Origin of the sequence: Methylobacillus methanolivorans (assembly GCF_044751345.1) — a bacterium.
GTDB lineage: Bacteria > Pseudomonadota > Gammaproteobacteria > Burkholderiales > Methylophilaceae > Methylobacillus > Methylobacillus methanolivorans.
This window is the reverse complement of sequence record NZ_JBIWXY010000001.1, coordinates 1,491,801-1,606,628: the sequence shown is the minus strand read 5'-3', so window position 1 is coordinate 1,606,628 and position 114,828 is coordinate 1,491,801. Positions and strand designations below refer to the sequence as shown.

The window sequence follows — 114,828 nt, the reverse complement described above, 5'->3', positions numbered from 1 at the left end:
GTGTTCTTACTGAGGTTCTGGCTGAGCCAGTCAGTGAAGTCGGAGTGGCCTTTTTGCAGTACTTCCAGGATCAGGTCTTCCTTGCTGCGGAAATACTTGTATAGGGTCATCTTGGTGGTGCCGGCGACTGCCACAATGGTATCGACCCCCGTGGAGTTGATGCCGCGCGTCTGGAAAAGGTCAGACGCGACATGGAGTATTTTTTCCCGTAGCACGGACATGTTGTGATCCTTTTTGGATGCCTGAGATTACACAATGTTTATATACTAATCAGTATATACATGTTTGTGCCGGAATAGGTGGATAACCAACGCATGATCCGCACAATTTATTTGATGTCCGAGTATAAGTCCTGCTTCTCGATCCTGCTTGGTTTAAGTGTAAACAAACTGTTACAAAAGTATAAAAAAGTGTAAATTGGCAGGCGCTGCATCTGTAGGAATAAACGAGTCAACTATTTACAGGAAGGTATGTATGCGCGAACTTTTATCTTGGATGTTGGGTGGGTTAATGGTGGTGGCTCCTGCTGCCTTTGCGGCAGATAAATCTTTGTCCGTTAAAGAGTCCATTCTGCTGGATGCGCCAGCCGAGGTGGTATGGGCCAAGATAGGACATTTTGGTGATATGAGCTGGCATCCGGCATTGGCTTCGACGGAAATCGTGAGTGGTGCTGACGATAAGCCGGGGGCTCAACGTGTGCTGACGCTGAAGGATGGGGGCAAGATTCATGAAACGCTGACGGTGCGTGATGCCAAGAAGATGACCTTGTCGTACAAAATCACGGAGAGCGTGTTACCTGTGAGTGAGTACAGTGCGACACTTTCAGTGAAGCCAGAAGGCAGTGGCAGTCGAGTCTTGTGGACTAGTCAATTTAAGCGCAAGGCACCTGGCGATGACAAAGCCGCTGTGGATACAATCACTGGCGTGTTTCAGTCTGGCCTTGGTCAGTTGAAATCCAGCTTGCATTGAGTTGTTCTGCTGGAATATAAAAAAGCCGGGTGACCGGCTTTTTTATTGCCCGAAGTGATCAAGAGCGCTGGATAGGTTTCTTGTTGGTGACGGCAGGTACGGTTAATTGCGCCTTGATAAAGGCTTGTTCTGACTCCGAGAGCATGGTGAGTGGTTTGTACTCGCAGCTTACTTTTTTAAGTAATTGCGTTGCCAAGGCCATTTCCTCAGCTTGAGCAGAAAGGTTGCCTGCCACGATCACGTTGAGGAACACGCCGCGTTCTGATTCACTGAGCATTAATGCTTGCGGGAAGTGGCAGGTGCCTTGGCGCATGCTTTTCACCGTATTGTAAAACTCGGTCACCTGCTGGTGGCTGATGGCCGGTTCATGCGCAACCAAGTTCCATAGTTGATGGCTGGATGGGGATTTATGGAGCGGTGCTGTATCCCGCAGGATATACCACGACATGAAAAGGCTGATTGCGATCAAGCTGACGAAACTGGCGCTCATGCTGAAGTCGCGCAACTTGCGCCAACTTCCATCGCATTGCGCATGAATCAGGGCATCAGTGGCGATACGCGCATGGCGTAGTGCTTGGCTGGCAGGGTGTTGTAGTTCTGCCTGCAAGGCGTTTTCCAGCATGATGATGATTTGCTGGGCGAGCACATCGGGTAGCTGAGCGCCGCTGGCCTTGGCTTGTTTGCTTAAATAGCGCGTCAGGCTGCTTTTTTGTTGTATGAGTTCTTGTTGTAACTCTTGCAAAGAGTGAGCAGGGGCTAGCGACAGGTCGAAAACCTTGAGTAAGCGCAACTGCGGCGTATCTTTACTTGCCTTAAGGGATTGCATCAACCATGAGGGGTTTTGATTGAACATAGGCATATCCTGGCTAGAAAGGTTTGACGACCACCAATATGATGACCGCGATCAAGGCCAATACAGGTAACTCATTCAACCAGCGGTAGAACACATGGCCGTGGCGGTTGCGGTCATGCTTGAAATCAAACAGCAACTTACCGCAATAGAGATGGTAGGCGATCAGCAATGCAACCAGCGTGAGCTTGGCGTGAAGCCAGCCGCCAGAGAACCCATAGCCGTGCCATAACCAGAGGCCAAACAAGATGGTCAGCACTGCGCCAGGAGTCATGATGCCAAAGAACAGCTTACGCTCCATGATCTTGAAGCGATCACTGCCGACTTTGTCTTCTGTCTGCGCGTGGTAGACGAACAGGCGGGGCAAGTAGAACAGCCCCGCAAACCAGGTCACCATGAAGATGATGTGCCATGCCTTGATCCACAACATATCAGCTTGCCGTTCCTAATTGTTGATCCAGTAGTTTGCGCAGGGAGCCGAAGTCCAGTTCGCCGATCAGCTTCTGGATGATCCTACCTTGCTTATCAATAATGAATGATGTGGGGGTGACGCGGACATCGTTGAATTGTTGTGCCGCATTGCCGCTGCTATCATGGCTGACAGGGAAAGGCAGGGCGTTGTTTTTGGAGTAGTTGATCACCTGTTGAATGCCGTCATAGGACATGGCAACCGCGACGACCTCAAACCCTTTGTCCTTGTATGCATTGTAAGTCTGGATCAGACCGGGCATTTCGGCAATGCAGCCTGGGCAATCCGTTGCCCAGAAGTTGACCAAGACCATCTTGCCATGCAGTGATGACAAAGGGATGGTTTTACCTTCCAGGGTAACAAAGTTGATTGCAGGGGCTTGTGGCTTTTGCGTGAGGGAAAACCCGAGAAAAGCAAGCAAACCGATAATCACCAGTGGGATCAGGATTTTGCGCAGTTTTTGTGGCATGGGAGAGTCGTCAATCCAGCATCGTGTGAATCTATGATGTCATTGTGGTGCTTTTTGAGTGCTTTGTCATCTGGGGTGCGTATGCTTTTTTAATCTTGTTAACAATTCTCATTCTCTTGAAAGCCGCGCCAGCACTGCATTTGCGCTCAGTTTTCAAAGTATGGGCATGATACAATTAGCCTTTTACTCCGCACCTAAAAGCATGACTGCCCGCTTACGCGAAATCCCGTATAACTACACTTCGTTTTCCGATCGTGAAATTGTCATCAGGTTCCTCGGCGAGGAAATCTGGGATGTGCTCAATGAGCTGCGGGAGGAGCGCAAGACAGGCCGCTCTGCACGCATGCTGTTTGAAGTGCTGGGCGACCTGTGGGTGGTGTCAAGAAACCCCTATTTGCAGGACGACTTGCTCCAGAACAAGAAGCGTCGCAATGCATTGATTGATGCGCTTAACCATCGCATCAAGGCGATTGACGAGCGTAGCGCTGGCAATCAAAAGGTACTCAAGCTGGTGGTTGCTGCCCGTAAGGCGGTGAATGAGTTCGAGCAGGATTTCCGCCAGACTGAAACCCTGCGCAAGCAAGCACTTGCCAAGCTTTCTCGTTATACCCGCAAGGACAATATTCGTTTTGATGGGTTGTCACGCGTATCTCACGTCACGGATGCGACAGACTGGCGTGTTGAATATCCATTTGTCGTCATTAATCCTGATACCGAAGACGAAATCGCCGCCTTGGTGCGTGTATGTATCGAACTGGGCCTGACGATTATCCCGCGTGGAGGTGGTACCGGGTACACCGGTGGTGCCGTGCCTTTGACCAAGCTATCTGCGGTGATCAATACCGAAAAGCTGGATCATTATTCAGCGGTTAATTACGTTGACTTGCCTGGCGTCAGTGAGAAAGTGCCGGTAATTCATTGTGGCGCAGGTGTAGTCACCCGTCGCGTGATGGAGGCAGCAACGAGTGCTGGCTTGGAGTTTGCTGTCGATCCAACCTCCGCCGATGCCTCCTGCATAGGCGGTAATGTGGCGATGAACGCGGGCGGCAAGAAGGCCGTGCTATGGGGAACCGCATTGGATAATCTCGCCTCATGGCGCATGGTGACCCCGGATGCCGAGTGGCTGTTTGTGGAGCGCCTTGAGCATAATCAGGGCAAGATCCATGATATCGACATGGCGCGTTTCCGCATCACGCGCTATGAGGAAGATGGGAAGACTCTCATTGGCGAGCCGCGGCTGTTGGAGATTCCGGGCCCTAGTTTCCGTACTGTAGGCCTGGGCAAGGATGTGACAGATAAATTCCTCTCCGGCTTGCCAGGTATTCAGAAGGAAGGTTGTGATGGCCTAATCACCTCTGCCACCTTCATTTTGCATCGCATGCCCAAGCATGTGCGTACCGTGTGCCTGGAGTTTTTTGGTCACGTGGCCTTGGCTGTGCCCTCGATTGTTGAGGTCAAGGATTACCTGGATGCGCATCCCAACACCATTTTGGCGGGTTTGGAGCATCTGGATGAGCGTTACCTGCGTGCCGTAGGTTATGCCACCAAGGCGAATCGTAGCGAGCGCCCCAAGATGGTCTTGATCGCCGATATCGCCAGCGATGATGAAACCGGTGTAGGTGAGGCGGCTTCACAAGTGGTGCGTTTGGCCAATGCGCGCGGTGGTGAGGGTTTTATTGCTGTTTCCAGTGAGGCGCGCAAGAAATTCTGGCTGGATCGGGCGCGGACTGCCGCGATCGCCAAACATACCAATGCCTTCAAGATCAATGAGGATGTGGTGATCCCATTGCCACGCCTGGGCGATTATTCCGATGGTATCGAGCGTATCAATATCGAGCTTTCCATCCGCAATAAACTGAAGCTGCTGGATAGCCTGGAAAGCTTCATGCAAGGCGAGCTGCCCTTGTATGAAGATGATGAAACCCAGGCTGACCCTGACATGCTGGTCACCAAGCGCCAGATGGCAATTGATTTGTTTACTGCCACACGCCAGCACTGGAAGAACACGCTGGAAAACCTGGATGGTGCATTGTCGCTGCTTGGGCCGGAGTATAGTGATCTTGCCGTGGAGAATATCTTCCGTGCGGTGCAGGAGCACCAGGTGCGTATCTCCTGGAAGCACGATGTCAAGAAAGAGTTGCACCGTATTTTCACGGGGCGTGAATATCGCCGCATCCTGGAAAAGTGCGATGAAATCCACAAGCAGGTGTTGAAAGGCCGTGTCTTTGTCGCCCTGCACATGCATGCTGGCGATGGTAATGTGCATACCAATATCCCGGTCAACTCTGATGATTATGAAATGATGCAGACGGCACATGAAGCCGTTGCGCGTATCATGAAGCTGGCCACAGGCCTGGGAGGGGTGATCTCGGGCGAGCATGGTATCGGTATCACCAAGATGGAGTTTCTGGACGAGAAAACCGTCTCCAAATTTGCTGCCTATAAGCAGCAGGTAGACCCTGAGGGCCGCTTCAACAAGGGCAAGCTGATGGCTGGCTCTGGCCTGCATTCAGCCTATACGCCGTCTTTTGGCCTGCTGGAGCAAGAGTCCATTATCATGGAGCAATCCGCGATTGGTGGTATTGCTGATTCCATCAGTGATTGCCTACGTTGCGGCAAGTGCAAGCCCGTGTGTACCACACACGTGCCACGTGCCAATCTGCTTTATAGTCCGCGCAACAAGATTCTCGGTACTTCGCTCCTTATCGAGGCTTTCCTCTATGAAGAGCAGACGCGTCGCGGTATTTCGCTCAAGCACTTTGATGAGTTCAATGATGTAGCCGATCACTGCACCGTCTGCCATCGTTGCGAAAAGCCTTGCCCGGTGGATATTGATTTTGGCGATGTGTCGATTGCCATGCGCAATTTCCTGCGTGAGCAGGGCAAGAAGCACTTTAACCCTGGCACCACCGCAGCCATGACTTTCCTCAATATCAAGGACCCTGCCACGATACGAGCCATGCGTACTGCCATGGTTGGCTTTGGTTATAAGGCGCAACGTCTGGGGCATGCGGTATTCAAGAAGTTGGGGTTGCTGAATGGCACCAAGAAGAGCCCGCCGCCTACATTGGGCAAGCCAGAAATCAAGGCGCAGGTGATCCACTTCCTCAATCGACCGATGCCCAAGGCGATGCCAACCAAGACATCGCGTGCTTTGCTGGGGATTGAAGATGACACGATTGTGCCGGTGATCCGCAACCCACAAAAAACGCACGAAGATTCAGACGCGGTGTTCTACTTCCCGGGATGTGGCTCTGAGCGTTTGTTCTCGACGGTAGGTTTGGCGACGCAGGCCATGTTGTATGAGGCTGGCGCTATCACCGTCTTGCCGCCCGGCTACCTGTGCTGCGGTTATCCGCAAACCTCTAGCGGTAATCACGATAAAGGCCAGCAAATCACCGCGGATAACCGTGTGCAGTTCCACCGTGTGGCAAACACCTTGAACTATCTCGATATCAAGACCGTGATTGTGTCCTGCGGCACTTGTATGGATCAATTGCAGAAATACGAGTTTGAACGCATCTTCCCTGGTGCCAGGTTGCTGGATATCCACGAGTACCTGATGGAGAAAAACTTCAAGATTGAGGGCGTGACTGGTACTCGCTATATGTACCATGACCCTTGCCACAGCCCGATGAAGACTTATGCGCCGATGAAGGTGACGCAGGCGTTGGTGGGGGAGAACGATGTCGCGTTGAATGACCGTTGTTGCGGGGAATCCGGCACTTTTGCTGTCGCGCGTCCCGATATTGCAACCCAGGTCAAGATGCGCAAGCAGGAAGAGCTGGAAAAAGGCATGGCCAAACTGGGCTTAACCCCAGGTGCTCCCGAACAGGATGTGAAAATCCTCACTTCTTGCCCATCGTGTTTGCAAGGCTTGGCACGTTACGGTGAAGACACGGGCATTGACGCTGATTACATCGTAGTGGAAATGGCCAAGCATGTGCTGGGTGCAAACTGGATGCAGGATTATGTGCAGAAGGCCAACAATGGTGGCATAGAGAAGGTGCTGCTCTAAAAGTGATGCGGTGTTACTGATCGCTCTGCCATGCAATAAAAAAGCCAGCATCGCTGGCTTTTTTATTGAGTGAAGTGGCTCGACTGTTAACTCAATAGACGTTTCACATAGAGTGTTACAGTTTAGGTTCTACCGTCACGCTGACATCCAGTGAATGTGCACCTCCACCCAGTACTACGCCACGCATAGGCGAAACATCGCTGAAATCACGTCCCCAGGCGACGGTGATATGTTCATGCTGCACCAGGCAGTTATTGGTAGGGTCAAAATCCACCCAGCCGTAAACCGGGCTATATAAAGACACCCAGGCGTGGGAAGCATCTGAGCCTATGAGTTTGGGCTGGCCTTCCGGCGGCTTGGTCAGGATGTAGCCACTGACATAACGGCAAGCAAGGCCGATGCTGCGCAGGCAGCCTATCATGAAGTGGGCAAAGTCCTGGCAGACGCCGCGCTTGTTAGCTAGCACTTGCGATAAGGGCGTACCGACATCCGTTGCGTTGGGGTCGAATTCAAACTCGTTGAAGATGCGTTGGGTCAGGGCGAATGCGGCTGGAATCAGTTGCTGACCAGGCGTGAAGCTTTGCCTGGCGTAGTCAGCCAAGGCATCGCTGCATGCAATATGGGGCGAGGGGAAAAGGTAGGCGTGCGCATCAGCATTCTTGACATATTCCAGCTTCAATTCATCCCGTACCGATTCCCAGGTGCGGCTATGTTGCATGATCTCCAGTGTTGGCCTGGGAAGTAGTTGCACCTCGGTAAATGAACTGACAGTCAGTGTCTGGTGTGGTGTCTGGATAGCGAAATAATCGGTGATATTGCCGAAATAATCCTGGTTCTGCTGCCGCTCATCTGGCACTGGCTCTATCACCAAGGCATGTGATTGGCATTGCTGAAACGTGAAACTGCGCGGCGTCAGATGCAGGAACTGCTGCGACAGGGTGACGTTGAAGTCATACTCGTAGTGGGTGATGTGGGAAACCTGAAAGCGCATAGATTAGAAATGCAGGGGAGCCTGCTGAGCATTGTTGTTTTGTAACTGCTCCTGCCATGTGCCGGAGTAGCTGAAAAAGCGGTGGCTTAAGGCATCTGACAAGATAACACTGGTGTTGAAGGTGTCATTTAACCAGGCGAGCAGCTCAGGGTTGCCTGGTGCAAGCTGTGTGTCAGGATCAAGGGCACGCAATTTCGCCAACTGCTCAATAAAAGGGCCTTCGCCTCGGCCACCATAGTTGGCGGAAATCTGCGACAGATATTTGATCAGGCCCTTGAGCTGGAAGGTCATGGAGTTGGGGTTGTTTTCATCCAGCAGCAGCAAATCCAGTGCGGGTAGCCACTCGGCTTGTGCCACATAACGCGAGCGATAGGTCACGATGCTGTCGCATAGCTCCAGCAGCCATTCCAGGTTGCTTTCCGGTGGCATGAGCAAGGCGTTGCGCAGCAGGGTGCAGAGCAATTGCAGGCGCTCAATGCGTCGCCCGATGGAAAGGAAGCGCCAGCCCAGATCACGCGTCATACCATCCAGTGAAAACCCAGCCAGGGTAACTAAGGAGGTTGACGTTTCATCAAGCAGCAATATGGCATCTGCCAGCGTGGGGCTTTGCAAGGGTGTGCCGTTGAAACGCTTGACCATTTGGTTGATGCTGCGCCAGTTATCGCCAGAAAGGCGCTCGCGTAAATTAAATGCCAGCGTGAAGAATTGCTGCATGTGGTTCGCTAGGCTGGGTTGCCCCTGGGTTGTCGAGAAAATCCCGGCGATCAACAATGCCTCGATGGATTCATCATCCAGGGTGCTTGGGAGCGCCTCCTGAGTATCTGCAGTCTTTTCTAGCGCCATCAGGCCATACCATGTGCACAAGGCCTGGATGGTTGGCCACTCAGCGCTGCGGTGATCGCTGGAAAACTCCAGCAGGCGGTGGATGGCGGTACGCAATAGCCGGGTGTAGTGATGATTGCGCACGCTGTAGCGGCCAAACCAGAATAGGTTCTCCACCATTCGGCTCGACAAGTGCACATTGCTATGGATGAGGTCACGGCTGGAGGTGGGCTTGCGTAGCAGGCTGCGATAATCGTTGTGCCCAGGCGAGATGATCCACGTATCCTTGCTGGTGCCGCCGCGCTGCATGCTGAGCACGCGTTCATCTTGTGTGCTGCCGACGCGAGTGAGCCCACCTGGCATCACTACATAGCCTTGCGGCGTAGCGCAGGCATACACGCGCAGGCCGATTGCCAAGGCATTGAGGGCCGGTTGCTGGTCATTCCATACTGGTGCCTGCGAGATTTCCACTTGTTCCTGCGCAACATAGTGTTGCGGATTGTTGCGCAGCTTTTGTGTCAACTCGATGCGTTGATCGGGAGACAGGTCTTCGCCGAAGATGGGCACTTCATGAATTTGTGGAAACGCAGGCTTGATCACCAGTTTATCCATATTGGCGATCACGGTTTCCAGCGCGGCTGGTTCGCCGCACCACCAGGTTGCTACCGAAGGCATCAGCAGCGGCTGCCCAAGCAAATGCTGGCAAAGGTTAGGCAGGAAGCCAAGCAGGGCACCGGTTTGTAGCAGGTTAGAGCCCAGGCTATTGGCAATCAGCACATTGCCGCGTCGCGCCGCATCCGTGAGGCCGGGGATGCCCAGCAAGGAGTCCGGGTTAAGCTCCAACGGGTCGCAGAAGTCATCATCCAGGCGCCTGAGAATGGCATGGACAGGCCGCAGGCCAGATAGCGTTTTCATCCAGACGATACCGTGGCGCACCGTCAGATCGCTGCCCTGCACCAGGGGGAAACCCAAATAGCCTGCCAGATATGATTGCTCGTGATAGGTCTCGTTATATGGGCCTGGCGTGAGCAGGACGATTAACGGATGTTCGCCTTCGCCTAGCGGGCTGACTTGCGGGTAGTTGCTGCTTTGGGTTGCGGCGACCTGGCGGCCCCAATAGGCCAGGCTCTCGCGCATGCTGGAGAAGAAGCCACCAAGCCGCTGCACATTGAGATCACGGAATAGCTCAGGAAATGCGCTGGAAATGATCATGCGGTTTTCCAGTGCATACCCAGCTCCAGATGGAGCCTGGGTGCGGTCGCCCACCACCCACCATTGCCCATCGGGTGAGCGTGCCATGTCAACGGCATATAAATGCAGGGCGTAATCGTCAGGTAGACGGATGCCATGGCAGGGGCGCAGGAAGCCAGCGTGCCCATGCACCAAGGCTGGTGGTAGCAGGCCATCGCGCATGAGTTGCTGCGGGCCGTAGATGTCATTGAGAATGGCGTTCATCAGCGTCGCGCGCTGGGTGACGGCCGATTCGATGGCCTGCCACTCCTCTTGCGGCAGGATGAACGGCAGAATATCTAGTCCCCATGGGCGTTGCAGCCCCTTAGTATCCGCATAGACGTTATAGGTCACGCCATTTTCACGCACCTGGTGGGCGATGGCTTCTACACGTTGGTGTACTTGTTCCGGTGAGAGTGCTTCCAATGTCTCGATCAGCGCTTGCCAGTGCGGCCTGGGCGTACCCGTTGGCTGCATCAGCTCATCGTGGCGCTGTTGCTGCGATGGATATGTCTGCAAGAGTGGAGGCAACATGGTAGGCGCGTTATCGGATACCGGGGAGGGTTGGTTGATATTAACCATCTTGCCATCGCAGGTCTAGGGTAAACGGGAAGCTAGGGTTGCGTGACTCTTCGCGCAGCTCCATGTCGCCAGGGGTATGACCATGATCCCAGAAACGTGCAAATCGGCGTGCCTCTGCCTCCAGCGCATTGACCGGGAAGGTGGCGTAATTACGGCCGCCAGGGTGCGAGACATGATAAGTGCAGCCACCAATGGCGCGTCCGCTCCAGGTGTCTACCAAGTCGAATACCAAGGGCGCATGCGGCTTGATCGTCGGGTGTAATGCAGACCATGGATCCCATGCGCGAAAACGCACACCGGCAACATATTCTCCCGCTTGCCCGGTAGGCTGTAGTGGCAAAGGGCGGCCATTGCAGGTGACAATATGACGTGATTCCGTCAGGCCGCGCACACGTAACTGCATACGCTCTACAGAGGAATCGACATAGCGTGCAGTACCGCCGCCGCTCATTTCCTCACCTAACACATGCCAAGGTTCGATGGCTTGACGCAGTTCCAGCTCTACCCCTTCATATGCCACGGTGCCGTAGCGCGGGAAGCGGAACTCGATGAACGGGTCAAACCAGTGGCGTTCAAAGGCATAGCCCGCGTGGCGTAGGTCTTGCACCACATCAGCAATATCCTGAGCGATGAAGTGCGGCAGCATCCAGCGATCATGCAGCTCGGTGCCCCAATGCACCAGTTTGCCGGTGTAAGGTGTTTTCCAGAAGCGTGCAACCAGAGCGCGTAGCAGCAAGGCCTGCAACAAGCTCATGCGCGCATGGGGCGGCATTTCGAATGCACGGAACTCTACAATGCCCAAGCGGCCAGTCGGGCCATCGGGCGAATAGAGCTTGTCGATAGAGAATTCTGCTCGATGTGTATTGCCCGTGAGGTCTACCAGCAAGTTGCGTAACAGCCGGTCTACCAGCCAGGGGCGGTCGCTTTCCTTGGCTTCCGGCAGCACTTTTTCCATCTGCTGGAAGGCAATCGCAAGCTCATAGAGGTTGTCATCTCGCGCTTCATCCACACGCGGCGATTGGCTGGTGGGGCCAATAAAGGTGCCAGCAAAGAGGTAAGAAAGCGCAGGATGGTTTTGCCAATAAGTAATCAGGCTTTTCAATACATCCGGGCGTCGCAGCATGGGGCTATCGGCAGGTGTTGCACCGCCCAGCGTGACATGGTTGCCACCACCAGTGCCGGTATGACGGCCATCGAGCATGAATTTCTCCGTGCCCAGCCGCGTCTGGCGCGCTTCTTCATATAGCGTGGTGATGGTGTGGCTGAGTTCTTTCCAGGAGTTAGCCGGGTGAATGTTTACTTCAATCACGCCAGGGTCTGGCGTGACACTCAGCATGCTGATGCGTGCATCTCTGGGAGGGGCATAGCCCTCCAGCCACAGCTTTAAATTAAGCTCGGCAGCTGTTGCCTCGACTGCGCTGACCAGTGCCAGATAATCCTCTAGCCGTGTCACCGGCGGCATGAAGACATGTAGTCTGCCATTGCGCACTTGCACGCAGAGCGCGGTGTGAATCACCTCCCTTGCTGCGGGATTTTCCAGCCGTGTTTTGCCTGGCTTGGTCGATGTGGCGTGATCGGCTAATTTGCCTGTCTCGGCAAAGGGGTCAATGGGAAACTCCGCTTCCATCTCCTCAGGCAATACCCACGGTAGCGAGGCCAGGGGGAGGCGTAAACCCATGGGAGAGTCGCCCGCCAGCAGGTATAAATGCTCGCGACGCAACGGCCATTTGCTGGTGATCCATTGCGTGGTGGATGGTTTAAGCGGTTCTGGTTTCAGCGGAATAACATAGCCCACGGTTTCGCCCAGCCCGGTTTCCAGTAGCTTGGCGAGCTTGCGACGCTCTGCACTATCTTTCAGGCTGGCGTTGAGCGGGTCGATATTGTCCGGCAGGCTTTGCTCTAGCAAGAGCTGCTGCATGACATCTTCATAGGCTGGAATGACACATGCTGTTGGCAAGCCCAGATGCTTGACCAGCGCATGGCTAAATGTCGTTGCCTCTGCGGTTGAATAACGCTCTGGTTGATGTTCATCAGAAAACAGCGTGGCGTCCTGCCAGATTGGCTTGCCATCCAGGCGCCAGAAAATATTCAGCGCCCAGCGTGGTAGCGGCTCTCCTGGATACCATTTACCTTGCCCGTAATGCAGCAGGCCGCCTTCGGCAAGCTTGCCCTTGAGTCGAGAGGCAAGCTTGCCTGCCAGTTCACGTTTCTTGTCGCCTAGCGCCTGCGTATTCCACTCCGCACCCTCCATGTCATCCACCGAAACAAACGTCGGCTCGCCACCCTGGGTCAGGCGCACGTCATGCCGCTCCAGGTCTGCATCCACCAGATGACCGAGGGCATCTATTTTTTGCCAGTCTTCCTCGCTGTAAGGCTTGGTTACACGAGGATCTTCATGAATGCGGGTGACCTTCATCTCATGCACGAACTCCACCTCGCATACATCGGTAAAGCCTGTGACAGGTGCAGCAGAGGAGGGCATGGCAGTACAAGCGAGTGGAATATGCCCCTCACCTGCCAATAGACCCGAGGTTGGGTCCAGGCCTATCCAGCCAGCACCAGGGATATAAATCTCCGCCCAGGCGTGCAGGTCGGTGAAATCAACGTCTGTGCCACTTGGGCCATCCAGCGCCTTGATATCAGGCGTGAGCTGGATCAGGTAACCCGAGACAAAACGCGCGGCAAGCCCAAGCTGGCGCAGTATCTGCACCAGCAGCCAGGCACTGTCACGGCAGGAACCAGTGCGCTTGGTTAAAGTCTCTTCCACTGACTGTACACCAGGCTCCATGCGCACGGTATAGCCAATATCCGCCTGCAAGCGCTGATTCAACGCCACCAGAAAATGTGTAGTGTTCATCTCCTGGCTCAGCAAAGCTTGTTTTGCTGACGCTATCCAATCCAGCAACTGCGTACATGCCGGTTCAGCCTTGAGGTAGGGGCTGAGCTCATGTTCCAGTTGCTCGGTATAACGAAACGGAAACTGCTCGGCATATTTCTCCACAAAAAAGTCGAAGGGATTGATCACCGTCATATCCGCCACAAGATCGACCGTAAACGCCAACTCGCGCACCTTTTCGGGGAACACATGGCGCGCAATGTAATTGCCGTAAGGGTCTTGCTGCCAATTGATGAAGTGTTTCTCCGGCGTTACCGAAAGCGAGTAGGACAAAATCGGCGTACGTGCGTGGGCCGCGGGTTTCAGCCTGACTTCATGCGGGGAAACATTAACCGGGCGATCAAACTTGTAACTCGTCTTGTGATGCAGCGCGACACGAATCGCCATAAGGAGAGAGCCTTCAATACAAACTTGGATGAATTAACTCTAGCACAATCAATACCAGCTTGATTTGGATGTGGCCTATATGATCTACAATCCCATGCATGGATTTTTCCATCATCACATACATGTAATAAATAGCAGGTGCCTTCAATGTTGGTATTAAAAACTTTTTCCTTATTTATCCTCACTGCCTTGGCAGAAATTATTGGTTGTTACCTGCCTTATCTCTGGTTGAAAAAAGGCGGTTCTGCCTGGCTGTTGGTGCCTGCAGCGGTAAGTTTGGCGGTCTTTGCCTGGTTATTGAGTTTGCACCCTACTGCGGCAGGGCGTGTTTATGCGGCTTATGGTGGGGTGTATATTTTTGTGGCGCTCGGCTGGCTGTGGCTCGTGGATGGCATCCGGCCCAGTACCTGGGATGTTGTTGGGGTGGGCGTGGCGCTAGTTGGCATGGCGATCATCATGTTTGCCCCACGTTAGGGGTGGTAAGCGATGGTTCCATTCCGTGGTGGGTCATTCAGGAGTAAAGTTGAATCCAGGTTGACGTGTCGGGGAGGTCATCATGGGCAGACCATATGGCGTGACTGGATTATGTTGTCTGGGTTTATTGTTGCTTGCATCGCCTGCCATGGCACTGATGAGTGGCAGTGCTATCAATGCGGCACCTGTTGTGCAATTGGTGTTTGAACATCGTGCTTGGCATGAGTATCGCCAAGAATGGCGCGTGAGCCATAGTGATTGTAGTGCGGTAGTAGTGGGCCGGACACCGATGACCTTATTGACTGCAGCACACTGCCTGCGGGATGTCAGCCTGGATGAGCAGGCCGGTTTGCCAATGTTGTCTATTTCCCATGCGGCCTCTCCTTTATTGCAGGCCGCCCGTCTTAAGCAAGCTATCTTTCCCGAATTCGACAAAGTGCGTGGCAACCTGATTGATGACCTAGCAGTGCTGGTGTTTGATCAGGATTTGCCTGATCAGGTCGCGATTGCGCCTGTCCTGCTGGATGAGCCTGCATCTGTGCTGCTGATTTGCGGCTATGGTTACGGCTCGGCAGATGCCTTGCCAGTCAGCTTGCGTTGTGCCAACAAGGCGGTACACCAAGCAACGGAAGGGTTTGCAGCCTTTCTACCTTCAGCCTATGCCAGCCTGGACCCGGTATTTTACGCGCGTTACCAAGTGCAATTTGAAAGTAAGGTGAGTGTGGTCTCTGCGCTTGACACCTTGGTTGCCGTGAATAGGTTGACTGACCAGGGGGCGTATGACCCGGCTTTGCCCATGCCGACGCTCGGTGATTCAGGCGGGCCTTGGTTGGAGGCGTTGACTGAGGGACACTATGGCGTGGTGGGGATTACGAGTTTCGTCGAGAGTTTTTACGGTAGTTCGCCGCAGTTGCCTTTTTTCCGCCAGAGCAGTGCACCGATGGCAGATTTTGTCTATGCGGCTTATGGTATCCGGCTGGATTCGATGCGCGCGCGAAAGCTGTTCAACGCTGCGCGCATCAAGGGGGCTGATATTCGCGTTTATAGGCGCAACTGGCAGTACACCAATACGCAGTAGATGGCGCTAGGCTGCTGCAGTTGGCTGTGTCACAGGCTTGCGGATCAGTCGACTTTGCGGCAAGACGACGGTAAAGGTGCTGCCCTTGCCTGCCTCAGACTCAATCTCCAGGTGCCCTTGGTGACGCGTCAGGATATGTTTGACGATGGAAAGCCCAAGGCCGGTACCGCCGGTTTCGCGTGAACGGCTACGATCCACGCGGTAGAAGCGCTCAGTGAGGCGGTCGATATGCTGTTGCTCAATGCCGATACCCGTATCCTGTACGCTGAACAAGACATCCGTACCGCGCAGGAATAGGCGTAACTTGATCGTGCCACCAGCAGGCGTGTAGCGCACGGCGTTGCTGACCAAGTTGCCTAATGCGCTATGTAATTCTTCCGTTGCTCCCTTGATGAACAGGCCGGGCTCCACTGGCGCCAAGCTGATATCGTGCTTGCCTTGGCTCAGGCTGATGCCTTCGTGCAGCAGCATATTGAGCAAGGTGCTGAGGTCAATTTCGCTGTCCTGAGGTGCTTCCGGGCTGTTTTCCAGTTGCGATAGCGTGAGCAAGTCCTCAATCAGGCGGCGCATGCGCCCGGTTTGCTCTTGCATCATGGCGAAGTAGCCTCGCGTACTTTCCGGTACGGCACCCTCCATGTCGGTCAATGTTTCCAGAAAGCCGCCTACTACTGTCAATGGCGTGCGCAGCTCGTGTGACACATTGGCGATAAAGTCGCGGCGCATGGTTTCGAGCTTTTCCATCTGGCTGATGTCGCGCGAGATCAATAACTTCTGGTTGGCCCCGAACGGCACGAGCTGGATTTCCAGTGTGGCGCCGGTAGTGCGCCATGACTTAAGCTTGATCGGCTCAGAATAGTTTTGTGCTTGTAAATACTGAATGAAATCAATGGGCCGCACCAGGTAGCTAATCGGTTGTCCGGCATCCTGGCGCATGGAGAGGCCTAGCTGGTGTTCTGCCGTTGGATTGCACCACTCGATCAGGTCGTTACCATTGAGCAGCACTACACCATCAGGCAATGCGCTGGCAGCATGGCGGAAGCGATCTAACGCAGAGCTGATTTGCGCCTGGCTGCGATTATTGCGGCGTTTTTCATAATAGATGGCAGAAAACACATCTTCCCAGATACCACTGCCGACTGGCATGGTATTGAGCTCAGGTTTCCTGAACCATTTCAATAGTTGATGTAGCCAGTACAGATGGCTGATGAGATACAGCAACACCATGGCGCTGAATGTCAGCAGGGCTGTGATGGCATCGGTTGCCACCCAGGTGACCAGGCAGATGAATACTGTGGCTAATCCCAGCCACAAGGCTTTCCAGCGAATATCTTGCACGAAATGCTTCTTGTCTTAAGACGGTTGCTATTATGAGCTACTGCGCCGAGAAACGATAGCCAACACCACGTACAGTTTGGATGAATTCTTCATGGCCGGACTCTGACAAGGCACGGCGCAGGCGGCGAATATGCACATCCACGGTTCTATCCTCCACAAATACCCGGTCACCCCAGACCCGATCCAGCACTTGGGTACGGGAGTGCACGCGCTCCGGATTGGACATTAAATAGTGCAACAAACGGAACTCGGTTGGCCCCAGCTCCAATGTTTTTCCATTGCCGGAAACTCGATGTGTCATGGGGTCAAGGCGTAAGCCACCCACTTCGAGCGGGTCATCTGTCATTTGTGGTGCGCGGCGACGCAACACTGCCTTGATGCGGGCATTCAGCTCACGAGGGCTGAATGGCTTGGTGACGTAATCATCCGCGCCTACTTCCAGGCCGCGTACTTTGTCGGCTTCTTCACCGCGTGCAGTCAGCATGATGATGGGGATCGACTTGGTGAGTTCGTCGCCCTTGAGTTTGCGCGCAAATTCAATGCCGCTCATGCCGGGCAACATCCAGTCGAGCAATATCAGGTCTGGCAGGGTTTCGCGGATCAGCATCTGGGCCTGTTCTACGCTCAAGGCGCGGACAGGGTTGTGGCCTGCTTGCGTCAAGTTGAGCGCAAGTAGTTCCTGAATGGCTGGTTCGTCTTCTACTACCAGAATATTCGCTGGCATCGGGGTTTCCTCACTGTTTGAATGACGAGCAATATATGACGCTAATATGACAGATTGATGAACGTGATTAAAGTACATCTAGGATTGCGGTTTTATTCGACTTGTATAATGATTTGTAACAAAATGTTTCACTTTGTTATTTTGTATTCATTCTAAAAATTCAGATAAAACTCGGGAGTGTGCATGGCTGGCTTTTTTTCCAAGGAACGTATCACCGCAGGGCCGGGGTATAACCGTTGGCTGGTGCCGCCAGCGGCGCTGGCTGTGCATCTTTCCATTGGCATGGCGTATGGGTTTAGCGTGTTCTGGCTGCCTTTGTCCAAGGCGTTGGGTATCTCCGAGCCATTAGCTTGTGGCGAGGATGTCAGCTTCTGGATGCGGGCAATCACGACAAGTTGCGATTGGAAAATCAGCGACCTGGGATGGATGTACACCTTGTTTTTTGTTTTTCTGGGGTCATCTGCGGCGGTGTTTGGTCATTGGCTAGAGCATGCTGGCCCGCGCAAGGCGGGAGCTGTGGCCGCCGTATGCTGGGGTGGTGGGCTGCTGATTTCCGCGATTGGCGTATACACGCACCAGTTATGGATGATGTGGCTAGGCTCGGGCGTGATTGGCGGCATTGGGCTGGGGTTGGGATATATTTCTCCTGTCTCTACGCTAATAAAGTGGTTCCCGGATCGGCGCGGGATGGCCACCGGCATGGCCATCATGGGTTTTGGCGGCGGCGCGATGATTGGTGCGCCATTGGCGAATACCTTGATGAACTACTTTGCTACCGAGACGTCGGTGGGTGTGTGGGAAACCTTTGCCACCATGGGGGGGCTGTATTTCGTGGCGATGATGATAGGTTCGCTGGGTTATCGTGTGCCTGCCCATGATTGGAAGCCAGAGGGCTGGACGCCCCCTGCAAACAAGGGCAAGGCGATGATTACGCCACATCACGTGCATGTGAACCAAGCACACAAGACGCCACAGTTCTGGTTACTGTGGTGGGTATTATGCTTGAATGTCAGTGCTGGGATTGGTGTGATTGGCATGGCTTCGCCGATGCTGCAAGAAGTGTTTGGCGGCCTGTTGATTGATGTGCCACAGAAGTTGGCTGAATTGAGTGGCGATCAGAAGCTGCAGGTGGCGGCTATCGGTGCAGGGTTTGCTGGCCTATTGTCATTCTTCAATATTTTGGGGCGGATTGGCTGGGCTTCTTGCTCCGATTTCCTTGGGCGTAAACGTACTTATATTATTTTCTTTGCTCTGGGGTTCGTGCTGTATGTGCTGTCGCCTTGGGCAGGCAACATGGGCAGCGTGGCCTTGTTTGCGGGCTTGTTCTGCGTGATTCTCACCATGTACGGCGGTGGTTTTTCTACCATTCCTGCTTATCTTGCGGATATCTTTGGAACCCAGCACGTAGGGGCAATCCATGGACGTCTGTTGACAGCCTGGGCAACGGCGGGTGTGTTAGGCCCTGTGATCGTGAATTATTTGCGTGACTATCAGCTTGATCGAGGTGTTGCGCCTGATCATGCCTATAACATGATCATGTATGTGCTAGCCGGGCTATTGCTGCTTGGCCTGATATGCAACTTGCTGGTGCGCCCAGTAGCAGAGAAACACTACATGACGGCGGAGCAGCTTGCGGCAGAGAAAAAGGTATCCCACGAACAAGCGAAAAAAATCAGCCAAGTGGCGGTGCATAAGAGCAGTACTGTACTGACAGCAGTTGTGTGGATTGCGGTTGGCATCCCCATTACATATGGCATCTGGAACACATTGCAGAAAGCAGTTATCTTGTTCCATTGATTGTTGAATGATAGGAATGTCGTGACTGAACGCTGCCGGTGTGGCTGGGCCAAGGGTGAATTGGATGTGATTTATCATGACACGGAGTGGGGCGTGCCTGTGCATGATGACAGGCAGCTTTTTGAGTTCCTGATTCTGGAAGGTGCACAAGCAGGCTTGAGCTGGAGCACCGTATTGAAGAAGCGTGCGCATTACCGCGAAGTGTTTGATCAATTCGATATTGCGAAGATAGCCGCTTATGATGCGAGCAAGGTTGAGGCCTTGCTCGCAGACCCCGGCATCATCCGCAATCGCCTCAAGGTGCAGGCGGCGATAGGCAACGCCCGCGCCACATTGGAGGTGCAGGCGAAATATGGCAGCCTGGATGCTTTTCTCTGGCAATTTGTGCAAGGGACGCCGCAGATCAACCACCGTTTGAGCCTGGCAGAGGTGCCGGCAAAAACAGCCTTATCTGATCAAATGTCCAAGACTTTGCTTAAGCATGGATTCAAGTTTGTTGGCTCTACCATCTGTTATGCCTTCATGCAGGCTGTTGGCATGGTCAATGACCATGTCGTTGATTGTTTTCGCCATGCCGAACTGCTGTCTGATTCCCCTATCGTGGTAAAATAGCGAGATTCGCCAGCAACTTGGCTGGTTCATTTCAATGGCGCACGTGGTTGCGCCTAGTTCGGACGAAATCATGAAAAAAATCGCAGTAGATTTGAATGGCAAGGATTTGCGCATCGGCATCGTGCTGTCACGGTTCAACAGCAATATCGGTGATGGCTTGCTCAAGGCTTGTGTTGACCAGTTGCAGAAGCTGGGCGTGGCTGATGATGACATTACCTTGGCAACTGTGCCTGGCGCCCTGGAAACCCCTGCGATTTTATTGCAGATGGCTGATAGCGAACAATTTGACGGCCTGATCGCGCTGGGTGCCATTATCCGTGGTGAGACTTACCATTTTGAAGTGGTGTCCAACGAGTCTGCGCGCGGTATTTCCGATGTGCAGTTGAGCACTGGTATCCCGGTTGCCAATGCTATCTTGACGACTGAAAACGACGAGCAGGCAGAAGCCCGTATGGCGATCAAGGGTGCCGAGGCAGCCGATGTGGTCGTTGAAATGATCAATCTGCTCAAGCAACTATGAGTGACAGCGACAACAAGCCTGTAGAGGCAAAAAAGGCACCACCGAAGCAAGGACGTAGCCGCCGTAAATCGCGCGAGTTGGTGCTCAAGGGTATCTATCTGGGCCTGATGAACCAGAAGGATGTGTCTGTCATCATCCGTGAGTTGGCGGATGACCCGGATTTTGACCGGGCCGATTACGAGTATTTCCGTCAACTACTTGAAGGTGTTGCGGAAAATATCAATGAGCTTGATGCACGTCTGGTGGGTTTGCTGGACCGCCAGCTCTCCGAACTTAGCCCGATTGAGCATGCCATTCTCTGTATTTCTGCCTATGAGTTGATTCATGATGTGACGATTCCTTATCGTGTGGCGATCAACGAAGGGGTGGAGCTGGCCAAGTTGTATGGTGGCACCGATGGGCATAAATACGTCAATGGTGTGCTGGACAAGGTGGCGGCTGAAGCGCGCCCGGATGAGTTCCAGCGTGGACGCAGATAAATTCTCGCTAGCCCAAAACCAAATAGCCAGCTTTTGAGCTGGCTATTTTTTTGCCTGATGCAGGAAAGTTTCATTGTGTGATGTTGTACTTGTAATCTTGTATTGTCTTTGTAAGGATGATGTTTACAATCATATAAGCAAATTAAAGTCAGTTGACCGAGTCTCACTGGTAATAAACAACTGTGGTGGTCGATCAGGCTATAAGGGAGTTTCGTCATGGCAAAACTGGTACTTATGCTGGAGGGGGATTTTCTGGCAGAGTTTCCATTGGATAAGTCGCGCTTGACCATAGGGCGGCGGCCGAATTGTGATATCAGGCTGGAGAACCTTGCGATCAGTGGAGAGCATGCTGCTGTAGTGCAGCAGGGTGGCGTGTTCTATATTGAGGATAATGATAGTACCAATGGCACTTTGGTGAATGGACAGTCGATTACCAGGCATCAGTTGCAGGATGGTGACAGGATAGGTTTAGGCCGTCATCAGATTGAATATCGCGAGGAGGATTTGGCGGTAGAGCGTGGTTTTGAAAAGACGATGCTGGTGATGCCGCTCGTCCAGGAAATCATGGCGGAAGCTGCTGCGAAGCAAGTAGGGGCTCCGGAATCTGCCCATCAGTCAGTAGTAGCCTCTCAGGCGGTGGGTTCTGTGGCTACCCCATTGGCAGCGCTCCAGGCCAAGGTGAAGTTGTTGGATGGTGGACGTGAAATGGTCATCAAGAAAACCCTGACAACGCTGGGTCGTAGCGGGGTGCAGGTGGCTGTCATCACCAAGCGGCCCCATGGTTATTTTCTTTCTCATGTTGAGGGTGATGGTCGCCCGGTGCTGAATGGACATGCGGTTGGATTGCAGGCACAACAGTTGGAAAATGGCGATATTATTGAGTTGGCTGGCGTCAGCATGTTATTTTCACTGGAGTAGCTAGCATCATTTTTGGTCTTGGCGGAGGAGTGATGACTGCGCGCAATGCATTGATCAAACAACTGGAAGACCTGAATGCCATAGGCATTGCCCTCTCTGCCGAGCATGATCACCAACGCTTGCTCGAAATGATCGTCATGAGCGCCAAGCGGCTGACTAATGCCGATGCTGGCACCCTCTATACCGTTACTCCCGACAAGACCTTGCAATTCGAGATCGTGCGCACCAGCTCACTGGGCATTGCCATGGGGGGCACCACTGGCAAGCACATTCCCTTCCCGCCCTTGCCTCTTTATCTAGACGATGGTCAGCCCAATCAGCATATGGTCGCAGCTTATGCAGTGCTTAACGATTGCACGGTGAATATTGATGATGCCTACGCGGCGGAAGGTTTTGACTTTTCTGGCACACGGCAGTTTGATCAGACCACAGGCTATCGGTCGTGCTCATTCCTGACCGTGCCGATGAAGAACCATGATGGGGATATCATCGGGGTATTGCAATTGATCAATGCCCAGGATGAGCAGACTGGCGACATTGTTTCTTTCTCTGCTTCCAGCCAGCAGCTGGTGGAGTCATTAGCTTCACAAGCAGCAATTGCGCTGACTAACCGGCAATTGATTGAAGGGTTGAGAGGCTTATTCGAGGCGTTTATTCGCCTGATTGCTGGTGCGATTGATGCCAAGTCACCTTACACCGGTGGTCATTGTCGGCGTGTGCCAGAGCTTGCCATGATGCTGGCTGCCGCGGTTAATCGCTCCTCCTCTGGCCCGCTTAAGAACTTTCAAATGAGTGGCAATCAGCTGGATGAGCTGCGCATTGCTGCCTGGCTGCATGATTGTGGCAAGATTGCGACGCCAGAAGCCTTAATGGATAAGCCGACCAAGCTATCCGCGATTGTTGACCGGATTGGCGTGATTGAGCAGAGATTTTCCTTGCTGAAAAAACAGGCCGAATGCCGTTTTCTACAACAGCAAGTACAGGCGATACGGGAGAAGCAAGAGCAAATGCTGGAAGCCGTGGCGCAAGAGTATGCTGGCTGGGTTCAGCAGCTTGATGATGACTTGATATTCTTGCGCAAAGTGAATGAGGGCTGTGAGTCCATGCCCACTGAGGATCAAGATCGCGTGCGGCAGATTGCTCAATATCCGTTGGAGGATGCGCAGGGTAATCGAGTTAACTTCCTGACTGAGGATGAAGTCTACAATTTGACGATTGTCTCTGGCACATTGACGCCAGAAGAGCGCCAAGTCGTGAACCAGCATATCGTGGTGACGATAGACATGCTGGAATCCTTGCCTTACCCACCGGGATTGCAACGGGTGCCTGAGTATGCGGGCGGGCATCATGAGCGATTGGATGGCCGTGGTTACCCGCGTGGCCTGACCAAGGAGCAGCTTTCCATACCGGCACGCCTGATGTGTATTGCTGATATTTTCGAGGCATTGACTTCGGGTGATCGCCCTTATAAAAAGGCCAAGACCTTGTCAGAGTCCTTGCATATCTTGGGTGAAATGAAGCTGGATCAACATATCGACCCAGACTTGTTTGATATTTTTATTCGCGAGAAAGTTTACCTGCAATATGCCCGGCAATATTTGCAGCCCGAGCAGATTGATGAGGTGGATGAAGCCGCGATCCCCGGCTATCGCTTATAAAGCTGGACTTGCCTGATTGATCGACATTCAATCCAACGGCTGGTTGCGGATACCTTGCCGGTCTGCCACCAGGCAACTGCCCTGGTCATACCAATCTCCCAATACCCAGCGATCTATCTTGTGCCCATCGACTTCCAGCGGATGTCGAGCAGGGCGGTGGGTATGCCCGTGGATCAATAGTTCAGGGTAGTCATGCTCGCGTAACAAGCTGGCCACTGCCTGGTCATTGACATCCATGATGCTCTCCTGCTTGCCGGATTTCTCCTGTTCGCTGCGTTGGCGCAGCGCTTCGATCTGCGCCTTGCGTGTACTCAGCGGTTGTTGCAAGAAGGTTTGCTGCCAGGCGGGTGTACGCACTTGCTGGCGGAATGCTTGGTAGGCGACATCGTCGGTACAGAGCGCATCGCCATGGCTCAGTAAGGCACGTTTGCCGTAGAGGGTGATCAGGGTAGGGTCCGCGAGTAATGTCAGCCCTGCAGCTTCTGCAAATGACTCGCCAATCAGGAAGTCACGATTACCATGCATAAAGTAGACATGTGTACCGTGATGCGCAAGCGTGCGCAGTGCTTGGATGATGGGTTGATGTTGTGCAAGGTCATCATCACCTGCCCAATATTCAAAAAAATCTCCCAGGATGTACAAAGCCTCGGCATGAATAGCCTGGTTTTGCAGGAACCCAAGGAATTGGGCTGTGATGGCGGGTCTGGAGGAGCACAGGTGCAGGTCAGAAATAAACAGGCTGAATGCCGCTGGTTTCTGGCCTGCTGATCCCATGCTGTTTGCTGCTTTAAACGATTTCAGCGCGTTCGATGATCACAGGCTCAAGAGGCACGTCCTGATGACCATTCTTGCTGCCAGTCTTGACCTTCTTGATTTGGTCGATCACTTCTGTACCAGCCACAACCTTGCCAAATACCGCATAGCCCCAGCCTTGGGAAGTGGGCGCAGTGAAGTTGAGGAAATCATTGTCTGATACGTTGATGAAGAATTGGCTGCTGGCAGAGTCGGGGGCAGGTGTACGTGCCATGGCAATGGTGTACGTCTTGTTCTGCAGGCCGTTGTTTGCCTCGTTCTTGATCGCGGCATTGGTTGGCTTTTGCTGCATGTCTGCTGTAAAGCCACCGCCCTGAATCATGAATCCATCAATGACGCGATGGAAGATGGTGTTGTCGTAAAAGCCATCTTTTACATATTCAATGAAATTGGCAGCAGTGATCGGTGCTTTTTCTTCATCGAGTTCCAGGGTGATTTCACCGAAATTGGTATGTAGCTTAATCAAGGTTTCTTTCCTTTGGTTTTGGTTGGAGCTTCTGTCTGCGCGATGGTCTTGACCTTCTTGTAGTCAATGCGCTCAGCGATATTGATAGGTTGGTCGAGCAAGGCAACGCGTTCAATCACCACGGGTTCTACCGGAACGTTGAGGTGAGCGCCTACTACCTTGGTTGGGCTCTTGCCGATGCGTTCCACTACGTCGATACCCTTGATGACCTTACCGAATACGCAATAACCGATATAGGCAGCTTCTGGTTTATGGAAGTTGAGGAATTTATTGTCGGCCAGGTTGATGAAAAACTGCGAAGTGGCTGAATGCGGGCTGAATGCGCGTGCCATGGCGACGGCACCATATTCGTTCTTCAAGCCATTGCTGGATTCATTCTCGATAGGGGAGTATGTCGACTTCTCGCGCATATCCGTCGTCAGGCCGCCACCTTGAACCATGAAGCGATCAACAGTGCGGTGGAAGGTCGTGCCAGTATAAAAATCGCTGGTGACGTACTGGATAAAATTGGCGACGGTTTTAGGTGCCTTGTCGGGATAAAGCTCAATGACGAAACTACCTTGGTTGGTCTGAATTTCCAGTTGCTGTGGCGCATTATCAGCCGCAAGCGCGGTCAGGCTTGCGCACAGCAGGTAAAGATATAGAAATGGGGTGAATAAAGCACGTTTGGTTGCGCGCATTAGCTGTCCTCCAATGTCAAAAGTCTGCATCATGCGGGACCCTCATACATGATTTTCCAGCGTTGATTGTCCCACACCCAGTACTGCTGCTTTTTCATGCGGTTGGCGATTGCGTCGCTCTTGTAATCCTGATCGAAGCTTACTTGGACCATGGATGCTGGGCCATTAGGATAACGGAACATGCTGATGTTGGATAGGCTGATCTGCACTTTTGCCTTGGTCGCCTGGATGCGGCGCTTGTTCTGGCTCCAGTTCTCCAGATTGCCATTCTCACTGAAAAAATCCTTGGCATAGTGGGAGAGATAGCGTTCCGTGTTCTGTGTTTCCCAATCGTGGCGCCATTGCTCCACTGCCTGGTCTAATGCTTGCTGGCGGTGCTTGGCTTCGCCGGGCGAAATCCATTGCAGGCTATTGCTGATGATGACGGGCGTTGTGCCTTGTTGCAATACCGGGGTGAGCGCCTTGAGGTCGGGATTGGTCACGACCACGCAGCCATCACTGGCCTTTGGTGGGCGGCTGTAGACATCCTTGGGTGTGCCATGTAGCCAGATGCCATGGCCTTTCTTGCCCTGTTGCTTGTCCAGTGGGTTGGGGTAATTCAAGGGATAGGCGGCTTCCCCATAAAAGTCAGGCAGCTTGCGATCCAGCTTTTTCCCTGCGATATAGACGCCCAACGGTGTGCGCTTGTCGCCTTCCACAAATTTTTCGCTGCCGTTCTTGCCCATGGTGATGTAGTAGTCAACGACATGCTGGGGGCTGTGGTCACGGTTCTGGTAAACGTAAAGCCGTGACTTTGTTGTGTCTACAACAATGGCATAACGTTGCTCTGGTGACATACGCCAGAGTACGTCGGGAATCTTGCCATCCTGTGCGGCCGATAAGTGGCGCTCAATACGCACCTTGGCTTCTTCCTGGAAATCTGAGACCGCGGCGTTTTGATAATCGCCAAACTTGGTCGACTGCTGCGCAAAAGCCATGAGTAAATCACCGCGCACCAAGTGAGCTAAGCGGAAATTAGGCACCGCTTGCAGCAGTTGGTCTATCGTACTCAGGGCTTCACGTAACTGGCCTTCATTGATTTCGAGCAGGCTTTGTACCAATAGGTTTTCGGCCTGGTTACTGCTAAATCCAGGCAGGACATTGCTGGTGGGCGAGCCGGATCTATCGGCTGTGGCATTCCAAGGTAACAGACTGCTGGAGATGAGCAGTGCGGTGGCAACGAGTTTTATAAAGCGCTTGATCATGGCTGTGGGATTATCGGTTGGTCAGTTCCTGTTGGATTAGCCATTTACCTTGTTGTTGAACCAATACCAATTGTTTACCAGTGCGTTGGGATAAATGATCGGCTTGGTAGGATTGCTGGAACACTGCGCGCGCCGAGTGCTCATTGTCGAGCGTGACGCGGAGATTGCTCAACTTAACCTCAATACGTGCAGGTTTGCTGATACGCGCTTTGCGTGTCGCCTCCCAGTTTGAGCGGCTCTCGCCGTTAGGCGTCTTGAAATCCTTTGCGTAACTGGCGAGATATTGATCCACATTCTGGTTAGACCAAGCTTTTGCCCAAGATTCTACGGCATTGCGAATGGCTTGTGTCGGATCAGCTTTTTTTTGCTCAGGGACGGTTGCTGGAGCGGTGGCTACGACAGGGGCTGCAGGTTTCGCACTTGCAGGCGTGGGGGTTGGTGTTGGCTCGGGAGCAGGTTTGGTTTCTACAGGCTTTGTAGGTGCAGGAGGCTGGGGTTTAGGCTCTGCTTTGACCGGTGCCGGGCTGATTGCCAGGGTGGGTTTTGGCGCTTCTTTGACGGCCTGTTTGGTCGTTGTGTCACCTGGTGGGGGGAGCAAGTCCTTAATTAGGGCAAGCTTGCTTTTTGCTCGACTATTATTGGTGTCCAGCTGCAATGCGCGGCTATATGACTCGGATGCCATGCGGGCATAAATGTCGCCCAGGTTTTCATGGGCGGTGGCATAGCTCGGATGAGTGCGAATGGCAGATTCGAGAGCGGCCTTGGCCTTTTCGTAATTGCCTTGGTAGGCATAAAGTACGGCGAGGTTGTTGTAGGGTGCGGGGAGCTGCGGGTATTTTTCTGTTAATTCGGTAAATACCTTGATTGCTTCTTCTTGCTTGTCACTTTCTGCAAGGAGCACGCCCTTGAGGAATAAGGCTTTGGCATCCGTGGGTTGCTTGCCCAGGTAGCCATTCAGGCGCTGCAGTGCTTGCGCGGTTTTGCCTTGCTCTGCCAACTGATTGATTTCATCCAGCTCCGTGGATGCCCATCCATTGAGCGAGAGCAGGAGAGCGGCTAGCAACAGGCTATGGCTCAGCGCGCGTGAAACAGGCATATGTTATACTTTCCAGCGATTATTTATGAGCGCAATTCTATCAATAAGCGCATGTCAGCACTACTGCTGGCGCAACAGGTATGATGCTCACTCCAATTTTTTGTATAACGAACCCTCCACCAACGCCTACCTCGCAATTTAGACCATGCTGAAAATCTACAATACCCTTGCGCGTGCGAAACAGACTTTTTCCCCGATTGTGGCGGGCAAGGTCAGCATGTATGTCTGTGGCATGACTGTCTATGACTACTGTCACCTGGGGCATGCGCGCGTAATGGTGGTGTTTGATATGGTGAATCGCTGGTTACGTAGTTCTGGCTATGACGTAACCTATGTGCGCAACATCACGGATATTGACGATAAGATCATTGCGCGTGCGAATGAGAATGGCGAGACCATCACGGCCCTCACCAGTCGTTTCATTGATGCGATGAATGAGGATGCCGCGCGACTGGGTGTCTGGCGCCCGGACCAGGAGCCACGGGCAACGGACTATATCCATGAGATGATCACCATGATCAATACCTTGATTGAGCGTCAACATGCCTATGTTGCGGATAACGGTGATGTCTATTATGCGGTCTCCAGTTTTGCCAATTACGGGCAACTGTCCGGCAAGTCACTCGAGGATTTGCGGGCAGGGGAGCGTGTAGAGGTTGACGTACACAAGCGTGACCCCATGGACTTTGTGTTGTGGAAAGCTGCCAAGCCAGGTGAACCCAGCTGGGATTCGCCGTGGGGCCCAGGTCGCCCCGGCTGGCATATCGAATGTTCGGCGATGGGCGAGCGCCACTTGGGCCAGCATTTTGACATCCATGGCGGTGGGCAGGATTTGCAGTTCCCCCATCATGAAAACGAGATTGCCCAAAGCGAAGGCGCCCATGGGTGTACCTTCGTCAATTACTGGATGCACAATGGTTTTATCCGCGTAGATGACGAGAAGATGTCAAAGTCGCTTGGCAACTTTTTCACGATTCGCGAGGTGCTCGACAAGTACGATGCAGAAGTGGTGCGCTTTTTCATCCTGCGTGCGCACTACCGCAGTCCGCTGAATTATTCCGACCATCACTTGAATGATGCCAAGCAGGCGTTGACCAGGTTATATAACGCCTTGCGCGGGCGTGAAGTTCCTCAAGTGGATATCGACTGGCAGCAGCCTGATGCTGCCCGCTTCAAGCTGGCACTGGACGATGATTTCAATACGCCAGAAGCTTTTGCTGTGCTGTTTGAACTTGCGAACGAGGCTAACCGTACCGGCTCATTGGCTCAGGCAGGGTTGCTCAAGGTGCTTGCCGGGCAATTGGGCTTGCTGCAGCGTGACCCTGATGAGTTCCTCAAGGGGGATGCTGGGGCAGGCTTGGCCGCGGAAGATATTGAGCGCTTGATAGAGGAGCGCTTGGCGGCGCGTCGAGGCAAGAACTTCGCCGAAGCGGACCGTATTCGCGATGCATTGACTGCCCAGGGCATTATTCTTGAAGACACTGCGCAAGGCACAAGCTGGCGTCGTAGCTAAGTGAGGATGAGGTAAGCCGGTTCTCAGCAGTAGCGGTTCTGGTCTATAATCGCTCCATGTCTTTTGCAAAACGCTTATTTGCGTTACTCAGCGTCATTGTGTGCCTGTGTTTGTTTGCCCAGCAAGCCGAGCAGTCCTACGCAATGGAATATGACGATCCCATGTTCAGCCATGTGCAGCAGATGGAAATGGATAATGACCGCGAGCTCAGCGAGCCTATCCTCGTCATGCACATGCCTTTGGTGCGCCCTTCTTTTATTTTCGATCTTAAGCTTGCCATTCTGGCGGTGACTTATCGCCAGCCCGACATCTTCCTTACCACCCGCCCTCCGATTGCCTAATCACGCGTGAAGTCCGCCTTGATGCTCGCTTATCCCTATTGGGAATAGTCTGTGTTTTCAGGTGAGATCATCGCGTAATTATCCCTGACGTATCAATTGGCCCAGGGTTTGCTAAAGAACTGCCGTAAGGCGGAATCAAATCCCGGTAACCAAAAGTATCAGAGGTCTGCCCTCGGGCAACCTAGTACGCTCTGCATAGGTTCGCCACAGGCTGTGCCGTATTGCAGAAAAAGTTGATCAATCGGTTCAAGAGTGACATGAAAATAAATCTAGATACACGCATGCGCCGCCATGGTGCATCGCTGATCCAGCAAGTTGGCCTGCGTACTTTTTTTGTGCGCATGTCCGTACTGCTGGTATGTGGGTATATGGCGCCAGCATCGGCAGCTTATACGCTACCAGAGATGATAGATACGGCTATGCAATATAACCCTGCGTTGGGTATTGCTGCTGCACGCCGAGATGCGGCCCAGGCGGCCGTTACCACGGCTTCGACGTATAGTAACCCCCAGGTGGAAGCGGTCATGGGCCCTAGCCGTTACTTGACACCTGGCGGACAAGGAGACAACCGCAACTGGAACGTCGGCTTGTCACAGCCACTGGATTACCCATGGGTGCGTGATGCCAGGATTGCTGCTGCGGAGTCTGGCACCAAGGTGGCTGATGCTGGTACGGAATTGATCCGTATCGAGTTACGTTCCCGCGTCAAGAATGCTTTTTATGATGTATTGCAGCGCAAAGCCGTACTCAGGCTGGTTGAGGGCGACCGCAACTTGTTGCAGCAGATTCGCGAGCGGGTCAAGCTGCGCGTGGAGGTGGGTGAGGCGCCCAGGTATGAGCTGATCAAGGCTGATACCGAGGCCCTGGCAGCAGAGCGGGACTACCAGGCAGCCTTGGTGCGCATTAGTGAGGGCAAGGCTTATCTGCGGGGATTGCTGGGTTCCAGCATTCCTTTGGATTACGACGTGGAGGGCGAATTGCCCATGGGCTATGGCTTGCCATCGCTGGACAAGCTGCGCGATCAAGTGGTGCAAAGCCCGCAACTCTCGCAACTACGTGCTGAGACTGAAACGGCAGAGGCCAAGCTCAAGCTGGAAGAGCGCTTACGCAATCCTGGCCTGACCCTCAAGGCTAGCGTCGAGGAAGACCCCGACTTGAGGCAGATGCGATTTGGTGTGGCGATTCCACTGCCATTATGGGATAGGCGCCAAGGGCCAATTGCCGCAGCCTCTGCTGATGTGCGTCAATCCCAGGCTAGCCTGCATGATCGCGAACTTGGTTTGCGCCGCGATATGGAAGCGGCCTACCAGCGTTACCTGATTGCGCAGCAGCAATTGGCAGCATTCGAGAATGGCTTGTTGAGCCAGGCTGAGTCAGTGCTCAAGGTGGCAGAAGCCGCCTATCGTTACGGCGAACGCGGCATTCTGGAATATATGGATGCCCAGCGCACTTTCCGCGTCGTACGCAAGGATTACCTTGCCGCAAAATTCGATTATGTCAGCAGCATGCTGGAAATAGAGCGCCTGCTCGGTACAGAACTTCTGGAGGTTAAGCCGTAATGTTCCCCAATTTATTGATGAAATCCCACTCCATCCTGACTAAAGGTAGCCTGCTGGTGCTAGCGATGATGCTTGCTGCCTGTAAGCCTGCCGATACGCCGGATGAAGCCGTGAGCGAGCCTCAGGATCCTAATGTGGTCGAGCTTTCTGCCTTGTTACAAAGCCAGGTCAAGCTGGCACCTGCTGGTAAGGCTGATATTCGCGAGGTGTTGCGCGTGCCTGGCAGCATTCAGGTGGATGATCAGCGTGTGGCGCGTATTGGCGCTTCCGTGACCGGGCGTATTACTGATATCAATGTCATCCTGGGGCAAGACGTCAAGCAGGGTGAGGTGCTGGCGACATTGAACAGCACCGAGCTTGCCCAGAACCAGCTGTTGTATATCAAGGCATCACAACAAATCGCGTTGCAGACTAAAGCGGTGGAGCGTGCACGCCAACTGCTGGAAGCTGATGTGATCGGTGCAGCTGAATTGCAACGCCGTGAGGCCGAGTTGAGCGCTGCCAAGGCCGATTTGTATACTGCCAAGGAGCAGTTGCAGGTGTTGGGTATGTCGGAGAAGTCGATTGCGCAAATCGCCAGTTCTGGCCAGTTACGCTCTTACAGCAATGTGGATGCGCGCCTCTCTGGCACGGTGATTAGCCGTAAGGTCAACTTGGGCCAGGTGGTGCAGCCTGCAGAGGAATTGTTCATCGTGGCAGACCTCTCGCGTGTATGGGCCGTGGCCGAGGTGCCAGAGCAACAAGTGGAATTGGTGCAGGAGGGTGAGGATGTCGAGATCGAGATTCCTGCGCTGAGCAACCGTAAATTTACCGGCAAGCTGATTTTTGTTGGTGATGTGGTGAATCCGCTAACCCGTACCGTGACGGTGCGTACCGACCTGGAAAACAAGGATGAGGCCATTAAGCCAGACATGCTTGTTTCCATGCTGGTGCAATCCAAGCCGACGGCACAGCTGGCTGTGCCGAGGCGTGCCGTGGTGCGCGAGAATGACAAGGACTATGTCTATGTCGAGATTGCACCAAATAAATTCCGCCTGCGAGAGGTGGAGCTGGGCAATGAGTACAACGAGATGGCGGCTGTGGTATCTGGCCTGGAAGAAGGTGAAACCATCATTATTGAGGGTGCTTTCCATGTGAACAATGAGCGTAAGCGCAAGGAACTGGAATAAGCCATGATTGAATCCCTCATTAGAGCTGCCCTCAAGCAGCGCCTGATCGTCGTGGTCGTGGCGCTGGCCTTGATGGCTGCCGGGGCCTTTGCCCTGAAAAAGTTATCTGTCGATGCATTTCCTGACGTCACCAACGTCCAGGTGCTGATTGCCACGCAGGCCACGGGCCGTTCTCCGGAAGAGGTAGAGCGATTTATTGCTGTACCGCTGGAAATCGCCATGACAGGCTTGCCTGGCCTGGAAGAAATGCGTTCGATGAACCGCAATGGCTTATCGTTGATTACCCTGGTATTCACCGACAAGACTGATGTCTATTTTGCCCGCCAGTTGGTGATGGAACGTCTGATGGAGGTGATGGACCGCATGCCGGAAGGCGTGACGCCCATTCTTGGGCCAGTAGCGACTGGCCTGGGCGAGGTGTATCAATTTACCTTGGAGAAACCCTCTGACGGTAATAAATCATTGTCGCAGGAGGAGTTGACCGAGCGTCGTTCTATCCAGGATTGGGTGGTGCGCCCCTTGCTGCGTGGGATACCCGGCATTGCTGAGATCAACTCCCAGGGCGGTTACGTCAAGCAGTACCAGGCGCTGGTTAACCCAGATCGCATGAGTCATTATGGCCTCAAGCTGCAAGATGTCTACATGGCGCTGGCACGCAACAATGCCAATAGTGGCGGTGGGGTATTGCCGCATTATGCCGAGCAATACTTGATCCGCGGCGTGGGCTTGATTGAGAATCTCGACGATATCCGCAATATCGTGCTCAAAGAGCAGAATGGCGTCCCGGTATACATCCGTGATGTGGCCGATGTACAGATCGGCCATGAGGTGCGCGATGGCGCGGTAGTCAAGAATGGTTATACCGAGTCTGTCGGCGGTATTGTCATCATGATGCGTGGCGGTAACGCCAAGGAAGTGGTGAGCCGCGTCAAGGCCAGGGTTAAGGAGATTAACGAGCAAGGCATGTTGCCCGGTGGCTTGCAGATCGTGCCTTACTACGATCGTAGCGAGCTGGTGGATGCGGCCTTGCATACTGTGACCAAGGTGCTGATCGAGGGCATTATTCTCGTCATCATCATCCTGTTCTTATTCCTCGGCGATGTGCGTTCCAGTCTGATTGTGGTATCTACGCTTATCCTCACACCCCTGATTACCTTCATGGCCATGAACCATTACGGCATTTCGGCCAACTTGATGTCGTTGGGCGGCCTGGCGATTGCGATTGGTCTGATGGTAGATGGTTCAGTGGTGGTAGTTGAGAACGCATTTCACCATCTCGGGCACCGTCCTGGTGAGAGCAAGATTCGTGTCGTGCTGGAAGCTGCGGCTGAAGTAGGTACGCCAGTGCTGTTCGGCGTCGGCGTCATTATCTTGGTGTTCCTGCCCTTGATGACCTTGCAGGGTATGGAGGGCAAGATGTTCGCCCCTCTTGCCATGACAATTGCCATTGCCTTGTTTATTTCGCTGGTGATTTCGCTCACCTTGTCCCCGGTCTTGTGCTCCTACATTCTCAAGGGCGGGAGCGGTGAGGACACCAAGTTTATCCAGGTGATCAAGCGTCCTTACCTGCGCATGCTGGATTGGGCGTTGAATCACGACAAGACCACTATCCTAGCAGCAACGGCCTTGTTTATCGGCACAATCTTGCTGGTGCCTTTCCTTGGGACTTCCTTCATCCCTGAAATGAAGGAAGGCTCTATCGTGCCTGGCATCAATCGTGTACCCAACATCTCGCTCGAGGAATCGATCAAGATGGAAAACGATGCCATGCGCTTGATCATGGAAAAAGTGCCAGGTGTGAAATCTGCCGTTTCCGGCGTGGGCCGTGGTGAGAGTCCTGCCGACCCGCAAGCGCAAAACGAATCCACGCCCATTATTAGCCTGAAGCCCCGAGAGGAGTGGCCTGATGGCTGGACTCAGGACGACATTGCAGAAAAGATGCGTACCGTGCTGGAAGAATCCCTGCCCGGCGTGCAGATCGTCATGGCGCAGCCGATTTCTGACCGCGTGGATGAGCTATTGACTGGGGTGCGTGCCGATGTCGCGGTCAAGATATTTGGCGAAGACATGGTCTTGCTCAAGGCCAAGGCAGATGAAATTTCACGCATTGCTGGTGGGGTGCGTGGTGCCACCGAGATCAAGGTGGAAAAAGTCTCTGGCCAGCAATATCTCAATATCACCGTGGACCGGCATGCTATCGCGCGTCATGGTATTAATGCGGCGGATGTGCATGATGTGATTGAGACGGCGATTGGCGGCAAGATTGCGACCGAAATCTATGAGGGCCAGCGACGCTACAGTGCAGCAGTCCGCTTCCCCGCTAGTTTCCGCAATAATATCGAGGCCATCAGCAATATCTTGATCACCTCGCCCAATGGTTCGCGAGTGGCCTTGCGCGATCTCGCGAAAATAGAGGTGCGTGATGGTCCGGCGCAAATCAGCCGTGAGCTGGCCAAGCGCCGCGTGGTGGTTGGGATCAACGTCAAGGATAGGGATCTCGGTGGTTTTGTTGCTGAGCTACAGCAGGTGCTGAACCAGAAGCTCAAGCTGCCTGATGGCTATTATCTCGAGTTTGGCGGCCAGTTCCAGAACATGGAACGTGCGATGGGGCATTTGATGGTGATTATTCCTGTCACCGTTGGGGCCATTTTCTTCTTGCTGTTCCTGCTGTTCAATTCAGTACGCTATGCCACCATGATCATCATGGTGCTACCATTCGCGTCGATTGGCGGCATCATCGCCCTGTTCCTGACCGGCGAGTATCTCTCAGTGCCTGCCTCTGTTGGGTTTATTGCATTGTGGGGGATTGCGGTCTTGAATGGCGTGGTGCTTGTGTCGTATATCCGCAGCCTGCGAGATGAAGGCCTAAGCCAGAGCGAGGCTATTCTCAAAGGCTGTACACAGCGTTTCCGCCCTGTGATGATGACGGCAACTGTAGCGATGTTGGCCTTGGTGCCTTTCCTGTTTGCAACCGGACCAGGTTCGGAAATTCAGCGTCCATTGGCTATTGTAGTGATAGGCGGCCTGATTACATCCACCTTGCTGACATTGGTGGTGGTGCCGACGCTATATCGTAAATTTGAAGAGCAGCGTGTAGAAGCATGATGATAAGGAGCTGAGCAATGAAAGAAATTAAAGCAATTATCCCGCCGCAGCGCCTGCCTAAAATCCGCTCAGGGTTACGCAATATCAAGGGCTTTCCGGGAATGACGGTGAGCAAGGTAGAAGGGTGTGGTCATCATGTAGCGCGACCAACCTTGGGCATTCGTGAAGAGTTGACCGACTACAGTCCCAAAGTGCGTATTGAAATGGTTTGCCCCGATGAGTTGGTCGAGGGCATCCTGCAGGTACTGGTCGAGGTCGGGCATACTGGTCATGTCGGTGATGGCATTGTCTGGGTGACGTCTGTGGAGCGCATGGTGAGGCTCTCGGAGCAGATACTGGTGCTCGACTGTTAGGCACATAAACAAGTGGTATTGCACAAAAGGCACCTGAGGGTGCCTTTTTTATTGCCTGTTATTTCCTGTAAGGAATGAACAATAAATATAGGTGTTGATATTTAATATACAGATCTGTATATTAAATTGCATGAGTAAATTACAAGTGTGTGTCATGCATAGACATGGTCCGAGCGAAAGCTGCGGAGCAAAAGGCAGTGTGCAGTTGATGCATTACTTGCAACAGCGAGTGATTGATTCAGGTGAAGACTCTATTGTGGAGCCGATTAATTGCCTGCTTTATTGCCAGAAAGGCCCTAATGTCAGGTGGTTGGAGAAAGGCAAGGTTTGGCACCAGGTTGATGAGCATCGTTGTGACGAGATTTTGCAGTGCTTGAAGAGTGGTAGTTGATTTTATTTACAGATATGTATATTAAAAATTAAAAAGAGGAGAAAGTCATGGAAGTATTGTTAGTAGCCGCTGGTGGGATGATCGTTGCAGTATTGACCATGGCGTGGCTGGGTACTTTTGCGCGCTGGTTTGTTGTGCCGGGTGTTGATGGTGGCTTGGTGAAAGACTATGGGGTACTGATCAAGGCGCATATTGATTTTGTCTTGATGTCGCTGTACTGCCTGGCCATTTATGCAGCGGCCAAGGCGGTGGGGGCGGAAATCCCCGTGCTGGCCTGTTGGTTGATTGCGATTGGTGGTTTTACCAATCCCGGCGTATTCGTGATTGCGGCCTTCAAGCCTGATTTCTGGCAGGCATTGTGGGTCAAGATTTATACTGGCCTGAGCTTTATCATTACCACCGTAGGCTTCATCTGGGCAGCCCTTGTATTGATCTGTACGGCATTATCAGTTGCATAGGCCGTGAGCATGTGGGGGTTTTCCGGTAAAATCCTCACATGCTTTATTCCATCGCCCAACCTTGGCTGTTCCGTCTAGATGCGGAGCGTGCCCATGATTTCACCCTGAAAAACCTGAAGCGCCTGGAGCGTTCAGGCTTGCTAAATCTTTATCCCCGGCCTGCCAAGTGCAAGCCTCGCCGGGTGATGGGAATCGACTTTCCCAATCCTATTGGCCTGGCGGCTGGGTTGGATAAGAATGGTGCATACATTGATGCACTATCTGCTCTCGGGTTTGGTTTTATCGAGATCGGCACCATTACGCCGCGCCCGCAGCCGGGTAACCCCAAGCCGCGTATGTTCCGCCTGCCTGAAGTGCAGGGGGTGATCAACCGCTTTGGTTTCAACAATCTCGGTGTCGATGCCTTGTTGCGCAATGTCGCTGCGGCAAAGTACAAGGGTGTGCTGGGTATCAATATCGGCAAAAACTTTGATACTCCCAACGAGCGGGCTGTGGATGATTACCTGCATTGCCTGCGCAAGGTCTATGCGCAAGCGCACTATGTCACTGTCAATATTTCCTCTCCCAATACCAAGAACCTGCGCGCCTTGCAGGAGAAGGAAGCCCTGGGTCAGCTGCTGCATGCCTTGAAGCTTGAGCAGCAAGCCCTCGCCGACCAACATGGCAAATATGTGCCGATTGCACTCAAGATAGCGCCAGACCTGGATGACACGCAAATCGCGGATATTGCTAGCTTGCTGAGGGAGTATCGTTTTGATGGCGTGATTGCCACGAATACTACACTAGCGCGCGATGCGGTACAGGGTTTACCGCATGCTGAGGAGGCTGGTGGCTTGTCTGGCGCACCAGTGCGTGATCGCTCTACCGCTGTCATCAGAGCCTTATCTACCCATCTGGCAGGTGAGCTTCCCATTATTGGGGTAGGGGGTATCCTGAGCGGCGATGACGCAGAACAAAAGATGACGGCAGGTGCCAGCTTGGTGCAGGTATACAGCGGTCTGGTTTATCGTGGCCCAGTGCTGGTGGATGAGGTTTGCCGCAAGCTGGGGTGATGGCTGTGTTGCCTGTGCTCTATTCTTACCGGCGCTGTCCATATGCCATGCGGGCTCGCATGGCACTGCATTACGCTGACATCTCTGTAGAAGTCCGTGAAATAGCCCTCAAGGCGAAGCCTGCGCATATGTTGCAGGTGTCTCCCAAGGGTACTGTGCCTGTGTTGGTATTGCCGGATGGTTCAGTGATCGATGAAAGCCTAGACATTATGCGCTGGGCATTGCAACAGCATGATCCAGATGATTGGCTGGGTAGCCAGGCACAGCGATCTCAGGCAGAAAGCTTGATTGCAGAGAATGATGGCCCATTCAAGCGAGCGCTTGATCAATATAAATACGCGATACGTTTCCCTGAACAACCGCCCGAGACATATCGTGCGCAGGGCGAAGTGTTCCTGAAGCAACTAGAGATGCGCTTGCATCAGCATACATACCTGCTATCCGATCAAACAAACTTGGCTGACATTGCCATATTTCCTTTTGTGAGGCAATTCTCCATGGTGGATGAGGCCTGGTTTGAAGCTACGTCTTATCACAGGGTAAAGGCTTGGTTACAGGCCTGGCTACTGAGCGAGCGTTTTAGCGCCATCATGCAGAAATATCCAACTTATGTGGATTAGCAACCAATAAAAAACGCCGCTGAATGCGGCGTTTTTTATTGGTCCGTATAGCGGGTTAACCCGTGACATCCGCTTCCAGCGCTGGTTTGTCTTTCGATACGCTGGTGTTGCCAAAGTCGAGCTTGATATTGTCAGCCTGGTCAATATCGACATGCACATGACCACCATTGGCGAGTTTGCCGAACAGTAGTTCATCAGCCAAGGCACGACGGATCGTGTCCTGAATCAGGCGTGACATCGGACGGGCACCCATCAATGGATCAAAGCCCTTCTTGCCTAGGTAAGTCTTGAGGGCTTCGCTGAAGGTAGCTTCGACTTTCTTCTCGTGCAATTGATCTTCCAGCTGCATGAGGAATTTGTCGACCACACGCATGATGATCTCTTCCGACAGCGGGGCAAACGAGACGATAGCATCCAGGCGGTTACGGAACTCTGGGCTGAACAGGCGCTTGATGTCGCCCATCTCGTCACCAGAGTTACTGCCCAGGGTGAAGCCGATACTGGTCTTGCTGATCGCTTCCGCACCTGCATTGGTGGTCATGATGATGGTGACGTTGCGGAAATCAGCCTTGCGACCATTGTTGTCGGTCAGCGTGCCGTGATCCATCACCTGCAACAGGATGTTAAAGATATCAGGATGTGCCTTCTCGATTTCATCCAGCAGTAAGACGCAATAAGGCGTCTTGTTGATCGCTTCCGTGAGCAAGCCACCCTGCTCGAAACCAACGTAGCCCGGAGGCGCGCCGATCAGGCGTGACACAGCATGGCGCTCCATGTATTCCGACATGTCGAAGCGGATCAGTTCCACACCCAGGGTGTAGGCCAATTGCTTGGCTACTTCGGTTTTGCCAACCCCGGTAGGGCCGGAGAACAGGAAGGAGCCAATTGGCTTATTCAAGCTACCCAGGCCGCTGCGTGCCATCTTGATTGCGGCAGACAGGGCTTCAATGGCTTTGTCCTGGCCAAACACAGTAGCCTTGAGGTCACGGTCCAGTGTCTTCAGCGCATTGCGATCATCACTGGAGATGTTCTTGGGCGGAATGCGCGCTACCTTGGCAATGATGTCCTCGATTTCCTTGTTGCCGATGACCTTCTTCTGCTTGGATTTCGGCAGGATGCGCTGCGCAGCGCCAGCTTCGTCAATGACATCAATGGCCTTGTCGGGCAGGTGGCGGTCGTTAATATAGCGCGCGGATAGCTCAGCGGCGGTATTCAGCGCTGATGCAGTGTACTTGACGCTATGGTGCTTCTCGAAGCGCGACTTGAGACCCTTGAGAATCTCTACGGTTTCCGAAACGCTGGGCTCAATCACATCCACTTTCTGGAAGCGGCGGGACAGGGCATGGTCTTTCTCGAAAATACCGCGGAATTCCTGATAAGTGGTCGCACCTATGCATTTGAGCGAGCCGTTGGAAAGCGCTGGCTTCAACAAGTTGGAGGCATCCAGTGTACCGCCGCTAGCAGCCCCGGCACCTATCAAGGTGTGGATCTCGTCGATGAACAAGATGGCATCGGGCTGGTCTGCCAGTTTCTTCATCACGGCCTTGAGGCGTTGCTCGAAGTCACCGCGGTATTTGGTACCTGCCAGTAAGGCTCCCATGTCCAGGGAGTAAATCACTGCATTTTCCAGTACTTCGGGCACATTACCTTCGACGATACGGCGCGCCAGGCCTTCGGCAATAGCGGTCTTGCCCACACCAGCTTCACCGACCAGGAGTGGGTTGTTCTTGCGGCGGCGGCACAAGGTCTGGATCACACGCTCCAGCTCCTGGGCGCGCCCGATCAGCGGGTCTATCTTGCCTGCCAATACTTGCTGGTTGAGGTTTTGTGTATAGCTTTCCAGAGCGCTTGATGGAGAGGCCTCGGTTTCGGCTTCCTGTTCTGTTTCAGGGCGCTTGGCATTGCTGCCATCGGCGACCTTGGCCACGCCATGGGAGATGTAGTTGACGACATCCAGGCGGGTGACACCTTGTTGATGCAGGAAGAACACAGCATGCGAGTCCTTCTCACCATAAATGGCGACCAGGACGTTGGCCCCGGTAACTTCTTTCTTGCCGGATGATTGCACATGCAGGATCGCACGCTGGATCACGCGTTGGAAGCCCAATGTCGGTTGCGTATCGACTTCCTCGTTGCCTTCGACGGTGGGCGTGTGCTCTTCGATGTAGTTATTGAGCTCGCTGCGCAAGTTATCAAGATTGGCCCCGCATGAACGTAATACGTCCGCAGCAGTCGGGTTGTCTATCATGGCCAGCAGCAGGTGTTCCACGGTGATAAGTTCGTGGCGTTTCTGCCGGGCATCCATGAATGCCATGTGTAGGGATACTTCAAGTTCTTGCGCAATCATTTAAGCTTCCTCAGCTTTCTTCAGGCTTCTTCCATGGTGCATTGCAGCGGGTGCTGGTGCTCACGGGCATAACTAATGACTTGGTTGACCTTGGTCTCGGCGATGCCGTGTGGATACACACCACATACGCCCGCGCCCTCGGTATGTACTTGGAGCATGATTTGCGTTGCTTGTTCACGGTTTTTCTGGAAAAAGCGCTGCATGACATCTACCACGAATTCCATGGGCGTATAGTCATCATTCAGCAGAATGACTTTGTACATCGAGGGCGGCTTGATATTGGCCTTGCCCGTTTTCTCTACGATGTTGTCCTGATGTTTGATGCTAGCCATACGTTTGATCTATTTTGAGCCGAATGCAGAAATTTTCAAGTCTGAAATGAGTAGGGTTATTACATGATGCCATGTTTATGCATGCAAGATATTTGCCATACCGTATTGATTACGGATGAATTCTGACAATTTTTACCGTGCGATCCTGGGTTTTAAGGATTTCCAGTTTGTAATTGCCAATTTTTAATCCGATGCCAGGCTCGGGAATATCCTCGAAATGCTCCACAATCAGCCCATTCAAGGTGCGCGGGCCATCCAGTGGCAGGGTAATCCCTAATTTGTTGTTGATGTCGCGCAAACTATTGCTGGCATCAACCAGCCAACTGCCTTTTTCTTCCTGGCGATAGCTGAGTTGTTGCTGTGTGGATTCATGTGCAAAATCGCCAATGATGGCCTTGATAATGTCTTCGAGTGTCACCAGTCCCTTGAGTTCACCGTATTCATCCACGACTAGGGCAATGCGCTGCTGACATTGCTTGAACTCCTGCATCTGGGTATAGACCGGGGTGCCGGAGGGAATGAAGTAGGGGGCTTCCATATGCTGTGTCAGCAAGTTCTGGCTGAGACTTTGTGTCCGCAAGGCATTCATGATGGCACGTATGCGCAGCATGCCAATGATTTCCTCGTTTGGTCCCTTGCGTAGTGGTAGGCGTGAATGTTGGCTTGCAGTGACTTGAGCCAGTATATCCTCCATGGGTGCTTCAATATCGATGATCTCGAGTTGCGTGTGCACAGTCATGATCTCATCAACAGTGGTTTGCTCCAGCTCCAACAAGTTGAGCAATACTTCGCGATGCTTCTGCGGAATCGGGCTGGTGGTTTCGCTGAAAATGCTGCGCAGTTCTTCAATGCTGGTGGTGTGGTTGTTCTGGGTAAAGCTGACCTTCATGCCCAGCAGACGCAACAGGCTGTTGGCACACAGATTGGCAAGCCAGATCAGGGGATAGCCGATCTTGACCAGGGGCAGCAAAACATAGCTGAAGGAGAGCGCCAATGGCTCTGCATGGCGTGCAGCAATCACTTTGGGCGTGATTTCGCTGAACACCAGGATGGCAAAGGTGATGAGTACGGTGGAGACTGGCATCAGCAGCTCACCTAGATTGAACAAGCGAATGCTGATAAAGGCGGCCAATGTTGCGGCTGCGGCATTGGCCAAGGTATTGCCTAGCAAGATGGCACCGAGAAATTGCTCGCGCTCATTGAGTAGGCGAGTGGCGAATTCAGCGCTGCGTAGACCTTCTTTGGCGAGGATGGTGAGCCGGTGCCGGTTGAGCATCAACAAGCTGGTTTCGGCCATGGAGAAAAAAGCTGAAGCAAATAGCAGCAGGGCAAGGATGCCCAGCTGCCATAGTAAGGAACTGTCCAACGGTATCAATCGGTGAATGAGATACCGCTAGTGTCGGCGCGAAGCGCCGACTTTGTCAAGGTAAGGCTTCTTCTGCCTCGGGTTTCTTCTCGCTACCACCGATCAGGTTTTCACGTGATACGCCCAAGTACATGGCGATCGGGCTGGCCACCAGGACGGAGGAGTAGATGCCGAACAAGATACCGATGGTTAGCGCCAAGGCGAAGTTGTGCAATACCTCGCCACCGAAGAACAGCATGGACAATACCATCAGTTCGGTAGAGAAGTGGGTGATGATAGTACGTGACATAGTGCGGGTGATCGCGTTATTGATCACGTCTGGTACGCTGGCCTTGCGCATTTTGCGGAAGTTTTCGCGCACCCGGTCAAACACCACCACGGATTCGTTCACGGAGTAACCTAGCACGGCGAGCACCGCTGCCAATACCGTGAGATTGAATTCCCACTGGAAGAAAGCAAAGAAACCGAGAATGATGATGACGTCGTGCATGTTGGCGATGACGGCAGCGACGGCAAAGCGCCACTCAAAACGCATGGCGAGATAGGCCATGATGCCGACACAGACGAACAGCATCGCCAGTGCGCCCTTGTCATAAAGCTCCTGGCCAACCTGCGGTCCGACAAACTCGACGCGGTGCAGCTTCACCTCTGCATTGTCGGCAGACAGTGCAGTGAGTACTTTTTCGGAAAGCTGTGCGGTGGACAAACCAGGTTTGACCGGCAGGCGGATCAGTACATCTTGGCTAGTGCCGAAATTCTGCACGGTGGCATCCTTGAGGCCGATTTCATCGACAGCCTTACGGATGCTTTCGAGGTTGGCTGCCTGCGGATAGCTGACTTCCATCATCGTGCCGCCAGTGAAATCCACACCCAGATGCAAGCCTCTAGTGGCCAGGAAGAATACCGACAACAGGAAGGTCAGGAGCGAAATGGTCGTCGTGAGACGGCCATAGCTCATGAACGGTATATCTTTTTTGATTCTGAAAAATTCCATGATATTTACTCTAGTGTATGACCTGTTGATCGACGGTTAACCTATGGACAGCTTGCTGATCTTGCGACGATAGCCATAGATCAGGTTGATCACTGCACGGGAAACCAGCACTGCCGAGAACATGGAGGTCAGGATGCCCAATACGTGAACAACGGCAAAGCCCTTCACTGGACCGGTGCCGAACATGAACAGCGCCAAACCAGCGATCATGGTAGTGACGTTGGCATCAAGAATGGTGCCAAACGCACGGTCATAACCAGCATGGATAGAAGCTTGCGGCGTGTTGCCGTTACGCAGTTCCTCGCGGATGCGTTCATTGATCAGCACGTTGGCGTCAATCGCCATACCCAGGGTCAGTGCAACCGCTGCGATACCAGGCAATGTTAGGGTCGCTTGCAGCATGGAGAGCAGGGCAACCAGCAACAGCAGGTTGATACTCAGTGCGAGCACGGAAACGCTACCGAACAGCATGTAATAGACGATCATGAAGGCGGAGATGGCAACAAAGCCCCACAAGGTGGAATGCATGCCGCGTTCGATATTGGCTTCACCCATGCTTGGGCCGACGGTGCGCTCTTCAATGATTTCCATGGGGGCGGCCAATGCACCGGCACGCAGCAGCAGCGCGACATCGGTGGCTTCTTGCGTATTAGCCATACCAGAGATTTGTACGCGACCACCGCCGATTTCCTCGCGGATCACGGGAGCGGTAATCACTTCTGCCTGGCCTTTTTCGATCAGTAGGATAGCCATGCGCTTGCCGACGTTTTCACGGGTGGCTTGCTTGAAAATACGCGCGCCACGCCCATCCAGCGTGACATGCACGACTGCACCACCGCCTTGAGAGTCCATGCCGGGGCCAGCATCGGTAATGTAGTCACCGGTCAGAATGACATTCTTTTTGACCAGCATGGGAATGCCGTTACGGTCAGTGAAGAACTCGGTGCCAAATGGTACTTGGCCCTTGGACGCATTTTCCAGGCTGATGGCATTGCTCTTGTCTTCATCCACCATGCGGATTTCCAGCGTGGCGGTACGGCCCAGGATTTCCTTGGCCTTGGCAGTATCCTGCACACCAGGCAATTGCACGACAACGCGATCCAGGCCTTGTTGTTGGATCACAGGCTCGGCAACACCCAGTTCGTTGATGCGGTTGTGCAGGGTCTGGATATTCTGCTTGATGGCAAATTCCTGAATGCGTTTTTTCGCAGGTTCGCTCAATACTGCAGTCAGGACTTTATCTTCGCCTCGGTCAGAGGTGCGGAAGGTGAGGTCTGGATAATCTTTTTCCAGGGCGCGTTGCGCCTTGTTGAGCTCGGCCAAATCCTTGAAACGGATATTGACGGCTTGTCCATCACGGGAAACACCGAGGTAGCTAAGGCGGGCATTACGCAGTGCACTGCGGAAGTCACCGACATAGCGCTCTGCTGCCTGATCCAGTGCCGCCTTCATGTCAACCTGGAGCAGGAAGTGCACGCCACCGCGCAAATCCAGACCCAGGTACATTGGGCGAGCCCCTATGCTACGCAGCCACTCAGGGGAGCGTGAAAGCAGGTTGAGTGCAATGACGTAGTCCTTGCCCAAGCTTGCTTGCAATGCATCCTTGGCGTGTAGCTGGACGTCGGTGCTAGGGAAGCGCACCTTGACGCCAGTGGCATCAAGGAACAGGGCTTCAAACGGAATATTTGCCTGCTTGAGGATATTTTCCGTACTTTCCAGCAGGGCCGAATCTACCTTGGTATTGGCTTTGGCGGCGGTAATTTGCACAGCCGGAGATTCGCCAAACAAGTTGGGGGCAGCGTAAAGCAGGCCCACCAAGACGACAGCCAGTACCATCAGGTACTTCCATAAAGGGTAGCGGTTCATGAAGCAGCTCGCATTTCAGTGTTTCAGTGATGTTAAAGATCGTGACTCAAGTGAGGGTAAGCAGCTTACAGTGCCTTGATCGTGCCCTTGGGCAGCAGAGTTTGCACAGTGTGCTTTTGCACGGTAATGACAGTTTCTGGTGCAATTTCCAGGCTGACATAGCCTTCGCCTACCTTGGTAATACGGCCAACGATACCGGAGCTGGTGGTCACTTCGTCACCCTTTTGCAGGGCTTCGATCAGTTTGCGTTGCTCCTTGGCTTGCTTCATTTGCGGGCGGATCAGCATGAACCAGAACAGCACGAAAATGACGATCAAGGGTAGGAAGCTAGTCCAGTCTGGAGTGGCCTGAGCTGCATCAGCAGCGTACGCAGAGGCAATTAACACGGGTAAACCTTTCTTCTATCTAAGGGTGAAATACTTGAAGCGCAAAATATTAGCCGAAAATTGTAACATAATGTGACACTTGCGCTGGATTATGCAGCTTGCTGCAGTGTTTGCCTATCTTGCCGGAACTGGGTGACAAATGCAGCGAATCGTCCCTGCTCAATCGCCTCACGCATGCCTGCCATCAGTTCCTGGTAATAATGCAGGTTGTGGATGGTGTTGAGGCGGGCACCAAGGATCTCACCGGTGCGATGCAGGTGGTGCAGGTAGGCGCGGCTGAAATTGCTGCAGGTGTAGCAGCTACAGTCTGCATCCAGCGGGCGGGTATCCTTGCGGTGGCGCGCATTTTTCAGCTTGATGTCGCCGTAGCGCGTAAACAGCCAGCCATTGCGGGCATTACGCGTTGGCATGACACAGTCGAACATATCCACGCCATGCGATACCGCCGCGACCAAGTCTTCCGGCGTACCTACTCCCATGAGGTAGCGTGGCTTGTCTTGCGGCATCTTGGGGGCGGTGTGGTCGAGAATGCGCAGCATATCTTCTTTCGGCTCCCCCACAGAAAGCCCACCAATCGCGTAGCCATCAAAGCCAATGTCGGTGAGTCCGGCCAGCGATTCATCGCGAAGGTCTTCGTACATGCCGCCCTGGATAATGCCGAATAATGCATTGGGGTTGCCCTGGTGCGCGGCCTTGCTGCGAGCGGCCCAGCGCAAGCTGAGGCGCATGGAGTCGCGCGCCTCAATATGCGTGGCAGGGTAGGGGGTACATTCGTCGAAGATCATGACGATGTCGGAGTTCAGCACTTTTTGGATGCGCATCGACTCTTCCGGTGTCAGGAAGCAGCTATCTCCATTAATTGGCGAGCGAAAACGCACACCCTCTTCTGTGATCTTGCGCAGATCGCCCAGGCTCCAGACCTGAAAGCCGCCGGAGTCGGTGAGGATGGGGCCATCCCATCCCATGAATTGATGCAGACCGCCGAATTCGCCAATCACTTCCAGCCCTGGGCGTAACCAGAGGTGAAAAGTGTTGCCGAGCAGGATATGAGCGCCGGTTTCCCTGACTTCTACAGGGGACAGCGATTTGACAGAGCCATAAGTGCCTACTGGCATAAAGGCTGGTGTTTGTACATCACCGTGGGCGAGGTTGACGGTGCCACGGCGTGCGGCACCGTCTTGCTTGATAAGGGTAAATTCCATGATGCTTAACCAAAATACAAGTCGCGATACTATCATGGACTGAGGGATGGCATGGGATGAAAGCGTGATCGTGGGTGTAGGTAGGCATGGAGTGCAAGCTGCGCGCTTTGTTATACTGTGCGGACTTTGCAGGCAGATATCCTGCCTGCTCTATCATATTGAGGACACTCTAGGAATGGCTGATCTTCCCAACCGCTCGCGCCGCCGTGGTTCGTTCATGGAATCAGGCTTGCGAGAGCGCAGTATTTACCTGTTACCCAATCTGTTTACCAGCGCGGCCTTGTTTGCGGGGTTTTACGCCATCGTACAGGCAATGAATGGCAATTTTGAGCATTCTGCCGTGGCAATCTTTATTGCCATGGTGCTCGATGGTCTGGATGGTCGCGTGGCACGCATGACCAATACGCAGAGTGCTTTTGGGGCGGAATACGATAGCTTGTCTGACATGGTCTCGTTTGGCGTGGCTCCCGCCCTGGTCATGTATGTCTGGGCGCTCAAGCCGCTAGGCAAGCTGGGTTGGATAGCAGCCTTCATTTATTGTGCTGGGGCGGCTTTGCGCCTGGCTCGCTTCAATACCAAGCTGGATGAAAGCGACAAGCGTTACTTCCAAGGCTTGCCCAGCCCTGCAGCTGCGGCTTTGTTGGCAGGCCTGGTATGGGTGTCGTATGAAAATCAAGTGAGCGGCACCGAGGTATTTTTCGATGCAGTGAAGATGCAGTGGGTAGCATGGGGCATCACGCTGTTTGCCGGACTTTCCATGGTGAGTGACCTGCGCTATTACAGTGGCAAGGATATCAATCTGCGTCGCAGCGTTCCTTTTGTTGTCATTTTGCTTGTCGTGCTGGCTTTTGTGCTGATTTCATATAGCCCACCTGAGGTGCTGTTTGCCGTCTTCCTTGTGTATGGAGTTTCCGGCTATGTCATGTGGCTATGGGGCAAGCGTACATCCAAGACCACATCCGTCGACCATACGCCGCCCTCCACGTAGTCAATCAGGTTTGCTAGTTAATGCCCGTGTTGCAAGGCTTGCAGCACGGGTTTTATTTTGTCTCCGATATAGATTTGCGGATTGGAATAGCCATCTGTTTTACCAGCTTGTTGCTCCCGTTCGCGGATGATGGGCAATGCATGCTGGAAAGCTTCTTCAAAAGAGCCGGTGTCGCGTAAGGCTTCGTTGAACACGGCGCGACCAAAGAATGTCAGCTCAGAGCCGCTGCCGCAGCCAAAGGATGTGTGCGTTGCATCGGCTGCCGTCATGATCAAGGTATTGTCATTCTGCAATGGTGCGATCCAGCTACCGGAATAACAGGCAGAAACGACGATGATGCGGTGCTTGATGCCCGCTTTGTCCAGCCAGAGGTTCAGAGCCTGCGGGGTCAGTGCATCCATTTCCAGCGGCCATAACGATGCGCTGAGTTCGCCATTCTGTGCGCCATGCGAGGTGAGGTAAACCAGCAGTACATCCTCTTCGGGGTTCATGAGGTCGGCTACCCTGTTGATGGCGCGCTCCAGGTTTTCCAGGCTGGCCCAGGGTAGGCTTTCTAAGGTGGCAGGGTGATTGACGAGTTCCTGCATATGCCCACTTGCATCGAAGCGCTCTTCGAGCACGGCATTGACCATACTGCTCTCACGCAAGAACACTTCATCATCGCCATAAGGGGCATAGCTGATGCTGAATAGATCAACCACGCCAGGACGTTGTGGCTTGATGGAGGCACGTTGCTTGCTGGCGAGTTGTAGCTGTGTTTCCAGTTTCTCTTGCGTTAGTTGCAGGGTGTTTTCTGCCACGGTACTTTCTTCTTCATAGGGCTGCCAATACATCGGTGGCTGGGAAAGATGGACGATGACAGGTGCACCAAAGGCAAATACACCCGCCAGCAGGATCAGCTTCAGTGGCGCTTGCGTGCTGCGAGTGAGCAGCAACCAGAACGCTAGGGCTGCCCAGCCGGTCATGGCGATGTACAGCGCCCAGTGCCAGCTGCTGCCTTCCAGGCTGAGTGGCTGGATCACCCCCATGTAAAGAGCCGTGCTGATCACATCTAGCACCAACGCCTGGGTGGTGCCGATGGCAAATAATGCGGCAGCCTGTGTCTTGAGGTCATGTTTACGTGCATGGTCGCTGAGATACCAGCACAGCCAGAGCATCAGTAGTGTGATCATCCAGCCCCAGAGCAATGCCTTGGGGAAGAATTCTGCCGGGCCGGGTACGACCAGCCTCCCCATGAGAATACTGGCGGCAGTGGTGATGAGTAGCAGCCACAATAGTTGCACTGGCGTAATGCGTAGGTCACGAACATGGATGCGTTGGAAAAATGCGCTGTGAAATCCAAGCTGGAAAAAGGTACGCAAGGGAGTGGTCGGTTGAGACATGCTAGCCTGTGACTGATTGGGGGAGATGTTTGCCATCCTGCCTCAAATTTGCCTGCGCGCCAAGGCGTTGGCTTGCCTTGCGGGGAGAAAAGAATTATATTCAAGCACCTATGCAAACCCTCAGGCAAAATCCAGATTTTCCTGTTGCTCGGGCCTTCCTGGCCCTGGCAAGTCTAATGCTGCGCGGCCCGCGCTAGTATTTCCTCCTACCCAGTTTAGCCATACCTATTGAGACGCTTAACTCTCATTTAACTCCCCAAACCTTGATGGAATTCAGGCCATGACACAGAACCAGCTCATCATTTTTGATACCACCTTGCGCGACGGCGAGCAAAGCCCAGGCGCGGCCATGACCAAGGAAGAGAAGCTGCGCATTGCCCGTCAACTGGAGAAGCTGGGCGTCAATGTCATCGAAGCCGGGTTTGCAGCGGCGAGCCCTGGGGACTTCGACGCCATTCGCGCGATTGCCGAGGCGATTACCGAATCTACCGTCTGTTCGCTCGCACGTGCCAACGAGAACGACATCCGCCGTGCGGGTGAGGCCATCCAGCCTGCCAAGAAGCGCCGCATCCATACCTTCATCGCGACCAGCCCCATTCACATGCAGAACAAGCTGCGTATGACGCCAGAGCAAGTGTTGGAGCGTGCCGTGCAAGCGGTGAAGTGGGCGCTGGAATATACCGACGACGTTGAGTTCTCAGCCGAGGATGCCGTGCGTTCCGACATGGATTTCCTGGTGCAGGTGTTCGATGCTGTTATCGCGGCTGGCGCCAAGACCATCAACGTGCCGGATACCGTAGGTTATTCCGTACCACAGCAATGGGGTGAGCGCATGGCGCAACTCATTGCCCGAGTGAAGGATGCTGACAAAGTAGTATGGTCTACCCATTGCCATAACGACCTCGGCATGGCCGTGGCCAACTCGCTTTCTGCGGTATTGGCTGGTGCGCGGCAGGTGGAGTGCACTATTAATGGCTTGGGCGAGCGCGCGGGTAATGCCAGCCTGGAAGAGGTGGTGATGGCGGTGAAGACACGTCGTGACGTGTTCCAGCTTGATACCACGATCGATACTACGCAGATTGTCACTGCATCCAAGCTGGTATCCACCATCACTGGTTATCCTGTGCAACCCAATAAAGCGATTGTGGGCGCAAATGCTTTTGCTCATGAGTCCGGTATCCATCAGGATGGCGTACTTAAGCATCGCGAGACCTACGAGATCATGCGTGCTGAAGATGTAGGCTGGGGCGCTAACAAGCTGACGCTGGGTAAACTCTCCGGGCGTAATGCTTTCCGCACCCGCCTGACCGAGCTGGGTATTACCCTGGAAAGTGAGGATGCGCTTAACGCAGCATTTGCGCGCTTTAAGGAGTTGGCAGACAAAAAATCCGAGATATTCGACGAGGATATTCAGGCACTTGTCGGCGACAACGTGGTCAATGAGGAAAGCTTCAAGCTGAGTTATCTGCATGTCGCATCGCAGACTGGGGAAACCCCGCATGCTGAAGTGACGGTGGCAGAAAATGGTATTGAGCGTCGAGCCGATGCAGTAGGTGGTGGCCCCGTGGATGCTGCCTTCAAGGCGATTGAGAAAATCGTCAATAGCGGTGCCGAGCTGTTGCTTTATTCCGTCAACAATATTACTAGCGGTACTGATGCACAGGGCGAGGTGACGGTGCGCTTGTCCAAAGGAGGGCGCATTGTCAACGGCCAGGGTGCGGATACCGATATCGTGATCGCCTCGGCAAAAGCCTATCTCAATGGCCTTAATAAGCTGCATGCCAATGCTGAGCGGGCGCACCCGCAGGTATAGCACGCAGAACAATGCGGTATTAACTCAATAATTGATGTCATCAAGGTAAAAGTAAAGGAATCCTCATGTTGCAAGGTGCAATCCAGGTCACAAGTTTTGATATGGACCGGCTGTTTTCCATGATTGAGCAATTGCGCAAGAACGGTTTTCCAGAGGTGGGTAACCTGGCCCGCCTTGAAGATGAACTAGCGCGTAGTGAGGAGGTGGCCTCCGAGCAGGTTGGTGCAGATGTAGTGACCATGAATTCACGCGTGTTGCTACGCGATGAGGTAAATGGGCATGAAATGCATTGCACGCTGGTGTTTCCTGTCGATGCCGATGCTTCGGCAAACCGTATTTCAGTCGTCGCTCCGCTAGGGACGGCTATTCTGGGTTACCGTGTTGGAGATGTGATTGATTGGCCAATGCCAGGTGGTGTACGTCAATACAAGATTCTGGAGATTGATTACCAGCCAGAAGCCGCAGGCGACTTTCATTTGTAAGTGGAATAAGACGTGAAAAAAGCCCACTCGCGTGGGCTTTTTTATTGCCGGTGTATCAGTATTAGTACTTGGTCTTGAGGTAGCGCTTGTCGCTGAACGTGGCAAGCCAGTGAGGTCGAAATGCAGTCATCAAGGTGACGGCCATGCCGGTGAGAAACGCTTCGGACCAGGCGATCAGGATGAAGTAAGGCAGATAATTGCTGAATAAGTAGTTTGCTGGATAAACCTGCATGGCACTTAAGGCCAAGACTGCGACCAAGCCAGACAGGCTAATGGTGAGGCCTGCGCAAGTAAAACCGCAGGCAAAGATGTAAATGACCAAGTGGTTGGGGAGCTTGCTGTCGATCAACCTAAACAAGTTGTAGCTAAAGGCTACCGGGATAGCTGCCATGATCAGAAAATTGATACCCAAGGATTGCCAGCCTGCCATGCCGAAAGCGGTGACGCTAGCGAGAATCAGGGCAAGCGCGATAAGTGCCAGTTGCCAGCGGAACATCAGACATAAGGCTGTGACGCCAAGGAGATGAATGTTGAGGCCTGGGCGTATGCCTGCCTTGACGCTCCAGATCAGCATCAGCACCACGATGGAGCCCAGGAAAACGTGTTGTAACGTGGAGGTGCTTAAATGCTTCCAGGGCGCCTTGATGAAGGCGTAAGCAAGCAACGCCAGCGCTAGCGCGTTGGCAATCCATTGCCATGCTGTCGGAACCAGATAATCAGGTAGGTTCATGACCTGCTGAGGCTGGTGGTGTTGGCTGGTTTGAGGTCGCGTACTTAAGTGTCATAAGCTAAACTCTAGCAATTTTGCCGTAGATGGAGAAACATTTTGCAACTCGCATTGTTTGATCTCGATAACACGCTGTTGGCTGGTGACAGCGATTTTCAGTGGGGCCAGTTCCTCATCAGCAAAGGATTGCTCAACGAACAAGAGCATCTTGCCAAGAATCTGGCTTTTTACGAGGACTACAAAGCCGGGCGGCTGGATATTTATGCTTTCCTGGATTTCCAGCTTAAGCCTTTGAGTGAGCATTCGCGCAGTGAGTTGGATGCCTTGCACCGTGAATACATGCAAGAAAAAATCCAGGCCATGATGACTGATAAAGCGCGTGCGCTGGTGGAGAAACATCGCCAGAACGGTGACTTGTTAATGATCATTACCGCGACTAATAGCTTTGTGACAGGCCCGATTGCCAAGGCATTTGGCATTGACAACCTGATTGGTACCACGCCTGAAGAGGTGAATGGAGAGTTTACTGGAAAAGTGGTTGGCACGCCCAGCTTCCAGGCTGGCAAGATCACTAGGCTCAATGAGTGGTTGGCTGCACGCGGACAATCATTGAGTGATTTTGACACTACCTGGTTCTATAGTGACTCCCACAATGACTTGCCGCTCATGGAGTTGGTGGACAAACCTGTGGCGGTAGACCCTGATGCCACATTGAAAGCGCACGCAGAACAGGCTGGCTGGCCTATTATCAGCCTGCGCTGATTAGGTAGGATTAGCGGTGCAGCAGTATCTCAAGTACAAACTTGCTGCCCGCATATGCCAGCAACAATAATACAAACCCGCTTAGTGTCCAGCGCACGGCTGTCTTGCCGCGCCAGCCGTAGCGATAGCGCCCAAACAGTAGCCCGCCGAAGATCAGCCATGAGAGCATGGTGAACACATTTTTGTGGTTGAGCTGGAACGGTTGGTCAAACAACAGTTCAGAGAACATCATGCCGCTGATCAAGGTTAACGTCAGCAGGATAAATCCCAGCGTAATGATGCGGAACAGCAGGTTCTCCATGGTCATGAGCGGCGGGAAATCAGGCAGTTTGAGCCAGCTTGATTTCTGGTGCAGCTTGCGCTCGGCAGCCGTCATCAGCAAGGCATGCAGTGCTGCAAAAGTTAGCAAGCTATAAGCCAGCATGGCAATGATCAAGTGGGCTACAAACAAGGGCTGGTCAGCATAAGGAATCACATGTGACTCAGGCTGCCATGCCTGCAACAGCACGAAGAACGCCGCCGGAGGTAGTACAAAAGCTTGCAGGCTATGTAAGTGATGCTTGAGGTTGGTGACCCAGTAAATCAGCACTGTGAGCCAGAGAATGGTTGAGAGAGCATTGGTCAGGCTAAGGTTAAGGCCCTGTGAAAACAGGGTGCAATATAGCGAGAGCGCATGCAACACCAACCCAACGGCAATCAGGCCGGAGGGCCAAAGTGGATTGGAGGGGGCCGATGTGCCATTGTTTTTGCTCTGGCGCCAGTAATTGCTAGCCACCAAGAGGTAAATCAATGCGGTAATAAAAGGCAGAAACGCAATCATACGGGATGAGTTGGGTTAGAATTCATATATTCACAACACTATAACATGCAGCCGCACTCCACATACGCTAATCCATGTGCGGTAGCTATCGGTAGCCATCATGCTTGAAAACCTCAGTAGCAGATTACAACAAGTCGTCAAAACCCTGCGTGGTCATGCGCGACTTTCCGAAGACAACATTACCGACGCTATGCGCGAAGTTCGCATGGCCTTGCTTGAGGCCGATGTTGCCTTGCCCGTGGTCAAGGATTTCGTCAATCAAGTCAAGGAGCGCGCCGTAGGCCGCGAAGTGCTGCAAAGCCTCTCGCCAGGCCAGGCTGTCATCCAGGTCGTGCATGAAGAGCTTACCCGTCTGATGGGTGAGCAGAATGTAGGCCTCAATCTGGCGACTAATCCTCCTGCCATCGTGCTCATGGCAGGTTTGCAGGGTTCCGGTAAAACCACCACTTCTGCCAAGCTGGCACGGTTGCTGAAAAGCGAGAAAAAGAAAGTACTGCTGGCCAGTGCCGACGTTTACCGACCAGCCGCGATCGAGCAGTTGAAAACCCTGGCCAAGAGCCTGGAAGTCGACTGTTTTGATTCTAATGCCACGCAAAAGCCCGCCGACATCGCTGCGCAAGCGCTAGATTTCGCCAAACGCCATTTTTATGATGTGCTGATCTTCGATACCGCGGGCCGCCTGGGTATTGATGAAGCTATGATGGCCGAGATCAAGCAGCTGCATGAGTTGCTTAACCCAATTGAAACCCTGTTCGTGGTTGATGCCATGCAGGGTCAGGATGCAGTCAATACTGCACGTGCTTTTGGCGAAACCCTGCCGTTGACGGGTGTTGTGCTCACCAAGCTTGACGGTGATGCACGCGGTGGTGCGGCATTGTCCGTACGTCATGTGACAGGCAAGCCGATCAAGTACATCGGTGTCAGCGAAAAAGTGGATGGCATTGAATTGTTCCACCCCGAGCGCATGGCCTCGCGAGTGCTGGGCATGGGTGATGTGCTTTCCTTGATTGAGCAGGCGCAGAAGAGTGTCGACCTGGAAGAAGCCAAGAAACTGGCAGACAAGGTCAAGTCGGGCAAGAATTTCGATCTTGAGGATTTCAAGGCGCAAATGCTGCAAATGCGCAAAATGGGGGGCATGGGCTCCTTGATGGACAAAATGCCTGCGCAGATTTCAGGCATGATGGGCCAAGTCAATAGTGAGGCCGGCGATAAAGCCCTACGTCGCATCGAAGGCATCATCAATGCCATGACGCCACTGGAGCGCCGCAAGCCCGAGATCATCAAGGCGACACGCAAGCGTCGTATCGCTGCTGGCTCTGGGGTGCAGGTGCAGGAAGTCAACCGCTTGCTCAACCAGTTCGAAGAAGTGCAGAAGATGATGAAAATGTTCTCCAAGGGGGGCATGAGCAAAATCATGCGCAGCATGCAGGGCCGTTTTCCAGGCATGAGGTAACCATCAGGAAATGCTTTTGCGTCCATAAGCTTGCATGCACCGATCCCTTTCCTTAGGCCTAAAACTAAGAGAATTTACAATCCAGCATTGACGCCAGCAGCACTTTTCTTCATAATTGCGCGCTTTCCGAGATGAGACTCTCATCTCACGGGCCGTTAGCTCAGTTGGTAGAGCAGCGGACTTTTAATCCGTTTGTCGCAGGTTCGAGTCCCGCACGGCCCACCAGTTTTATAAAAGGTTACGCAAATGCGTAACCTTTTTTCATTTCAAGGCTTAGGTTTACAGTGCCTTTCATGTTGTCTTCAGGGCGGATTGCCTTTTATTTTGTGAGGTTGCGTTATGCAGGCAGGTCATCATCCATCTATTCATAACCGCTGGCTGGCGCTGGTGATCTTATGTTTTGGTGTGTTGATGATTGTGCTTGATACCACGATTGTGAATGTGGCATTGCCATCGATCCGCGCTGATTTGGGCTTTAGCGAAACTTCACTGGTTTGGGTGGTGAACGCCTATATGCTTACTTTCGGCGGTTTTTTGCTACTGGGTGGACGCTTGGGGGATTTTTTCGGGCAGCGGCGTTTGTTCTTGATCGGCATTGCCTCGTTTACGGTGGCATCTCTGGTTTGTGGTATGGCAGTGACGCAACAGCAGCTTGTCTGGGCACGCGCTGTGCAAGGTCTGGGCGGGGCGGTGGTATCTGCGGTGGCATTATCGTTGATCATGAATTTGTTTACCGAGCAACGCGAGCGGGCCAAGGCGATGGGAGTGTATGGGTTCGTCTGCGCTGGTGGGGGTAGCCTGGGCGTGTTGCTGGGGGGCGTACTGACTAGTACTTGGAGTTGGCACTGGATTTTTCTGGTTAACCTGCCTATCGGTATCGTGGTCTATATGCTGTGCTGGAAGTTATTGCCTGCGCATATGGCTGAATCACGCCCTCAAAAGTTGGATATTGGTGGAGCAATCAGCATTACGGCATCAATGATGTTGGTTGTGTATGCGATAGTGAATGGCAATGAGGCTGGATGGCTGTCTGCACAGACCTTGAGTTTGTTTGCCCTGGCGGCATTGTTGTTTGCGTGGTTTATCGGGTTACAGTTGCACGTGGCTGCGCCATTGATGCCGTTGAGTTTGTTCCGGCAGCGTAATGTGACGGTGGCCAATGTGGTGGCTGTACTATGGGCAGCCGCCTTGTTTGCCTGGTTTTTCATGTCTGCGTTGTATATGCAATTTGTGCTGGGTTATGACGCGTTACAGGTTGGGTTGGCTTTTTTGCCAGCCAATGTGGTGATGGCTTTGTTTTCACTCGGGTTGTCGGCATGGCTGGTCATGCGGATTGGTATCCGTGCATCGTTAACCCTGGGTTTGCTATTGGCTGCGGGGGGCTTGGGGTGGTTTGCTTGTGCGCCACTAGATGGCCAATTCTGGCGCGATATTTTTCCTGCCATGGTGTTATTGGGGCTTGGCGGGGGTATCGCTTTTAACCCTTTGCTATTGGCGGCAATGAATGATGTGGCTCCTGAGGATTCTGGCCTGGCGTCGGGGATGGTGAATACAGCTTTCATGATGGGCGGTGCAGTGGGCTTGGCTGTGTTGGCAAGTTTGGCTGCGCTGATGAGCCAGCAATCGTTGGCGCAGGGCAATGCCTTGCCTGTCGCTTTGCTGGCAGGCTACCAACTGGCCTTCTTGCTTGGCGCGGTTGCTGCGGCGATTGGTGCTGGTTTGGCCTTGATCTTGATGCGTGAATCCAGGCTAGAGCAGGCAGCATCTACCCCTATGCATTAAGCGCTACGGTGCTGGTTACTCTTTCGCTCGGTGATACCGGGCTTTTTTATGCGGTGATACTTTGCTGAATACGAGGCGAGGCTAATGGCCGCATCATGTAGCATGCGTCTACATCATAGCTAAGCAGCTTGGCGGCAGGCACGAGATGGTTGGCTGGTTGAAATTGCTGTTTTTGCCAGAAATGTAAGGATTGATTGACGGCGATCAGCGAGAGGTTGCCCAAGCCTGCACCAAGCGCATGCGCATAAAGATGCGCGAGAATTTCACTTGTGGCATTTGTGCCGCGTCCGGTAGGGATCAGTGCAATATCATGCAGGTAGTAGCTGCTAGCCAAGTTGGGGAGTGCTTGCAGCATGCTGTTGAGCGATGGGGGTGCGCCCAACTCCCAGGGGTGACTAATCAGGTAACCGCAGAGCTGGCTACCATGTTGTCGTACCCAGCATCCTTGGGGATATAGTTGCTGGCGCTCAATAAAGATGGCTTCATCCTCAGGATAATCCGGGTGCACCTGGGCTGCTATTTGTATGACGGCTGGCAAGTCTTCTGCTTGCATCAGCCGCCATGAAGCCGTCGGCTGCATGCGATACCTAGCGCGCGACTTACTCGGTTTCTGCCTGGCGCTTGCGGCGTTGGCGCACGCTTTCAGCAAGAGTATCGAGCAGGGTGATGGAGTCGTCCCAACCCAGGCATGCATCGGTGATCGATTTGCCATACTCGAGCTGGCAGCCGGGGATTAAGTCCTGTCGGCCTTCGTTGATGTGCGATTCAATCATCATGCCAACAATGCGGTCATCGCCGCTGGATATCTGGCTGGCGACATCGGCTACCACATCGATCTGGCGCTTGAATTGCTTGAGGCTGTTGGCATGCGAGCAGTCGATCATGACTTTAGCGGCTAAGCCGGAATGGGCGAGCTCGCGCGCGGCATCTTCCACACTGGCAGCATCGTAGTTCGGGGTTTTGCCACCGCGCAGGATCACGTGGCAATCTTCATTACCGCTGGTCGAGATGATGGCAGAGCGACCTTCCTTGGTCACGGACAGGAAGTGGTGCGGGCTCGCTGCGGCTTTGATGGCATCCACGGCAATGCGGATGTTGCCATCTGTGCCATTCTTGAAGCCTACCGGGCAAGAGAGGCCTGAAGCCAGTTCGCGGTGTATCTGCGACTCTGTCGTGCGAGCACCGATCGCCCCCCAGCTGACTAGGTCGGCAGTGTATTGTGGGGTAATGACGTCGAGAAATTCGGTGCCGGCAGGCATGCCGAGGTCATTGACGTCCAGCAGGAATTTACGCGCCAGTTCCAGGCCTTCGTTGATGCGGTAGCTGCCATCGAGGAAAGGGTCATTGATCAAGCCTTTCCAGCCGACAGTGGTGCGCGGCTTCTCGAAGTAGACGCGCATGACAAGCAACAACTCATGCTCGAAGCGCGCGCGCAGGGCGACTAAGCGGCGGGCATATTCCAGGCCTGCGTCATAGTCGTGGATAGAGCAGGGGCCGATGATGACAAGCAGGCGGTCATCGGCGCTATGCAGGATTTTATGAATGGCGCTGCGGGTTGCCACGATATTGTCTGTGGCAGCTTGGCTGGCTGGCAGCTCTTCAAGTAGCTCGGACGGTAATCTCAGCTCCTTGATTTCCTTGATGCGAACATCGTCAGTCGCAATTTTCTGGTATGGGCTCATTCTTTTTCTCACCGCCGCCCGGAGGGTAACCAAGCATGGCACGGTATTGGTGTTGTAAAAAAGTCGATTATTATAACTTTATGCGGGGCTTCATGCCTGAGTTTGTGTCTTAACCGCCATGATGCCGCCTGCAGATGTCAGGCTTATGGCGCGATGGACGTTGTTTTGCACACAAAGGTGTGAAAGCCGGGCTTGGGGCCATCGATCTTGTCGAAATAGCCGTCTGACGACGTTTGTACGCTGCCTTGTGGGCAGGTGAACATCGAGGGCGCTGATTCCGCAAGCGGCACGTAGCTTGCAATGCGACCATTAGCATCGCGGCTGGCAATCAGCTTGTAGAAAATGCGGCGATTGCCTTCTTCGGCAATTTCAGAGGTGGTCCAGCACATATCGCCGTAAAAATAGGCATCGATCTTGTCTGCTTTGTAATCGGCAAACACCACGCCGCCAATCACCTCGCTACCCTGCTCGGGCTTGAAGTTGCCATAATCCTTGCATACCGCCATGGCGCTGGTGCCGTATAGCGTTAGCGATGCAAGCAGGATGATGGTGAGCTTGTTCATGCGTATTCTTCCTCAGGATGAAATATTGTTTTCCGGCTATTCTCGCATAATCAACGTGAGGGTCGTAGGGAGTCGTGGTTGAGCAATGTGGAACTCTAGCCCCTGGGTTTGATCTCATTGGGCATGCCAGAATAAAATAATAGTGATTAACAATATCAAGCGTTGTCACTCAAGCAATATTTCATCTGCCCACCTGCTTATGTCAGCAATGGGTGAGTCTATCGGGGAGGCTTGCCAAGGTGCCCCTGTGAATCGTGATCGTCAAGATTGATGTGCCACACCGCGGACACGCTCCTTGTGCCTGCAAGTGAAATGCAGATCATCATGTATGGATAACGGGCCTGATTCCTCAATATCTCAGAGGATAGCGTCAGAAAGGATTAATTTTGTATCGTGTTGTGTTGAATCGGTTGAGTGTTGCCTACCTTGTGGTGGCAAGTGTGGGTGCGTTGCCATTATCAGCTGTAGCTGATGAAATTCGTCTTAAGAATGGTGATGTGATCACTGGTAAAGTGGTCCGCAAGTTCAATGAGAAGGTTGTGTTCAAGACCTCTTATGCCGGTGATATCCAGGTCACTTGGTCTGAGATTGAGACAATCAAGACAGACGAGCCGCTTGCTGTGACGTTGACGGATCGCAGTAACTTGAAGACGACGCTGGAAAGCTATGATTCTGGCAAGGCGACCATCAAGCTGGCACAACTGGATGACGATGATGAGGACGGCAAAAAGCAATATGAAGAAAAAGAGATTCCCCTGGCCGACTTACTTTATATCAATCCCACGCCTGAATTATCTGGTGTCGGCGTGAATTGGAGTGGCCGTATCAATCTGGGCGGCTCGGTGACGCAGGGTAACACCGATACCACCACGCTCCGTCTTGATGGAGAATCCATTGCACGTACGCTTAATCATCGTTTGACAGTGGCTGCCGTAGTCAATCGCGCAACCAACAATGGTGAGAATACCCAGTTTAATAACCGATCTTCCATCAAGCTGGACCGCTTCATCAGCAATAAGTGGTATGTCTATGCCAATAACACGCTGGAAAATGATCGCTTCCGTGATATCAAGCTACGGACAATGACAGGTATTGGTAGCGGTTACCAGATATACGAGCGACCAGACCGCAATCTCTTTGTCGAAGGTGGTCTGAACTACGTGACGGTCAACTATTACGACGCGGAAAATGAAAGTTACCCAGGTGCACGTTGGGCCTTAAAGTATGACCACCGCATTTTTGGTGGTAGCACCCAGTTTTTCCATGAGCACGAAGTGTTGCTGGGCCTCGACAGTGCAAGCAATGCGTTGGCATTTACCAAGACAGGCTTGCGTTTCCCCATCATCAATAATTTCAACGCATCTATCCAATACAACCTCGATTGGGCAGGCCAGCCTGCAGAAGGGCGTAAGAGTACGGATAGCGCTTTGATCTTCAATCTTGGTTATGTCTGGCAGTAGCAGATGTCATAAGCGTAGCGCGCCTTGCACGCCAATTTGCCACCTGTTGCCAGCGCATGATGTATCGTAGCAGGATGGTGATCACTATAAAGGTCAGTAGGTGTGCTAGGCCGGCATAAATGCTGACCAGCAAAATATGTGTCAATGCACTGGTCATGACCAGTGGTAATAATGCCATTAAGGCAATCAGAAGGATGAGAGGCATGATTGGGTTCTCCTTGCTGGGGTGCAGTATCATGAAGTTTCAAGCATGAAATGCGCCAAGCAGGGATGCCAAATACTCAATCTTTTCAAGAGAGTGCCGTTAATTGATCAAGGGACAAAGTTCCTTTCCTCCTTGTTGATGAAATGATGCAACAAGCCAAGTTACAATAAGCGCTATATTTTCTGGGCCAAAGACTCTAAAAAAACATGTTTTCTGACCAGGGCAGCCAATTTAACATTGCGCCAGGTGGGTGGAGATTTTTCTCTCCCCTGATGGTGGCGGCCCTGATCGGTGTTTGTCTGCTAGGCGTTGCATTCTATATCCACCATGTGGATCATCAAGCCAAGATCAAGGATGAGCGCCATTATGTGTCAACGCTGGCAGCGGGAGTGCGCGCACGCATTGAGGGAGAGTTGAATAGCTCTATTCATCTCGGCTTGGGCATATCTACTTATGTGGCGGCTAACCCCAATTTCAATGCGGATAGTTTTAATCGTGTTGTAGCCAGCCTAGTGCATTATGGGCGTCACCTCAAAACCATCACCATGGCACCAGGCAATGTGGTGCGTTACGTTTATCCATTGGCTGGTAATGAGAAGTTGCTTGGATTACGTTATCAGGCAACCTCTCATGGTAATGAAGTGTCTTTGGAGGAATCCAGGCATCCGGAGTTAATCGGCCCAATTGATCTGGTACAAGGTGGGCGCGGCATGGTGCATCGCTTGCCGTTATTCGTGTTTGACCAGGCTGGTAATGAGTCCTACTGGGGTACTGCGACGATAGCGCTGGATATCAACAGCCTGTTGCAAGCAGCAGGCCTTGAGGTGCATGGCCCCGTTCTCAGCTATGCCTTGCGTCGTCTTGATGCACGCGGCCATGCAGAGATGATTAGTGGCGACAGTGCTTTGTTTAGCCGTAACCCGGTTTTGCTGGACATTAGTCTGGATGGGCAATCCTTTTGGCAACTGGCCAGTATGCCCACTAATGGGTGGGGTTACCTTGCCAAGCCAGATGACTGGATTGTCTGGGTTGGAGGATTGTTGGCCTTGGCCCTGGCAACGCTGGCCTATGTCTGGCTGCGTACTATCCAGCAATTGCGCCAGCGCGATGCCCGAACCCGTCTTGCAACGAGTGTGTTTACCTCATCTAGCGAGGGGATGCTGATTGCCAGTCCCAGCGATGAGGTCATTGGTATCAATCCCGCAGTGACAGCACTGACAGGATATTCGGCAGATGAATTGTTGGGGATGCCAGTGAGTTTTCTTGCCGCTGAGCAGGATATGTCGGAAAGTCGGCAGCAAGCCTATTTCTCAGTCACTGAGACAGGAATTTGGCAAGGTGAAACCGTAATGCGGCATAAGCTAGGGCACACCTTCCCGGTAGCGCTGACCATTACGACTGTTGTTGGTATGGATGGCCATGCTGATTGCTATATCAATACCTTTAGCGACATCAGCGAGCGCAAAGCCAATGAAGCGAGAATTCATGACCTTGCTCACACCGATACCCTGACTGGATTGCCAAACCGGATGAGCCTGTATAACTGGCTGGATGAGCGGTTGGCAAAAGCCCAAGTGATTGGGGTGATGATTCTGGATTTGGATAATTTCAAGATCATTAATGATACCTTGGGACACCATGTGGGAGATCAATTGCTGGTGGAGGTGGCGCGGCGTCTGGTCCGCTGTGTGGCGCAAGAGGGAATGGTTGCACGGCTGGGGGGCGATGAGTTTGTACTCGTACTTGATGGGGAGTTGGTATCGCAACGGGTAGGGAAAATGGCGGAGCAAGTATTGCAACGCCTGGCGCAACCATATCTGATTGAAGGCTATGAGCTGCATTCTTCATCCAGCATTGGCATTGGTATTTATCCACACGATGGTAGTGATGCGCATAGCCTGCTCAAGAATGTTGATACGGCGATGTATGAAGCAAAGTCGTCAGGAAAAAATAACTTCAAATTCTTTACCGAGAAAATGCGGGAAGAAATCAATGAGCGCCTGCATATGGAAAATCATCTCCGACAGGCATTATTGCGCGAAGAGTTTGAGCTGCATTACCAGCCCCAGATAGAGATTGCCAGCGGACGCATGATAGGCATGGAGGCATTGGTGCGTTGGAATCATCCTGAATGGGGGATGGTATACCCGGATAAGTTTATCCGGGTTGCGGAAGATACCAATCTCATTATCCCACTGGGAGAATGGGTGCTCAAGGAGGCATGCCGGCAGATTAGCCAGTGGAGTCAACAGGGCTTGGATCAGGTGTGTATTTCTGTCAATATCTCTGCGCGTCAATTAAAATCAAGACACTTGTTCAGCCTGATTGATGAGTTGATTGCTACATACAATATCAAGCCAGGCATGCTGGAGCTGGAAATTACTGAAAGTGCGGCGATGGATGATCCCGAGCAAACCATCCCTCGCATGAAAAAATTAAGGAATAAAGGCGTTGCGTTAGCGATTGATGACTTTGGGACAGGCTATTCTTCCTTAAGCTATCTCAAATTGTTGCCGTTGACACGCCTGAAAATAGATCGCTCCTTCGTCAAGGATATAGAAACCGACCCCAATGATGCGGCTATTTGTGCTGCGACCATTGCATTGGCCCGGATACTGGGCTTGGGCTTGGTGGCCGAGGGAGTGGAGACGGAAGCACAATTAGAATATCTACGCGCTCAAGGATGCGATAGCGCCCAAGGATATTATTTCAGTCGGCCCCTGCCAGAAAAAGACATTATGGCGTTTTTCGCCTGTCATCAGCAGGAGATATTAGCGTCATGACACGATGATGCGGGGAATGGGAGGGGTGTTGCATAGGCTGGTCACATTGATGCTGCTGTGGGTTTTCCATGCTTGTGCGTGGGCGCAGCCTTCCGCATTACATCTGGATAATAGTCAGGGTGTCGTGCATGTTGGCTCATTCCTGCAGTATCTTGAGGATCCTGATCATCAGCTCAGGTTGCAGGATTTACCGTCCTTGCGTGAGGGTGGGGCCTGGAAACCTGCATTAAATGTGCATGGCAATGTGAATCTGGGCTATTCGCACTCTGCCTATTGGTTTGCCTTGCCAATATCTGTGAGTTCCGGCACTACAAGGGAACGATTGCTCGAGGTGGCCTTCGCCTCGCTTGATCATGTTGAGGTTTTTGTGCCTGATGACAATGGAGCCTATCAGCGCCAGGTCTCAGGTGATCTCTATCCATTCAGTCAACGTCCTTATCCGCATCGCCATATGGTGTTCCCGCTCAATCTTCCCACGGGTGATCATGTCATTTATATCAGGGTAGAGTCAAAGGGAACATTGACTGTCCCCATCAATATTTGGCAGGTGAAGGCGATGCATGCGCATGACCAATATGCGTATTCATTGCTGAGCCTATATTACGGCGCGTTGTTGGCGCTGTTTTTCTACAATTTCTTGATTTACCTCTCCACACGCGAAACTGTTTTCCTGTTTTACGTGGCTTTTGTCGGCAGCATGGTGGTGGCGCAGGCGTCACTGAATGGTTTGGGCAATCAATTTCTTTGGCCTGACTGGCCTGCATGGGGTAACGTAGCATTGCCCTGTGGCATGGCAGCCACGGGGTTTTTCGGCGTATTTTTCAGCCGTATTTTCCTCAATACACGCAATACATTCCCGCGGCTAGATGCGGTCATGCTGGCATTTGCTATCTTGTTTGCCTTGATTATATTGTCTCCGTTCGCTGTGCCGTATCAATGGTCTGCGTTGGCGGTTTCTTTGTCTGGGGTGATATTTGCATTGTTTGTCACTGTCGTGGCCATCATGTCATATATGCGTCACAACCCTGGGGCGTTTTATTTTCTGCTGGCATGGGGAGCCGTACTGGCAGGGGTGGTGATTCTTGGGTTGCGTAACATTGGCTGGGTACCCACCAATGCTTTTACCATCTATGCGATGCAGATCGGTTCTGCGATTGAAATGTTGATGTTGTCTTTTGCGCTGGCAGACCGCATCACCATCATGCGCAAGGAAAAAGAGCAGGCGCAACGCGACACCTTGAATGCCAAGCAGGAGCTGGTGGATGCCCTGATCAAGACAGAGCATGAGCTGGAAGAGCGGGTGACGCTACGTACCAAGGAGATTGAGGCAGTCAATACCCAGTTGCGCCATAAGGAGCGTGAGCTACGTTATATGGCACTGCATGATGCCCTGACTGGCCTTGCTAACCGAACGCTGATGAATGACAGTCTCAAGCGTGCGCTTGCCCGTGCCTGGCGGGACAAGGGAGTAGTGGCCGTGTTGCTGGTTGACCTTGATGGCTTCAAGGAAATTAATGATGCATATGGTCACGCGGCGGGAGATATTGTTCTGCAAGTGGTCGCTGCCAGGCTACGTAAAGTAACGCGAGTGAGTGATGTGACAGCACGACTGGGCGGGGATGAGTTTGTCGTGATTCTCGAGGACATTCACGGAGAAGATGATGCCATCCGCATTGCCGAGAAGCTGGTGCAGGAATTAGCTCGTCCGCTCGAGGGTGGCTTGCATATTTCGGCCAGTATCGGGATTGCCCTGAGTGCAGGCGCACAGGTCACCGATGATGTGTTGTTGCGGCATGCCGATAAGGCGATGTATCAAGCCAAACTGGCTGGCCGTAACCGCTGGCATGTGGCCGATGACATGGAGTGTGACAGCATGCGCTGATGGTTAAGCAACTTTTGCTGCATGTGCTTGTCATTTGGAATGGGAGTTCTGCTGCAGATATTTCCCATACAAATCAACATTAATAAGGCAGCGTATGAATATTCTAAAAAAATATAAAAGGTTTTTTCTTTCCTTAATCATCCTTATTGCCGGTGTTATTTTGTTTTTTACTGGCGCAAACCAATATCACATGCAGTGGTGGCCGTTTGGCCAAGGTTATTTTGCCAATGTGGATGTCGATGAGATGGTGCCTGAAGCGCGCCAAGTCAAACTCTCCTCAATATTCGGTACAGAAGATATCGAAGTCCGTGAGTTGCCATTCAGCGATCAATATCCCACTGGGCCTTTTGAAATGCTGGGGAATAAGCAATTTCTTTTTATCACCAAGTGTGGCGAGGTTTATTTCACCAAAATCAATGAGTCCAGCGAGATCGAGATCACCAAGCATGCCAATCCCTTGACCAAGCCAGGGCTGGATGAGCGCGAGGAAAGCAAAGGTGATGACTACGATGGATTGGTCTATTGCAAGGAACTCGCCGGGGTGAAGGATTCCTTACTGTTGGGCAATACCTTGTACGTTGCTTATACCACCTGGGATCATGAGGCGAACGGGGCAAGGCTTGCAGTATCGGCTTTTGAGTTGGATCAGGACAATGCCGAGCTGACATTCCGCAAGGATATCTTTGTCACTTATCCCGCAATCAAAGAGCCTTTTCTGGGGCACCAGGTTGGCGGAAAGATGGTGCTAGGGATGGATGATGACACCATGTTCTTGAGTGTTGGGGACTTTTCCAAACCCGATGGCGTGCAAGATCCGGCAACTGCACTAGGCAAGATGATCAAGATCAACCTGAGGGATGCAAGCGCAGAGATTTATGCCTCTGGATTGCGGTCACCTTCTGGTGGTTTATATTTTGACCGTGATCACCATGAGCTGTGGGAAACCGAGCATGGGCCCAAAGGCGGTGACGAAATCAATCTCATCAAGCAGGGCAAGAATTACGGCTGGCCACTCGTGAGCTATGGCACCTTGTATGAGCGCGAAGGCATGGGCAACTATTATGGCAACAAATATAACTCGCACGAAAAGTTTGAAAAGCCAGCCTTTGTGTTCAATCCTTCCATTGGTGTGGGTGCCATCGCTAAATACCCGAAGACTGGCAAGAATGAGTACTGGGAGGGCGGTTTCTTTGTAGCAGGCATGGCGGCTAATAACTTGTTATATATGCGTAAGGAAGGTGAGCGATTGGTGTATGCCGAGCCGGTATTAAACGACTATCGCATTCGTGCGCTGAAGATAGACAAAAATGGTCGTTTTTTCATGAAAACGGATAACGATCAGTTCTTGTGGATGGAGAAATAGCGAGATTCAGCCAGGTGCCTCTAGCCTGGCTGTTGTTGCGACTGACGGTGTTAGCTCGCTACAGGGTGCAGTTCTATATCCGGTAACGTCAGCAAGTGATATTGCAGAGCATAGAAGATGAAATCTGCATTGCTCTTGATATTGAGCTTCTTAAGTACCCTGCTGCGAAACACACTCACCGCGCCTGCGGTGACATTGAGCTCGCGTGCTACCGTGGCAATCGTCTTGCGTTGAATAAATTTCAGGAACACCTGGAATTCACGTTTTGAAAGCTGCTCATGCGGCAGTGGAGTATGTTCTGCCTTCAAGGAGCGCTGTAGTGGCTCGGGTAGATAGAGATGCCCAGCGCACACGGTTTCAATGGCATTGACCAGATCAGCCTCACTCGCATATTTGTCGAGATAACCTTTGCAGCCACAACGCATAAAGTTGAGTAGGAAATGTTGATCTTCATTGTTGCTGACAAGCAGCACCGGTACACGGGGCGCAATACCCCTCAGTTGAGACAATAACTCCAGGCTGTCTCCCTTACCCGAAGAAATACAGACGATCACAAGGTCAATTTGTCCCTTGGCCTTGAGTTTCTTGATTTTTGACTCATCTATTCCCGCCAACACATGCTTGATCTGCAATTCCTTGTGTTGGGAAATCAAATGATTAAGGGCGTAATTGACCAGGCTATCCCGGCTGATCAATGCAATTTTTTTCATGGCATATCAAGTTGACGCAAAGCAGACAACCCCGTCGCAATGAATGGAATCAGTATGTTAACCCATACCTCCTCCACGGCAATATAGGACGATATAGTGCATCCGTGTAGGAAAAAATGAACAAAACCTTGGTTCATTGAGCGCGTAGGAGCGCGCTGACAATCATTAAAGCACTTGGCCGATGACGGTCACGCCTTGTTTTTTCTAATCTCCATCTCAGCCGCTCTAGGCTAAAAACACAACAATCATCTAATGAAAATTTTCTAGGAGACAGATATGGCGACGTTACATAGCGAAGCATCAAGGAGGGATGAGTGGTTTGTCTTGCCCATTTCATGGCGTGCGATCCTAGCCGGGCTTGCCGTCGCGGTCGCCGTGCAGCTGGTCTTGAGTCTGTTGGGTACAGGCATAGGTTTTAGTTTTGTGGAGCCAGCCTCGGTCGGTGATACGCCATCCGCCAAGGCTTTCGGTATAGGGGCATCTTTATGGTGGATTGTGTCCTGGATATTCTCATTGACTGCGGGGACGATTGTCGCCGTATTGTCTTCTGATGAAATCACGCGTTGCCGTGGTGCCTTGCTCGGGGTTGTGATCTGGGCGCTGGCAACCATCGCGGGTGCTTGTGTTTTTACCAATCTGGCAGGAGGTGTTTTTAAGACTACCGCAGGTGCTGTCGGGCTTGCTGGCAGTGGAGCTGTCGCTGGTGGTGCCTTGCTGGCTGGTAATGTTGGCCCCGGTGTTGGTGGTGAACTCAAGCATGAAGTTGAAGAATTTTTTCGTAATGCCAAGGCTAGCGTGGATCAACAAGTTGCAGATGAGCATCATGGCAAGCACCGTGGAGGCGCTTACTGGCATGTCCTGACCCGCTATTTGGCCAATACCGATGAGTCAAGCAAGGCTATAGACCGTGACCGAGTCGTCACAACCTTGGCAGAGGCTGCTGGTGTTTCCAGAGAGCAGGCCGATGAAGAGGTGAAAAAGCTGGAGGAGGCTTACGTTGCGGGCAAGGAAAAAGCGAAGGAAGCTGCTGACAAGCTTGCGGAGGTGACTGCACATTTTGCCCTATGGGCCACGCTCGGTTTTCTGTTGAGCCTCGCTGCTGCAGTTGTAGCAGGGTCTTGCACAGCACGTGGTTTAGTCCACGCTTCTACCAAGAATACATATTAATTTAGTTAACAGGAGAGAAATATGCCTTACATCATTGCATGGTTACTGGGTGTACCCATTACGGTTCTGGTCTTGATCTGGCTGATTTTCTAAGCAGCTGGCGATGAGCAAAATAAAGCCCCACATTGTGGGGCTTTTTTATTGGAGATGAGGGCAGCTGCATAGCTGGATGTCAGTCTTCTCTGACAAAAAGTACCACAACCGTCCTATGGGGAGCAGAGCTACGCTTGGCTATGATGCTTCATACATTGTGGCAACACAGTGCAGATTAAGTTGCATGCGTACCAAAATAATTTGCACAGATCCATGACCAAACAGCATCCATAGCATGACTGTTAAGGAGAATAAAATGAAGACTATCATTCGAGTGCTCGCTCTATCATCCCTTGTCTCAGTGTTGGCAGGGGTTGGCAATACTGCGTCTGCTACCGAAACCTGCGGTGGTGAATTGCGCCATGCTCTGCCCGTGCAAATGAATAAAGGTGCGATGGTCAGTGTCAGCGATCAAGTCGTGTCTAACCGGCAGGGCGACATATATGCGGGACATGCCCAAAATTTGCGTGCCAAGCCTAATAAGTTTGATCGCTATCAACGGCCTGTGTTGGTAGACAAAGGGATCTGTCACCAGAAGCTTTCTGCCTTCAACAAAACCACCATCAAAATGTAATGTTGTCCTCCCTGAGTTGCCTGATAAAGGAGCATAAATGAGATTATCTAATTCAAAGTTGTTTGCTGCAGTACTGGCGCTGGTGCTGGTCTGGGTTATTTTCACTCAGGTTCGGATGCTGGATGGCAAGGCCGTGGATACTGCGAAGGCGACTGCCTTGAAGAATATTGAGTATCCTGAGACGGCAAAGTTCGAGAACCTGCAGGAGGTTAAGCACGGCGATGATAGTGTGGTGTGTGGCGAATATAGTGTGAAGCCCGAGGGTGGCGATTATGCTCCCGCCAAGCCTTTTGTCGTGGAAGTGCGTGAGGGAGAAGACGCTAGGTTTAGTGAGCTGGCGGAAGATATTGCCCAGTATTGCAACCTGCCAGGAAAGCGTTAATGTAATGAACGTAATAAAAAAGCCTGCAATTTGCAGGCTTTTTTATTGGTTTTTTCTAGTTGCTGCTGGCTGAGTGACCCTCAATAGGGGCAATCAGAGGCCAGCGATCATTCATCCAGGCATATTCTTCAGGTGGTTCGGTCGTAATGACGTATACCCTGCGTTCGTCATGGTGGGTTGCGATAATGCCTTTGATGGCGTGACCAGGAGGGATATCAATCCAGTGTGGGTTGCGTTCTGGATCACGGCTGAGAAACTCATCGGCAACCAGGTCAACAGGCTCAGGCTTAAGTTTGTCCCATTTGCCTTGCTCAAGGGATATCTGGCGTGCCCAGCCTCCGATGAAAAAGCCGCCTTCCTTTTCCTCAAGGTTATTGCCCCAGCGTAGCCACTTGATCTGGCCTTCCACACTCTGGATGGGCAATGCAGCCTTGGGGTGGGGGAATTCAATGCGTTTTTCAATGCCCGAGTGGTCGGTAAGTTTGATGCCTCTGCACATAATAGCGTCCTTCATATAACGATAATGATTCTAGGTGCATCGTATGAAGGATTGATGACAGGCATAAGCCTGAATTTTCTTATCCTGTTGTAGGAGTTTTCCTAATCTTGCTAGGCTTTTATTGTTCCTGAATATGGAATTGTGTAATTGAGGTATTTCTATATATTGGAAATGATGGTTTTGGCATACTGTTGAAATTATTAAATAAGGAGCCTCATGCAATGAAAAAAACAAGCAAAGTGCTCGGCCTGATGATTGCGATGGGTTGGATGACATCTGCTCATGCGGATATGGCTGCTGTGGAGGCCAACCTAGCCCGGCTCAAGGTGCCTGAAGGGTTCAAGGTAGAGGTCTATGCGGAGGTGCCTGGCGCGCGGCAAATGGCGTTGGGGACTTCGGGCACGGTATACGTTGGCACCCGGGGTAACAAAGTCTATGCAGTGGTCGATAAAAATAAAGATCACAAGGCTGATGAGGTGGTCACGATTCTTGATGACTTGAAGGTTGGCAACGGCGTCGCCATGTGGGATGGGCATCTGTACGTCGCCGAGCAGCACCGTATCACCCGTTATGCCGCGCCTGATTTTGACCTCAATCTTCCGTTCAAGCAGATGCGCGAAGTGATCTACGACCAATTGCCAGACAAGGCACACCACGGCTGGCGCTACATTGCGTTTGGCCCGGACAAGAAGCTCTATGTGACGATTGGCGCGCCATGCAACGTGTGCGACCCGCAAGGCATCGAGGCCTCCATCATCCGCATGGACCCAGACGGCAAGAATACCGAGGTGTTCGCCAAGGGCGTGCGCAACTCCGTCGGCCTGGATTTCCAGCCGGGCACCAATGTATTGCACTTCACCGACAACGGCATGGACATGATGGGCGACGATATCCCGCCTGACGAGTTCAATGCCGCACCGCAGGCCGGACTGCATTTCGGCTTCCCTTACGTCGGCGGCCAAGATGCGCGCCCCAAGGATTGGCAGAACAAGAAGCCACCACAAGCCGTGACGCCGCCCGTGCTCGGCTTTCAGGCGCATAGCGCGAACCTGGGCTTCAAGTTTTACACCGGCAAGCAGTTCCCGAGTGCATACCAGGGCAACGCCATCGTCGCCCAGCACGGTTCCTGGAACCGCAGCAAGCCTGTCGGCTACCAGTTGATGCGCGTGGTGTTCGACGAAAACCACAAGGTGAAATCGAACGAAGTCTTCATCGACGGCTGGCTCAATGACGGCGAGGCCTGGGGCCGCCCTGTCGACGTGCTGCAGCTCAACGACGGCTCCTTGCTGGTTTCCGACGACTATAGCGGCGTTATCTACCGTGTCAGCTACGGCGAATCTACCGCGGCGGCGCCTGCCCGCGGCAAGAGCGGCCACCAGGCAAAAGTCACCGGCCTGAAAATGCCGGAGTCCGCCATTGCACATCCGGACGGCCGCATCTTCGTCAGCGAGATCGGTGAATTCGGCAAGAACGGCGACGGCAAGGTTACCGTGATCAACAAGGACGGCAGCCGCCAGACCCTGGCGGAGGGCTTGAACGATCCCAAGGGTCTCGACCTCTTCAACAACCAGCTTTATGTCGCGGACGTGGACCAGGTGGTGAGGGTCGGGCTGGACGGCAGCAAGACCGTGATTGCCAAGCCGGGAGACTTCCAGGAAAAACCAGTGTTCCTCAACGACATCGAGATCGACGGCCTGGGTAATGTCTATGTCTCGGATAGTGGCGATGACAATGGCAAGCACGGTGCGATTTACCAGATATCCCCTGAGGGCAAGGTGAGCCAGCTGATCAATGACAAATCCGGTATCAAGCGTCCTAATGGCTTGTTGATGGATGGCCCAGGAAAGCTACTCGTGGCAGATTTCGGTACTGGTAAATTATTCCAGGTGAATGTTGCTGGGAAGAAAGCAAGCATTACGCTGCTTAACCAGGGGTTTGGCGGTGCTGATGGATTGGTGCGCGATACAGATGGCTTGCTGTATGTGAGTGATTGGGCTGGCGGCAAGGTCTGGCAGTTGATAGAGCCGCGCGTAACTCCACAATTGATCAGTACTGGGCATCAATCTGCTGCAGATATCGCAGTATCTGCTGATGGACGCTTTCTATTGATTCCTGACATGAAGGCAGGGGAGCTGGTACCTTTACCTATCAAGTAAATTGAGTTGTTTTACATCAATAAAAGCCAGCATTTGCTGGCTTTTTCATTTTATGTTCGGCGTATCAAGTGTTGAGTAGCGCCGCTTTTGCCGTATCAGGAAGATGAGCATCGAGTTTTTTTGCCAGTAGGTAGGATTGCCGTTGATGATGGGCATCGCGGATGTGTTGGTCTATGAGGGTGACGACATCCTCCACGGTGAGCACATCTTGATAGGCAGAAATACTATCCTTGAGGGTTTGCAGGGTCTCTATGCTTTGTTGTGTGTCGTAAATGGATTGCTCGATATTCGGGTTAAACATCACGGTACTACTCCCCATAAGTGAATCAATGAATGGAGTGATTGTAGTCATGATGATTGTGGTGGCTTATCAGGGCATCCTGATGTTGATGTAGGAGTTGACTGACAACCGTCTCAAGCCATTGCGTGAGTCAGTTTGGACGGTACATCATGGCTTGCTGTAAAGGCGCTTGGTATGTGAGGACTTCACTCTCAACCGTTGCCAGCCGATGACGATGCCACTGGCACTGATGACGATAGCCCCGAGGCTGAAGATGATCATGAATGGCTCACGTAGCCATGGGCGTTCAAGCAGGGGGATCCAATCCCAGCTATGTAGCAGGTTGAACAGCCAGCGGCCCAGGCGGCGACGTTCGTCCAACTGTTCAATGATGGCACCAGAGTATGGGTCGACATGCAGCCACGTATGTGCGGCATCATCAAAGCGTACACGCAACATTGGCAGGCGCCTGGCGTGGTTGCTATACATGCTGTTTTCGGCTCTTTCGAAGTAATAAAAATCGTATGCCTTTACTGATTCCAAGTGAATGGGTTTATCTGGCAGCATGGCCTGCGCTGCTTGGGCCAAAGTAGCAGTAGGCAGCCGTTGCATGGCATGGCCAGGTTGGGCCATGGTGAGGGTTAGGCTTTGCGTCGTGCTCGCATAGGCAGTGAGGTAGGCTTGGCCGTTGATCATGTGCCATTCGATTTCCTTGACTGGCAGGCCAGCATTCAGCAGGTGCTCCACGATGCGTTGCATAGGCCATGGGGATGACATATTAAACAAAGCGCCAGCCTGGTAATCAGCCTGCACCAGCGTAGAGCGGCTATCTGTCAGTTTCCATGGGCGCATCGACATCATGCCGCTGAATATCCAGGCAATCAGCAACGCGCCAAATATCAGCCCTGCAATGTGGTGCCAACGCATGAAGCCGTGACTATATGGAGAATGCGAGCCGCTGCGATAAGGTTGTGCAAAGCGCCAGCGCATGATGCCGACCACTTGCCCGAGGATTGCAACCACAGAGCCAGCCAAGGATAGATAGATAATGATTTCCGCCCACCACGGCACATCGCGGATGATGTAGAACCAATGTAGCCAGGCACCCAGCCAGTTCCAGATGCGTTCCTGTTTGGTGACATCCAGTAATACGCGTCCGTTGGTGTGGGAGAGGTAGAGCCTGCGCTGGGCGTCGTCATGGATGTATACGACATGAAAAGGACGTTCTGCATCCAGTGCACGCGCCATGCTCCAGGCGTCTTGATGAACTAGGCCGATATATTCTGCCGCTGCACCTTGGCCAAATGTGCTGGCTGAGGCGAGCGCTTGCTGTTCGCTGGCCTGGTTGATCACAGCACCAGAGCGGGCATCTACGGCGATTTCTGCCTGGCCTGGGTAAGTCAACAGGTAGCGCGGCTTGCCTGCAATCGAGGTGAGGCGGAGGTTGGTAGGGCTTAGGGATGGATTGGCAGCCATCATGGCCTGTGTGGGTTCTATGCAGCAATGCTTGGCATCCAGCACCGGCAAGCCTGCCAATTGTTCGGAAAAAAGCAGGCGGGGATAGCCGATAAACAACATGACGATACCCGATATCAACCACAGCACCATGGGGATGCATAAGGCAATCCCCAGCCAGCGGTGCCAGAGGTAGAGTTGGCGTTTCATCTACTAGAAGCGTACATGCAAGGCGACCTCAAGCGTGCGTGGTTCACCCACATAGTAAAGTGCATTGCTTGATTGCACGTAGCGGGCATAGGTTTCATCGGTGAGGTTGCGGATACGGGCCGTGAGGTCTGCATTCTGGCTTACACGATATTTGGTTTGCAAGTCGAACAAGGTGTATGACGGCACCCACTGTGTATTGGCGGTGTTGGCATACACGGAGGCGACATGACGTGCGCCGATGCCTGCTTGCCAATCTGGCGTGATGTCGTAGATGAAACGCAGGTTGGCGACCTGGTCTGGTGTATTGACGGGCGTCTTGCCTTTGCGTGAAACCGAAACACCGCTCACGCTTTCATTGAAGTCGTCATATTCTGCATTGACCCACGCTACATTCCCTTCTGCCCTCAGCTTGGGTGTGATTTGAAGTGAGGACGCTAATTCAATGCCTTTGGATGTCTGCTGGCCAGCCAAGATAGTGTTATTGGCGTTTTGCGGATCAGTGACGGGGAAATCCCTGCGCACGATCTTGTATGCGGCAATAGTGGCAGTGCCCTTGCCGTCCAGGTAGTTCATTTTGCTGCCGAGTTCCAACTGGTAGCCGGTGGAGAGCTTGAAATTGTTATTGATCTGTCCGACGTTTGCGCTGGTCAAGGTACCACCTGGTGGTTCAGCAGAGGTACTGTATTGCGCATAGAGATTGGCTTCTTCCGTGACATCGAATACGACGCCTGCACGCCCAGTGATGGTATTCCAACTACGATTGATATCGGTTGGGCTCATGCCAGGCGTATTGTCGAAGTGAAAGTCGATATGATCATAGCGTAGGCCTGTGACCAGGGATAGGTGCTGGCTGAGGAACTGGCGGTTTTCGACAAAGGCAGACAATGTCTTGGTTTTGGTGCTGCGGCCTTTTTTCAAGCCATTATTCATGTTTGGAATGTTGGTAAAGTAGTCTGGTTCAAAATTGTCGGGCAATACGGTATCAAAAGCACCTTCTGGGGTGGGGAATACTGTTTGCTGATTCACGTTATAGTCCGCACCAAACGACCAGTCACTTTTCAAGCCAAACAGCTGCCCTTTGTGCACGATCTCAACACGGTTGCCATTGAGCTCTTGATCATGGCGCTGTAAATAACCACCTGAGCGATCGATCGCGGCATTGTTTGCCGTGTATTTGTAGACCTCCAGATTGCGATAGTCGCGCTGACCGGTGTAATGGTAGAAGGTATTTTTCAATGAGGTTTGATAATTAATCTGGTATTCAGTGATTGACCTTGCCCAGGTCAGGCGCTGCTCATAGCGACCATCGCTCACATTGTAGTTATTGAAGCGGTTGGATTTGTCGATTTTCAGCTTGCCTAGTTTTGGGTTGAGCGTAGGCGTACCCCAGTAGGGGCTGTCTTCCTGTTCCACATGGTGTTCCAGAGCCAGGGTGTGCGACAAATTGGGCGTAATGTCCGCTAGCCAGGACAGTGCCACGCTATTTGCCTCGCGTTCCTGGCGGTCTATATAGCCATTACTGGTATTGCGGCTGAAGTCGAGTCGAACCCAGTTGCTGTCGTTGAGCGCATGATTGATGCCGAATGCCGCTTCCATGGTGTCGTAGCGTGCGTAGCTGAGGCGTGCCTCCCTGATTTCTGCCTCGCGCGTGGCGAGTTTGGTGACATAGTTCAGGCTGCCGCCAACGGAGCCGCTGCCGTAAAGGAATGAAGAAGGGCCGCCTACCAGCTCTACGCGATCAAACACCCACGCGTCTACCGGCCGGTTGGCGCTGGTGTATTGCAGGCTGATGCCATTGAAAAGTTGGTTGATTTGCGCGCCATTGAAGCCACGATAGGTAACGAAGCCACCTAGTCCCGGCGGTGCTGAGGCATTGACACCGGGCAGGCTGTTAGCCGCATCTTGAAAGGTACGTGCGCCAATCTCTTCCATTTTCTTGCGATCTGCTACGGCGACTGAAGCCGGGTTTTCGCGGATCGTTAAGCCCAGGCGCGAGCCAGCTTCTGAGGGTTTGTCGAGATTGAGACCTTTTTGGTCCTTGATCGAAGTTGTTTTGACATTGAGGGTTTCTAGCCTATTGACCTCTTCTTGTTCTTTTTTTGTTTGTTCTGCCTCTTCAGCGTTAGCAATGGGTATGCCTATAGTCGATGAAAACAGGCTGGCGACGATTGTCCTGATCAGCAATGAAGATGAGTTTGTCATAATGTTAGTTGTTATATGGATTGCAGAGGTGATAGCCGTGTTTCATCACCCATGATGAAAAGCAGGGAAATATAACAACATCAAGCGCTGGACATAATGTGACAAATTGCCGCAGCATGCGCAGCCTAGGGGAGGCGCATGGTTAGGTTTGCTTAAAAAAAGAACCGGAACCCAGAGAGAGAAAGCCCCGGCTTTATAGTATTGCTAGGAAAAGTTAATGTGCCTGTGCGATAGCCAGCCCTTGCTGGGCTTCCTTCTTGCGCTCTGCATCTGCATCTGCACGGCCTGGGCGCGCAGGGGCATCTAATGCCTTGCGATAATATTCAATCGCCTTCTTGTATTCGCCTGATTCAGATAGGTAATCAGCGTAGAAGTAATTGGCATCCACCCCTGCAGGATTTATTTGCAGTGCTTTTTCCAGATAACTCTTGGCTTTTTTCTTGTCGCCAAAACCAATTGGCCAGCCGGGTACACGGTAATAAAGTGTGCCTAAGCTGGTGTAGACCGAGCCTTGCATGATCTCGGGCTGGGTTTTTTCCACCCCGAGTAATAGGTCGCGAGATTTCTCTACCAGCTTGAGGGCGCCCAAGCCACCTTTGGCCTTGGCATAGCCGCTAAGGGTAATGGCTTCCCAGACTTGGGCTTCAGGTGCATTTTGCGAGTTCACTACTAATTGATGTGCCTCTTCAGTGAGTTGCTTGAAAGCAGCCTCCTTGGCATTGTCCGGTGTCTGGTAGTTGGCGATCACCCAGGCGTGTTGCAGCTTGTTCAGGTTGTCGTCGAGTTGGCTATCTGCCCAGGCAGGGCTGGTGAACCACGCCAGGCCTAGGGTGCTAGTGAGTGCCAACGTGGTAGAGAGCTTGCTAACGTGTTTGATCATCATTGCTCCTGAATGCGGGATTGATTGACGTAATGACGTGCCATTTGTGCTTGTTTGCGTATGCCCAAGCTGATGATGGATGGCGCGATGCTGTTGATCCAGGCAAAAATTTTCTCGGGGAAACCTAGGTAGAGTTCATCTTTGCGCTCCTCAATGGCAACGATAATGTCGCTGGCGACTGCCTCAGGTTCATCAATCGCCATGTTGCCGTGATGCATCATGTCGATACTCGCGGCACTGTTGAGCGCTGTGCGGACTGCGCGTGGTGCGACATAGGTGACATGGATTTCGCTACCTGCAAGCTCTCGGCGTAGGGCTTGTGAGAAGCCACGTAGTGCATATTTGCTTGCGCTATAGGTGACGTAATAAGGGTAAGCAAGCGAGCCGAAAATAGAGCCGACATTGACGATATGCCCGCGATTCACATGCTTGAAATAAGGCAACACGCCGCTGACTAATTGCATCGGCGCAATGGCATTGACTTGCATGAGCTCAGCAATGCGTGCGGAGGATTGTTGCTCAAGTATGGTGAAGTCCAGGATGCCTGCATTGTTGATGAGAATATCAACCTTGCCCCAAGTGCGTAGCACTTGCTCGATAATGCCTTGTGCTGCGTTGGGTGAGCGCAGGTCAGCCAGTACCTCCATGACCCGGGTGTTGCGCATGCGCAATTCGCCAGCCAGCTCCATTAATTTCAGTTCGTTGGAGGCAACGAGTACCAGTTGTGCATCTTGCTCGGCCAATTGATGAGCCAGGTGCCTGCCAATACCGCCGGTGGCACCAGTGAGGATAATGACTTGGTTTTGCAGGATCATGCTGCTTGCTCCTCTGTAAATATCGGCGCAAAGCGCCTGAACAGCTCGGAAAAAATATCGCCATATAGTCGATAGAAAGCTTTGGCGCCATGGATGACCGCCTGCCGATCGGCCTGCTGGGTGATGTTATTGACCAATCCCGCGTAAAAATCGGTATGGCCGACATCCAGTGCGCCATGGGATGTCAGGTAGGAAAACGCTTGCTTGGGCAAGTTAAGTGTTGATTGAATCGATGTTGCTGCCAGTGAAGCCAGAGCTGTACTGGTACCTTCCAGTACCAGCACCATGCCAAGAAAACCCAATGGATTCTTGCGATCAATCAAGTGATAGGCATAGGCGACCATCAATTCGGTTTCGTGGGAGGGCTGACCATGGCGAACGGCTTCTGCATCGCCACCACAGGCAGTAATGTCGTTCAATATCCATGCCTGGTGGCCAACTTCTTCCTCGATATATTCTGCCATGCCAGTACGCAACCATTCATACGCATCTGGCAGGCGCGAGCCACAAGCCATGAGTAGTGGCACGGTGTGTTTGACGTGGTGATAGGCTTCGCCCAGAAAAGCGATATAAGCCTGCTTGTTGACGTTACCCTGAGCTCCCGCCTGGATAAGCGGTAGTGACAGCAAGGCCTGCCGTTCGGCTTGAGTTGCTTGCAGCAATGTTTCATAAAAAGCCATGTCAGACTTCTCCATATAAGGCATTCAATTGGGTTTCATAGGTGGCTTGAATGGCCGCACGCTTGATACGTCCATTACTTGTTGTCAGACCATTTGCGAGGGTGAACGGTCTGGAAGCCCGAATCCAGTGTTGTACCTGGGCATAATCGGGCAGGGTTTGATTGATCTCGTGCAGGTTGGCATCAATGGCCGAATCGGTAGCCTGGGCATCCACGACCAGTACTGCGGTATTCCATGGTTTTGCCTCGCCAAATACTGCTGCCTGGTGAATACTGGGCGATAGGCATAGCTCGCGCTCTACCCATTCAGGTGCGACATTCCGCCCGAAGGAAGTGATGAAGACGTTCTTTTTACGCGCTGTGATATGCAGGAAGCCATCGGCATCCAGGTGACCGATGTCTCCGGTGTATATGCTTTGTGCTGCCTGTGTCGCACCACCCAGATAACCCTGCATAGCAGGGTAGTGCACGATGATTTCGCCATCCGGCGCAAAGTTGACGCGCACGTGTTGTAACGGCTTGCCTACACTGCCTGGCTTGCGGTGGCGTAATGTGTTGAGGGCGACCACGGATCCGCATTCGGACAATCCATAACCTTCAAATACCGGTAGACCGAGGGCTTCTGCTCTTTTCAGCAGGCGCGGCGATACGCTGGCCCCACCCACGGCAATAAAACGCAAATCGGGCAAGGACGTGGGTGAAGATTCTTGGTGCATGACTAGGCCATACAAGAGTTCGGGCGTGAGTACGGCTGTCGTGATCTGGTGTTGTTTAAGCTGAGCTAGTAACAATTGCGCTTGAAAGGTGGAGGAGCCAGTAAGCCCCAGCTTGTTTAGCGGCAAGAGTGTGGTGCTGGTGCCCACCAACAAGGGCGTGTAAATGCCGGCAATGTTTTCCAGTAACGTCGAGAGTGGTAATACGCAGAAATGTTTATCTCGCAGGCTGGCCCATGATGCCGTCGCTAGTGAGTTCGCTACTTGCGCCATGGTATCTGCCGAGAGGCATACCCCTTTGGGGGTGCCTGTGGTGCCTGAGGTATAAGTCACCTTGGCTGTATTCTTTGGAAAGGCCACAGGGTAAGGGTTGCTCAATGCATACATGCCAACTTTGTGTTGCCCGGAAGCATCGTGCCATGCCTGTGGATTGGCATTTAATAAACCAGCGGATTGATACAGTGCCAAGATAGGCATGCCTTCCAGGGTGAGCAGCATCTTCAAGCCAGCATCGTGTGCTGTATGCAGCAATTGCTCTGCAGAAAAAAACAAGGGCAAGGGGACGACAATCGTTTCTGCAAATGCGCCTGCCAGGTCGGCAATCATCCAACTGATGGAGTTATCCATGAAAATTCCCACTGCCTGCCCTCGATAAGGCTGCAACTGGCTGGCAAGAGAATGCACGGCTTGGAACAATTCCGCATAAGTCAAAGCGCTATTTTCATCTTGCACCGCCACCCGTGTGGGATACAGCACCGCACCATGTGCCAGAGCGAGGATAACTAAATTGTTGGGTTCCTGCTCCCAAAGCAGGCTGTCCACTGAGGTCTCTTCCAGGCAAGTCATCATGATGCGCTCCTGTTTCTGGCAATAGCTAATACCTTGGGTGCACAATCGTAATAAGTGCCCCACCCATTGCGGGCATCTGGTGGTAATTTCTCCAGCCTTGCTTCACCTAGCGTCACCATGGGAATGGTTAGTTTCTGGAGTGAGTTGTAGAGCGTTGTTGTCGCGGTGAATACGGCCCATTCAGTGGCAGTTTCGTGTAAGTGTCGGCTGATGCAAGACAATAAGGTGCGGATGTCATGGTGGCGGCGTACGGCAAAGTTACCGATCTCGAAGATCGAGGCGCGTGCTACTGCTTGCCTTGTCAAATCCTGCAACACCTGTTCTACTGAAACATCCAAATAATGTTCAAGAAATAAGTCATCCTCATTAGCGCGAAGCAGACCGCAAGTGGCTAATAGCTCGCCCTTGCGGTTATTCAGGCTCATGATTGTTGGCATGAAATGCGTAATCTTGGCGGCATGAATAGACCTGTATTTCTCACGGATAAAATCTTCTAATCGCTGGCGGCAAGGTGATTGCCTATCATGTAGTGATACAGCAATTTCCTCAGGACAATGAAGAGAGATGTCAGCCTGCTCAGCCACTTTATGTCGCGTCTGAGCTATAGGCAGCGTTGTATCTGCTTGGTATCGAGGGTGCAGCATGTCGCTCGTCCTTGGTGAGTCATCGTATGCTTAATAAATGGCAAGTGATGTGCCAACCTGAACGAACACACAGTTGCTTATAGTAAAGCGATGGAAATAGCTTAGGTTGGCAATGCATCCCCCGCAGGAAAGCCGCACCAGAACTGGAATTAAGGACAAGGGGTGGGGTGGAAAGTAAGAGGCAGTCTTATTCTTGATTGTTACCGTGATATTGCTTAATACGGGATAACCCTGCAAAAATTGTAGATGAATACTGCAAGCCTGCATGGAAAAGCGGGAATGAATCGGTGAGCAGCATTGATGGGGGATTCAAGGCTACTGTCTCAGCGTGAGGGACGAGTGGACTTATTGAAAATGCAAAAACAGGGTATCAAAACCCAGAGTGAGGTGAATAATATAGAAACACTAGCCATAAGCCTTCTATATTAAATTTTGCTATTGCTGATGATCAGATTGCGAATGTATCAATGGAACAATAAATAAAAAGGGTTAGCCTAAGCTAACCCTTTGAAAATTTGGTGCGCCCGAAGAGATTCGAACTCCTGACCCCTTGGTTCGTAGCCTTCTGGGGCTGGAGTGGCGCGTATATTAATCAATGGGTTAGGGGCGTTCGTTGCAATCAAACAGCCTATAAAAGCCTATTGGAGTGCAGAAAGTCGCGCAAAATTCGCGCAGATTAAATTCATTAGTGGGTACATTGAGACCAAGAACCAAGGTATAAGAATTTTCCCTATCCAGAACTTCGGGGATATATCTTTAGTTTCACTATCTCAGGCGTCGGCACAGTTTCAATAATGGCTTATCGCCATTAGAGTATGAAAAGCGTTATTTCGAGGGGCTGGCGACTGTCTAGGATAGTAGGGGCCAATTCAGTTCTAAAGCTTTAATATATCTGGCTTAAACTACTGGGATTGAAGCAATCTGACTCAATTAACGTAATAGGATAACAATGGCACAAATCAAACGCGCACTTAGTTTTTCCGCCGTATGCCTCCTAACCAGCTATGCTTGGGCAGAGGAAACTAAGATCGACAGGCAGACTGAAACATCTATGCCGAGGCAAAAGAACATGTATGGTATTGGCGTTGGCATGATCCCCAAGACATCAGGCTCCAAAGACTTTCGTACACTAGTACTGCCTGTCATCAATGCCAACTACGGTGACCGATTTTATATCAATGGCCTGCAAGCTGGCGTTTGGCTCTTGGACTCCGACGATAAAAGGCTAAGATTTGGACTATCTGCAGATGCAAGGTTTGGCTGGGATGCTGACGACAGCAGCCGCACCAAAGGCATGCATGACCGGGACTTCTCGGTAGATGTTGGCCCAGTCCTCCGTTGGCAAACCGATTACGGCACTGTAAACGCCCAATGGGGTTTTGACGCTGGAAACGCAAGCAACGGCCAAAACGTACAGCTCCAATTTATTCGAAGTCTGTACCGCTCTAGTCAATTCCGCATCAATGGCCTGATCGGCGTGCAATGGAACAACAAGAAATTCAATGACTATTACTTTGGCGTAGATGCCGACGAAGCAAGGCAGGGACGCTCAGCTTATGAAGCAGGTGCTGGCACGCAATATCAAATCGGGGTCAATGGCATTTACAGCATAAAAGAAAACCAAGCGTTATTCTTTGGCCTGATTGCCAACCGCTTAGGCAACGAGCAAGCCAATAGCCCCATCGTTGAAACCAGAACACAACCGCTAGGATTTATTGGATACTCAATCGGGTTCTAAAGTTTTTAGGGAATGTTTCTGTCAAATACTTGATTGTCACGCTACAAAGATAAAAAGGCCTCATAAGGAGGCCTTTCGTTTTACTTCTCGCTTACTGCACTTTCCTACGGCGAGATGCAAAGCCTAGAACACCCAAGCCTAATGCCAACATAGCGTATGTATCCGCCTCAGGTACAGCACTGACGGTGTACCAAGCACTGCCACCTTGAGCATCAGTCAAACCTTGCACGTGAAGTGCAAACGATTTGGAGTTTAGCTCAACGGGGCCATTAAAAGTTGCTGTCCAGCTAACACTCTCGTTCGCGGTTAAACGATCTTGACCTTGGAATAAATCAAAGCGGAAATCATAAATACCACCAGGACCACCACCATTTTTATAGCTAACAGGAGAATCACCTAATACACTCGATACAGTCGCTTTCGCATCTGCATCCACTGCAATAGAGCCGATAAATGCTTTATTAGTAAACAAGGCATTCAGATCATTGGCAGTCAGGGTGAAATAGTAAACATTGCCAATATTGTTATAGCTCAAAGTAGCAAAACTACTAGCCGGAGTGAAGTCCCCCGATAGCAAAGTGCCGTAGTTGTCATTTGTCGCTGCTTGCGCAGAAACACCTGAAGCCATTGCTGCAACCAAGGCAATAGCAGTCATTGTCTTTTTCAACATGTTTAACTCCATAGTTAAGAATTTTTTAATTATTTGTTGTTATGGGGTGGATTATCTCTCGTCCAAGATTAGTTACAATAGGCCGTTCGAGCTAATGTAACCAACTGATTTTATTTTAATAACAAATAATACTCAGTCTCAACACTGCAACGAACCCATCATAATAAAACTTATATCTTCACAACTATGGAGAGAGCCATGAACGCAAAAGTTAAACAGATATTGCTGACTATTCCAGCCTTCTGCATCACCCTGAGTTTGAGCGGTCCTTTACTAGCAGACCCGCCCCATGGAAAAGGGAATGGCAATGGTGGCCCTCCAGGGCAAGTGAAAAAGCAACAGCACGGTGGTGGTGGATCTGACCGCCACGCTTATGATGATCGCAGAAATGGTGGCAACATTGATATTGACATCCATTTTTCAAGCAACCAGCGCGTCATCATCCAGGATTACTACCGCGATCAATACCAGGCCGGCCACTGCCCTCCTGGACTAGCGAAAAAGAACAACGGCTGCATGCCTCCAGGACAAGCCAAGAAATGGCGTCGAGGCTACCCATTACCTCGCGATATTATCTATTACGATCTACCGCCAGTAATCATTGCTCGACTAGACCCACCACCTCGCGGCTATAAATACGTCAGAGTGGCAGCTGATATTCTCATGATCGCCATTGGCACTGGCATGGTGATTGATGCCATAGAAGACTTGGGAAGCATGTAAAAATAAAGGCCTATGTCATGATGGTATAGGCCTTCTTTCTATCGTCAAGATGGTGAACGTTTCACCTTGGAGTTCTGAATTGATCGATGGTTTTGTGTACAGCTTGTATCAGTTCCGCATTTTCGATCATTGCAGAGACAGGCAGCAAAATATTAGGATTTGGCATTGAGGTGGGACATGCATAAGTTCCTCTTTGACAGTTACGGGTGTTTCTTTTATAGCTTCTGGTAAAAGACATTAATAAGCAGTTTTATTGAATTATTTCTATATTTCAAATAATATAAAAATATGGAAATGAAAACTATCGTTACTGCATTATCTGCCTTGGCACAGGAATCACGCCTCGCAATTTATCGACTCCTTGTTCAGGCGGGGCCTGATGGGCTGCACGCTGGCAGAATCAGTGAAACCCTTGATGTGTCACCTTCCTCTCTCTCTTTTCACCTTAAAGAACTAAGTCATGCGCAATTAGTGACTTCTCGTCATAAAGGCAGGTTTGTCATCTACTCAGCAAATTACATACAGATGAACAATGTCCTGGCATACCTCACTGAGAATTGTTGTGGTGGTGCACCTTGCATGCCAGTTCAATTTCAACCTATCTCAGAGCCTATTAAATGATCACCAAAACCTTCAATGTACTTATCCTTTGTACAGGTAACTCCGCAAGAAGCATCATGGCTGAGGCCTTATTCAATACGCTGGGCCAGGGTAGATTCAAGGCCTTTAGCGCTGGTAGCAATCCTACTGGCAAAGTAAATCCCTTCGCCATTGAGCAGGTGGCTGACCTTGGTTACCCCACTGAGGTGTTGCGTAGCAAGAGTTGGGATGAGTTTACCCAAGCTAATGCACCTAAGATGGATATCGTCATCACTGTCTGCGATAACGCCGCTGGCGAGGTTTGCCCCATCTGGCCTGGTTCGCCGATATCAGGGCATTGGGGATTTGAAGATCCTGCCGCAGCTGAAGGTAGCAATGAGGATAAACGTGCTGCCTTTGCCCAGATCCGCAGCCAGATCCAGGGATGCGTTGAACGTTTTATTCGCCTGCCTTTGGAGTCAATGGACATCCCTAGTATCAAGCGCGAACTGGATGGCATCAAATGAATACGTTTGAACGTTACCTCACCCTATGGGTAGCGTTGTGCATTTTCATCGGAGTTTTCTTTGGCCAGTTGTGGCCTGAGATATTTCAAACCATTGCTAGCCTTGAGTTCGCGCAGGTCAATCTGCCAGTCGGTTTCTTGATCTGGGTCATGATCATCCCGATGCTTGCCAAGGTAGATTTTTCCGCTCTAGACCAAGTGCGTCATCACCTCAGAGGGATAGGAATCACGTTATTTATTAATTGGCTGGTCAAGCCATTTTCAATGGCATTCCTTGCTTGGTTGTTCATCCGGCATTTGTTTGCCGAGCTGTTGCCTGCTGAGCAGGTAGACAGCTACATTGCCGGGCTGATATTGCTAGCTGCCGCTCCTTGCACTGCGATGGTGTTTGTTTGGAGCAAGCTCACACAAGGCGATCCCTTATTTACCCTATCACAGGTAGCCCTGAACGACACCATCATGATCTTTGCATTTGCGCCACTGGTTGGCCTGTTGCTAGGTATCTCTGCAATCGCCGTGCCTTGGGCAACTCTCACAACCTCTGTTGTGCTTTACATTGTGATACCTGTGCTGCTTGCCCAACTGCTGCGCAAAACATTGTTAGCCAAAGGACAGGCTTGTTATGAGCAGATTGTGCAACACACAGGAAGCTGGTCAATAGCCGCTTTGCTGCTGACGCTAGTTTTACTGTTTGGTTTTCAGGGACATGCCATCATTGAGCAGCCAATTGTGATCGCGCTATTAGCCGTTCCTATCCTGATCCAGATAATCTTCAATAGCGGTCTTGCATACTGGCTGAACTACAAGGCTGAGGAACAGCACAGCATAGCTGGTCCTTCAGCCTTGATTGGTGCGAGTAACTTCTTTGAATTGGCAGTAGCCACGGCCATTAGTTTATTCGGCTTCAAGTCAGGAGCAGCATTGGCCACAGTAGTTGGCGTGTTAATTGAAGTTCCCGCGATGTTGACCGTGGTGTACATCATCAATCATAGTAAGACTTGGTATCAACGACAGTAGGCAAGGATGAATCACCCGCATTGTGTTCAAATTTTGCCTAACGGAATTGAGGATGTAGAATAAAAAAGGGTGTTAGCCGCATGCTGCGGCGAGACAGGTTAATGCGTTAGGTCGGGCCGCCACGCGGAGCTTGTACGCCTATGCATCAGCAACGCCCTGGCCGCCGGGTATCCCGCGCTCAGCTATTGACCAAGTTCGCCTTCGCCAAGGTTGAGCGGTTTTTTCATATCGAAGCAGTCAGCGGTATCGTATTACTTATTGCTGCCTTGATTGCACTCATCTGGGCAAACTCTCCATTCGCCGAAAGCTACCATCACCTCTGGCATACCCCACTGTCTATTGGGTTGGGCCAGGCGCTATTTTCCGAGTCGCTGCATTTCTGGATCAACGATGTCCTCATGACTCTCTTCTTTCTCGTGGTTGGCATGGAGATCCGCCGCGAAATCCATGAGGGAGCATTAAGCAGCCTCAAGCAAGCTGCCTTGCCATTTGCCGCGGCATTGGGCGGAGTGGCGATCCCCGCTCTCATTTATCTTGCCTTGAATGCTGACCCTGCCAGGCAACAGGGATGGGCCATACCGACCGCCACTGATATTGCCTTTGCCGTTGGGGTGCTCGCGTTGCTGGGCCGCTCCATTCCCGGCAATGTCCGGATATTCTTGCTCGCCCTGGCCGTGATTGATGACATCATCGCCGTCTTGATCATTGCCTTGTTTTATTCGGGTGGACTGGATTACAGCGGTTTCGCTCTCGCTGGCATAGGCATAGCCAGCGTCATCCTGCTACAGCGTATGGGCATAGGTTCCGCTTATGCCTACGTACTGCCTGGTGCCATCATCTGGATTGGGTTGTTCATTACCGGAGCCCATCCCAGCTTGGCTGGCGTCGTCCTCGGGCTCATGACCCCGGTACTTTCCTCGAGAGTTCGCAGGCGGCCTCTCGCACTGATCTCACGCGTTCATCGCCAGTTGCTCAAGGAGGCATCCTCAGGCAATCAGCAACTGGTACAATCACTGCGTAGACTCCGTATTGCCCAGCGTGAATTGCTGCCGCCGGTGACCCGCATCCAAACAGTACTTCACCCCTGGGTTGCGTTTGGCATCATGCCATTATTCGCCCTGGCCAATGCCGGTGTCAGCCTACAAGAGGCTAGTATTGATCAGGATGGGGCACAGTGGGTCATGTTCGGTGTCGCCATCGCCTTGATCTTTGGAAAGCCGATTGGCGTGATCAGTGTGAGCTGGCTGATGGTGCGATTGGGATGGTGCAGATTGCCCTCAGATGTCACATGGTTCGGCGTATGCCTGATTGGGGTACTCGCCGGGATTGGTTTCACCATGTCCATTTTTGTATCCATGCTCGCATTCCAGAATGACGGACTGCTCAGTGCCGCAAAGCTTGGTGTGCTATCCGGATCACTTGTGGCAGCCGTTTTGGGATTGCTAATAGGAGGTTTCTATATTCAGTCCCATAAGCGTATGTCACCAAGCATCGACTAACTCGCTTGAGAGGATATAAGGGAGAACATATGCAATATAGAACTGTTGGAGCGGTGTTGATCAGTTCCATACTGTTTGCCTTGCAAGGCTGTGGAGAGCATCACGATCTCGCGGGGGCCTTGTCAGAAAAGGATGGGAAAACGTATCTCTCGACAAGCATTGAAAAACTATCCCAAACCCGGATCAAATTCTTGGTGAGTGCTCTTGGTCAACCGCAGGGACAGATCGAGATCAAGCATGGTCGCATGACGTATTACACATTAATTCATTCCGTGCAAAAGCGCGGGAAGATCAGTAACGACGTCCCCCCGTTTTCAGTAGCAGAGGGCTTTAGAGTCCGAGGGTAATTTACCCGATTTCTGGGTGAGTGATTTGGCATAAGCTGCAGGCGTCAAACCGCCCAGTGATTTTTTCGGTCGCTCCTCGTTGTACTCGCGGCGCCAGCCTTTTCAAGCGCGTGTTTTCCGTTTCGAGGGGCTTGATCGTAACAGAAGCGTTTTGCGAATTGATTAGCCCATTGGCTACCGCTATTGAAAAGCTTTGAGGGGTCGTAGCGGGATGGGATCAACAACTGTTCAATCTCTGCTTCCCTTAGATATGGTGCTGCTGTTGTAGCCATAATGTAGCAATGGTGTATAAATACTGAAAAGACAAAAGGGCTAGCCTAAGCTAACCCTTTGTTTATTTGGTGCGCCCGAAGAGATTCGAACTCCTGACCCCTTGGTTCGTAGCCAAGTACTCTATCCAGCTGAGCTACGGGCGCATATGTGAGGCGTGCATTATACGTGAATGTTAAATTTATGCTACTAAAATTTCACCACGTTCACACCTCTTTTAAGGTGGCGGAGAGCGAGGGATTCGATAAGTGCCAATAAAACACTTAATAATCAATGGCTAACCACACTGCTATACATAGAAGTTGCTGTTATTGTATAACACTCACAACTGCGAGAGGCGAGAGTATGTCACGATGTAATAGATTTCGCAATAGGTATGGGTTTAAGGAAAGGAGCTATGCCTTAATTTTACATATAACAATTTAAATCCTCATTTTATATCAGTGGGTTACTGGTTAATAGCCACTCAACTTGTTTTCTTGCCGTTGAAATAACCTGGCTAAATAATCGAACCTCCACCTGAGGTTCTTTATCATTCATAGGGAAATCAGGAGAACGGCTTCCGCCGATCACTAGTACCTGAATTGGTGAGGTGATGTATTTGCGCAGCTCGTGTCTATACGCAATAGCTTGCAGATAGTCATCGTGATTCAATGGATGGTCTGGACGCTTAAACTCTATTAGCAAATATTCGCCGCTTAAATTTTCATTGAGCAGCAGATCGGGGCGTTTATCTGCTTTTTCGCCTGTGTAGGTCTTGCCCAGCATGTCTTCCACCTGACGCCGCAAGGTGATGTTCGAGCTGAACAACGAATATTCCGAGCCAAACACCCAGAGGCTTCGTTCCAGCGCTTTGTGCATCATGGCTTCACTGGTAGTGGCATCGCGGGCCAGCTTATCCAGTTGGTCGAGAAAAACTTGCCGAGCCGCCGCTTGCTGGACAAGTGTTGCCATTTCCGCAAGACCAAAGTCATTCAGTCGATCTGCAATGCCAGCAACATCTCCAGGGGTTGCGGCATCAATGTGCTCCAGAAGAATACGGTAATCGGAGCGTTCCATTGCCTCCAGCAACACGTTCACCACCGGTTCGACCTTGCTCTCCGGTTCGCCGTAATACTTGTCGAGGATTTTCTTGATTGCCCGATCTGCAAAGGCCCGTTTGTGTTCCGGCAGCGCTGAGAGTCGGGTGAGGATCACTTTTTGCAGTCGAGCCTGTGCAAGCTGGATCTCTTGCCGGTACTGCTGCTCATACGCCTCCCGGAGAATGGACTGAACGTATGCCTCAACCTCCTTCAAAAGTTCACTGTTCTCAACGGGAGCATCCCAACCAGCAGTGATGTGATCGCGCAGTCCGTCCGCCTCGACTTCGCCATAGAGCTTGCGAAGCAATTTGGGCGGGAAGTCATCTCGTTGATCCAAGCCGAAGAATCCTGGACGCCCCACGGCCTTGCCATCTACGCGCAAGGTTATTCCAGGCTGGCGCAATCCCGATTTTCCATCGCTGATCGAGAACCGCAGTTTCACCTTGCCCACATTTGGCAAGGACTGATCCTGTTCTGTATAACGTCCTGACACGTCGTCAACATCCAGACGCTTGTCGTCAACCATGATCGCGAAGTCATCTTGCCGACCATAGTCCTGCAGCAAGATCTGGCGAAGGTGGTTGGCGTCCGGATAAGCTAAACCTTGGTGTAAGTCGCTGAGCGTAATGGTTGTCCCGTGGAGTTCGGCCGCGCACGGCTCGCTGTGAAGACTGATATCCAATTGCTCAATGTCTTCAACGCGCGCAAGCTCATCCAGCCGCAGGGAAATTCGGCACAGGCGGCCGCGCGCACGCGTTTCGAGGATCATGGTCGCCGCAGCCATGAGGCCTGAAAACTTGCCGATGCCTTTTCTGCCCTTGACCGGACGGTTCTTCCCTGCGGTACGTTCTCCGCGCCGTGAGCGGCGATCCGATGCAATGGCCAAATAATGCCGCCGCAGTTCTTCCTCGGTCATGCCGCTTCCATCGTCTTCAATGACGATGGAGCCACCGCTCAGTGGGGTAGGGAGAGTGACAGCTACGTGCTCGGCGTCGGCATCCCACGCGTTATCGACGAGTTCCTTCAAAGCTCGTTCCGATGACGGGTATTCCTGACTCAGCAAGGTGGCGAGTCGGGAATCAACCTGAAAACGTAGCTGGGCACGGCTCATGTCAGCGCTCCTTCAATTCAACTTTTCATTTCGAACTGCAGAAAATCGATAAGTCGTCGTGATTCGTTCACTGCACCATGAGGTACCAGGAGATACTTCCACGGTTTGCCGCCAACGCTTGCCGTGAAATTGGACGCATGCTGGCACCATTGCATCGCTGCGGTAGCTTTGGCCTGCACCTCCTGCGTGCTGATATCGTCGAGTCGGTTTCTGCCACGAAGTCATGGATGTATTCTGGTTCCTCGGTACCCAGCTTATAGAATATCTGGAACTGGCCCTTGGCGGGCTTGAACCATTTGCTGGCGTCACGTTCAAGAATAATGGCAAAGCGATGCTCGGTGTCTGAGTCGAACTTCTGCAGGAGATGCCCGTGTTGTACGATGGATCGATGAACACGCACTTCAACTCGCCCGTAAACTCTGCCTTCAACGCCAACAGGTTGTCCCCGAAATCAGCCGATTGTCGAAGATGTTCGTATCCGACACGCGATGCTTCGCGTGGTATGACTTCGCCGGGTCTTCCAGCAGGATACGCGACTCCAGCTTGGGGCGCTTGTCCTTCCCCATCCAGGTTAGTTCGAGTTTTTGCTTGCTCATTGATATTTATATCTTCATCAAAGATTTAGGAGGTTGCTGAAAATTTTTCATTTAGTTGCATCCAATAAACCCATTTCAAAAAGAAAACGCGAAGGTTTCTTGCTCCATCCGTTGTACTTATTGCCATAACTCATCGTCAGAGTCTCTATGGTTCTTGTGATCGCTACGAAGCAATTTCGGCGCTCTTCCTGCATCTCTCGGCTGTCATCACCAGCCTTTTTGCTTTGGAATGAAGGCAATTGATCCTCAGCCATGCCAACCAAGTATACATGCTTGAACTCCAGCCCCTTGGAGCTGTGAACAGTCAAGCATCGCACCGCATTAGAAGGCGCTTCTGGTGTCTTGTTCGCTAGCGCAAGCTCTTGCAAGAACTGTCCCAACGACAACGAATAAGCATCCTCTTCACCACCCACTTCCCGAAGAATACCTTGCCATACCCCTCTCTCTGTCGCGTACTCAGCATATTGCTCGTTATCGTCGTTTTGCTCCGCCCTCTCCACAGCGTCAAAGTGGGACAGGGCCAACTGGATGAATTCGGCGTATCGCCCCTGAACAAGTGATGCGACAGCTTGGCGAAGCCCTTGTGGCACTGCGTCACTGGTCGCTACCAAGGCACCGAGTGCCTCTAGCTGATCGCCATTGAGCGCCGCAGAAAACCCGGCAAGGTCTTCACCGTTGGCGTCTTGTTCTACACAATCAGACAGCGCCTTTGTAACCGTCGCTGCTAAGTCTTCATCAGACCGTACCAACGCCAATTTCAGCGCCGCCACCACAAACCGCAGCGGCGCACTTTCAAACTGCGATTTGCGCCGCTGCACATGGCTCGGCACCGATAAAGTCTGCAAAGCCTGTTGCACCCGCTCCAGAAGTCTAGTCGCTCTTGCCAGAATTGCGATGTCCGCTGGGCGCGCACCACCTCGCAGTCGCTCGGCCACCCTCTCTGCGATACCGCTGGCCTCCTGCTGATCGTCGTCAAACGACAACAGTTCGATGGGATTCACGCCCGAACCCGTTTTCATGGAAAGCAAAGGCTTCTTGTCCGACGAGCGTTCGCCGTTATGCACGATAAGTGCATTCGCCAGGGCTACCACTTCAGGTGGGCATCGGTAATTTTCTGGTAGTTGAATGGTGGTCAGGTCGTAGTGCTGCTCCAGCTCCTTCACCCGCTTCGGGCTGGCACCATTCCATTGATAAATGACTTGGTCATCATCTCCAACAATAAAGACATTTGCGTCCTTGTCTGGCGTAATGGCGCGAAGCATTCGGAACTGCGCTACATTGGTATCCTGGAACTCATCCACGCAGACGTACCGGTACACCGTACGAAGCTGTTTGCTGATGCGCGGCCGTTCGCGCAGCAGTTCCTCGCAAAAGTAAAGGATCGCCCCGTAGTCCAGGCAATTTTGCCGCTTCAAAATCTCTTTGTACTGGGCGAAAAGCGACTGTAGTTGTTGGCCTGCCTCTGCGTCTTTCAACAGTGTGGGCACCTTGTCGTCAGGTGTCACATTTCTGAGCAGGAAATCTATCGCCGTCAGTGCCTTCTCAGCCGATACGAACTTTGTAAACTCTCCCGCCTTTTCCTCCAGCACTGACTTGACGATACCGACACGCTCAGCCTCTTCCAGAATTTCAAAATCCGGACTAAAGCCGAAGTGGCTTCCATGCTGCCGCAGGATGTCTGTGGCAAAAGAATGGAAAGTCGTCAGTAACACCCGGTCTTTTGCATCGGGCACCAGATTCAACAGACGCTCTCGCATTTCCGCAGCGGCCTTGCGTGTGAAGGTCAGGCAGAGAATCCGAAATGATTCATCCTGCCCTTGTTCAACCAATCGCGCAACGCGCGCGGTCAACGTTGCTGTTTTCCCTGATCCTGGCCCGGCTAGAACAAGCAAAGCCCCTTCATTCCACTGCGCAGCGGCAGATTGATTGGGATTTAGTTTCTTCAAATATTCCATTATTGCCTCCTCGCCAACGCAACTGCTTTCATGACCGCACCAGCCAATGCTTTGGGAATCGAGGCTTTACCACGCGAACGCATGGCCTCGGCCACCGCGTAGGCTGCACTTGGTTTATCCGGGATGCACTGGATGATCTGACCTGCGTATGCCGGGTCACCCGGCGCAACCTTTAGTTTTGCAGCTTTCTTGCGTGGAACTGCAATCGTTTCATAAATGTCCAAAAAACCATTGGCTGCTAGATACGGCTCTATGGATGAGGCTCCGGCCAGTACTGATATATGCCTATCTTTGCGCTTGGGCTTATCTGGGATACGGTCTGATGCTTTGGTGGCATCGGCATTTCCTTGATCATCGGCATCTGTCAGGCAGTGCCAGGCAATGCCCAGCGCATTGGCTGCATCCAGAAAATAGTCAATGTCACCTAGTCTGTATTCCACGCAGCGTACACCCGCCTGCTCCAGATCCAAGCCTAGTACTTCTGCCACACTGGCAAATAAGATGGCTTCGGTTTCTCCCTCTCCTAGCAACCAACAACGCGCGAAAAAGAGTTCGCCACGCGTCCGGCGCACCAGAAAGTCAAATTTCCGCTGGTCACGCGGACCTAGCGTGTTAGGGGCAATGGCCCCCACCTTTACCGTGCCACCAGATTTGTAAATTCGTCGGATCGCCGTCAAATCGACCTCCGACAAGAGATCGCCCGAATGTGTGGCAATCAACTTCTGACCATCAATGTCACGAATGGTCTTCCACAACGCCCGCACCGCATTGGGGTGCAAATGCGCCTCCGGCTCTTCCAGCGCAACAATGGGTTTGGACTCCTTTACCCCTTGCTTTCGGGCCAGCTCAGACTTCAGGAAAGCATCGAAAAGCATCAACACCGTAAGGCTCTGGGTGCCTTCACCATGTCTGCCAATGGGCAAGCGAGCCCCCGTTGCTGAAGCGATGCTAACTTGAGTTCGGTTGAGCATGTCAAATACTCGTGCAGGCACCGCATCGACGCTGACCACGTCTTGCCCACCCAGCGCCACCAATTCCTGCACCTTGCCCAAATGCTCACGTACGCCTTTGAACGTACCGTGGGCCTCAATGATTTGAGCGTTGATGACTTCAAGCTGTTGCTCAATATCAGCCTTGGTCTTTTCGTCAATTTGGGAGTTCTTGACAAACGGAGACCAAAACTGCGAAGTACGGGAAAATTCCTTGCCTGCATCGCGCAGTGCAGACAGATAAAACAGTGGTCGCAACTGTTGCAGGCTGCCCAAGCGGTTGCGATTCTTCGGGGGCAGTGGTTTATCTGCAGCGTCCAGAAACTCGAAGGTGGTGTCAATGTCCTGGGTTACCTTGGAGTATTCGGCGCTGACACGCAACTGCACCCGGCTACGGTCATCCGGTGACATCAACGCAATCACACCGCCCTCACCGCCAAGCTTTTGCTCCACTTCTTCAGACCATTGGCCAGGCGTTGACTCTTCAAAAGTCAGTGTGATCACAATGGGCGGCGCTGTCGTTGGGTCTGCCGCCCGGCTGTCAAAGTGCAGATCGAACTCGTCAAAGGGTGACGCACGGCCAGAAGAGCGCAGCGTTTGCAGGCACGCACGCAGCGCATGCAGCACCGTGGTCTTGCCACAATTGTTTTCACCAACCAAGACAGTTGTCGGCCCCAATGTCAGCTCCAGCGACTTGATGCCCCGGTAGTGCTCAATTTTTAGTGTGGTCAACAACATTATTGAGGTTTCCATTCAATGGTGAATAGTGCCTGCTCGGCCACTTGCTGTTGAAGCTGCAATTCCAACTGACTGATGAGGTCGTTGCGCTGAGCTTCCACTTCGTCCTGCCGGCTGAACAATTCCCGCCGCAGCTTGGTGCACTTAGCTCGCGCTGCTTCTTCTGCCATGACAGCTTGTCTTCCAGTGTGGGCGAGGCGGCGGCAGTGCGGCGCACTTCCTTGATCTCGCCGTCAATGGCCTTGATTTCCTGCTTCAGACCGAGCTTCAGGTCGTCCGTCCAGGCATCTAGCTTCTGCATTTCCTGCTCGAAGTAACCCAGGTTACGCTGGTTGATCTCCCGCAGTAGCTCGTTTTTCCGACTTTCGAAATCGGCTTTAGCTTTTGCAAATTGATATGAACAGATGACTGGCCCGTTTGTATGTAGGAATGACTGCGTGAAGCCTTCCTTGCACATGGCCTTATAGTTTTTTGCTTCGAGGATCAACCCCTGAAGATTGAACTTGTCCTGCAACTCTTGATGCCATTGCTTACGCAGGTTGGCGGGCACAATAATGAGAGCCTTGCGACGCCGCTCAGACCAGTGTTGCGAGATGACTAGGCCTGCTTCGATAGTTTTGCCCAACCGGACTTCATCAGCAAGGATCACACCGCGGGATAAAGGATTGCTGCACGCAAAGAGGGAGGCATCGACTTGTGAATCAACCAAGGTCGATGCTAGATATTCAACATTATCGCCACTGACACGGCGCGTTAACAGCCAAGAAAAATACTGACTTTGATATTCTGTCAGTTGCAGGCCTGTCAACTAGTGCTCCCCCTTGAATCTGTTAAATAATTTTGAGTTGTTATTTGGCTGGTATGGACTTTTGATTGTACTTCTTCACTTACACAAGACAATCTTGAAGAGCTACCGATTTAGCTGTGCACGGCTAAATGCCTATTCAGGCCATTCTGCCATATTCGATAGACATCGACTAGCGAGGCCAAGAACACCACCGGTTTGGGAAAATCAGTTTCCTCATAAACATACCCGGTAAAGCAACGCTTCATCCGGGTATGTTAATTTCAAATACTTATTAACAATTAATAGCGAAACTCAGCGGTTAATTCAATTTGCCTCGGGGCTCCTACGATTTGCTGAGATGCTGAATAGGCATAAGCCCCATAGAACTTGTCAGTGAGGTTGCGGATATTCGCCCGTACTGTCATCTGCTTATTCACATGCCAAGCAGCACTTGCATCAAATACAGTGTAGCTGTTCATGCTAGTAGCTTTATCAGCGTTAAAGCTGAAATCGTCATAGACATACCGTTTCCCTACATATCTTGCACCGATACCAGCTTCCCATTGTGGTTGTTGATAATAAACCCAGGCATTGGCGGTGTGTTTAGGGACATTATCCGGAGTTTGACCTTTACGAGCCTCTCCAAAAGCATCTGCAAGTTCATCATATCGAGCATTCAAAGCCGTTGCATTAAAGTCAGTTCGCCAGTTGGGAGTAGGGAAGAGCGTCATAGATAGCTCGATACCACGAGAAGACAACTTGCCACCTTGTACTGCTTGGAACGGGCCGCTGAAGGTAATGATGTCATCCTTCGCAATATGATAGATCGCGACAGATACCTCTCCCTTTGCATCTGGCAGCTTGTGCTTGATACCAATCTCGGCCTGGCGAGAGCGAGTAAGCTTCATATTAGAGGTCAATACATTCAGTTCCAACAAGGTTGAAATAGGATCGGTCCCTCGGCTAAGTTGACCATATAAACTAGTATCTGATGTGACATCGAATACTGTGCCTACACGCCAGGTAGTAGGAGAGAAATCCTTTTCAATCTCGCTATTCGTGCGGAGTAATTGACGCTCGGTGTCCAATAATTCCTTGCGAATACCAGCAATCAACTTCCATTGCTCGGTGACATTGAACGCATCTTCAGCAAAGAAAATTCGCTGAGTTAGCTCAGAGTCAAAGTCAGGTGTCATCTGGGTGGTGTATTGCAGTTGCCCTGCGGTAAAACCAAGTAATGGTACTGAAGGGCTGTTTACATTAGCATTGCTTCTTCTAAAGGTCGTGCGGCTTAGCTCAACACCAGCGGCGAAGCGATTCTGATGAGAAAATATTTCATTGCTTGCAATCAGCTCCAGCCGGTTGCCATATTGTTTTTGATCATGGTTGATTGCCAGTGAGAAACGATCCACCAAGCCAGAGCTTGCATCGTAAGTCAGCTCTTCAGCATTGCGCCAATCACGCTTTGATTTGAACCAGTAGGCTTCATTCTTTAGTTTGAGCGTTGAAGTAATATCCCATTCGATCTTGTTTCTGAAGCGTGTGTCGATGAAGTTCAGTTCATTGTTGCTCACGTTATAGTTCTTACTGCGCAGAGACTTCACCACCTTCCCGTTGATGACAGGTATCCCATAATTGGCTGATGGAGAGTTGTCAGAGTAATCCAGGGTGAAGCCTACTTTGAGAGAGTCGATCGGCGTGAAAAGCAAAGAGGTCATCAGCTTGGTACTATCGTAGTCACCACGAGAGATGTAGCTATTGCCACCCAGGGTAGACACATCAATACGGAATGCTCCAATCTCGCCAATCGCACCTGTACCACCAATACCTGCACGATACGCACCATAGGAGCCAGCACCAATCACTGCTTCAACGGAAGCTTCACGTTTGGGCTGCTTGCGAACGCTATTGATAATGCCACCTGATGTACCATCGCCAAACATCACAGAAGCAGGACCTCTCAATACTTCAATCTGCTCATACCCCCAAGTGTCAGCAGGATAGTTGCTTGTCCCAAGACCAGGTGTTTGTCGAACGCCATCCTCAGCCTGTCCTACGGAGTTATTGCCAGTTAAGCCACGCAATGAAAATGCTTGCCCCACATTTGGGGTACTAATATCAGTCAGGCCGGTCGTTCTGCTCACAGCTTCACGCAAAGACACATCACCACGACGACGAATCGTATCGCTGTCGAGTATGTCAATACTTGCGGGCGTTTCTTGTACAGTCAGCCCGACTCGGTTAGCAGTACTAGTTTGCTTGGATAGTTGCAGTGCTTTGTTCTTCTCAGCTTGTGCCTTGACCTCTATTTCGTCTAGCACTGCATCTTCAGCCAGAGCTCCAGAAGCAAAGACAATGGACAGGGTGGCGGCCAAAAGTCGGTATGGATGTTGCATGAATATTCCCCAGCACCATGTAAAAGATGCAATAACGTGTATGAGATGTCACGTTGAGCATAGGGATGGGCTGATTTATGGCAGGCAGTATCTACTCCAAAAAAATAGGAGGGCAATATCTTAATAGCTGCAATAAATGAAGAATGCGAATGAATCGCTGATTCCAGGGGCACCCCGCCCTTTGCTTCAACGTACTGTATACGGCAGGTTTCCTGACTCTCGGGTCATCATCTTGAAGTGACCTTCCCGGGATAATCCAGTGGTGTGTATGACTTCAAGACTCGTCGATTACAGTTGCGGGGGCAGTTCCGGATTTAGATCATTATGTCTTCACCGGATTCCCTATTAATCTGACCAATATGAACTGGTACAGAACCGTACGCGGCGATGTTAGTTTGTACAATAGGAAAAAGCAAGCTTGGTGTATAAGCTAGGTAACCATGTTACTTGGTTACCTAGAAGTTATATGGATTTTTGATTAAGGATTCATTAATCCCTTGGAGAGGAAACTGCTACTGTTGTTTGTGCACCGATAGCATTGTTGGTGATATCTCGGAGCGGTTAGGTGTCTTAATCAACCAGTGGCGCGAGTTGGTATATTAATCTCTAGTGTGGCTTGTAAATCATAGACGCCTCAGCTCCTCAATTCTCCTAGAGTTATCTTCAATCTCCTTTTCCTGGTCAATGATTATTTGCACATAATAATCTCTGTTCTCTATCAATTGATTGTTGGCAAGCTGAAGCTCTTGATTTCTAAGTTGCTCTTGCCTAATAGCAGCCACAATCTGCTCATGCTCAAGTTTGGCAGCTTTCACCAATCCCTCATGGTTGGCCTCAATCTCCAACTTCTTTTTAATCTCGGCCTCCTTGGGATGGATGATGTATAAATAGAGCGAAAACCCCACCAGTAATGAGATGACCAGCGAATGGTGCCACAAAAGAGTTTTGACCGCAGCGGCCAGTAATAATCTGGTAAACGTAAGGTTGTTCTGACCTGATGCAATAGCCTCCCTACCTCCCTCTACAGCTTTACTGTCACAAAACGGGAATTGGTAGTCGCAGAAATAAGCATGAGCAATATGAGCATCATAATGCCCGGCTTTTTTTTGAGCATTCGAGAGGTCTTTCTTCAAGTTTTTTTGCTCCTGCTCAAGCTCCTTAATTTTCTCAGCCTGCTGATCGATATTTGCCTTCTGCTCTGCAATTTCATCCTCCATATCTATTTCATTCAGCGAACAACAACTGGATAGCATAGCAACCACTAAAACTGCAAAGCATACACGTAAGACATTCATGAGATGACCTCGCACTTGATCTTTCCATGCACACTTTCTGGAATAGGATGGGAGCTCTCTATCGCCCATTTTCTCTGGGAATTTTTCCTCCACAAGTGGATGAGTTGGCCAGGTTTTAAGGCCGCTGAATAACGCTCAATGATGGCTTGAGACTGGCTGAATAAAATCAAGTAATCGTACTGCTCACGGTGTAGTGCTAATATGACCCGGTAGACAAACTCATCGAAGGGGCGCCCAAACTTCCCTGTGAGTTCTACCTCCACCATGGCCTTCTTGCCATCTTCGTAAAACCACACCGCATCTGGACGCTTTTCTGCAATGTGCTTTTCCCCCATTTCATGCTCCGTCGTGAAACTAACAATCTTTTCCGCCTGATATCGGGCCAACGTCAACGACTGCACCAACAGATCGTGCCTCAACGTGGCCATATTGACTCTGGCTGGATTCAGGTCGTAATGCGTTTGTGAAGTGCTATGTGTCTCCGCCAATTCAAGCCCTGCCTTGGTCAACATGACCACCTTCGCGGGCATACCCTTAACGCCACGCTGATGCGTTTCGATTATGGTAACCAAGCCATTTTTAACGAGGCGTGGTACCAAACCGCTCCCGCGACGGCAATAGACCACCTGATCCAGAATCTCAGGGCAAGAATGATGAAACCAAAGCAACCAACTTACTGCCTGGATTTGCTTTTCTTCGCCACGCGCTGTTGCCGTCTTGCATACCTCAGCCAAGTGATTCACGCTCTCCTGCGCATTGGCCTCATCTAATTCATAGGCGCCGTTAATAGGGTCCATACCACCTCCTTGTTGTCATAAAAAAATGCATCTATCCAATATAGATACCGTCGCGGATTAGAGCGGACTCCAATAGCACCTCAAAGGTGTATAGGTATCGCGCAGGAATTCGGCGTAGATGTATGCATGGACTTTTACAATGGAAGGGACTGTCGCATCGTCACCACTAAACGAGGGCAAATGAACAGGGTATGAAGTAGACAATAATGGACGACGGTTAAAAATGTACCCCCCAACGACCATCAGCCATCATCGGATTAAGCTTGGTGTCACCCTTTGTCCTCCCCTTGTGTACCATCACCAAGGGCGTTGCAAAGGGTAGTACATGGCTTCGCGTTGCTGCGCACTGCGAATGGCACCGGACCAGGGCAGTCCTTGCGGACTGTCGGCTAGGGCCGAAACCCTTGTCCTGCCTGGGCTGGACGCCCATGCTGCCATTCTTCGTTTGCCTTCACGTCTGCTAAAGCAGCCTCCAGCGGCTCCGCCTCGGGGGTGGCGCCGCGCAAGGCGCGACCAACCCCTTTTCCAGCCTACAGGCGCGCATTCTGCGCAGCCTTCCGGTCCTGGCAAGCCAGGATCGGCTGGACGCCGCCTGCAAAACGGGTTGGTCGCGCCTCGCTGGCGAGGCCGACGCCACGGGGCTATGCCCCCCACTAAGTCAGATCGGCGCTGGGGCGCCTCGCCTGCTGGGGCAGGCGCTGACCAAGTGGCTCCCCCCGCAGTTCTGATACCCTCGTGGGCGAGGGCATCAGAACTGCGTCGTAGTATTCAGCAGTGTGGAGATAGAGCCATTGGTTGTGTATCACATCTTGCAGGGGGTGAGTCTATGGACGTCTGTGTTCTAGATGGTTACTACTTCGGCGGTGATTTGTTGGGTAGAGAGATGGGGCAGGTTGGCGAAGCGTTCATTACGGAAATTGCATTTGTCCGCCGATAAGTTGGCAAGAGCTGCCAGTGGCCGGGATGTATGTAGTACCGGCACCTTTATTGTAGCGAAGACCGTTATTATCCCAGCATCCAATTGGTTATTATTCTTGGGGCTGGTGTCTCTGGCGAGCTTCATAAGGCGTTAGCCTGCCTGATTTTAGATCAAGGTCGCCAAAGGTGCGGGTACAAGCCCCCGCACCTTTGGCGACCAACTGATTGCCTCAACTTCTCCTTAGTTCATCTGACTAGACTCCGTTTGGCGGCTGAATGGAACGAAGCCTGCGAAAGGAGGGAGGGAGATAAGCCTATCTATCTCAGTTAAACGCGGGGTAGGTTCCGGCTCTCATTGGGTGAGGGCAGTAGGCTGGGTCAAAATAAACGAGTGGCATTGCATTAAAAACAGACGTTTTGATTACGGCCGTTTTTCCCGAGTCACCTGGAGTATTACTGAGGTCGAAGTCATCAATACCCACTTCGCCAACCTTGACCTCCCATATCCAAACTGTGTTTCCACGAGCCGACTTACCACGATTAAAAACACCATGTTGATCGCCGAGGACGTATCTGAAAGTTATATAGGTGCCGGGTTTGGGGAGATGCCCTTTAGGGCGATTGGTCTCAAGAGCCATCTTGAGTTCAAGATTTCTTGCATTGTGACGTTGTGGCAAAAGGTCCGGATAGTGATGAGGGCGATTTCGAATGTACATCCCTTCAGAAGACTCGGCAATGGAGCCTCCCACTATATTTCCTACCATCGAGGAAAGATTTGCCAACTCTACAAGCCCACCTATTGGAACGAGTCCACTTGCTACTAACTCTGCATCAATTGTATCAAGTGTGTTGTAGGTATTATGTATCGCCTGTAACAGCATAGAGCCAGTTAATCCAGTATAGAGCTCTAGGGCATCCAAATTTCTAAGGCACTGGGGTTTTTCGGCCCGTACAGCCATTGCTAAAAAAGCATCGTGCTCATTTAACTTACCGCTCTCGATAAGTTCAGCCTTGAGTAAAAGCTCCGAAAGCTGAAAATCCAAAGCTTCCGATATATTTGCAGCGATGCTAAGGGTCGGTTGTCGTTCGCCACGCTCAAGCAGGCCAAGAGTAGTCCTATGTATGCCAGCCCTATCTGCTAGAGCCTCTAAACTTAATCCTTTAGCTTCACGTAATTGCTTGACTAGACGGAACAGAACGTCAACTGTACTACGCCTTGGTTCATCCATACCGTAACACCACCATACCGTTTATGTGGTGGCATTTTGATCCAAATCATGCTCTCAGTGTAGGAGACTATTGTCTCCACCGGGGTAGCGTGGTATGCTGCTGACGAACTGGAGATTGCCAATGAAAGTTTTAGACCTATTTTGTGGTACAGGTGGTTTTTCTCACGGTTTTGAGCTCACTGAATTGGGATTCGAGACCGTTTTTGGGATTGATGTACTTCCAATCGCCACCCAGACATTTAACGCTAACAGACCTAACTCACTAAGTGTCTGCTCAGATATTAGGAAGGTAAGACGCTCCGAACTTAGTGATCAGTTGAAGCTTAAACGTGGAATGGTTGATGTGATTGTGGGGGGGCCACCATGTCAAGGGTTTTCTTCTATCAGACCATTTCGTTCAAGCAATGATGATGATCCTCGCAATAGCCTATTTGAAGAATATGCGTCGTTTGTGAATTACTTCCGTCCTCCTGTTTTTGTTCTTGAAAATGTAGTTGGCTTAGCAACACATAAGGATGGTTCAACTGTTGCTATGATGGAAGAGTGCTTCAAAAGTTTGGGATATGATACTCAGTGGCGTATCTTAAATGCTGCTAATTATGGTGTTCCTCAGAAAAGAGAGCGTCTAATTATGATAGGCGTAGAGCGTGGAGGGAGAATAGAGTTTCCTGATACGACTCACAATTTTTCTGGGGCAACGATTAGTGTCAAGGATAAACGTCGAGTTCATGCTCCAACGTATGACCTATTTAATATGAAAGAGAAAGGATTGAAGCCTGCTGTTTCTGTCATGGATGCGATATCTGACCTTCCGCCAATTCAATCTGGAGAAGAGGCGAAGCGTTACACAGAATCTCCTCGTAATGAATATCAAAAGCTCATGCGTCGTGATGTAAAGGATGAGCTAAGTTTACATTTGGCTACAGCTCATTCTAAAAAAATGCTCGAAATTATTAAACACTCAGGAAAAAATATTAACTGTATCCCCAAAGGAATGGTGACGAGTGGATTTAGCTCCTGTTATTCACGGCTTGATGCTGATGAACCTGCAGTAACTATAACAGTGAATTTTGTTCACCCTGCCTCAAACAGATGCATTCACCCAGTTCAAAATAGAGCATTAACGCCAAGGGAAGGGGCTAGGCTTCAGTCGTTCGATGACTCCTATGTATTCTGTGGTAATCGCTCACAGATTACTAAGCAGATAGGAAACGCAGTACCACCTTTGTTAGGTAAGGCGATTGCTGGTTCAATCGCTAAGCTTTTTTAACTGAGTATTAAGTCTAGCAGTCTTCTTATAGGGGTCTTCTATCATAAGGACCTTTTAAAGGATAACTGAATCGTCACCCCAAACGCCAAACTCCTCACCGCCTTCACCAACGGCCCCAATGGATACTGCCCACTGCCATAATGCCGTCCGACACCACCGCCTGAGTGTCCGGTCAGCGCATCATGAATCTCTTCGCCAATACCTGCTTCCCGGCAGGCATCTTTGAAGGTATGCCGGAAGCTGTGAAACACCTTGGACTTGGCAGTGATCCCGATCTCATTCCTCATATACCGGCTCCACCATTTGCTCCAGTTGCCTGAGCGTTTACCCTTGATGTCGGTGATGAGGTGCGGGAACAGCTGGCGGTGGCCCTGCTCCTTGCATTGGGTCCAGTAGTCAATCAATCCTGCCTGGATCAAGTCGGGATGTAATGGAATCCTGCGTCTGGAACTCTCGGTCTTGAGTTGTTTGCGGTGTTCATCCTCGACATCGCTGACATCGGTAATGTTGAGGTAGTAGCCATGCTGGGCATCGTGTTTGAGATCATGCACACTGAGTTGGGCCAGTTCCTCCAGTCGTGCGCCGGTATACAGCGCCAACGCCGGTAACCAGGGGGCTGCCTGACCGGCGCCTGCCTTGGGGATGTCGCCATGATAGATACCCGCACTGAAGATACGCTGCAAGTCCTCCTGGTTGAATGGCTCACGCGCAGGCGTAACCACCTTGGGTTTGGCGACCTTGATGCGGGAGGCGGGATTGGTGACGAGTTGTTCCCTGTCCACTGCCACCTGGAACATGGCGCAGATCAATGCCATCTTCTTCTCCACGGTACGGTAATGCTGTTGTTTGGCAAGCAGGTGATCCGTGAACGCCATCATCTTGCCACGGCGTATCAGGCGCACATCGGCAATACTCTCCTTGCTGAAGAATGCCTCCATATCGGCAATCAGGGTCGGCATGTAATCCAGGGTGGACTTGGCCCTGTCCTTGGATTGATTCAGCCATTGCTGATACATCCCATCCAGACTCAAGACAGCAGCGGCCACGCCTTCAGGAACAGAGCCGGGGGATCCAGGGACAGCGCCTGGCGTGTATGCGGCAGACACGCTAGTGTCTGATACAAATGCCGCGCTAGCACCTGATCCAGTCCCCGATACTGGCACTACATTGATCTCGACCTCCCTGATCTTGCACGCAGCACGCTGGGAAGTGGGCAGGTGCTGGGCGATATCGACCAGTTCGCCCTGTTGTCGTTGCCAAATCAATTGCTGGACCTGATACGCTGTTTGCAGAAATTGCCAGCGTAACTGTAGATAAGCAGCATCCTGCGCATCCACTGCATAGCCATTCATCCATAGCCAGGACTGCAAGGCCGGTTCGATCACCTCATGCCGTCCTGTGCTGATTGCTTGCCTGAACATCGGCAAGGTATCCAGAATCCCGGCAGAGACCTCTTCTGAATCGATATCGCGAAAGCCGGTAATGCGGTTGTACTCATCGCTCATGAGCACACTGGCTTTCCAGCGATCACACAGCTCCTGCATCGAGGCTGGGGTCAGTGTTAATGGCTGAGGTACAAACTCACTTCCGGAAGCATTGACGGAAGCACGGACAGCAGCCTGCGCATCGCTGCGTGACCCCACACGCGCCTGGGTCAACAATCCCAGACGAATGGCTTGAAACTCCTGATCCAGCCGCACGGCATGCGCACGCGCCTTGCGCATCGCAACCCGCCGGATAGAGGTATGCAGACTGAATGAAACGAGGGTGGCTTTACCGTTCCCATAGTAAGGAACGACATCCTGAGGAATACGACGATGGAAATAAAAGACATGTCCGCGTAAGCGAAGATAAGTACCGGTGTGCATGGCAGCTCCATAGGATCAATGTATAACACCTATGTATAGCAACCGTGTGGTACAAACCCGCTCAGGGCCTGCTTTGCAGCAGTATCAGGGCTTGAGGCTTGATATGGCGGAGAGCGAGGGAGACTCAGTAAAATCTAAAAAAACTAACTAAATCAAGTTGTTAAAAACCGCTCTATTTGCCTAAGTCTTAGTAAAGTGTCTTACCAAGCCCAATATAATAACAATAAAATTATTTGCTGGGAAGGGGGTTGCATCATACTTTTTGGCAATTGCGAGACAAATCTAGGCGATTCATCTCGAAGTCGTATATTTTGAAATATGTTTGATGCATGATTTCCTTTCTATTTCAGAAACTGATTGCAAAACTCAATGCCCGTGCATTGCCTAGTAATCAAACAACTCGATATATCGCCAGAGAAACCGACCTATCCAGTTGACTAACTGCTTAAGGCTAAATGCAGGGTTGGGAATGGGCTTATTTAGGCTGAGCATCATTTATACCAACCTGTATCAATAGTTACTTATTCAGAACATGCATTAATACGGTGAAGGTGATCCACATAAAGCCCACCGTGGAAACCATAAAGCTTAGTGCCGTGAAGATTTTCCACTTTTTCTTCGACCAGAAGTTAGTGTCAAAGGCTGCAATTGTGAAGATCGTCGGATTGGTAAAGCCCCCGATTGCCAAGCATACACATGCGATAGCAGGTAATTCTATGCCTATGCCGTAGAAGCCTAAATTGAACAATGCCATCAGTGCATAATCAACGTGCGCACGAATCATTGTTTTGTAATCAATCAAAAACTCATCTACGCCAGGAATGGGAAACCACTTAGCAAAAGTCATCAACCAAGCTGAAACAATCAAAGCTGTCACACAGGCAACAGCACCAATCAACAATGCATCCATTTTACTTTCTCCTCATGTAATTTTAGTAATAAAGAAATACAGGTCTGTATATGTATGAATCATATACCTTGCTCTACAGTTTGCAAGAGGAATGATTCCTTTGTTAGATAGTCCAAATGGATAAGATGGGCGAGTGATCTCCATGGGGTCTTAAACCCGCATCCAGACTGAGTCGAGAGATGATTTATATATCATTGGAAAAACCAAAAGGAGACAGGTTTGTCTGGATTACTGCATGTTCATCAAGGGAATACGTTACAATTCCCTCATTAAGTGATTGCTCCAGGTTGCCTAATTGAGGGTTGTTTTATTCCTCATGGCTAAAACGGAGATGCTATAGAGAAACCCTAGTCAGTGATTCAAACAACGCCAATGTATTGTGAAATGCTCCACTTCCAAGTTAGGAGGGTGCAATGACTTTAGTAGACATGAGGACGAAGATCCTGAATGTGGCGAGCAATTTGTTCGAGTCACGAGGTATTAATGCATCGGGCGTAGACACCATCATTGCTGAGGCAGGAGTTGCTAAGGCAACCCTTTACAAACATTTCCCCAGTAAAGACCTCTTGGTAATTGCATTCCTCAAGCGAAATGCAGATAACTTCATTGAGTGGTTAACACTAGGACTAAAGGATAAATCAACCGAGCCTGGCGATAAGCTCATCCAGCTATGCAGTTTGCTAGAAAAGCACATCGTGACTCAGCGCTCAAAAGGTCTCCCATTCCATTTAGCTTCAGTTGAATTTCCAGACCCTAGTCATCCTGTCCATCAATTCTCAGTTCGACTTTCTAAGGAACTGCAGGCTTATATTGTGGACTTGGCCAAAGAAACTGGCACTGTAGAGCCTGAGTCTTTAGGGCAGCAGATTATCATGTTGTTTGAAGGGGCATCTCTTGTGGAGCGACTTAGCCCAGGTAGCGGGGCTACTAGTCGTGCGAAGCAAGCAGCTATTCTGTTGATACGGTCTTCCCTAAATCACTAGGATAGTAAGATTATCCTGAGCATTTGACCAAGGACTTGCTCAACCTTGTGGTTGAATAGTCACTCGTTTTTCTTAAACACATCACTGATCCTGTTAATGATTGATTAGTTTCATGAGCAATTGCCGGCTGTTTGGACGCAATCCCATTTATCAGTAGTTAGCACATCTACCCGATTTCGGTATCGAGTCGTTCAATAAAAAATAGCATTTCCTGCTCCAGAACTTTTCACATACTTACACGGCATTTATAGCAATTCTTACACGTAAAAAAACCCCCCTTCCTGAGCAAAGGAAGGGGGACAGGTTTGACAAAACCCTCAGTAGAGGAGATTTATCAATGGAGGTTATACAAGATAAAAAACTATTACAGGCTAAAGACGTTGAGTGCTCCACCGCCAGGAGCTGCATTCCACTCTTTCAGCTCCTTATAACCACCCGCAGCACCTAGGGCATCAGTTGCATTGTCCAGACCAAGGTTCATCGCTACACCAGCCCAACCACCGATACCGGACAGCACACCAACGTATTGCTTACCCTTGTGGCTATATGTGAAGGCATTGCCGATCACACCTGAACCGACTTGGAACTTCCAAAGCTCTTTACCAGTTTGTGCATCCAACGCCTTGAACCAGCGATCCAAGGTGCCGTAGAACACAAGATCAGAAGCAGTGGTCAATGCACCACCCCAAGCGGAGAATTTCTCCTTGTTATACCACTTGGCCTTGTTGGTCATTGGGTCATAGGCGGCAAAACCACCCATTACACCGTCAGGACCAGCAAACATGGTCAATGTGGCACCAACCCATGGTTGACCAGCAATGTACTTGGACTCAACTGGTTCGTAGGTCATACAAACGTGATTGAGTGGTGAATACATCAAACCAGTGCGAGGAGAGTAAGCTGCAGGCTGTTGATCCTTGGTACCTAGCGCGGCAGGGCAGATACCCTTGGTGTTGTAGTCCTGATGAGTGGAGTATTTAGCATCCTTGTGTGGAACACCGGTCTTCAAATCTACATGCGTCGCCCAGTTCACAAATGGGTGTACTTTTTCAGCTGCAACCAATGTACCAGTGCCAGCTTCCCAGGTGTAAGCAAAGCCGTTTCGGTCATGATGCCAGGCGTAGGTCTTGCCCTTGTTCTCAAACAAGATCACTTCATTGACCCCGTCGTAGTCCCACTCGTCATGAGGCGTCATTTGATAACCCCAGCGTGCCAGGCCGGTATCGACATCCCGGGCGAAGATGGTCATGGACCACTTGTTGTCGCCGGGACGGACATCCGGATTCCAAACCGACGGATTGGCAGTACCGTAATAAACCAGGTTGGTCTTGGGGTCATACGGGAACCAGCCCCAAACCGAGGCACCGCCATTCTGCCAGCCGTCCTTCACGGCCTGCGGCTTAAGCCAGGTCTTTACGCCGAGATCCTTTTCAGGGAACTTCAGCTTTTCCTTGGGCAAGGCCTTGAAGGAGCCACCTTCCTTGTTGCCGCCGTTGATGTCTTCGTAGACAGACAGGGCGCTGTAATGCGGATTTTCCTTATTGAAGTCCTTGCCAATGAGAACATCTGTGTCAGGACCGGTATGGTATGCACGCCATGCCAGTGATCCATCCTTGATGTTGTAGGCCGAGAAATGACAACGGACACCGTATTCTGCGCCTGAGCAACCGGTCAGCACCTTGTCCTTGATCACATGCGGTGCATTGGTGTTGGTACCGCCCTCTTTAGGATTGGTTACTTTGGCATCCCAAATTTTTTCACCAGTCTTAGCATCTAGAGCTACAAGCGTACCGTCATTCTGTTGCAGGAAAATCTTGCCATCCCCATAGCCTAGGCCCCGATTGACAACGTCACAACACATCACGGCTTGGACAGAGGGGTCTTGCTTTGGAAAATAAGACCAAACAATCTTTTGGTTATTGTTCAGGTCAAGGGCGTACACATTATTGGGGAATGCGGTATGCACATACAGCACATTGCCAACAACAACAGGAGAGCCTTCGTGACCACGGTTTACACCGGTGGCAAATTGCCAAGCTGCCTTCACATTTTTGACATTGTTCTTGTTAATTTGATTCAGGGTACTATAGCCTTGATTATTGTATTGCCCCCGCGGATGTGCCCAATTGTTCGCATCTTTCATGGCTGCTTCCATATCAGCTGCTGCATAAGATGCCAGAGGAACAGATGCAGCCATGCCCAGGGCCAGGCTTACAACCAGGTTAACCTTTTTGATTTTCATGTTGCCTTCTCCATAGTAGTTATTGCAATTCCAGAGCCTGATTCAGAACCAAACGCTTGAATGCAGTGGCTTGGTTTATCCCAGCCCTGTATTTATCAAATCCTCTTCAGGCGCTACTCCTCCTGGGAATGAAGATTTGCCTAGCTAAAGCTAGTTCGGTTACTATAGACAGACCTGTCTGACTTTGCAACTGTTATGTATTTCAAAGGTGTCGTTTGAGCGGTTATAATTCTCTGAAAGGCCGCATGTAATCGAGAATGTAGGTGTTTATGAACAATGAAAAAGCAGGTGGGATTTTTGCTACCGGAAAACTGATCGAAGCCATGCGTGCTCGCGGTAAGAAACCTGCTAAACGGCTAGGAGGCCTTGCTATTGCTTTGTCTTCAATAGAAAGGGAAATGGTTAACAAAGACTCCTTCCGCCAAACCGTTGATGATATACAGGCTCATGACCTGGAGTTGCTGCGAAAACTCATTACACCAGAAGTTGATAAAGCGGGTGTTCCTCATCAAGAATTGATCACTGAACAAATCTTGATGGTGCTGGTCGGTACCCTACAAATGGAGGCAAGAAATGACACTTCTGTCTCCTGGACAGTTGCAGAAAATGCCATTGAAGCATTGCTGCAAAACTCTAAACGTTCACTCTTCTTGCGTTATGTCACTCCTTTAATGGCATGTTTGGGTTTGCTCGGTGTAACTATTATGGGCTATCAATTGATCTTCCCTCCCAAGCTGGAACCCAAAGAGCTACCTGTCGAGCCCTTGGCCATCACTTCGCTTGACCCTCAAGTGCCCAGCCCTTATGTACCAAGCCATTTCTACACAATGCGCCAAGATATAGCTAAGCTAAAATGCCAGTACCCTCAGGCGGCTATGCTCCCTGAAGCTCAACGCTCTGCATTCCTGCAATTTATCAATACCGGGGAAATTGCTATTACTGATTTAACTAATCTTCAATTGGCGCTGTCCAAAGTGCATTGCACGTACCCATCCTTAACAGGTAATCTGAATAAAAAATAATGGCTCAAGGGGACATTGAGTCACCTAGTCCTAGATAGATTCCCAATCCTACTAATACAGATCCTGAGCCAAAGGACATCAATTTCGCAGGTGTTGCTGATCCTTTTACCAACGGTGTTAGCCAGACAGCACAACTCACTACAATGAGATCAACTAAAGTATTTAGAAATACACAAATCAAACCATACACAATGATTTGAGGAGCAACTGGCAATGTGTGATTTAAGAATTGGGGAATAAACGCCAAGAAGAACAAAGCTGTTTTCACATTAAAAGCTTCAGTCAGTATGCCATCACTAAATGCGCGTTTCGCTCCATTAGTGACACCTGGTCTCAACTCTTGGAATGTAGCCTGTGTTGCAGACCAAATCATTTTCACACCCAAGCCAATTAGGTACGCGGCCCCAATGAACTTCACAATTGCAAAAGCATGAGCTGAGGCTGCCAACAAAGCTGTTAACCCTGTGGCTGCTAGTATCACATGTAGCAATCCACCAATGCTTGTACCAAATGTTGATGAAATTCCCTCCTGTTTGCCTCCTGCAAGCGTACGGGCAAGGACGTACAGAACACTAGGCCCAGGAATAAATGCAAGCACAATGGCAGCGACCAAGAACATGCCAAAACTTCCAGGATCAATCAGCATATTTTTCTCTTCGTTTACGCTGGTTGTAATTCATGAATTAATGCCCTCAATAACGATTGCTCAACTTCAGGTAGTGGCTTTAAAGGCGGTGGTAGGCAGAAGTTATTGACTATTCCGAGTTCTTTGGCAGCACAGGCAATGACCCTTATACTGCCATATCGCCTAAACATATCCAGAATCACCTCCATATCCTGAAAAGTGCGATCAGCTAGTTCAAAATCCCCTTGATTTGCGGTATGTACAATGTCCATAAGCGTCTCTGGAATTAATCCACCAATTGCGGAATACCAAAGATCACACCCAGCTCTTAAACCATCCAACCCGCTCCAGTCGCCACTAATTCCTATCGAAACTTCAGAAGGAATCCCTTTACGCAGGCTGTCCACCCGTTTTTTGGCATCGGGAAGATACGCAGAAATCGGCGGTATCTTGATTGAGCGAACAAAGGGCAATTGGGCAATTTGTGCCAGTAGTTCATCAGTAAATTTGAAGTTTGTTGTGCCAGGGTTGTCGTAAATACATAGCGGGATTGAAAGGTGGTCCGTCACGGTTTTGTAGAGATCAAATACCTCATCTTCTGTCAGTTTATGGTATGACATTGGAGCCAGCATGACCGCCTGGACTCCCAGCCTCTGAGCATCCTCAGCCAATAATAGGATATCTCTAACCCTTAGGGCGCCAATACCTGCCATAACAGGAATCCCTCTAGCATGTTCCAATGCCAACTCAATCACCTGGGCGCGTTCCTGGCGATTCAAATAGGCATATGCCCCTGTTGAGCCCAGGACACCAATTGAATTTACCTTGGCTACTACTAGGCGACGTATGAGACTAATGAATGCATCCTCTTGAAAACCCTCCTCATTAAATGGCGTTAAAGGAAAAGCGCACAAACCCGTGAATTTCATTTGAGAAATCTGCATTGGATTAACCATGACTAAATTTAAAATCTTTTACGAACTTTCCGGCCTGGCCGGGGTTGAGTTTGGATATGGTTACACGTACAGCATTTGAGGGCCGCTGGACTTCAAATGCATTCCCTGATCGAACTAACCATCCTTTCTTTGCTAGTTCATATGCAATAGTTTTTTGATCTTCGGAAACAGGAATCCAAACATTCAATCCATCAACTGTGGAGGTGACCTCTATGCCTTCACTCCTCAGGGCTTGGATCAACTCTAAGCGGTTCTCTGTGTACGTAGATTGAGCAGCTTTCAGTGACGAGATGATTTTCTTAGAGGTAAGACAGCTGAGCACTAGAGCCTGAAGTAGATGGCTTACCCAATTCATACCTGGGGCCAGCCTAGCGCGGAGCCTGTCTGCAGTAGCCTTGTCACAGCCTACAAATGCAACCCTTAAGTCAGGCCCAAGTCCCTTAGAAACAGAACGAATTAATGCCCATCTCAATGTGGTCTCTGGAATGATCGAGTAAAATGGTGAGTTGGCAACCAATGCGAAATGGTCATCCATAATTACCAGCACATTTGGATGTGAGGCCAATATGCCTTTGAGTTCCTGGGCCCTCGTGGCATTGAGGCTGCAGCCAGTAGGGTTGTGAGCTCGTGGGGTAATTAATACTGCACGTACTCCCAAGTTCAATGCCATCTGCAAGGAGTCAGGCTTCATTCCAAAATCATCGATTTCAATCCCAACTGTTCGCATGCCAGCAAGCTTGATGGATCCAATCGTACCCATAAATCCAGGGTCTTCAACAGCCACTTTGTCCCCTTGCACGAGGTGGGCAACACATAACCGCTCAATTGCATCTAAAGCACCATGTGTAAGCTCAAGCTCCATACCCGGGGGACAATCGTTACCTAGCCAATCCCTACCGTAGGTATTGAGATCGGGTAGGATGGTTTCTTCCCCATAGAGGAAGCAGCGGACATTAGCTTCGCCAAATAATTGGCGTGGATCTGGCAGGTATTCCGGGTTGGGATTTCCATCAGCCATATCAATTAGGGCGGTGCCTAAACTCAATCCTTCTTGCTCACCAGCTTTTGCAGGCTGCCGGATTACCGTGCCCGCTCTGCCCTGCGATATCACGATGTCAGCTTGAGTCAGCTTCTGATACGCCGCCGCAACAGTATTGCGGTTTACCCCTAATTGCTCTGCGAGCTCACGAACTGGGGGCAAAGAATTTCCTGGATTCAACTCTCCACTTTCAACCAGCTGTCTGACACTATCTGATATCTCAATAGCAGTTTTTCCAATAATCTTCACATTTGTCCTATGACAATATAGTATTGTGACTGTGACGATATCATGTCGTGGTTCATTAAGTAAGGAAAATATGTACTCATCCACATTTATCTTTGCCAAGAAGCAATTTGACCAAGAGTTTTTTGAGCTCGACAAGCAGATTGCAGATATGGCGAAGTCCATCCCTGGCTATATAGGGGAAGAGTCTTGGGTAAATCTTGATACAGGAGTTATCTCAGGGGTGTATTACTGGGAAACAATGGAGGCGCTTCAAAAGCTTATTCAGGATCCTAAACATCAAGAAGCAAAAGCAAAATCTTCAAAATGGCTAGATAGTTACAAGGTCATCATTGCTAAGGTTCATATTGAGTATGGTGATAAGTCATTAGGTTTGGTGCATCAAGTAAAGCAATAACCTCTCAGTACTTTTTAAATGGGGTAGGGACGACCTTACCTATCTAACTCATCGGGGACGGCCCCAATTTATTAATTGGAGGGTCGTAGTGAACTGGTTTATTCTTGTTGTTGCAGGTCTATTGGAAGTCGGCTGGGCCATTGGATTGAAGTATTCAGATGGCTTTACAAAACCGATCCCGTCAGTGTTAACCATTATCTGTATTCTCTTAAGCTTAGGATTGTTGAGTATTGCAATGAAAGGGCTTCCATTGGGGACGGCATATGCAGTCTGGGTAGGCATCGGAGCCATTGGCACCGCCATTTGTGGGATCGTATTATTTGGTGAATCTGCCGCCTTCTTGCGCATAGCTAGCTTGAGTTTGATCGTAGCTGGAATAATTGGATTAAAACTCGCTACACCAGCTTAGAAAAAGAGACTGCAGTGAGGTAGTTTGACTACCTCACTTTATTTTCACTACCAATCTAGTGTTCTTGGTGGCCGCCTGTAATGATATTCAATATATTCATTTCTTCCATATCGGAACCTTATATATGAGCGCACAAATACTGTTTTTGCATAATCAATAGAGGCATCATTAAGCATATCCACCCCCAATAACAGTTGTGCTTAGCGTATTTGGCGTGAATGGATTCTTGCCAAAGCCACCATCAAACCCAAGAATTTTTGACCTGTTTTTGTAATAATGAGCCTTCGATGGTGATCTTTTTACAGTCCAGCCATCTTCATAACATCTTCCCAACATCCAGTTTGCTGGACCATAATTAAGCATGGCAGCATCATGTAAGTGTTTTACACTCTCAACAAAGTTACCAGAGTGCACTTTCAGGTGCGCCAGAAGCATGAGTGGCTCAGGATGACCGTCAGCTGCTAATTTCTCCAAATATACTTTTGAGGAGATATCTGTAATATTCTTTTCATT

101 protein-coding genes, 2 tRNA genes, 1 pseudogene and 1 riboswitch (2 of these 105 running past the window's edge) are annotated in these 114,828 nt (G+C 51.4%); of the genes and pseudogenes, 46 read left to right on the top strand and 58 right to left on the bottom strand.

Going from position 1 to position 114,828, the window contains the following annotated elements; genetic code table 11:
- Positions 1-221 carry the start of a TetR/AcrR family transcriptional regulator gene (locus ACIKP9_RS07505; RefSeq protein ID WP_400881128.1) on the bottom strand. The gene continues 352 nt to the left of window position 1, outside the view, so only the first 221 of its 573 coding nucleotides appear in the window; its start codon is at positions 219-221; the stop codon falls past the left edge of the window.
- A gap of 253 nt (positions 222-474) precedes the next feature.
- On the opposite strand from ACIKP9_RS07505, the gene ACIKP9_RS07500 reads away from it, so the two are divergent.
- On the top strand, positions 475-969 hold the full coding sequence (locus ACIKP9_RS07500) for an SRPBCC family protein (RefSeq protein WP_400881126.1): 495 nt from the start codon (positions 475-477) through the stop codon (positions 967-969).
- 58 nt (positions 970-1,027) lie between these two features.
- Here ACIKP9_RS07500 and ACIKP9_RS07495 read toward each other — a convergent pair whose 3' ends face one another.
- The 3 genes from ACIKP9_RS07495 to ACIKP9_RS07485 are packed head-to-tail and all read right to left on the bottom strand — an operon-like array spanning position 1,028 to position 2,757.
- Positions 1,028-1,822, bottom strand: a complete 795-nt coding sequence (locus tag ACIKP9_RS07495; RefSeq protein WP_400881124.1) for a hypothetical protein — start codon at positions 1,820-1,822, stop codon at positions 1,028-1,030.
- A gap of 13 nt (positions 1,823-1,835) precedes the next feature.
- Positions 1,836-2,249, bottom strand: coding sequence for a protoporphyrinogen oxidase HemJ (gene hemJ / locus ACIKP9_RS07490; RefSeq protein ID WP_230346444.1), 414 nt, complete (start codon positions 2,247-2,249; stop codon positions 1,836-1,838).
- A gap of 1 nt (position 2,250) precedes the next feature.
- On the bottom strand, positions 2,251-2,757 hold the full coding sequence (locus ACIKP9_RS07485; protein WP_400881122.1) for a peroxiredoxin family protein: 507 nt from the start codon (positions 2,755-2,757) through the stop codon (positions 2,251-2,253).
- A 202-nt stretch (positions 2,758-2,959) separates the two neighbouring features.
- Here ACIKP9_RS07485 and ACIKP9_RS07480 point away from each other — a divergent pair, with 202 nt between their 5' ends.
- Entirely contained in the window at positions 2,960-6,775 is a 3,816-nt protein-coding gene (locus tag ACIKP9_RS07480; protein WP_400881120.1) for a DUF3683 domain-containing protein, read from the top strand.
- Between the two features lie 115 nt (positions 6,776-6,890).
- Here the strand turns inward: ACIKP9_RS07480 and ACIKP9_RS07475 are convergent, their stop codons facing one another.
- Genes ACIKP9_RS07475 through ACIKP9_RS07465 form a run of 3 tightly spaced genes read right to left on the bottom strand, consistent with a single transcriptional unit; the run spans position 6,891 to position 13,683 of the window.
- Positions 6,891-7,766, bottom strand: coding sequence for a transglutaminase family protein (locus ACIKP9_RS07475; protein ID WP_400881118.1), 876 nt, complete (start codon positions 7,764-7,766; stop codon positions 6,891-6,893).
- Between the two features lie 3 nt (positions 7,767-7,769).
- A complete protein-coding gene (locus ACIKP9_RS07470; protein WP_400881898.1) occupies positions 7,770-10,352 on the bottom strand; it encodes a circularly permuted type 2 ATP-grasp protein in 2,583 nt (860 codons plus the stop codon).
- Between the two features lie 40 nt (positions 10,353-10,392).
- Entirely contained in the window at positions 10,393-13,683 is a 3,291-nt protein-coding gene (locus ACIKP9_RS07465; RefSeq protein WP_400881116.1) for a transglutaminase family protein, read from the bottom strand.
- Between the two features lie 147 nt (positions 13,684-13,830).
- On the opposite strand from ACIKP9_RS07465, the gene ACIKP9_RS07460 reads away from it, so the two are divergent.
- Together ACIKP9_RS07460 and ACIKP9_RS07455 are read left to right on the top strand one after the other, a co-directional pair.
- Positions 13,831-14,157, top strand: coding sequence for a YnfA family protein (locus tag ACIKP9_RS07460; protein ID WP_400881114.1), 327 nt, complete (start codon positions 13,831-13,833; stop codon positions 14,155-14,157).
- A gap of 82 nt (positions 14,158-14,239) precedes the next feature.
- Positions 14,240-15,235, top strand: coding sequence for a trypsin-like serine protease (locus tag ACIKP9_RS07455; protein ID WP_400881112.1), 996 nt, complete (start codon positions 14,240-14,242; stop codon positions 15,233-15,235).
- Positions 15,236-15,241: 6 nt separating this feature from the next.
- On the opposite strand, the gene phoR is transcribed toward ACIKP9_RS07455, so the two are convergent.
- On the bottom strand, positions 15,242-16,570 hold the full coding sequence (gene phoR, locus ACIKP9_RS07450) for a phosphate regulon sensor histidine kinase PhoR (RefSeq protein ID WP_400881110.1): 1,329 nt from the start codon (positions 16,568-16,570) through the stop codon (positions 15,242-15,244).
- Positions 16,571-16,607: 37 nt separating this feature from the next.
- Entirely contained in the window at positions 16,608-17,294 is a 687-nt protein-coding gene (gene phoB, locus ACIKP9_RS07445) for a phosphate regulon transcriptional regulator PhoB (protein WP_230346426.1), read from the bottom strand.
- A gap of 183 nt (positions 17,295-17,477) precedes the next feature.
- Between phoB and ACIKP9_RS07440 the strand changes: the two genes are divergently transcribed.
- The 6 genes from ACIKP9_RS07440 to ACIKP9_RS07415 all read left to right on the top strand — a co-directional run bounded on the left by ACIKP9_RS07440 (position 17,478) and on the right by ACIKP9_RS07415 (position 23,278).
- Positions 17,478-19,091, top strand: a complete 1,614-nt coding sequence (locus ACIKP9_RS07440) for an OFA family MFS transporter (RefSeq protein ID WP_400881108.1) — start codon at positions 17,478-17,480, stop codon at positions 19,089-19,091.
- Between the two features lie 21 nt (positions 19,092-19,112).
- Positions 19,113-19,703 carry a DNA-3-methyladenine glycosylase I gene (locus ACIKP9_RS07435; protein ID WP_400881107.1) on the top strand — a complete coding sequence of 197 codons (591 nt, stop codon included), beginning with the start codon at positions 19,113-19,115 and terminating at the stop codon, positions 19,701-19,703.
- 70 nt (positions 19,704-19,773) lie between these two features.
- Positions 19,774-20,223 carry a 6,7-dimethyl-8-ribityllumazine synthase gene (ribH, locus tag ACIKP9_RS07430; RefSeq protein WP_400881105.1) on the top strand — a complete coding sequence of 150 codons (450 nt, stop codon included), beginning with the start codon at positions 19,774-19,776 and terminating at the stop codon, positions 20,221-20,223.
- Complete coding sequence (nusB, locus tag ACIKP9_RS07425; protein ID WP_400881103.1) at positions 20,220-20,702, top strand: transcription antitermination factor NusB; 483 nt, start codon at positions 20,220-20,222, stop codon at positions 20,700-20,702. The genes ribH and nusB overlap by 4 nt, the downstream gene beginning before the upstream one ends.
- A gap of 216 nt (positions 20,703-20,918) precedes the next feature.
- Positions 20,919-21,620, top strand: a complete 702-nt coding sequence (locus ACIKP9_RS07420; protein ID WP_400881101.1) for an FHA domain-containing protein — start codon at positions 20,919-20,921, stop codon at positions 21,618-21,620.
- Between the two features lie 32 nt (positions 21,621-21,652).
- A complete protein-coding gene (locus ACIKP9_RS07415) occupies positions 21,653-23,278 on the top strand; it encodes an HD domain-containing phosphohydrolase (protein WP_400881099.1) in 1,626 nt (541 codons plus the stop codon).
- Positions 23,279-23,305: 27 nt separating this feature from the next.
- On the opposite strand, the gene ACIKP9_RS07410 is transcribed toward ACIKP9_RS07415, so the two are convergent.
- From ACIKP9_RS07410 to ACIKP9_RS07390, 5 genes are read right to left on the bottom strand one after another with little or no spacing between them, the layout of a single operon-like run.
- On the bottom strand, positions 23,306-24,052 hold the full coding sequence (locus ACIKP9_RS07410; protein WP_400881097.1) for a UDP-2,3-diacylglucosamine diphosphatase: 747 nt from the start codon (positions 24,050-24,052) through the stop codon (positions 23,306-23,308).
- A gap of 13 nt (positions 24,053-24,065) precedes the next feature.
- Positions 24,066-24,557: a peptidylprolyl isomerase gene (locus ACIKP9_RS07405; RefSeq protein ID WP_400881095.1), complete on the bottom strand. Its 492-nt coding sequence runs from the start codon at positions 24,555-24,557 to the stop codon at positions 24,066-24,068.
- The gene (locus ACIKP9_RS07400; RefSeq protein ID WP_400881093.1) at positions 24,554-25,237 is read right to left on the bottom strand and encodes a peptidylprolyl isomerase; all 684 of its coding nucleotides are present in this window, start codon (positions 25,235-25,237) and stop codon (positions 24,554-24,556) included. The genes ACIKP9_RS07405 and ACIKP9_RS07400 overlap by 4 nt, the downstream gene beginning before the upstream one ends.
- 29 nt (positions 25,238-25,266) lie before the next feature.
- The gene (locus tag ACIKP9_RS07395) at positions 25,267-26,481 is read right to left on the bottom strand and encodes a L,D-transpeptidase family protein (protein WP_400881091.1); all 1,215 of its coding nucleotides are present in this window, start codon (positions 26,479-26,481) and stop codon (positions 25,267-25,269) included.
- A 10-nt stretch (positions 26,482-26,491) separates the two neighbouring features.
- Entirely contained in the window at positions 26,492-27,577 is a 1,086-nt protein-coding gene (locus ACIKP9_RS07390) for a nuclear transport factor 2 family protein (RefSeq protein WP_400881089.1), read from the bottom strand.
- A gap of 145 nt (positions 27,578-27,722) precedes the next feature.
- Between ACIKP9_RS07390 and cysS the strand changes: the two genes are divergently transcribed.
- The 9 genes from cysS to ACIKP9_RS07345 all read left to right on the top strand — a co-directional run bounded on the left by cysS (position 27,723) and on the right by ACIKP9_RS07345 (position 38,138).
- The gene (cysS, locus tag ACIKP9_RS07385; RefSeq protein WP_400881087.1) at positions 27,723-29,090 is read left to right on the top strand and encodes a cysteine--tRNA ligase; all 1,368 of its coding nucleotides are present in this window, start codon (positions 27,723-27,725) and stop codon (positions 29,088-29,090) included.
- Between the two features lie 56 nt (positions 29,091-29,146).
- A complete protein-coding gene (locus ACIKP9_RS07380; RefSeq protein ID WP_230346413.1) occupies positions 29,147-29,431 on the top strand; it encodes a hypothetical protein in 285 nt (94 codons plus the stop codon).
- Positions 29,432-29,688: 257 nt separating this feature from the next.
- A complete protein-coding gene (locus ACIKP9_RS07375; RefSeq protein WP_400881084.1) occupies positions 29,689-30,990 on the top strand; it encodes a TolC family protein in 1,302 nt (433 codons plus the stop codon).
- The gene (locus ACIKP9_RS07370; RefSeq protein WP_400881082.1) at positions 30,990-32,159 is read left to right on the top strand and encodes an efflux RND transporter periplasmic adaptor subunit; all 1,170 of its coding nucleotides are present in this window, start codon (positions 30,990-30,992) and stop codon (positions 32,157-32,159) included. The genes ACIKP9_RS07375 and ACIKP9_RS07370 overlap by 1 nt, the downstream gene beginning before the upstream one ends.
- 3 nt (positions 32,160-32,162) lie before the next feature.
- Positions 32,163-35,264 (top strand): efflux RND transporter permease subunit, encoded by a 3,102-nt coding sequence (locus tag ACIKP9_RS07365; RefSeq protein WP_400881081.1) that lies wholly within the window; start codon positions 32,163-32,165, stop codon positions 35,262-35,264.
- Positions 35,265-35,281: 17 nt separating this feature from the next.
- Positions 35,282-35,617, top strand: a complete 336-nt coding sequence (locus ACIKP9_RS07360; RefSeq protein WP_400881079.1) for a P-II family nitrogen regulator — start codon at positions 35,282-35,284, stop codon at positions 35,615-35,617.
- Positions 35,618-36,055: 438 nt separating this feature from the next.
- Entirely contained in the window at positions 36,056-36,466 is a 411-nt protein-coding gene (locus ACIKP9_RS07355; RefSeq protein ID WP_400881077.1) for a hypothetical protein, read from the top strand.
- A 38-nt stretch (positions 36,467-36,504) separates the two neighbouring features.
- A complete protein-coding gene (locus ACIKP9_RS07350; protein WP_400881075.1) occupies positions 36,505-37,518 on the top strand; it encodes a quinone-dependent dihydroorotate dehydrogenase in 1,014 nt (337 codons plus the stop codon).
- Positions 37,518-38,138 carry a glutathione S-transferase gene (locus ACIKP9_RS07345; RefSeq protein WP_400881073.1) on the top strand — a complete coding sequence of 207 codons (621 nt, stop codon included), beginning with the start codon at positions 37,518-37,520 and terminating at the stop codon, positions 38,136-38,138. Before ACIKP9_RS07350 ends, ACIKP9_RS07345 begins: the two co-directional genes overlap by 1 nt.
- 55 nt (positions 38,139-38,193) lie before the next feature.
- Here the strand turns inward: ACIKP9_RS07345 and clpA are convergent, their stop codons facing one another.
- From clpA to tgt, 7 genes are all read right to left on the bottom strand, one after another.
- Positions 38,194-40,485 (bottom strand): ATP-dependent Clp protease ATP-binding subunit ClpA, encoded by a 2,292-nt coding sequence (gene clpA, locus ACIKP9_RS07340; protein WP_400881071.1) that lies wholly within the window; start codon positions 40,483-40,485, stop codon positions 38,194-38,196.
- Positions 40,486-40,505: 20 nt separating this feature from the next.
- A complete protein-coding gene (clpS, locus tag ACIKP9_RS07335; protein ID WP_230346405.1) occupies positions 40,506-40,817 on the bottom strand; it encodes an ATP-dependent Clp protease adapter ClpS in 312 nt (103 codons plus the stop codon).
- 109 nt (positions 40,818-40,926) lie between these two features.
- On the bottom strand, positions 40,927-42,192 hold the full coding sequence (locus ACIKP9_RS07330; protein WP_400881069.1) for an HlyC/CorC family transporter: 1,266 nt from the start codon (positions 42,190-42,192) through the stop codon (positions 40,927-40,929).
- A 46-nt stretch (positions 42,193-42,238) separates the two neighbouring features.
- A complete protein-coding gene (gene secF, locus ACIKP9_RS07325) occupies positions 42,239-43,177 on the bottom strand; it encodes a protein translocase subunit SecF (protein WP_400881067.1) in 939 nt (312 codons plus the stop codon).
- A 36-nt stretch (positions 43,178-43,213) separates the two neighbouring features.
- A complete protein-coding gene (gene secD, locus ACIKP9_RS07320) occupies positions 43,214-45,043 on the bottom strand; it encodes a protein translocase subunit SecD (RefSeq protein ID WP_400881065.1) in 1,830 nt (609 codons plus the stop codon).
- Between the two features lie 65 nt (positions 45,044-45,108).
- Entirely contained in the window at positions 45,109-45,429 is a 321-nt protein-coding gene (gene yajC / locus ACIKP9_RS07315) for a preprotein translocase subunit YajC (protein WP_230346401.1), read from the bottom strand.
- Between the two features lie 89 nt (positions 45,430-45,518).
- Complete coding sequence (tgt, locus tag ACIKP9_RS07310) at positions 45,519-46,631, bottom strand: tRNA guanosine(34) transglycosylase Tgt (protein WP_400881063.1); 1,113 nt, start codon at positions 46,629-46,631, stop codon at positions 45,519-45,521.
- 175 nt (positions 46,632-46,806) lie between these two features.
- Here tgt and pssA point away from each other — a divergent pair, with 175 nt between their 5' ends.
- A complete protein-coding gene (gene pssA, locus ACIKP9_RS07305; RefSeq protein WP_400881061.1) occupies positions 46,807-47,619 on the top strand; it encodes a CDP-diacylglycerol--serine O-phosphatidyltransferase in 813 nt (270 codons plus the stop codon).
- Between the two features lie 17 nt (positions 47,620-47,636).
- Here pssA and ACIKP9_RS07300 read toward each other — a convergent pair whose 3' ends face one another.
- Positions 47,637-49,001 (bottom strand): C13 family peptidase, encoded by a 1,365-nt coding sequence (locus tag ACIKP9_RS07300; protein ID WP_400881059.1) that lies wholly within the window; start codon positions 48,999-49,001, stop codon positions 47,637-47,639.
- Positions 49,002-49,281: 280 nt separating this feature from the next.
- Here ACIKP9_RS07300 and ACIKP9_RS07295 point away from each other — a divergent pair, with 280 nt between their 5' ends.
- Positions 49,282-50,814, top strand: coding sequence for a 2-isopropylmalate synthase (locus tag ACIKP9_RS07295; RefSeq protein ID WP_400881057.1), 1,533 nt, complete (start codon positions 49,282-49,284; stop codon positions 50,812-50,814).
- A 65-nt stretch (positions 50,815-50,879) separates the two neighbouring features.
- Entirely contained in the window at positions 50,880-51,296 is a 417-nt protein-coding gene (rnk, locus tag ACIKP9_RS07290; RefSeq protein WP_400881055.1) for a nucleoside diphosphate kinase regulator, read from the top strand.
- Between the two features lie 61 nt (positions 51,297-51,357).
- On the opposite strand, the gene ACIKP9_RS07285 is transcribed toward rnk, so the two are convergent.
- Complete coding sequence (locus ACIKP9_RS07285; protein ID WP_400881053.1) at positions 51,358-52,026, bottom strand: energy-coupling factor ABC transporter permease; 669 nt, start codon at positions 52,024-52,026, stop codon at positions 51,358-51,360.
- A gap of 96 nt (positions 52,027-52,122) precedes the next feature.
- Here ACIKP9_RS07285 and ACIKP9_RS07280 point away from each other — a divergent pair, with 96 nt between their 5' ends.
- Positions 52,123-52,785, top strand: coding sequence for a histidinol-phosphatase (locus ACIKP9_RS07280; protein ID WP_400881051.1), 663 nt, complete (start codon positions 52,123-52,125; stop codon positions 52,783-52,785).
- A gap of 10 nt (positions 52,786-52,795) precedes the next feature.
- Here ACIKP9_RS07280 and ACIKP9_RS07275 read toward each other — a convergent pair whose 3' ends face one another.
- Positions 52,796-53,605 carry a cytochrome C assembly family protein gene (locus ACIKP9_RS07275; RefSeq protein ID WP_400881049.1) on the bottom strand — a complete coding sequence of 270 codons (810 nt, stop codon included), beginning with the start codon at positions 53,603-53,605 and terminating at the stop codon, positions 52,796-52,798.
- 100 nt (positions 53,606-53,705) lie between these two features.
- Between ACIKP9_RS07275 and ffh the strand changes: the two genes are divergently transcribed.
- From ffh to ACIKP9_RS07260, 3 genes are all read left to right on the top strand, one after another.
- Positions 53,706-55,058, top strand: coding sequence for a signal recognition particle protein (gene ffh / locus ACIKP9_RS07270; protein ID WP_400881047.1), 1,353 nt, complete (start codon positions 53,706-53,708; stop codon positions 55,056-55,058).
- A gap of 149 nt (positions 55,059-55,207) precedes the next feature.
- Positions 55,208-55,283 (top strand) — tRNA-Lys (locus ACIKP9_RS07265).
- Positions 55,284-55,397: 114 nt separating this feature from the next.
- On the top strand, positions 55,398-56,840 hold the full coding sequence (locus tag ACIKP9_RS07260; RefSeq protein ID WP_400881045.1) for a DHA2 family efflux MFS transporter permease subunit: 1,443 nt from the start codon (positions 55,398-55,400) through the stop codon (positions 56,838-56,840).
- A 46-nt stretch (positions 56,841-56,886) separates the two neighbouring features.
- On the opposite strand, the gene ACIKP9_RS07255 is transcribed toward ACIKP9_RS07260, so the two are convergent.
- The 3 genes from ACIKP9_RS07255 to ACIKP9_RS07245 all read right to left on the bottom strand — a co-directional run bounded on the left by ACIKP9_RS07255 (position 56,887) and on the right by ACIKP9_RS07245 (position 59,085).
- Positions 56,887-57,393: a GNAT family N-acetyltransferase gene (locus tag ACIKP9_RS07255; RefSeq protein ID WP_400881043.1), complete on the bottom strand. Its 507-nt coding sequence runs from the start codon at positions 57,391-57,393 to the stop codon at positions 56,887-56,889.
- Positions 57,394-57,439: 46 nt separating this feature from the next.
- Entirely contained in the window at positions 57,440-58,522 is a 1,083-nt protein-coding gene (gene aroG / locus ACIKP9_RS07250) for a 3-deoxy-7-phosphoheptulonate synthase AroG (protein ID WP_230348008.1), read from the bottom strand.
- Between the two features lie 143 nt (positions 58,523-58,665).
- Positions 58,666-59,085 (bottom strand): hypothetical protein, encoded by a 420-nt coding sequence (locus ACIKP9_RS07245; RefSeq protein WP_400881041.1) that lies wholly within the window; start codon positions 59,083-59,085, stop codon positions 58,666-58,668.
- Between the two features lie 386 nt (positions 59,086-59,471).
- Here ACIKP9_RS07245 and ACIKP9_RS07240 point away from each other — a divergent pair, with 386 nt between their 5' ends.
- Positions 59,472-60,545 carry a DUF481 domain-containing protein gene (locus tag ACIKP9_RS07240; protein WP_400881039.1) on the top strand — a complete coding sequence of 358 codons (1,074 nt, stop codon included), beginning with the start codon at positions 59,472-59,474 and terminating at the stop codon, positions 60,543-60,545.
- Here the strand turns inward: ACIKP9_RS07240 and ACIKP9_RS07235 are convergent.
- A complete protein-coding gene (locus ACIKP9_RS07235) occupies positions 60,520-60,750 on the bottom strand; it encodes a hypothetical protein (protein ID WP_400881037.1) in 231 nt (76 codons plus the stop codon). The two genes, ACIKP9_RS07240 and ACIKP9_RS07235, sit on opposite strands and share 26 nt — an antisense overlap.
- A gap of 206 nt (positions 60,751-60,956) precedes the next feature.
- On the opposite strand from ACIKP9_RS07235, the gene ACIKP9_RS07230 reads away from it, so the two are divergent.
- The 3 genes from ACIKP9_RS07230 (at position 60,957) to ACIKP9_RS07220 (ending at position 66,778) form a co-directional block, all read left to right on the top strand.
- Complete coding sequence (locus tag ACIKP9_RS07230; protein WP_400881035.1) at positions 60,957-63,533, top strand: bifunctional diguanylate cyclase/phosphodiesterase; 2,577 nt, start codon at positions 60,957-60,959, stop codon at positions 63,531-63,533.
- A 25-nt stretch (positions 63,534-63,558) separates the two neighbouring features.
- Complete coding sequence (locus ACIKP9_RS07225; RefSeq protein ID WP_400881033.1) at positions 63,559-65,415, top strand: 7TM diverse intracellular signaling domain-containing protein; 1,857 nt, start codon at positions 63,559-63,561, stop codon at positions 65,413-65,415.
- A 190-nt stretch (positions 65,416-65,605) separates the two neighbouring features.
- Complete coding sequence (locus ACIKP9_RS07220; protein ID WP_400881030.1) at positions 65,606-66,778, top strand: PQQ-dependent sugar dehydrogenase; 1,173 nt, start codon at positions 65,606-65,608, stop codon at positions 66,776-66,778.
- Between the two features lie 50 nt (positions 66,779-66,828).
- On the opposite strand, the gene ACIKP9_RS07215 is transcribed toward ACIKP9_RS07220, so the two are convergent.
- The gene (locus tag ACIKP9_RS07215) at positions 66,829-67,488 is read right to left on the bottom strand and encodes a LuxR C-terminal-related transcriptional regulator (protein WP_400881027.1); all 660 of its coding nucleotides are present in this window, start codon (positions 67,486-67,488) and stop codon (positions 66,829-66,831) included.
- A gap of 276 nt (positions 67,489-67,764) precedes the next feature.
- On the opposite strand from ACIKP9_RS07215, the gene ACIKP9_RS07210 reads away from it, so the two are divergent.
- From ACIKP9_RS07210 to ACIKP9_RS07200, 3 genes are all read left to right on the top strand, one after another.
- Positions 67,765-68,655, top strand: a complete 891-nt coding sequence (locus ACIKP9_RS07210) for a hypothetical protein (RefSeq protein WP_400881025.1) — start codon at positions 67,765-67,767, stop codon at positions 68,653-68,655.
- 349 nt (positions 68,656-69,004) lie between these two features.
- On the top strand, positions 69,005-69,322 hold the full coding sequence (locus tag ACIKP9_RS07205; RefSeq protein WP_400881023.1) for a hypothetical protein: 318 nt from the start codon (positions 69,005-69,007) through the stop codon (positions 69,320-69,322).
- 37 nt (positions 69,323-69,359) lie between these two features.
- Positions 69,360-69,704 carry a hypothetical protein gene (locus ACIKP9_RS07200; protein WP_400881021.1) on the top strand — a complete coding sequence of 115 codons (345 nt, stop codon included), beginning with the start codon at positions 69,360-69,362 and terminating at the stop codon, positions 69,702-69,704.
- 55 nt (positions 69,705-69,759) lie between these two features.
- Here the strand turns inward: ACIKP9_RS07200 and ACIKP9_RS07195 are convergent, their stop codons facing one another.
- Positions 69,760-70,203, bottom strand: a complete 444-nt coding sequence (locus tag ACIKP9_RS07195) for a hypothetical protein (RefSeq protein WP_400881019.1) — start codon at positions 70,201-70,203, stop codon at positions 69,760-69,762.
- A 221-nt stretch (positions 70,204-70,424) separates the two neighbouring features.
- On the opposite strand from ACIKP9_RS07195, the gene ACIKP9_RS07190 reads away from it, so the two are divergent.
- Entirely contained in the window at positions 70,425-72,359 is a 1,935-nt protein-coding gene (locus tag ACIKP9_RS07190; protein WP_400881017.1) for an SMP-30/gluconolactonase/LRE family protein, read from the top strand.
- 64 nt (positions 72,360-72,423) lie between these two features.
- On the opposite strand, the gene ACIKP9_RS07185 is transcribed toward ACIKP9_RS07190, so the two are convergent.
- The 8 genes from ACIKP9_RS07185 to ACIKP9_RS07150 all read right to left on the bottom strand — a co-directional run bounded on the left by ACIKP9_RS07185 (position 72,424) and on the right by ACIKP9_RS07150 (position 81,086).
- Entirely contained in the window at positions 72,424-72,711 is a 288-nt protein-coding gene (locus ACIKP9_RS07185; RefSeq protein WP_230347994.1) for a hypothetical protein, read from the bottom strand.
- A gap of 96 nt (positions 72,712-72,807) precedes the next feature.
- Positions 72,808-74,304 carry a hypothetical protein gene (locus tag ACIKP9_RS07180; RefSeq protein WP_400881015.1) on the bottom strand — a complete coding sequence of 499 codons (1,497 nt, stop codon included), beginning with the start codon at positions 74,302-74,304 and terminating at the stop codon, positions 72,808-72,810.
- A 3-nt stretch (positions 74,305-74,307) separates the two neighbouring features.
- Complete coding sequence (locus tag ACIKP9_RS07175; protein ID WP_400881013.1) at positions 74,308-76,506, bottom strand: TonB-dependent receptor; 2,199 nt, start codon at positions 76,504-76,506, stop codon at positions 74,308-74,310.
- Between the two features lie 214 nt (positions 76,507-76,720).
- The gene (locus ACIKP9_RS07170; protein WP_400881011.1) at positions 76,721-77,389 is read right to left on the bottom strand and encodes a tetratricopeptide repeat protein; all 669 of its coding nucleotides are present in this window, start codon (positions 77,387-77,389) and stop codon (positions 76,721-76,723) included.
- A complete protein-coding gene (locus tag ACIKP9_RS07165; protein ID WP_400881009.1) occupies positions 77,386-78,201 on the bottom strand; it encodes an SDR family oxidoreductase in 816 nt (271 codons plus the stop codon). The genes ACIKP9_RS07170 and ACIKP9_RS07165 overlap by 4 nt, the downstream gene beginning before the upstream one ends.
- Positions 78,198-78,881, bottom strand: coding sequence for a TenA family transcriptional regulator (locus ACIKP9_RS07160; protein ID WP_400881007.1), 684 nt, complete (start codon positions 78,879-78,881; stop codon positions 78,198-78,200). Before ACIKP9_RS07160 ends, ACIKP9_RS07165 begins: the two co-directional genes overlap by 4 nt.
- A 1-nt stretch (position 78,882) precedes the next feature.
- Positions 78,883-80,442, bottom strand: a complete 1,560-nt coding sequence (locus tag ACIKP9_RS07155) for an AMP-binding protein (protein WP_400881005.1) — start codon at positions 80,440-80,442, stop codon at positions 78,883-78,885.
- On the bottom strand, positions 80,439-81,086 hold the full coding sequence (locus ACIKP9_RS07150) for a thermostable hemolysin (protein WP_400881004.1): 648 nt from the start codon (positions 81,084-81,086) through the stop codon (positions 80,439-80,441). The genes ACIKP9_RS07155 and ACIKP9_RS07150 overlap by 4 nt, the downstream gene beginning before the upstream one ends.
- Positions 81,087-82,035: 949 nt before the next feature.
- Between ACIKP9_RS07150 and ACIKP9_RS07145 the strand changes: the two genes are divergently transcribed.
- Positions 82,036-82,824 carry a MipA/OmpV family protein gene (locus ACIKP9_RS07145; protein WP_230347986.1) on the top strand — a complete coding sequence of 263 codons (789 nt, stop codon included), beginning with the start codon at positions 82,036-82,038 and terminating at the stop codon, positions 82,822-82,824.
- 91 nt (positions 82,825-82,915) lie between these two features.
- Here the strand turns inward: ACIKP9_RS07145 and ACIKP9_RS07140 are convergent, their stop codons facing one another.
- Positions 82,916-83,494 carry a PEP-CTERM sorting domain-containing protein gene (locus ACIKP9_RS07140; RefSeq protein ID WP_230347985.1) on the bottom strand — a complete coding sequence of 193 codons (579 nt, stop codon included), beginning with the start codon at positions 83,492-83,494 and terminating at the stop codon, positions 82,916-82,918.
- Between the two features lie 198 nt (positions 83,495-83,692).
- Between ACIKP9_RS07140 and ACIKP9_RS07135 the strand changes: the two genes are divergently transcribed.
- From ACIKP9_RS07135 to ACIKP9_RS07110, 6 genes are all read left to right on the top strand, one after another.
- Positions 83,693-84,217: an RcnB family protein gene (locus tag ACIKP9_RS07135; protein WP_230347984.1), complete on the top strand. Its 525-nt coding sequence runs from the start codon at positions 83,693-83,695 to the stop codon at positions 84,215-84,217.
- Between the two features lie 288 nt (positions 84,218-84,505).
- Complete coding sequence (locus ACIKP9_RS07130; protein ID WP_230347983.1) at positions 84,506-84,838, top strand: ArsR/SmtB family transcription factor; 333 nt, start codon at positions 84,506-84,508, stop codon at positions 84,836-84,838.
- A 56-nt stretch (positions 84,839-84,894) separates the two neighbouring features.
- On the top strand, positions 84,895-85,323 hold the full coding sequence (locus ACIKP9_RS07125; RefSeq protein WP_449815761.1) for an arsenate reductase ArsC: 429 nt from the start codon (positions 84,895-84,897) through the stop codon (positions 85,321-85,323).
- Positions 85,320-86,339, top strand: a complete 1,020-nt coding sequence (gene arsB / locus ACIKP9_RS07120) for an ACR3 family arsenite efflux transporter (RefSeq protein WP_230347981.1) — start codon at positions 85,320-85,322, stop codon at positions 86,337-86,339. The genes ACIKP9_RS07125 and arsB overlap by 4 nt, the downstream gene beginning before the upstream one ends.
- A 140-nt stretch (positions 86,340-86,479) precedes the next feature.
- Complete coding sequence (nhaA, locus tag ACIKP9_RS07115) at positions 86,480-87,838, top strand: Na+/H+ antiporter NhaA (protein ID WP_230347980.1); 1,359 nt, start codon at positions 86,480-86,482, stop codon at positions 87,836-87,838.
- A gap of 29 nt (positions 87,839-87,867) precedes the next feature.
- Positions 87,868-88,185, top strand: coding sequence for a hypothetical protein (locus ACIKP9_RS07110; RefSeq protein WP_230347979.1), 318 nt, complete (start codon positions 87,868-87,870; stop codon positions 88,183-88,185).
- Here the strand turns inward: ACIKP9_RS07110 and ACIKP9_RS07105 are convergent.
- The 12 genes and pseudogenes from ACIKP9_RS07105 to ACIKP9_RS07050 all read right to left on the bottom strand — a co-directional run.
- Positions 88,153-88,281: pseudogene (locus tag ACIKP9_RS07105) on the bottom strand (hypothetical protein); the annotation flags it as partial. The gene ACIKP9_RS07110 and the pseudogene ACIKP9_RS07105 sit on opposite strands and share 33 nt — an antisense overlap.
- Before the next feature lie 243 nt (positions 88,282-88,524).
- A tRNA-Arg gene (locus ACIKP9_RS07100) sits at positions 88,525-88,601 on the bottom strand.
- A 289-nt stretch (positions 88,602-88,890) separates the two neighbouring features.
- Positions 88,891-90,648 carry an ATP-binding protein gene (locus ACIKP9_RS07095; protein ID WP_400881000.1) on the bottom strand — a complete coding sequence of 586 codons (1,758 nt, stop codon included), beginning with the start codon at positions 90,646-90,648 and terminating at the stop codon, positions 88,891-88,893.
- Between the two features lie 67 nt (positions 90,649-90,715).
- Positions 90,716-91,048 (bottom strand): hypothetical protein, encoded by a 333-nt coding sequence (locus ACIKP9_RS13500; protein ID WP_449815758.1) that lies wholly within the window; start codon positions 91,046-91,048, stop codon positions 90,716-90,718.
- Between the two features lie 243 nt (positions 91,049-91,291).
- Entirely contained in the window at positions 91,292-93,199 is a 1,908-nt protein-coding gene (locus ACIKP9_RS07085; protein ID WP_400880998.1) for an ATP-dependent helicase, read from the bottom strand.
- Positions 93,199-94,926, bottom strand: coding sequence for an ATP-dependent nuclease (locus tag ACIKP9_RS07080; protein ID WP_400880996.1), 1,728 nt, complete (start codon positions 94,924-94,926; stop codon positions 93,199-93,201). Before ACIKP9_RS07080 ends, ACIKP9_RS07085 begins: the two co-directional genes overlap by 1 nt.
- Positions 94,901-95,734, bottom strand: a complete 834-nt coding sequence (locus tag ACIKP9_RS07075; protein WP_400880994.1) for an SNF2-related protein — start codon at positions 95,732-95,734, stop codon at positions 94,901-94,903. Before ACIKP9_RS07075 ends, ACIKP9_RS07080 begins: the two co-directional genes overlap by 26 nt.
- A gap of 278 nt (positions 95,735-96,012) precedes the next feature.
- A complete protein-coding gene (locus tag ACIKP9_RS07070; protein WP_400880992.1) occupies positions 96,013-98,109 on the bottom strand; it encodes a TonB-dependent receptor in 2,097 nt (698 codons plus the stop codon).
- A 185-nt stretch (positions 98,110-98,294) separates the two neighbouring features.
- Positions 98,295-98,504: riboswitch (cobalamin riboswitch) on the bottom strand.
- A gap of 228 nt (positions 98,505-98,732) precedes the next feature.
- The gene (locus ACIKP9_RS07065) at positions 98,733-99,404 is read right to left on the bottom strand and encodes an FtsB/FtsL family cell division protein (protein ID WP_400880990.1); all 672 of its coding nucleotides are present in this window, start codon (positions 99,402-99,404) and stop codon (positions 98,733-98,735) included.
- Entirely contained in the window at positions 99,401-100,201 is an 801-nt protein-coding gene (locus tag ACIKP9_RS07060) for a hypothetical protein (RefSeq protein ID WP_400880988.1), read from the bottom strand. Before ACIKP9_RS07060 ends, ACIKP9_RS07065 begins: the two co-directional genes overlap by 4 nt.
- Positions 100,202-100,498: 297 nt before the next feature.
- Positions 100,499-100,639: a hypothetical protein gene (locus ACIKP9_RS07055; RefSeq protein ID WP_400880986.1), complete on the bottom strand. Its 141-nt coding sequence runs from the start codon at positions 100,637-100,639 to the stop codon at positions 100,499-100,501.
- Between the two features lie 803 nt (positions 100,640-101,442).
- A complete protein-coding gene (locus ACIKP9_RS07050) occupies positions 101,443-102,348 on the bottom strand; it encodes a helix-turn-helix domain-containing protein (protein ID WP_400880984.1) in 906 nt (301 codons plus the stop codon).
- 121 nt (positions 102,349-102,469) lie between these two features.
- On the opposite strand from ACIKP9_RS07050, the gene ACIKP9_RS07045 reads away from it, so the two are divergent.
- Positions 102,470-103,618: a DNA cytosine methyltransferase gene (locus ACIKP9_RS07045; RefSeq protein ID WP_400880982.1), complete on the top strand. Its 1,149-nt coding sequence runs from the start codon at positions 102,470-102,472 to the stop codon at positions 103,616-103,618.
- 41 nt (positions 103,619-103,659) lie between these two features.
- Here ACIKP9_RS07045 and ACIKP9_RS07040 read toward each other — a convergent pair whose 3' ends face one another.
- Complete coding sequence (locus ACIKP9_RS07040) at positions 103,660-105,486, bottom strand: DUF6538 domain-containing protein (protein ID WP_400880980.1); 1,827 nt, start codon at positions 105,484-105,486, stop codon at positions 103,660-103,662.
- 517 nt (positions 105,487-106,003) lie between these two features.
- Positions 106,004-106,396: a hypothetical protein gene (locus tag ACIKP9_RS07035; RefSeq protein ID WP_400880978.1), complete on the bottom strand. Its 393-nt coding sequence runs from the start codon at positions 106,394-106,396 to the stop codon at positions 106,004-106,006.
- A gap of 413 nt (positions 106,397-106,809) precedes the next feature.
- Here ACIKP9_RS07035 and ACIKP9_RS07030 point away from each other — a divergent pair, with 413 nt between their 5' ends.
- Positions 106,810-107,379, top strand: a complete 570-nt coding sequence (locus ACIKP9_RS07030; RefSeq protein WP_400880976.1) for a TetR/AcrR family transcriptional regulator — start codon at positions 106,810-106,812, stop codon at positions 107,377-107,379.
- A gap of 364 nt (positions 107,380-107,743) precedes the next feature.
- On the opposite strand, the gene ACIKP9_RS07025 is transcribed toward ACIKP9_RS07030, so the two are convergent.
- On the bottom strand, positions 107,744-109,621 hold the full coding sequence (locus ACIKP9_RS07025; RefSeq protein ID WP_400880974.1) for a methanol/ethanol family PQQ-dependent dehydrogenase: 1,878 nt from the start codon (positions 109,619-109,621) through the stop codon (positions 107,744-107,746).
- 269 nt (positions 109,622-109,890) lie between these two features.
- Here ACIKP9_RS07025 and ACIKP9_RS07020 point away from each other — a divergent pair, with 269 nt between their 5' ends.
- The gene (locus tag ACIKP9_RS07020; RefSeq protein WP_400880972.1) at positions 109,891-110,643 is read left to right on the top strand and encodes a hypothetical protein; all 753 of its coding nucleotides are present in this window, start codon (positions 109,891-109,893) and stop codon (positions 110,641-110,643) included.
- Positions 110,644-110,647: 4 nt separating this feature from the next.
- Here the strand turns inward: ACIKP9_RS07020 and ACIKP9_RS07015 are convergent, their stop codons facing one another.
- Genes ACIKP9_RS07015 through ptsJ form a run of 3 tightly spaced genes read right to left on the bottom strand, consistent with a single transcriptional unit; the run spans position 110,648 to position 113,512 of the window.
- Complete coding sequence (locus ACIKP9_RS07015; RefSeq protein ID WP_400880970.1) at positions 110,648-111,289, bottom strand: LysE family translocator; 642 nt, start codon at positions 111,287-111,289, stop codon at positions 110,648-110,650.
- Positions 111,290-111,303: 14 nt separating this feature from the next.
- Positions 111,304-112,224 (bottom strand): dihydrodipicolinate synthase family protein, encoded by a 921-nt coding sequence (locus tag ACIKP9_RS07010; RefSeq protein WP_400880968.1) that lies wholly within the window; start codon positions 112,222-112,224, stop codon positions 111,304-111,306.
- Positions 112,217-113,512 (bottom strand): MocR-like B6 salvage transcription factor PtsJ, encoded by a 1,296-nt coding sequence (gene ptsJ / locus ACIKP9_RS07005; RefSeq protein WP_400880966.1) that lies wholly within the window; start codon positions 113,510-113,512, stop codon positions 112,217-112,219. Before ptsJ ends, ACIKP9_RS07010 begins: the two co-directional genes overlap by 8 nt.
- Positions 113,513-113,582: 70 nt before the next feature.
- On the opposite strand from ptsJ, the gene ACIKP9_RS07000 reads away from it, so the two are divergent.
- Both ACIKP9_RS07000 and sugE read left to right on the top strand, forming a co-directional pair.
- A complete protein-coding gene (locus tag ACIKP9_RS07000; RefSeq protein ID WP_400880964.1) occupies positions 113,583-113,906 on the top strand; it encodes an antibiotic biosynthesis monooxygenase family protein in 324 nt (107 codons plus the stop codon).
- A gap of 88 nt (positions 113,907-113,994) precedes the next feature.
- Complete coding sequence (sugE, locus tag ACIKP9_RS06995; protein WP_400880962.1) at positions 113,995-114,315, top strand: quaternary ammonium compound efflux SMR transporter SugE; 321 nt, start codon at positions 113,995-113,997, stop codon at positions 114,313-114,315.
- Positions 114,316-114,483: 168 nt separating this feature from the next.
- Here sugE and ACIKP9_RS06990 read toward each other — a convergent pair whose 3' ends face one another.
- Positions 114,484-114,828, bottom strand: partial view of a tetratricopeptide repeat protein gene (locus ACIKP9_RS06990; protein ID WP_400880960.1) — the final stretch only. It continues 624 nt past the right edge of the window; the window shows 345 of its 969 coding nt (coding positions 625-969); its start codon lies beyond the right edge, outside the window; the stop codon is at positions 114,484-114,486.

What these genes read in the sequence shown, in the direction of transcription:
- ribH (WP_400881105.1), top strand. Translation starts at nt 19,774, where the DNA reads ATGAAAAAAATCGCAGTAGATTTGAATGGCAAGGATTTGCGCATCGGC.
- ACIKP9_RS07420 (WP_400881101.1), top strand. Translation starts at nt 20,919, where the DNA reads ATGGCAAAACTGGTACTTATGCTGGAGGGGGATTTTCTGGCAGAGTTT.
- ACIKP9_RS07190 (WP_400881017.1), top strand. Translation starts at nt 70,425, where the DNA reads ATGAAAAAAACAAGCAAAGTGCTCGGCCTGATGATTGCGATGGGTTGG.
- pssA (WP_400881061.1), top strand. Translation starts at nt 46,807, where the DNA reads ATGGCTGATCTTCCCAACCGCTCGCGCCGCCGTGGTTCGTTCATGGAA.
- ACIKP9_RS07050 (WP_400880984.1), bottom strand. Translation starts at nt 102,348, where the DNA reads ATGGATGAACCAAGGCGTAGTACAGTTGACGTTCTGTTCCGTCTAGTC.
- ACIKP9_RS07300 (WP_400881059.1), bottom strand. Translation starts at nt 49,001, where the DNA reads ATGTCTCAACCGACCACTCCCTTGCGTACCTTTTTCCAGCTTGGATTT.
- ACIKP9_RS07460 (WP_400881114.1), top strand. Translation starts at nt 13,831, where the DNA reads ATGTTGGTATTAAAAACTTTTTCCTTATTTATCCTCACTGCCTTGGCA.
- ACIKP9_RS07185 (WP_230347994.1), bottom strand. Translation starts at nt 72,711, where the DNA reads ATGACTACAATCACTCCATTCATTGATTCACTTATGGGGAGTAGTACC.
- ACIKP9_RS07470 (WP_400881898.1), bottom strand. Translation starts at nt 10,352, where the DNA reads ATGTTGCCTCCACTCTTGCAGACATATCCATCGCAGCAACAGCGCCAC.
- ACIKP9_RS07045 (WP_400880982.1), top strand. Translation starts at nt 102,470, where the DNA reads ATGAAAGTTTTAGACCTATTTTGTGGTACAGGTGGTTTTTCTCACGGT.
- ACIKP9_RS07065 (WP_400880990.1), bottom strand. Translation starts at nt 99,404, where the DNA reads ATGAATGTCTTACGTGTATGCTTTGCAGTTTTAGTGGTTGCTATGCTA.
- ACIKP9_RS07155 (WP_400881005.1), bottom strand. Translation starts at nt 80,442, where the DNA reads ATGATGACTTGCCTGGAAGAGACCTCAGTGGACAGCCTGCTTTGGGAG.
- phoB (WP_230346426.1), bottom strand. Translation starts at nt 17,294, where the DNA reads ATGCCAGCGAATATTCTGGTAGTAGAAGACGAACCAGCCATTCAGGAA.
- ACIKP9_RS07220 (WP_400881030.1), top strand. Translation starts at nt 65,606, where the DNA reads ATGCAGTGGTGGCCGTTTGGCCAAGGTTATTTTGCCAATGTGGATGTC.
- ACIKP9_RS07175 (WP_400881013.1), bottom strand. Translation starts at nt 76,506, where the DNA reads ATGACAAACTCATCTTCATTGCTGATCAGGACAATCGTCGCCAGCCTG.
- clpA (WP_400881071.1), bottom strand. Translation starts at nt 40,485, where the DNA reads ATGATTGCGCAAGAACTTGAAGTATCCCTACACATGGCATTCATGGAT.
- ACIKP9_RS07095 (WP_400881000.1), bottom strand. Translation starts at nt 90,648, where the DNA reads ATGAGCCGTGCCCAGCTACGTTTTCAGGTTGATTCCCGACTCGCCACC.
- ACIKP9_RS07030 (WP_400880976.1), top strand. Translation starts at nt 106,810, where the DNA reads ATGACTTTAGTAGACATGAGGACGAAGATCCTGAATGTGGCGAGCAAT.
- ACIKP9_RS07395 (WP_400881091.1), bottom strand. Translation starts at nt 26,481, where the DNA reads ATGATCAAGCGCTTTATAAAACTCGTTGCCACCGCACTGCTCATCTCC.
- ACIKP9_RS07150 (WP_400881004.1), bottom strand. Translation starts at nt 81,086, where the DNA reads ATGCTGCACCCTCGATACCAAGCAGATACAACGCTGCCTATAGCTCAG.
- ACIKP9_RS07400 (WP_400881093.1), bottom strand. Translation starts at nt 25,237, where the DNA reads ATGCGCGCAACCAAACGTGCTTTATTCACCCCATTTCTATATCTTTAC.
- secF (WP_400881067.1), bottom strand. Translation starts at nt 43,177, where the DNA reads ATGGAATTTTTCAGAATCAAAAAAGATATACCGTTCATGAGCTATGGC.
- ACIKP9_RS07480 (WP_400881120.1), top strand. Translation starts at nt 2,960, where the DNA reads ATGACTGCCCGCTTACGCGAAATCCCGTATAACTACACTTCGTTTTCC.
- ACIKP9_RS07125 (WP_449815761.1), top strand. Translation starts at nt 84,895, where the DNA reads ATGGCTGAGGCCTTATTCAATACGCTGGGCCAGGGTAGATTCAAGGCC.
- ACIKP9_RS07275 (WP_400881049.1), bottom strand. Translation starts at nt 53,605, where the DNA reads ATGATTGCGTTTCTGCCTTTTATTACCGCATTGATTTACCTCTTGGTG.
- ffh (WP_400881047.1), top strand. Translation starts at nt 53,706, where the DNA reads ATGCTTGAAAACCTCAGTAGCAGATTACAACAAGTCGTCAAAACCCTG.
- secD (WP_400881065.1), bottom strand. Translation starts at nt 45,043, where the DNA reads ATGAACCGCTACCCTTTATGGAAGTACCTGATGGTACTGGCTGTCGTC.
- ACIKP9_RS07035 (WP_400880978.1), bottom strand. Translation starts at nt 106,396, where the DNA reads ATGGATGCATTGTTGATTGGTGCTGTTGCCTGTGTGACAGCTTTGATT.
- ACIKP9_RS07360 (WP_400881079.1), top strand. Translation starts at nt 35,282, where the DNA reads ATGAAAGAAATTAAAGCAATTATCCCGCCGCAGCGCCTGCCTAAAATC.
- ACIKP9_RS07500 (WP_400881126.1), top strand. Translation starts at nt 475, where the DNA reads ATGCGCGAACTTTTATCTTGGATGTTGGGTGGGTTAATGGTGGTGGCT.
- ACIKP9_RS07415 (WP_400881099.1), top strand. Translation starts at nt 21,653, where the DNA reads ATGACTGCGCGCAATGCATTGATCAAACAACTGGAAGACCTGAATGCC.
- ACIKP9_RS07465 (WP_400881116.1), bottom strand. Translation starts at nt 13,683, where the DNA reads ATGGCGATTCGTGTCGCGCTGCATCACAAGACGAGTTACAAGTTTGAT.
- ACIKP9_RS07060 (WP_400880988.1), bottom strand. Translation starts at nt 100,201, where the DNA reads ATGGACCCTATTAACGGCGCCTATGAATTAGATGAGGCCAATGCGCAG.
- ACIKP9_RS07085 (WP_400880998.1), bottom strand. Translation starts at nt 93,199, where the DNA reads ATGGAATATTTGAAGAAACTAAATCCCAATCAATCTGCCGCTGCGCAG.
- ACIKP9_RS07180 (WP_400881015.1), bottom strand. Translation starts at nt 74,304, where the DNA reads ATGAAACGCCAACTCTACCTCTGGCACCGCTGGCTGGGGATTGCCTTA.
- arsB (WP_230347981.1), top strand. Translation starts at nt 85,320, where the DNA reads ATGAATACGTTTGAACGTTACCTCACCCTATGGGTAGCGTTGTGCATT.
- tgt (WP_400881063.1), bottom strand. Translation starts at nt 46,631, where the DNA reads ATGGAATTTACCCTTATCAAGCAAGACGGTGCCGCACGCCGTGGCACC.
- ACIKP9_RS07235 (WP_400881037.1), bottom strand. Translation starts at nt 60,750, where the DNA reads ATGCCTCTCATCCTTCTGATTGCCTTAATGGCATTATTACCACTGGTC.
- ACIKP9_RS07015 (WP_400880970.1), bottom strand. Translation starts at nt 111,289, where the DNA reads ATGCTGATTGATCCTGGAAGTTTTGGCATGTTCTTGGTCGCTGCCATT.
- ACIKP9_RS07195 (WP_400881019.1), bottom strand. Translation starts at nt 70,203, where the DNA reads ATGTGCAGAGGCATCAAACTTACCGACCACTCGGGCATTGAAAAACGC.
- ACIKP9_RS07205 (WP_400881023.1), top strand. Translation starts at nt 69,005, where the DNA reads ATGAAGACTATCATTCGAGTGCTCGCTCTATCATCCCTTGTCTCAGTG.
- ACIKP9_RS07245 (WP_400881041.1), bottom strand. Translation starts at nt 59,085, where the DNA reads ATGAACAAGCTCACCATCATCCTGCTTGCATCGCTAACGCTATACGGC.
- ACIKP9_RS07165 (WP_400881009.1), bottom strand. Translation starts at nt 78,201, where the DNA reads ATGATCCTGCAAAACCAAGTCATTATCCTCACTGGTGCCACCGGCGGT.
- ACIKP9_RS07135 (WP_230347984.1), top strand. Translation starts at nt 83,693, where the DNA reads ATGAACGCAAAAGTTAAACAGATATTGCTGACTATTCCAGCCTTCTGC.
- ACIKP9_RS07070 (WP_400880992.1), bottom strand. Translation starts at nt 98,109, where the DNA reads ATGCAACATCCATACCGACTTTTGGCCGCCACCCTGTCCATTGTCTTT.
- ACIKP9_RS07345 (WP_400881073.1), top strand. Translation starts at nt 37,518, where the DNA reads ATGGCTGTGTTGCCTGTGCTCTATTCTTACCGGCGCTGTCCATATGCC.
- ACIKP9_RS07285 (WP_400881053.1), bottom strand. Translation starts at nt 52,026, where the DNA reads ATGAACCTACCTGATTATCTGGTTCCGACAGCATGGCAATGGATTGCC.
- ACIKP9_RS07210 (WP_400881025.1), top strand. Translation starts at nt 67,765, where the DNA reads ATGGCGACGTTACATAGCGAAGCATCAAGGAGGGATGAGTGGTTTGTC.
- ACIKP9_RS07380 (WP_230346413.1), top strand. Translation starts at nt 29,147, where the DNA reads ATGTCTTTTGCAAAACGCTTATTTGCGTTACTCAGCGTCATTGTGTGC.
- ACIKP9_RS07055 (WP_400880986.1), bottom strand. Translation starts at nt 100,639, where the DNA reads ATGGCAGCATGGGCGTCCAGCCCAGGCAGGACAAGGGTTTCGGCCCTA.
- ACIKP9_RS07370 (WP_400881082.1), top strand. Translation starts at nt 30,990, where the DNA reads ATGTTCCCCAATTTATTGATGAAATCCCACTCCATCCTGACTAAAGGT.
- hemJ (WP_230346444.1), bottom strand. Translation starts at nt 2,249, where the DNA reads ATGTTGTGGATCAAGGCATGGCACATCATCTTCATGGTGACCTGGTTT.
- ACIKP9_RS07495 (WP_400881124.1), bottom strand. Translation starts at nt 1,822, where the DNA reads ATGTTCAATCAAAACCCCTCATGGTTGATGCAATCCCTTAAGGCAAGT.
- ACIKP9_RS07410 (WP_400881097.1), bottom strand. Translation starts at nt 24,052, where the DNA reads ATGGGATCAGCAGGCCAGAAACCAGCGGCATTCAGCCTGTTTATTTCT.
- ACIKP9_RS07260 (WP_400881045.1), top strand. Translation starts at nt 55,398, where the DNA reads ATGCAGGCAGGTCATCATCCATCTATTCATAACCGCTGGCTGGCGCTG.
- cysS (WP_400881087.1), top strand. Translation starts at nt 27,723, where the DNA reads ATGCTGAAAATCTACAATACCCTTGCGCGTGCGAAACAGACTTTTTCC.
- ACIKP9_RS07295 (WP_400881057.1), top strand. Translation starts at nt 49,282, where the DNA reads ATGACACAGAACCAGCTCATCATTTTTGATACCACCTTGCGCGACGGC.
- ACIKP9_RS07365 (WP_400881081.1), top strand. Translation starts at nt 32,163, where the DNA reads ATGATTGAATCCCTCATTAGAGCTGCCCTCAAGCAGCGCCTGATCGTC.
- ACIKP9_RS07000 (WP_400880964.1), top strand. Translation starts at nt 113,583, where the DNA reads ATGTACTCATCCACATTTATCTTTGCCAAGAAGCAATTTGACCAAGAG.
- ACIKP9_RS07110 (WP_230347979.1), top strand. Translation starts at nt 87,868, where the DNA reads ATGCAATATAGAACTGTTGGAGCGGTGTTGATCAGTTCCATACTGTTT.
- ACIKP9_RS07080 (WP_400880996.1), bottom strand. Translation starts at nt 94,926, where the DNA reads ATGTTGTTGACCACACTAAAAATTGAGCACTACCGGGGCATCAAGTCG.
- ACIKP9_RS07215 (WP_400881027.1), bottom strand. Translation starts at nt 67,488, where the DNA reads ATGAAAAAAATTGCATTGATCAGCCGGGATAGCCTGGTCAATTACGCC.
- ACIKP9_RS07145 (WP_230347986.1), top strand. Translation starts at nt 82,036, where the DNA reads ATGGCACAAATCAAACGCGCACTTAGTTTTTCCGCCGTATGCCTCCTA.
- nhaA (WP_230347980.1), top strand. Translation starts at nt 86,480, where the DNA reads ATGCATCAGCAACGCCCTGGCCGCCGGGTATCCCGCGCTCAGCTATTG.
- ACIKP9_RS07130 (WP_230347983.1), top strand. Translation starts at nt 84,506, where the DNA reads ATGGAAATGAAAACTATCGTTACTGCATTATCTGCCTTGGCACAGGAA.
- nusB (WP_400881103.1), top strand. Translation starts at nt 20,220, where the DNA reads ATGAGTGACAGCGACAACAAGCCTGTAGAGGCAAAAAAGGCACCACCG.
- ACIKP9_RS07355 (WP_400881077.1), top strand. Translation starts at nt 36,056, where the DNA reads ATGGAAGTATTGTTAGTAGCCGCTGGTGGGATGATCGTTGCAGTATTG.
- ACIKP9_RS07455 (WP_400881112.1), top strand. Translation starts at nt 14,240, where the DNA reads ATGGGCAGACCATATGGCGTGACTGGATTATGTTGTCTGGGTTTATTG.
- ACIKP9_RS07475 (WP_400881118.1), bottom strand. Translation starts at nt 7,766, where the DNA reads ATGCGCTTTCAGGTTTCCCACATCACCCACTACGAGTATGACTTCAAC.
- ACIKP9_RS07040 (WP_400880980.1), bottom strand. Translation starts at nt 105,486, where the DNA reads ATGCACACCGGTACTTATCTTCGCTTACGCGGACATGTCTTTTATTTC.
- clpS (WP_230346405.1), bottom strand. Translation starts at nt 40,817, where the DNA reads ATGGCTAGCATCAAACATCAGGACAACATCGTAGAGAAAACGGGCAAG.
- ACIKP9_RS07020 (WP_400880972.1), top strand. Translation starts at nt 109,891, where the DNA reads ATGAACAATGAAAAAGCAGGTGGGATTTTTGCTACCGGAAAACTGATC.
- ACIKP9_RS07350 (WP_400881075.1), top strand. Translation starts at nt 36,505, where the DNA reads ATGCTTTATTCCATCGCCCAACCTTGGCTGTTCCGTCTAGATGCGGAG.
- ACIKP9_RS07390 (WP_400881089.1), bottom strand. Translation starts at nt 27,577, where the DNA reads ATGCCTGTTTCACGCGCGCTGAGCCATAGCCTGTTGCTAGCCGCTCTC.
- ACIKP9_RS07230 (WP_400881035.1), top strand. Translation starts at nt 60,957, where the DNA reads ATGTTTTCTGACCAGGGCAGCCAATTTAACATTGCGCCAGGTGGGTGG.
- rnk (WP_400881055.1), top strand. Translation starts at nt 50,880, where the DNA reads ATGTTGCAAGGTGCAATCCAGGTCACAAGTTTTGATATGGACCGGCTG.
- ACIKP9_RS07485 (WP_400881122.1), bottom strand. Translation starts at nt 2,757, where the DNA reads ATGCCACAAAAACTGCGCAAAATCCTGATCCCACTGGTGATTATCGGT.
- ACIKP9_RS07255 (WP_400881043.1), bottom strand. Translation starts at nt 57,393, where the DNA reads ATGCAAGCAGAAGACTTGCCAGCCGTCATACAAATAGCAGCCCAGGTG.
- ACIKP9_RS07440 (WP_400881108.1), top strand. Translation starts at nt 17,478, where the DNA reads ATGGCTGGCTTTTTTTCCAAGGAACGTATCACCGCAGGGCCGGGGTAT.
- ACIKP9_RS07375 (WP_400881084.1), top strand. Translation starts at nt 29,689, where the DNA reads ATGAAAATAAATCTAGATACACGCATGCGCCGCCATGGTGCATCGCTG.
- ACIKP9_RS07200 (WP_400881021.1), top strand. Translation starts at nt 69,360, where the DNA reads ATGAGATTATCTAATTCAAAGTTGTTTGCTGCAGTACTGGCGCTGGTG.
- aroG (WP_230348008.1), bottom strand. Translation starts at nt 58,522, where the DNA reads ATGAGCCCATACCAGAAAATTGCGACTGACGATGTTCGCATCAAGGAA.
- ACIKP9_RS07170 (WP_400881011.1), bottom strand. Translation starts at nt 77,389, where the DNA reads ATGATGATCAAACACGTTAGCAAGCTCTCTACCACGTTGGCACTCACT.
- ACIKP9_RS07160 (WP_400881007.1), bottom strand. Translation starts at nt 78,881, where the DNA reads ATGGCTTTTTATGAAACATTGCTGCAAGCAACTCAAGCCGAACGGCAG.
- ACIKP9_RS07140 (WP_230347985.1), bottom strand. Translation starts at nt 83,494, where the DNA reads ATGTTGAAAAAGACAATGACTGCTATTGCCTTGGTTGCAGCAATGGCT.
- ACIKP9_RS07010 (WP_400880968.1), bottom strand. Translation starts at nt 112,224, where the DNA reads ATGGTTAATCCAATGCAGATTTCTCAAATGAAATTCACGGGTTTGTGC.
- ACIKP9_RS07025 (WP_400880974.1), bottom strand. Translation starts at nt 109,621, where the DNA reads ATGAAAATCAAAAAGGTTAACCTGGTTGTAAGCCTGGCCCTGGGCATG.